Below are 88749 nucleotides of genomic sequence, written 5' to 3'. Positions count from 1 at the left end.
TTTTCTAAGCTGCCTGTACGGCAGTGCACGTTTATCCTCTGCCATGTTGCATGCCCATGATTTTCTAAGCTGCCTGTACGGCAGTGCACGGCGCCTCCATGCCGAAATCCGCGCCGACGTCTTTCTAAGCTGCCTGTACGGCAGTGCACGTTAATCGCACCACCTACCAAAGCCACTTACTTTTCTAAGCTGCCTGTACGGCAGTGCACCGGAACGGGCGATTTCATCCCTACCGCTGATCTTTCTAAGCTGCCTGTACGGCAGTGCACCGATTTGCGCCGTTTGCCCGCGAAAATGAGCATTTTCTAAGCTGCCTGTACGGCAGTGCACGAAACCTTTGGTCATCACGTCCGCGACGCGCTTTTCTAAGCTGCCTGTACGGCAGTGCACGAAAAGGCTCAAAGACTGGAGAAGGCCAGTAATTTCTAAGCTGCCTGTACGGCAGTGCACTCCCTCTCGGGTGCAATCGATACCCTCGGACATTTCTAAGCTGCCTGTACGGCAGTGCACGGCGGGTGGTGCTGACCGACATCGATACGGCATTTCTAAGCTGCCTGTACGGCAGTGCACTATCACCGCGACGAGAAAGGAAAGATTGTGAATTTCTAAGCTGCCTGTACGGCAGTGCACATTACGTCAATGACCCACGCTTTGCTCAGTGGTTTCTAAGCTGCCTGTACGGCAGTGCACACCAAAGGCGGCGCGCTCGGCAATCGATAACTTTTCTAAGCTGCCTGTACGGCAGTGCACATCAATCCTGGAAACGTAGGTTATTTGTTCGCTTTCTAAGCTGCCTGTACGGCAGTGCACGCACCCGACAGCATTTTGCCCGCTGTGAATCATTTCTAAGCTGCCTGTACGGCAGTGCACACCGCGAACGGGTTCCCATATAACGCATCTGTTTTCTAAGCTGCCTGTACGGCAGTGCACTGACGCATGCACCTGGAGCTGCCTGGAGCAAATTTCTAAGCTGCCTGTACGGCAGTGCACCATGCGGGTCGGTGAGGTTTGCCGCATAGAGTTTTCTAAGCTGCCTGTACGGCAGTGCACGTCCTGATCGTCGGCCAGCTCTCCGGCTTTCTTTTCTAAGCTGCCTGTACGGCAGTGCACGGCAAGAAGTTTGGATCGTTGAGATAGCCATATTTCTAAGCTGCCTGTACGGCAGTGCACCCATCCGGGGCGTGAAGGGCGGCGCAGTGAAATTTCTAAGCTGCCTGTACGGCAGTGCACTGCTTCATTTTGGCGACGAATTTACCCTCGTTTTTCTAAGCTGCCTGTACGGCAGTGCACCGCACAGGTCGAAGCCCGCCGTGACGCCGGCATTTCTAAGCTGCCTGTACGGCAGTGCACGTGCCTGATATGCAACAATCTGGGCTGATTTTTTTCTAAGCTGCCTGTACGGCAGTGCACGCTGTCGACTCATGAGTGCCTGGCAGGGGGACTTTCTAAGCTGCCTGTACGGCAGTGCACGCGCAAGCAGCGACGGGCAGCTGACGGCCGCCTTTCTAAGCTGCCTGTACGGCAGTGCACCCGTCATAAATCCAGTTAGGGATCTGCGCACATTTCTAAGCTGCCTGTACGGCAGTGCACAGCGTCGTTTCGGCGAACACCGACGGCATCGTTTTCTAAGCTGCCTGTACGGCAGTGCACCGTTGCATATTAGCGCTAATCAGCTGATTGATGGAGGAAAATCGAAATCTCCGTTCAAAAAGCCTTTTTTAAAGCGATTAAAAATATGATTTAAAATCAATAAATTAAAAGTATCACTCAAAAAAGGGTTCGGCAACCAAGAACGGGGTAAGGTGACATCTTTGCATTTTAGGGGGAATTATAGGTTCCCTGTTTGGTATCACCATCCGTCCCACTCAGACGCATAGACACCACTGATGACCTGAATTGCCAGCTCAAACAGCTGAGCAAAATACAAAAAGAGCGGCTGGTGAGTCACCCGCCGCTGTCGTTGGAGTATCTATTGCCGGTCGTTAAAAGCGACTAAACGGCGCCGAAAAAGCCACTTCGCCGCTGACGCCATTCAGGGCGTCTTCCGCCAGCGGGTAGACCTGGAACGCGCTTTCCGTATCCGGCCAGCGACAATGCAGGCCATAGGCGGCGGCCGGTTTAAAACCGAAGCGGCCGTAGTAAACAGGATCGCCCAGCACCACCACCGCGGCGTAACTGAATTCGTTCAGCGAATCCAAGCCTTCGTAAACCAGCTTTTCAGCCAGCCCCTGGCGGCGCAGGCTTTCGTCTACCGCCAGCGGCGCCAGCGCCACCCATTGTCGGTCTTCGCCGGCCACGTCTACCGGGCTGAACGCGGCGTAACCCACCACCCCGCCTTCGTCGTCAGTGGCGACCACGCCCAGCGTCAGCAGGCCGTCTTCGCGCAGCTGCTGCACCAGATCGGCTTCGTCGTCGCGGCCAAAGGCGCGGCGCAGCAAGGCATCGATGCCCGCCGCATCTACCGGTATCTCTACGCGGATCAGCATGATACCGCCACACGGGAAGCCGGCGCCGTGCCCTCCTGCAACCCTGCTTCGACAAAATCAGCCAACTGCAACAGCCCCATGCGCAGCGGCGCAGGCATGCTTTCCAGCTCGATGGCGTCCATCAAATTTTTCACATACAGGCCCAATTCGGTATCCCCTTCAATCTGCAGCCGACGCTGAAAGAACAGCGTATCCGGATCTTGCTTGCGCGCCGCGATCAGGATCAGATCGTTGGCGTCGCCGCTGAAGCTGACGTCCGCTTCGGCGTGCTGGCTGACCACCAGTTTGTCGTTTTCTACCGTCATAAACCATTGTAGCGCCAGATCGCGAACTTCGATCTTCAACCAGCGCGATTCGAGAAATTCCAGATCGCCATCCGCCAACGCCTGGCGGAACTGCCAGCTCAGCACCTGTTGCAGCAGCTGGCGCTGCAGGGCGAACGGCGTGAATTTCAGCGGGATGCGCAGCAGCGACGGCCCCTGGCGCACAAGGCGTGCTCGTAGTTGTTCCAACACGGTCATCCACTCCTTTCAATACGGACTACCGCTATTTTGCCACACTGCCGCACGGCTTCAGCGGTCTATATCAACAAATAGTGCATTTCACCGCCATGTTTATCAATACGCCATAAGCTGCCCCAAATCAAAACCTGTGTGCGCCCCTTTGCCTAAAATGGCCTCCCCGATTCGCGTTTGCCGGCGGAACACCGCCTTCGGCAACCTTTAAAGACAGCGTGCGCCCGGCCGGGCGCACGGCTAAGCCAGGATAAATCTATGGAGCTGCTTTGTCCCGCCGGCAACCTGCCGGCCCTGAAGGCCGCGGTGGATAACGGCGCCGACGCCGTTTACATCGGTCTGAAAGACGATACCAACGCGCGCCACTTCGCCGGCCTCAACTTCACCGAGAAAAAGCTGCAGGAAGCGGTCGATTACGTGCATCGCCACGGCCGCAAGCTGCATATCGCCATCAACACCTTCGCCCATCCCGACGGCTACGCCCGCTGGCAGCGCGCGGTGGATATGGCGGCCCAGCTGGGCGCCGACGCGCTGATTCTGGCGGATCTGGCGATGCTGGAATACGCCGCCCAGCGCTACCCGCAGCTGGAGCGCCACGTTTCGGTGCAGGCCTCCGCCACCAACGAAGAGGCTATCCGTTTCTACCAGCGCAACTTCGAGGTGGGCCGGGTGGTGCTGCCGCGCGTGCTGTCGATGCATCAGGTGAAACAGCTGGCGCGCACCAGCCCGGTGCCGCTGGAAGTGTTCGCCTTCGGCAGCCTGTGCATCATGGCCGAGGGGCGCTGCTATCTCTCTTCCTACCTGACCGGCGAGTCGCCGAACACCGTCGGCGCCTGTTCGCCGGCGCGGTTCGTGCGCTGGCAGCAAACCCCGCAGGGCATGGAGTCGCGCCTGAACGACGTGCTGATCGACCGCTATCAGGATCATGAAAACACCGGCTACCCGACGCTGTGCAAGGGCCGCTATCTGGTGGACGACGTGCGCTACCACGCGCTGGAAGAGCCCACCAGCCTCAATACGCTGGAGCTGCTGCCGGAGCTGCTGGCCGCCAACATCGCCTCGGTGAAGATCGAAGGCCGCCAGCGCAGCCCGGCTTACGTCAGCCAGGTAGCGCGCGTCTGGCGCCAGGCGATCGACCGTTGCCAGGCCGATCCCGCCGCCTACCGCGCCGACGCCGCCTGGATGGAGACGCTGGGCGCGATGTCCGAAGGCACCCAAACCACGCTGGGCGCCTATCACCGCAAATGGCAGTAGCCGGAGGAAACATGAAATACGCACTGGGGCCGGTACTCTACTACTGGCCGAAAAACGACATCGCAACGTTCTATCAACAGGCGGCGGACAGCAGCGCCGACATCATTTATCTCGGCGAGAGCGTCTGCGCCAAGCGCCGCGAGATGAAGGTCGGCGATTGGCTGGCGCTGGCGCGCGAAATCGCCCACAGCGGTAAACAGGTGGTGATCTCCACGCTGGCGCTGCTGCAGGCGCCGTCCGAACTGAATGAGCTGAAACGCTATGTGGAAAACGGCGAGTTCCTGTTTGAAGCCAACGATCTGGGCGCGGTGAACATGGCGGCGGAGCGCGGCCTGCCGTTCGTCGCCGGCCATGCGCTGAACAGCTACAACGCCTATACCCTGCGCCTGCTGCGCCGCCAGGGCATGATCCGCTGGTGCATGCCGGTCGAGCTGTCGCGCGACTGGCTGGCCAATCTGCTGACGCAGTGCGACGAGCTGGGCTTCCGCCACGACTTCGAGGTGGAGGTGCTGAGCTACGGCCATCTGCCGCTGGCCTATTCGGCGCGCTGCTTCACCGCCCGCTCGGAGAACCGCGGCAAGGACGAGTGCGAAACCTGCTGCATCAAGTATCCGCAGGGCCGCATGATGCGTTCGCAGGAACAACAGCAGGTGTTCGTACTCAACGGCATCCAGACGATGAGCGGTTACTGCTATAACCTCGGCAACGAGCTGCCGAACATGCAAGGGCTGGTGGACATCGTGCGGCTCTCGCCGCAGGGCGCCGAGACGCTGGCGCAGATCGATGCCTTCCGCGCCAACGAGCGCGGCGAGCAGCCGCTGACCTTGACCGACCACGCCGACTGCAACGGCTACTGGCGCCGCGTGGCGGGGCTGGAGTTGGTGTCTTAGCGAGGTAAGCGCCGGCGGCGCTCTGTCGCCGGTATCGGTTTACGCCGCACGTTTTCTCCTGTTTTATCTGCAGCATGGCTCACCTGGCCGCCTTCAATCCCACACATTACGCACCGTTATCTGTCTTGTTCACTGTGAATCCTTGATTAATTCATTTGAATGAATTAATTTTTTGAGTGACATTCCATAAATGAGATGAGGAGTAACGAGATGCTGACACGCCCTGAACCGTTATCTCTGGCCGAGCGCGACCGCCGCTGGCAGCTGGCGCGGGACATTATGCAGACGGAAGACCTTGCGGCCCTGATCGTATACGGCGACCGAGAAGCCGCCGCCCCAGCCGGTTTCGCACCAGATTGCTACTTCACCAACGACCGTCCCGGTTCGATCGTCGTTTTCGTCGGCGATGAATCGCCGCGCATCTACACCTTCGCTTCGATGATGGTCGCCGACCACTTGCAGGCCTCGTTGCGCGGCGATCTGCAATGGATCGGCGCGGAACAGCTGTTCGTCGGTAAAACCGGTCGCGATGTCGGCGCCTGGCTGGCCGAGCGCCGTTTAGCGGGAACCCGCATCGGCATCATCGGGCTGGAACCCTATCCCCCCTTCTACTTCGACGGCGCCATGCCCGCTCGCACGCTGCAGGGGTTGACGGAGGCGCTCCCAACGGCCAATTGGATACCGGTCTACCGCGAATTCTTCCGGCGCGCCTCGGTAAAAAGCGAGGAGGAATTGCGGCTGGTGCGCTATGCCGCACACATCGGCGAAACCATGAGCGAAACATTGCGTGCCACCGCCAGACCCGGCGTTTCCGAAGCCGATCTGGTGGCAGCAGTGACGGCAACCTGCTTCTCAATGGGCGGTTATACAGCAGAGCTGCTGTTGGGATCCGGCCCCGAATACGTCGGTTGGGGGCCACCTGCCTGGCAATATCGCGCCCAGGCGCCACGGGTTCTGCAAGAAGGCGATTTGGTGTTGTCGGAGATCTTCGCCCTGTACGGTATGATGGAAACCCAGCATCAGGCCGCTATCGCCATCGGCGAGGTACACCCCGATATTCTGCACGCTGCGGCGATCGCCAGAGCGAGTTATGAGGCGGGATTAGGCGCGCTGCGAACGGGTAACACCTTCGGCGATGTGGTCGACGCCATGGAGCAACCGTTGCTGGCCGCCGGCTGCTGGCACGTGCATCCGCTGATCCATAGCCTTAATCCCTATGGCCCGGTCGGTTTCGGCACCGCGCCCGGCATCGAGTCTCTCCCCGAAGCCGCCCGCTATGCGCAGCTCAGGCGTTTGCCTACCGTGGGGCGTGAACTGCCGCTGCAAGCAGGCATGTGCTTCGCTTTTGAACCCAGCTGTGCTTTCGGCAGGCATATGGCCAACCTCGGCGGTACGGTATTGGTCGGTGAAACAGGCGGCGTGGCACTGAATGAGAACTCAACCCGGCTGATGTTCGCAGGCGGCTCACATCGATAATCAGGAGACAATGTTTCAATGCAGAATCAGGACAGGCTCAATGAGCGTACCCGCGAAACCCAGGAACGTCTTATCCGGGCAGGCTTGAGCCTGTTCAGCAAACATGGACTCGAAGGCGTGCGCACCCGCCAACTGGCCGAAGCGGCGGGGGTGAATCAGTCCGCCATTCCCTATCATTTTGGCGGCAAGGAGGGCGTCTATCTGGCAGTGCTGGAACATGTAGCCGGTAGCATTGTCGCCCATTTAGCCTTGCCGCGCCGCCTGCTCGCCGGGCAAACGCCGGCGGAAGCATTACGGACATTGATGCAAGATTTCGTCACCGCCTTGCTGGGCTCGGAAACCTCTGCGGCAAGCAGCCTGTTGTTGGCGCGAGAACAGCTCCAGCCCAGTGCCGATTTCGATGCCCTGCATACCTGTTTATTCTCACCGCTGCATCACACCGTGAGCGAACTGGTCACGGCGATCCGCAGCGACCAACCTGACCTGAAAGAGAATATCCTGCGCGCGCACGCTGTTCTCGGCCAGGCGTTGTCCTTCGCCGTCGCGCGCGAGGCGCTATTGCGAAGGCTGGGAGAAAACGCGCTGTCGCCACAGGAGATCGCGCAGATCGCCACTCTGGTTGGCACGATGTCAGTCGCCGCCGCGCAAGGCTGAACGCGGCGGCGTTAGTTACGCCCGCCGCTTCCTGAACATCCCGCGCAGCGCCACGCTGTTGCGTAAGAAGGCCACGCCGAAGCCCAGCAGGGTGTAGACCACGCCGAGTATCAACATCATCACCACGTCGCCCCACACTTCATTCAGCGACAGCCCCATCTGGTTGACGCCGGCGATCGCCTTGGTGCCCCAGGTGGAGGGAATGCTGTACGAGATGGCGCGCACCCAGGCCGGCATCGACTGCAGCGGCCAGATGGTGCCGGACAGGTAGAAGATCGGCGTAGTGATGAACGCCAGCGTCAGGTAGATCATCTCGACGCTGCGCAGGCACTCGGTCACCAGCTTGCCCAGCCCCAATACCGCCAGCAGGAACGGGAAGGTCAGCAGCAGCAGTTCGGCGATGTTCGCCGTCTGCCTATAGCCCAATACCCACGGCCACAGCACGAACAGCACGATCGACAGGAACAGCCAGATCGGCAGCAGCGCCGTCAGCCCGCCGAGGTGCGCCGCCAGCGGCGCTTTGCCGCCGGGCATGCTCTTCATGGCGATGTTGACGCGGATACAGGCGATCAGCAGCGAGTGCTGCAACAGCATCACCAACAGCCCGGGGAAGATGATCGCCGCAAAGCTGATGCCGGGGTTGAACACGTCCAGCGTTTGCCCCAGTATCGGCGTCAGCAGTATCTGCGCCTGCCGTTCGCTGAAGCCGCTGCGCAGCAGCAGCCCGTTGTTGTACTCCGTCAGCAGCTGCTGATAGGCCGCCACCACGTCTTGTTGGATCTGGCCGTTAGCCAGGCGGTTGGTGGCGTCGCCGTAGACCGGCACCACGATGTTCTGCCCGCTGAGGATCTTCTTCTCCAGATCCACCGGCATGATGATCACCGCAAACAGCTTGCGCCAGCTGAGATCGCGCTGCGCCTGTTCCAGGCTGTCGTAGGTTTCAATCGCTATCTTGGACGTGGCGTCCAGCTGGCGGATCAGCTGGCGGCTGGCGGTGCTGTGGTCCTGATCGACCACCCCCACCGGCAGATCCCACACCGTGCGGTTGGCGTACACCATGCTCATGATGCACAGCGACAGGATCAGCATCAGCCACACCGGCCGCTCCAGCATGCCGAGCAGCACCTTAACGAAGGTTTGCCAATAGAGCTTCATCCGGCGTTCCCCTCTTTTTCCAGCCGCGCCGGCAGGCGATTACGCACCAGCAGCGCGGCCACCAGCGGGTAGACCGCCAGCAGCGCACACACGCTGAAAATGGCGCTGGCGTGCACCTGCCGCAGGAACACGTCGAACATCGCGTACAGCGCGTGGGTCAGCGGTTCGATGTTGGAAATGATGCGCGCCGGCAGCGGCATCGACAGCTCAGGCACCGCCATGCCGGAGAAGGTCATCGCGATACTGACCAAAATACCGATCAGGCTGTACGCGGTGATGGTACTGCCGGTAAAGGTGTACAGCAGCAGGCCGATGCTCTGCGCCGCCATCACGTAGAACAGGCCGATCAACAGCATAAACAGTGGATTGCCGCTGACGCGGGCGTCAAAGATGCCCACCAGCGCCGCGATCTCGACCATCAGCAGGGTGGTGAAACACAGCGTGTACGGCGCCAGCTTGCCGAGCAGAGCCAGGCTGAACGGCTTGGCCTGCAGCAGCGACTTGCTGCGCGCCAGCACGTAGATCATGCAGGTCACCGCGAACAGCTGCAGCAGATGGATGGTGGCGGCGAACTGCTGGTAATAGATATAGCTGCCGCTGGCGTTGAACAGGCTGCCGTAGGAGAGCGTCACGTCCGCCAACGGCGGCAGCGTTTTGCCCATCTCGGTGGCGATGATGCTGCGGGTGTTGGCGTTGATTTCGTTCATCAGGCCGCCAAAATCCTGGGTGGAGTACAGCCCGGCGCCGTAGAACAACGCATTGTAGTACATCACCACGCTCGGCTGTTTGCCCGACAGCGCGTTGGCCTCAAGGTCCGGCGGGATATACAGCAACGCGTAATCCTGCGCGCTGCGCAGGCGGCTCAGCGACTCCGGTAACCCACCGCCGTAAGCCTCGACGTGGGCGTGCGAACCGGCGTCCAGCCGACGCGTCAGCGATTTTGACAGCGGGCTGTGATCGCTATCCACCACCGAGACCGGCAGATCGAGCAGCGTGCCTTCGGAGAAGTTGCTGCTGATCAGCGCAAACAGGATCAGCGGAAAGATCCAGCTCAGCCAGTGCACCACCGGGCTGCGAAAGGCGACGCGACACTCTTTGTCGAACGCGTGACTGAAGCAGCGCCAGCCGGCCCTTACTCTTTCCATTGCCATAAGGTGCTCATCCCCGGACGCAGGCCGTCCACCGGCTGTGACGGATACAGGCGCACTTCGAAGGTTTTCAGGTCGAAGTCGCCGGTGGCGCGGGTGGCGCGTTTGGTGGCGTAATCCCCCAGCGGCGCGATGTAGCGCACTTCGGTGTCGATCATTTTGTCCTTCAGCGCCGGCACCCGCAGTTTGACCTTGTCGCCTTTGCGCACGTGGGCCAGGATGTCTTCGCGCAGGTTAAACACGAAGTAGGCGTCCGGCACCCGGATCAACGTCACCAGCGGGCTGCCGGCGTTCAGCAATTCGCCCACTTCGGCCGGGATCGGCCCCACTTCGCCGTCTACCGGCGCTTTCACCTGCAGATCGTCGCTCTGCGCCTGGATCTGCAGCAGATTCTCTTCCGCCGCCCGCAGCGCCGCCGCATATTGCTGCCGCTGCTCGACACGGTCGCCGTTGATGCCTTCATCCAGGTTGGCTTTGGCCGCCTGCACCTGCTGGAAGGCGGTGTCGCGCGACCGGCGCGAAGCGTCCAGCTCGGACTTCGAGATATAGCCTTTGCCGGCCACGCTCAGGTTGCGGTTGTAGTCGTTTTGCGCATTGCGGTACTGCGCCTCGGCCTGCGCCAGGTTGGCGCGCAGGTTGCGGATGCTCTCTTCACGGGTGCCGTGCAGCGACAGCTCGAGCTGCGCCTTGGCCTCGTCGCGCGTCGCCTGCGCGGAACGCAGCTGCGCCATCAGTTCGGGGCTGTCGAGTTGAATGATCAGCTGGCCGCTTTTCACGTCGTCGCCGCGTTCGATCAGGCGTTCAACCACCCGGCCTTTCGCCTTGGATGCGACGATCACTTCGGGGGCATCCACTTCACCCTGCAGCAACAGATCCTGATTGTGCGCGCGGAACAGGATCGCCAATGCGATCGCCGCCAACATCAGCAACAGGGTAAACAGCGTCTTTTTTTTCATTATGTCAGCTCCCGGAACGGTAAGCGGCGGGCGGGGATCATCATTTCCATGTTTCAAATTGCTCCAAAAAACACCATTGCTCTCATGAGGATATCACAAGCACATATCTCCTCTTTTATAACTATAAATTGGATTATGCTTTTAACACTAAAAAGCATCATTTTAGGCTTTTTGGTATGCAGATTCCTGCAATCGCCCTTTAAGCGATTCACTCTCTGATGGACGATGTCATGACTGAAAACACTGCCGTACCGCTTTCGGTACTGGATTTATCGCCAATCCCGCAAGGGGCCAAGGCGCGCGACGCTTTCCACTGTTCGCTGGATTTGGCGCAGCACGCCGAACGCTGGGGCTACCGGCGCTACTGGCTGGCCGAGCACCACAACATGACCGGCATCGGCAGCGCCGCCACCTCGGTGCTGCTGGGCTATCTGGCCGCCGGCACCCAGAGCATTCGCCTCGGCTCCGGCGGCGTGATGCTGCCGAACCATGCTCCGCTGGTGATCGCCGAACAGTTCGGCACGCTGGAGTCGCTCTATCCGGGGCGCATCGATCTGGGGCTTGGCCGCGCGCCCGGCACCGATCAGCGCACCATGATGGCGCTGCGCCGCCACCTGTCCGGCGATGTGGATACCTTCCCGCGCGACGTGCAGGAGCTGCAAAACTACTTCTGCGACGCGCAGCCCGGCCAGCCGGTGCAGGCGGTGCCGGGCCAGGGGCTGCACGTGCCGCTCTGGCTGCTGGGTTCCAGCCTCTACAGCGCACAGCTGGCGGCGCAACTCGGCCTGCCGTTCGCCTTCGCCTCGCACTTCGCCCCGGATATGCTGTTCCAGGCGCTGCAGCTGTACCGCGAGAACTTCAAACCGTCCAAACAGCTGGCGCAGCCGCACGCCATGGTGTGCGTCAACGTCGTCGCCGCCGACAGCGATAGCGACGCGCGCTTCCTGTTCAGTTCGATGCAGCAGCAGTTCATCAATCTGCGCCGCGGTTCGCCCGGCCCGCTGCCGCCGCCGGTGGATAACATCCACGCGCTGTGGACCGCCGGCGAGCAATATGGCGTCGAGCAGGCGCTGCGGATGTCGATCGTCGGCGATGAAAAAACGGTGCGCCACGGGCTGCAAACGCTGCTGCGTGAAACCGATGCCGACGAGATCATGGTCAACGGCCAGATCTTCGATCACCAGGCGCGGCTGCGTTCGTTCGAGATTGTCGCCGGGGTGCAAGGCGACGTCGTGAAGGGATAAAACGCGAAAAGGCGGTGGGGAACCCCACCGCCTCGGCGTTAACGCTGGATCAGATAGCGGATGGTCGGCCCGTCCTGCTGAATATCCAGCACCTTGTAGCCGTGGTTGCGCGCGTCGAGCGGAATGTTGTTGATCGACTGCGGGCAATCGCTGATCACCTCCAGGATTTCCCCCGGCTTCAGCTGCGGCATCGCCTCCAGCGTCGCCACCGCCGGGTACGGGCAAGGCTCACCCAGCATGTCCAGCCGGTAGTCCGGCACTATCGTCATCTCTTTCATGGCAGGCTCCTCAAATTCACCACCTGCGCCTCAGGCCGGGCGCGGAAAAAGCGTTTCTCCCACCACAGCATGGCGGCGAAGGCCAGCGCCAGCAGCAGATAGGTCACCAGCAGGCCACCAATTGGGCCGAAGGTGTCGAGCAGGTTGATCTTGTCGTAGTCGGTCGCCAGCGCCGGCGCCAGATCGTCCCAGTAATAGGCCAGCAGCGTGGCGCCGATGATGTTGCCCAGCCCCACCCACCAGTAGTGTACCTGCCCTTCCACCGCGCGGTACATCCAGCCGGTCTCGCAACCGCCGGCCAGCACGATGCCGAAGCCGAACAGCAAGCCGCCCAGCACCGCATTCGGGCCGGCCCACATGATCTTCGGCGCCACGCCAAGCTGCACGTAGCTGAAGATGCCGATGGCGCTCACCGCCATGCCGATGATGATGGCTTTCGCCATGTGGGTGCGGCCGGTGATCCACAAATCGCGGAACGCCGAAGTGAAGCAGATCTGCGCACGCTCGATCAGCAGACCGAAGCCGATGCCGAACAGCATGGCGATGCCGAGCTTCGGCGCATCGAACAGCGTCCACAGCGACCAGGCCACCGCCAGGCCGAAGACCGCCATGCCCAGCCGGAAGCGGCGGCGCGCCTGCTCAGGTTTCTGCGTCAGCGGCGCGGCGGCCTTCACCTTTTGCAATTTGACCGGGATGCGGAACATCGGCAGCAGCGTGAATTTGGCGCCGAAGTACGAACCCGCGGCGGTCGCCAGCGCGAAGAACCAGGCGTGCAGCGAAAACTGAGGAATACCGGTGAAGAACGCCGCCAGGTTACAGCCCATCGCCAGGCGCGCGCCGAAGCCGGCGATAATGCCGCCCAGCAGCGCCTGCACGATGCGAATGCGGTGCTGCGGCTGGCGTAGCTTGATGTTGTTGGCCCACAGCGCGGCGGCGATGCAGCCGGCGAACATGCCGATGATCATGCGCCCGTCGATGCGCTCCAGCGGCGTGCCCTGCAGGCCGATAACCTTGAAATAGCCCCACTGCTCGGGGTGCAGGCCGAACCACTGCAGCACATGGCCGCCCCAGCGGGTGAACTCGCCGGTCACCGCCCAGAAAGTGCCGGTCATGCCAAAGTAGTAGGTAGAAAGGATCCCGGCGGCGATCACCGCCGGCAGCGGCGCCCAAAAGCGCACCAGGTATTGAGATTTGAACTGCTGCCAACTCATGGCATCTCCCGTGCATATCATCCGTAAGAAAAAACCTTATGAATGATACGCCATTCAGGGACGTTTGACGGCAACTTTCAGGCATAAAAAAACCAGCCCGCAGGCTGGTTTTTCAGAGCGATTCACCGCGAACGATGAATCAGCGATTACGCGTCGCCGAAACGACGACGTGGTGCAGCAGGTGCTGCGTCATCACGGCGTGGCGCCGGCTTACCGTCACGGTTGAAGTTACCGCCACGACGCTCGCCGCCGTTGCCGCCTTCACGACGTTCACCGAAGGAACGACGTGGGCCGCCTTCGCGACGTTCGCCGTTGAACGGACGACCGTTACCACGACGCTCGCCACCGTTGCCACCGTCACGACGCTCGCGACGTTCGAACGGCTGTGCATCGCCCAGCAGCTGCATGTTCATCGGCTTGTTCAGGATGCGGGTGCGAGTGAAGTGATTCAGGATCTCGCCCGGCATGCCTTTTGGTAGCTCGATGGTGGAGTGGGAGGCAAACAGCTTGATGTTACCGATGTAACGGCTGCTGATGTCGCCTTCGTTAGCGATAGCGCCAACGATGTGACGGACTTCTACGCCATCGTCACGGCCCACTTCGATGCGGTACAGCTGCATTTCGCCAACGTCACGACGTTCGCGACGCGGACGGTCGCCGTCACGGCTATCACGGCTGTCGCGACGGTCGCCACGATCACCGCGACGATCGTCACGGTCGTTGAACTCGCGGCGCTGACGCGGCTTGAAGACCGGATCCGGCGGCAGGATCAGCGGACGTTCTCCCTGTGCCATTTTCAGCAGCGCTGCGGCCAGGGTTTCCATATCCAGCTCTTCTTCCGGCTGCAGTTTGGTCAGCAGTGCGCGGTACAGATCCAGATCGCTGCTTTCCAGCTGCTGCTGAACTTTTGCGGCAAACTTGGCCAGACGACGCTCGCCCAGCAGTTCTGCGTTCGGCAGTTCCACTTCCGGGATGGTCAGCTTCATGGTGCGTTCAATGTTGCGCAGCAGGCGGCGTTCGCGGTTTTCCACGAACAGCAGCGCGCGGCCGGCACGGCCCGCACGACCGGTACGGCCGATACGGTGAACGTAAGACTCGGAGTCCATCGGGATGTCATAGTTGACAACCAGGCTGATGCGCTCAACGTCCAGGCCACGGGCCGCAACGTCGGTCGCGATCAGGATATCCAGACGACCGTCTTTCAGGCGCTCCAGGGTCTGCTCACGCAGCGCCTGGTTCATGTCGCCGTTCAGCGCAGCGCTGCTGTAACCGCTGCGCTCCAGCGCTTCGGCCACTTCCAGGGTCGCGTTCTTGGTACGGACGAAGATGATCGCCGCGTCAAAGTCTTCAGCTTCCAGGAAACGCACCAGCGCTTCGTTTTTACGCATGCCGTAGACCGACCAGTAGCTCTGGCTGATGTCCGGACGGGTGGTCACGCTGGACTGGATGCGCACTTCCTGCGGCTCTTTCATGAAGCGGCGGGTGATGCGACGGATCGCTTCCGGCATGGTGGCGGAGAACAGCGCGGTCTGATGTTCAGCCGGGATCTCAGCCATGATGGTTTCTACGTCTTCGATAAAGCCCATGCGCAGCATTTCGTCGGCTTCATCCAGCACCAGACCGCTCAGGTTAGAGAGGTTCAGGGTGCCGCGCTTCAGGTGGTCCAGCAGGCGGCCTGGGGTACCCACAACGATTTGCGGGCCCTGGCGCAGAGCGCGCAGCTGCACGTCGTAACGCTGGCCGCCGTACAGGGCTACCACGTTGACGCCGTTCATGTGTTTGGAGAAATCGGTCATCGCTTCGGCAACCTGAACCGCCAGTTCGCGGGTCGGTGCCAGCACCAGGATCTGAGGTGCTTTCAGGTCTGCCTGCAGGTTGTGCAGCAGCGGCAGCGAGAACGCTGCAGTTTTACCACTACCGGTCTGTGCCATGCCCAGCACGTCGCGGCCGTTCAACAGGTGAGGAATACACTCAGCCTGGATCGGAGATGGTTTTTCATAGCCCAGATCGTTCAGGGCGGAAATGATTGGAGCAGACAGCCCCAGATCAGCAAAAGAGGTTTCAAACTCAGTCGTCATGTACACGTGCCTCATTAATAATGGCAGCCAGTCTACATAACTCGTCGAGAAAATTTTCAGTCATTTTCATTGAAAAGTGTGAACCGGCTCAAATTAGATTATAAAACGAACAAAAAAGCCCTCGCCCGTGAAGGCGATAACTTTGGTTAAAAACCAATGTCCATCAGGCTGATAGGTGTTCGTCAGCTATTGCTGGTCCGATTCCGATAGGTCGTCTTGCTCTTGGCCCAAAAGCGCCAATTCCAACAATGCATAGCGGTGCTCAACGAAGTTGTGAACGTTGTTAGACACCGTCAGTTTGAACAGCGCCGAAGCGGTGTCCTTGTCCCCCAGACTCAGGTAGTGTTTACCCAAATAGAAGTCAGTTTCACTGAGATGCTCAGCGAGCGAAGTGTTATCCGTTGCATCTGCCTTGAGGCGTTCCATCAGCGTTTTTTCGCTGATCTTGCCCAGGTAGAATTCGACAATATTCCATCCCCATTGCCCTCTGTCCGCTTTGTCATAGCGCTGCTGAAGCGCTACCTCGGCCTTCTTGGGATCGATTTCTCGCTCCACCAGATACAGCCATAACGAACGGAAGGGATCGTTTGGGTCGTCTTGATAAAACGCCTGCAGATCATCCTGCGCCAACGGGAAGCGGCCGCCATAATACAGTGCGATGCCCCGGTTTAAACGCGCGTAATTGTAAGTTGGATCAAGCTCTAGTACAGAATCAAACGCTTCATAGGCAGCATCAAAATTGCCTGCCTGCGTTAAGTAAATGCCCAGGTAGTTGAAAACTTCCGGCATGTCGGGACGTATCGCCAGCGCCTGCGAGAAATCATTGCGCGCTAATGCACGTAACCCGAGGCTATCATACAGCACACCGCGCTCATATAAAAGCTGTGCGCGTTCGTCGTCCGTCAGTGCCCGGCTGGCAAGAATTTGTTCCATGCGCGCCAGGATCACTTCCTGCTGCAACGTTGGCTGCAACGGGATCGCCAAAACTTCGTCTTTACGCCAATCATGGTTGCTGCATCCTGCCAGCATGAGTGCTGTCGCAACGTAACACCAGCGCAAGAAAGGCTTCATTTCCCACTCCCGAAGACAAACATTGGATGAACGTCCTGTCCTCCGTTTGCTAATACGCGGGCATCCTACCCGCGCGATACGAACAGCTCCCAACCCCATGGCGGGGAGCTGTAAAACTATCTATACAGTTATTCTGCTTCAGGCGCAGGTGAACCCGCTTCCGGCGCCATCGCTTCTTTGATGCTCAGACGCACGCGGCCCTGACGGTCAACTTCCAGTACCTTAACCGGCACTTCCTGACCCATCTGCAGATAGTCGGTCACTTTCTCGACGCGCTTGTCGGCGATCTGAGAAATGTGTACCAGACCTTCTTTACCACCGCCGATGGCGACGAACGCGCCGAAATCAACGATACGGGTCACTTTACCCTGGTAGATACGGCCCACTTCGATCTCTGCCGTGATCTCTTCGATACGACGGATAGCGAATTTCGCCTTCTCACCGTCGGTCGCAGCGATTTTAACTGTACCATCATCTTCGATTTCGATGGTAGTGCCAGTCTCTTCGGTCAGTGCGCGGATAACGGAACCGCCCTTACCGATCACGTCTTTGATTTTATCCGGGTTGATGCGGATAGTATGAATACGCGGTGCGAATTCGGAGATATCGCCGCGCGGGGTGCTGATAGCCTGTTCCATCACGCCCAGGATGTGCAGACGCGCGCCCTTGGCCTGGTTCAGAGCCACCTGCATGATTTCGCGGGTGATGCCTTCGATTTTGATGTCCATCTGCAGCGCGGTGATACCGTCGCGGCTACCGGCCACTTTGAAGTCCATGTCGCCCAGGTGATCTTCGTCACCCAGAATGTCGGACAGAACCACAAAGTTATCGGCTTCTTTCACCAGGCCCATCGCGATACCCGCAACGGCAGCCTTGATTGGCACACCGGCGTCCATCAGCGCCAGAGACGCGCCGCACACGGAAGCCATGGAAGAAGAACCGTTGGATTCGGTGATTTCAGACACCACGCGAACGGTGTACGGGAAATCTTCCGGTTTAGGCATCATAGCCAATACGCCGCGTTTCGCCAGGCGACCGTGACCGATTTCACGACGCTTAGGTGAACCGACCATGCCGGTTTCGCCCACGGAGTACGGAGGGAAGTTGTAGTGGAACAGGAAGCTGTCGGTCTTTTCGCCCATCAGCTCGTCCAGGTTCTGTGCGTCGCGCGCGGTGCCCAGGGTCGCGGTAACCAGCGCCTGAGTTTCGCCACGGGTGAACAGCGCGGAACCGTGGGTGCGCGGCAGTACGCCGGTGCGCACGTCCAGGCCACGGATCATGTCTTTTTCACGGCCGTCGATACGCGGCTCGCCACGCAGTACGCGGCTGCGCACCACGTTCTTCTCGACGTTGCCCAGGATGTCCTGGATTTCGCCGGCGTCCAGCGTTTCGTCCTGCGCCAGCAGGGTTTCAACGACGCTGTCTTTGATCGCGTCAACCTGAGCGTAGCGCTCTTGTTTTTCGGTGATGTGGTAAGCGTCGCCCAGGCGAGCTTCGGCCAGTTCAGCCACGCGCGCGTGCAGCGCTTCGTTGACCGCAGGCGCCTGCCAATCCCACTTCGGCTTGCCGGCTTCGGCAACCAGCGCGTTGATGTTTTCGATAACCACTTGCTGCTGGTCGTGGCCGAACACCACGGCGCCCAGCATCTGGTCTTCGCTCAGCACGTCCGCTTCGGATTCAACCATCAGCACCGCACCTGCGGTACCGGCTACCACCAGATCCAGACGGCTTTCTTTCAGTTCGTCAGTCGTTGGGTTCAGCACGTACTGGTCGTTGATGTAACCCACGCGCGCTGCGCCGATTGGGCCGTTGAACGGAATACCGGACAGGCTCAGGGCTGCGGAAGCACCGATCATCGCAACGATGTCCGGGTTCACCTGCGGGTTAACGGAAACCACGGTCGCGATCACCTGAACTTCGTTCAGGAAGCTGTCCGGGAACAGTGGGCGGATCGGGCGGTCAATCAGACGGGAAGTCAGCGTCTCGCCTTCGCTCGGACGGCCTTCGCGACGGAAGAAGCTGCCCGGGATACGACCGGCGGCGTAGGTACGCTCTTGGTAGTTAACGGTCAGCGGGAAGAAGCTCTGGCCCGGCTTGGCTTTTTTCTGGCCAACCACGGTAACGAATACGGCGGTGTCATCCATGCTCACCATAACGGCGGCGGTGGCCTGACGAGCCATCATACCGGTTTCGATGGTGACGGTATGCTGGCCATACTGGAATTTGCGAATGATCGGTGTCAGCAAAATTATATCCTTGATAAGCGGCGCGCAATCGCATTGACGACTCGACACGCCTGTGACTCGATTTGCCTTCTCACTACATCCTCGCGACTAATGACAATCCTTATCTCAGGCGGGAGATAAAGCCTCTCATTAGCCGCGCGAACCTCTGTAACGGAAGAACCTGTTTGGAAACATCAGTAATACATTAACCTGATTTGCTTATGCTTCCTAGAAGAAAGGGGCCAAAATAGGCCCCTTTCCACTGAAACTTGCTAGATTAGCGACGCAGACCCAGACGCTCGATCAGGCTGGTGTAACGTGCTACATCTTTACGCTTCAGGTAGTCCAGCAGCTTACGACGCTGAGAAACCATACGCAGCAGACCACGACGGCTGTGGTGATCTTTTTTGTGCTCGGAGAAGTGGCCTTGCAGATGGTTGATCTGCGCAGTCAGCAGGGCAACCTGAACTTCGGTAGAACCGCTGTCGTTAGTACCACGACCGAAATCAGCTACGATTTGAGCTTTAGCTTCAACACTTAGAGACATTGTAATACTCCAGATTATAGATAATAAAAACAGGCGCCGATCTCTAATTCAGCAACCCAATGCATAAGCTGCGCCATTCTACTCTTAGCGCAGTGCGATCGCAAGGTGACGCAGTGCCCCGCCGTCAGTCGAAATGCTCGACCACCAGGCGGCGCGGCGCCACGCGACCGTCCTCGGCAATGTCGCCAACGCCGATGAATTTCCGCTCTTCACCCTCGGTGATACGCACCATGCCGGAAGCCGGCGCGCCGGCCACTTGCACCGGTTGCCCCTGCTTGACATAGCCCGCCACCACCGGCAGCAAATTCACTTCCGGATAGTTCTCAACCGGGCTGTCCATCGGCATCAGCAGCGGATCGAGCAGTTCGCCGGGTGCGATGTCTTGTTCCTGCGCCTGCGCCAGCAAAGCGTTCAGCTGTTCCAGCGTCACCATGCGCGCGATCGGATAAGTCGCCACCTGCAGGCGGCGCAGATAGATCACGTGCGCGCCACAGCCCAGCAGCTCGCCGAGATCGTCGGTGATGGTGCGGATGTAGGTGCCTTTCGAGCAGTGGATCTCCAGCTCCAGCTCATCCCCTTCCCAGCGGATAAACTGCAGCTCGTACACCGTGATGCTGCGCGCTTCGCGCGGCACTTCAATCCCCTGGCGCGCATACTCGTAGAGCTTCTTGCCCTGGTATTTCAGCGCCGAATACATCGACGGCACCTGCTGGATATCGCCGCGGAAGGTGTCCAGCGCCGCGTCGAGCTGCGCCTGGGTAAAATTCACCGGGCGCTCCTGCACGATCTGGCCGTCGGCGTCGGAGGTATCGGTGCGCTGCCCCAGCTTGGCGATCACCCGATAACGCTTGTCGGAATCGAGCAGGTATTGCGAAAACTTGGTCGCTTCGCCCAGACAGATAGGCAGCATGCCGGTCGCCAACGGATCGAGCGCGCCGGTATGGCCCGCCCGGTTGGCGTTGTACAGGCGTTTTACTTTTTGCAGCGCATCGTTGGACGACAAACCCTGCGGCTTGTCCAGCAACAGCACGCCGTGGATATCACGGCCGCGGCGACGAGGGCGACTCATTAATCCTCCTTGTCATCGCCTGAGGCGGAACGGCGCTCGGCGTCGTTCTTCACCACGTTGGTCACCAGGTTGGACATGCGCATGCCTTCCACCAGGGAGTTGTCGTAGGCGAAGGTCAGCTCCGGCACCACGCGCAGGCGCATCGCTTTGCCCAGCAGGGTACGGATGTAGCCGGAAGCGTCCTGCAACGCTTTAATGCCGTTGGTGACCAGATCCGGATCGTGGTTCTCGGTCAGCACGTTCAGGAAAGTGACGTAAACCTTGGCATACGCCAGGTCGCGGGACACTTCCACGCCGGAAACGGTCGCCATGCCGACGCGCGGATCTTTCACTTCACGCTGCAGAATGATCGCAATCTCTTTCTGCATCTCTTGCGCCACGCGTTGACCGCGGCTGAATTCTTTTGCCATTTTGGATTCTCCAGACAAATCGGGGGGCACAAAGGCCCCCCGTAAACAGATATAAGCAGATGTGCAATCGTTAAGCGATGGTGCGTTGGATCTCAATGATTTCGAACACTTCGATCATGTCGCCGACGCGCACGTCGTTATAGTTCTTAACGCCGATACCACATTCCATGCCGTTACGGACTTCGTTAACGTCATCTTTGAAGCGGCGCAGGGATTCCAGCTCGCCTTCATAGATAACTACGTTGTCGCGCAGTACGCGGATTGGGTTGTGACGCTTGATGGTCCCTTCGGTAACCATACAGCCGGCGATAGCGCCGAACTTAGGCGATTTGAACACGTCGCGCACTTCGGCCAGGCCGATGATCTGCTGCTTGTATTCCGGCGCCAACATACCGCTCATCGCCTGCTTCACTTCGTCGATCAGGTTATAGATCACGGAGTAGTAACGCAGATCCAGGCTTTCCGCTTCGATTACGCGGCGCGCAGAAGCGTCGGCACGCACGTTGAAGCCCAGGATGATGGCGTTGGAAGCCGCAGCCAGCGTCGCGTCGGTTTCGGTGATACCACCTACGCCGGAGCCGACAATCTTCACCTTCACTTCGTCGGTGGAGAGTTTCAGCAGCGAGTCGCTGATCGCTTCGCAAGAACCCTGTACGTCGGACTTCAGTACGATGTTCAGCTCGGACACTTCGCCGTCGGTCATGTTGGCGAACATGTTTTCCAGCTTGGACTTCTGCTGACGCGCCAGTTTGACTTCGCGGAATTTGCCCTGACGGTACAGCGCCACTTCACGCGCTTTCTTCTCGTCGCGCACCACGGTCGCTTCGTCACCCGCTGCAGGCACGCTGGACAGACCCAGGATTTCCACAGGGATAGACGGGCCGGCGGAGGTCACTTCACGGCCCAGTTCGTCACGCATCGCACGCACACGGCCGTATTCGAAGCCGCACAGGACGATATCGCCCTTGTTCAGCGTACCTTCCTGAACCAGCACGGTAGCCACAGGGCCACGGCCTTTATCCAGGAAGGACTCGATCACCACGCCGCTCGCCATGCCGCTGCGAACCGCTTTCAGCTCCAGCACTTCGGCCTGCAGCAGGATAGCCTGCAGCAGCTCGTCAATACCGGTACCGGCTTTCGCGGACACGTGGACGAACTGCGCTTCGCCGCCCCACTCTTCCGGCATAACGCCGTACTGAGACAGTTCCTGCTTAACGCGGTCCGGATCGGCTTCCGGCTTGTCAATTTTGTTCACCGCAACCACCAACGGCACCTGCGCCGCTTTCGCGTGCTGGATAGCTTCGATGGTCTGTGGCATCACGCCGTCGTCGGCCGCCACCACCAGAACCACGATGTCAGTCGCCTGAGCACCGCGAGCACGCATCGAGGTAAATGCGGCGTGGCCCGGGGTATCCAGGAAGGTGATCATGCCGTTCTCGGTTTCTACGTGGTAGGCACCGATGTGCTGGGTAATGCCACCGGCTTCGCCCGCCGCCACTTTGGTGGAGCGGATGTAGTCCAGCAGAGAGGTTTTACCGTGGTCAACGTGGCCCATGATGGTCACGACCGGCGCGCGCGGCTCGGCCGCAGCGCCCGTATCACGGTCGCTCATCAGCGCTTCTTCCAGCTCGTTTTCACGGCGCAGGATAACTTTGTGGCCCATCTCTTCGGCAACCAGCTGTGCGGTTTCCTGGTCGATAACCTGGTTGATGGTGGCCATGGCGCCCAGCTTCATCATCACTTTGATGACCTGAGAACCTTTTACCGCCATCTTGTTGGCCAGCTCGGCCACGGTGATGGTTTCGCCGATCACCACGTCACGGTTAACCACCTGCGCCGGCTTATTGAAGCCTTGCTGCAGAGCGCTAGGCTTGCGTTTGCCTTTACCGCCACGGGTAACGGCACGCGCTTCTTCGCGGTCCGCTTTGGACTCGGACAGCTTGTTGCCTTTCTTCTGCTTGGTGGCTTTGCCGCCGCGGGTGCGGCTGCGACGATCGCCTTCAACTTTGGCGTCGTTCTCGTCTTCTGCGGCACGGGCGTGCTGAGAGGTGGTCACGTGATAGTCGGCGCTTTCAACCGCGGCGCTTGCCGCGTCTGCCTGGGCCCACTTCTCGCCGTTCTCTTCGGCCATGCGACGGGCTTCTTCTGCCACGCGCTTGGCTTCCTCTTCAACCTTGCGGCGCACTTCCTCTTCCGCTTTGCGTTTCAGTTCAGCGGCTTCGGCTTCACGGCGTGCTTTTTCCGCCTGAGCTGGCTTGGTCATTTCGTCGGTATGTTGATTGGTCACTTTTTCTTTTTCCGCTGAATTACGCTTAGCAATCTCCGCGGCCTCACGTTTGGCTTGCTCTTCGGCAGCGCGCTTCGCTTCCGCTTCGCGTTTTGCGAGCTCTTCCGCTTCGCGCCGTGCCTGCTCTTCCGCTTCACGCTGTGCCTGCTCTGCCGCTTCAGCCAACTGGGCTTCCTGCGTATCGCGATTTACATAAGTGCGTTTCTTGCGGACCTCAATTTGCACCGATTTACTTTTACCGCCGGTGCTCGGGATATTCAAGGTGCTGCGCGTTTTGCGCTGCAAAGTGAGTTTACCCGGCGCGCTGCCGTGTTCACGGTTCAGGTGCGCCAGCAATGTTTCTTTTTCTTGCTGGGTAACAGAGTCCGACTCGGACTTGTTGATCCCTGCATCAGCAAACTGCTGTACCAGGCGATCAACCGGAGTCTGAATCTCTGCTGCCAGCGATTTTACGGTTACATCTGTCGTCATGCTGTTCCTTCCTGCTACAGTTATTACGCGTTGTCGCCAAACCAACAGATATTGCGTGCAGCCATGATCAGCTCACCGGCTTGCTCATCGCTAAGCCCTTCAATATCAGCCAGATCGTCAACACCCTGCTCGGCAAGATCTTCCAGCGTACAAACCCCACGCGCGGCCAGTTTAAAGGCCATGCTGCGCTCAAGACCCGGCAGGTTGAGCAAATCGTCGGCCGGTTTGTTGTCGCCCAGGCTTTCTTCTTGTGCCAGGGCCAGCGTGGTCAATGCAGCTTTGGCGCGTTCGCGCAATGCTTCAACCGTATCTTCATCCAGACCGTCGATTTCCAACAGCTCTTTGATCGGCACGTAGGCCAGCTCTTCCAGCGTGGAGAAGCCTTCTTCAACCAGTACGGTGGCGAAATCTTCGTCGATATCAAGATACTTGGTGAAGGTATCAATAGCGGCATGAGCCTCGGCCTGGTGCTTGGCCTGCAGGTCGTCCGCCGTCATCACGTTCAGTTCCCAACGATCGTCACCGCGGTGTTGTTTCAGCAGCTGGGAAGCCAAACGCACGTTTTGGCCGTTACGGCCGATCGCCTGCGCCAGGTTGCTGGCTTCAACGGCGATATCCATGGTGCAGTTATCTTCGTCTACCACGATCGACGCGACGTCGGCCGGCGCCATGGCGTTGATGACGAATTGCGCTGGGTTATCATCCCACAGGATGATGTCGATGCGTTCGCCACCGAGCTCGCTCGACACGGCCTGAACGCGCGCACCGCGCATACCTACGCAGGCGCCGACCGGGTCGATGCGCTTGTCGTTGGTTTTCACTGCAATTTTCGCGCGGGAGCCAGGATCGCGGGCTGCCGCTTTAATTTCAATCACTTCTTCGCCGATTTCCGGCACTTCGATGCGGAACAGTTCTTTCAGCATTTCCGAACTGGAACGGCTGACGAACAGCTGCGCGCCGCGAGCTTCAGGACGCACGGCATACAGTACGCCGCGAATGCGGTCGCCCGGACGGAAGTTTTCGCGCGGCAGCATGTCTTCACGGCCAATCACCGCTTCAGCGTTGTTGCCCAGATCCAGCGCGATGCTGTCACGGTTCACTTTCTTCACCACGCCGGTGACGATCTCACCTTCGTGCTCACGGAAAGCGTCGACCACCATCGCACGCTCGGCTTCGCGCACTTTCTGCACGATAACCTGCTTGGCGGTTTGGGTGGTGATACGGTCGAAGGTCACGGATTCGATCTGATCTTCGACGTAGCCGCCGAGCTCGATGCTCGGGTCTTCAAACTGAGCGGCTTCCAGCGTGATTTCACGCGTTGGCTGAGTCACTTCATCTACGGCGACCCAACGGCGGAAGGTATCGAAATCGCCGGTTCTGCGGTCAATGCTGACGCGCACGTCGATTTCCTGCTCGTATTTTTTCTTGGTTGCGGTGGCTAATGCAGTTTCCAGCGCTTCGAAAATCTTCTCGCGCGGAAGGGATTTTTCATTGGAAACTGCTTCAACAACAGCCAGAATCTCTTTGTTCATCCTAGTTGCCTCTTCCAAACTTTAAAAGTGGGGTACCAGGTTCGCTTTCTGGATGTTGCTCAGCGCGAACACTTCATCTTTCCCTTCCACAGTAACCGTGATCATCTCGCCTTCGACAGACTTGATAATACCCTGCCACTTGCGACGGTTTTGTACCGCCATGCGCAGGACCAGGCTGACTTCTTCACCGAGGAAACGCGTATAGTGCTCTGCGGTGAACATCGGGCGATCAAGGCCAGGAGAGGAGACTTCCAAGTTGTAAGCGACCGTGATTGGATCTTCGACGTCCAATACAGCGCTGACCTGGTGGCTGACATCAGCGCAATCATCAACATTGATGCCGTTATCACTATCAATATAGATGCGGAGCGTCGATTGGCGCGCACGAATGAATTCGATGCCTACAAGCTCAAAGCCCAACGCTTCTACCGGTGCCGAAAGCATCTCTGTTAACTGTTGCTCTAATGTGGACAAGCCCACCCCCAAGACATAAAAAAAGGGCTAAATAGCCCAGTGATTCTGTTGCCAAATAACAAAAAACCCCGAAAAATCGGGGCTTTATGCAACTGGACCCTGTTTGCCGCTAGGCGGCCTCGGTACAACTTTCGAGCAAGTGTCATTTTCAAATGTTGATCGAGAAAAGCGGGTTTCAATCGAAAAGTGTATTTGAAAATAAACACTTAAAGGAAAGTGGTTGCGGGGGCCGGATTTGAACCGACGACCTTCGGGTTATGAGCCCGACGAGCTACCAGGCTGCTCCACCCCGCGTCCGAAAACGTGGCAAATACTACGCCGATAATCGCAAAATTGCAAGTTATCTCTGGGATTTGGTACCGAGGATGGGACTCGAACCCACAAGCCCGTTAGGGCACTACCACCTCAAGGTAGCGTGTCTACCAATTCCACCACCTCGGTACTGATTCTTACTGCTAACGGCCGTTGTTCTTTCGAGTTCACAACCACCGTTTTCAAACTTTGTTGCGGCTTACTGCGGGATATCGCTGCTCGGCTTGGCAGGTGCTGCCGGCGCGGTTGTCTGCTCAGTTTTCACTGGCTGACCCAGGTTTTCCCACTCGCTGCCTTTCTTGCTTTGGTTGCTGCTGAGGTTGCCCAGAATCAGGCTGATGACGAAGAACAGCGTCGCCAGCACAGCAGTCATGCGGGTCATAAAGTTACCGGAACCACTCGAACCGAACAATGTGCCTGATGCACCTGCTCCGAAAGAGGCTCCCATATCAGCGCCTTTACCTTGCTGCAGCATAATCAGAGCAACCAGCCCGATTGAGATCAGCAGGAAAATTACCAGAAGAGCTTCGTACATAGTAGTACCCGTATCCTTGCGGCCTCACCGCATGCCAAATGCTTCACACTCATCAAGCAGGCGTTTTTATAAACTGCCTACTGAAGCGGGTGTGAATACTAACCAAAGCCGCCAACCCGCGCAAGGGCAATTTGCAGCCGTCGGCGCGTTTGCGGAAAAAAACGCCAACAATCGCCTGCTCGGGCTCAGCTTTGCCGAGCCCGGCGGCTAACTGTCTGTTTTAACCTGCGGATTTCACCGCGTCGGCGATGCGATGTGCCAGCGCGGTCACCTGCTGTTCGTCCTCGCCTTCCACCATCACGCGGATCAGCGGTTCGGTGCCCGATTTGCGCAGCAGCACCCGGCCGCGGCCGGCCAGTTCGGCTTCCACCTGCTCGGTGACTTTACGCACCGCGTCGGACTCCAGCGGGTTGTGATCGCCGGCGAAGCGCACGTTGACCAGGATCTGCGGCAGCAGCTTCATGCCGCTGCACAGGTCATGCAGGCTCATGTGGTTGCGCACCATGGCGGTCAGCACCTGCAGCCCGGCCACGATACCGTCGCCGGTGGTGGTTTTGTCCAGCAGGATCACATGGCCGGAGTTTTCCGCACCGATGCGCCAGCCCAGCTCCTGCAGCTTCTCCAGCACGTAGCGGTCGCCCACTTTGGCGCGAGCGAACGGAATGCCCAGCTGTTTCAGCGCCAGTTCCAGGCCCATATTGCTCATCAGGGTGCCGACCGCGCCGCCGCGCAGCTGGCCCTGACGCAGGCCTTCACGGGCGATAATGTACAGGATCTGATCGCCGTCCACCTTGTTGCCCAGGTGGTCCACCATCATCACGCGATCGCCGTCGCCGTCAAACGCCAAGCCCACGTGCGCTTTTTCCTTCAGTACGCGCTCCTGCAGCTGACGCACGTCGGTGGCACCGCATTTTTCGTTGATGTTCATGCCGTCCGGCTCAACGCCGATGGCGATCACCGTGGCGCCCAGCTCGCGCAGCACGCTCGGCGCGATGTGGTAAGTCGCCCCGTTGGCGCAGTCGACCACGATTTTCAGCCCCTTCAGGCTCAGCTCGCTCGGGAAGGTGCCTTTGCAGAATTCGATGTAGCGGCCGGCAGCGTCGATGATGCGGCTGGCTTTACCCAGCTCGGCGGACTCGACGCAGGTCAGCGGTTTTTCCATCTCGGCTTCGATCGCTTCTTCGACGTTGTCCGGCAGCTTGGCGCCGTCGATCGAGAAGAACTTGATGCCGTTGTCATAAAACGGGTTATGCGACGCGGAGATGACGATGCCGGCTTCGGCGCGGAAGGTGCGCGTCAGATAAGCCACCGCCGGGGTGGGCATCGGCCCGGTGAAGGAGGCGGACAATCCTGCGGCCGCCAGGCCGGCTTCCAGAGCGGACTCCAGCATATAACCGGAGATGCGCGTGTCCTTACCGATGATGATCTTGCGCGAACCGTGACGCGCCAGTACTTTACCCGCCGCCCAGCCCAGCTTCAGCACGAAGTCCGGCGTGATGGGGCTGTCCCCAACCTTGCCACGGATGCCGTCGGTGCCAAAATATTTGCGCTCGCTCATGTCTTTACTGTCCCTTAGCTGAAAGTGTTGCCTCGACGACACGCATCGCCTCGACGGTTTCTTTAACGTCATGCACTCTGACAATCTGCGCGCCCTGCATCGCTGCGATCACCGCGCAGGCCACGCTGCCGATAACCCGTTGATCCGGTGGCACGTTCAGCAGTTGTCCTATCATCGATTTGCGCGACATGCCGACCAGCAGCGGCAAACCGAAACGATGAAACTCCGACAACCGGGCCAGAAGCTGATAGTTGTGCGCCAAATTTTTACCGAAACCGAAGCCTGGGTCGAGCAGCAATTTCTGATTTGTTATCCCCACCTCGTTGCAGCGCCGAATATGGTGCTCGAAAAACGCCTGAACGTCAGCGATCAGATCGTCGTAGTGCGGCGCCTGCTGCATAGTGCGCGGCTGCCCTTGCATGTGCATCAGGCAAATCGGCAGGCCGCTTTCCGCCGCCGCCGCGAGAGCACCTGGCTCCTGCAGCGAGCGAATGTCGTTGATCAGGTGTGCGCCGGCGTGTGCCGATTCGCGGATCACGCCCGCTTTCGAGGTATCGACCGAGATGAAGACTTCGAAGCGCTGCGCCAGCGCTTCCACTACCGGCACGACCCGTTCCAATTCTTCCTCTTCACTCACCTCCGCCGCCCCCGGCCGGGTCGATTCACCGCCGATGTCGATCATCGTGGCACCGGCCGAAATCAGCGCATGCGCGTGCAGCAGCGCCTGGTTCAGTGTGTTGTGGCGGCCGCCGTCGGAAAACGAATCCGGCGTCACGTTGAGGATACCCATCACCTGCGGATGGGAGAGGTTGAGCGTCATGTCGCGCACGGTTAACTGCATGGTTGGTCCACCTTACTGTTGCCTGGTTCACTGCCCGCCGGGCAAAAAAAAACCCCGGCGTACCGGGGTTTGATGTTATTACACAGCCGCTGTTACTTGTCGAGCTGTTCGGACATGGTGTTGCCCGGCGTTGGGGTGCGCGGCTCATCTACCGGCGTCGGGGCTTTCGGGGTGCCGCCGTTGTCGGAACTGTTACCTTTGTTCGCATCGTCCCAGCCCGCCGGCGGACGCACGTCTTTGCGGTTCATCAGATCGTCGATCTGCGGCGCATCGATGGTTTCGTACTTCATCAGCGCATCCTTCATCGAGTGCAGGATGTCCATGTTTTCCATCAACAGCGAGCGAGCACGCGTGTAGTTACGCTCGATCAGCGACTTCACTTCCTGGTCGATGATGCGCGCGGTTTCATCCGACATGTGCTTCGCCTTGGCCACGGAACGGCCCAGGAACACTTCACCCTCTTCTTCCGCATACAGCAGCGGCCCCAGCTTCTCGGAGAAGCCCCACTGGGTCACCATGTTGCGGGCGATGGAGGTCGCCACTTTGATGTCGTTCGACGCACCGGTAGAGACTTTTTCCGGCCCGTAGATGATCTCTTCCGCCAGACGACCGCCGTACAGGGTGGAGATTTGGCTCTCCAGCTTCTGACGGCTGGCGCTGATCGCATCCCCTTCAGGCAGGAAGAAGGTCACGCCGAGCGCACGGCCACGAGGAATGATCGTCACCTTGTGTACCGGATCGTGTTCAGGAACCAGGCGGCCAATGATGGCGTGGCCCGCTTCGTGATACGCGGTCGACTCTTTCTGCGCTTCGGTCATCACCATGGAGCGACGTTCCGCACCCATCATGATCTTGTCTTTGGCTTTCTCGAACTCCACCATCGACACCACGCGCTTGTTGCCGCGGGCGGCGAACAGCGCCGCTTCGTTGACCAGGTTAGCCAGATCGGCACCGGAGAAGCCCGGCGTACCGCGCGCAATGACGGAGGCGTCGATATCGGCAGCCAACGGCACGCGGCGCATGTGCACCTTCAGGATCTGCTCACGGCCGCGCACATCCGGCAGCCCGACCACGACCTGACGGTCGAAGCGGCCCGGACGCAGCAGCGCAGGGTCAAGCACGTCCGGACGGTTGGTGGCCGCGATGACGATGATGCCTTCGTTGCCTTCAAAACCGTCCATCTCAACCAGCATCTGGTTCAGAGTCTGTTCGCGCTCATCGTGACCACCGCCCAGGCCGGCGCCACGCTGGCGACCGACGGCGTCGATTTCATCGATGAAGATGATGCACGGCGCGGCTTTCTTCGCTTGTTCGAACATGTCGCGCACGCGGGATGCACCCACACCGACGAACATTTCGACGAAGTCGGAACCGGAAATGGTGAAGAACGGCACCTTCGCCTCGCCGGCGATCGCTTTCGCCAACAGCGTTTTACCGGTCCCCGGCGGGCCAACCATCAGCACGCCTTTCGGGATCTTGCCGCCCAATTTCTGGAAACGGCTCGGCTCGCGCAGGTATTCCACCAGTTCACTCACCTCTTCTTTCGCTTCGTCACAACCGGCGACATCGGCGAAAGTGGTCTTGATCTGGTCTTCCGTCAGCATGCGGGCCTTGCTCTTGCCGAAGGACATCGCGCCCTTACCGCCGCCGCCCTGCATTTGCCGCATAAAGAAGATCCAGACCCCGATCAGCAACAGCATCGGGAACCAAGAGATAAAGATAGAAGCCAGCAGGCTCGGCTCTTCAGGCGGCTCGCCGACCACTTTCACATTCTTCGTTAACAACGTATCCAGCAACTTAGGATCGTTGACAGGGATGTAGGTCGTGTATTTGTTACTGTCTTTCTTGGTAACGTTAATTTCACGTCCGTTGATTCGCGCTTCGCGAACCTGGTCCTGGGTCAGTTCGGACATGAAGGTAGAGTAATCCACCCTACGGCCATTCGACTCGCTGGGCCCAAAGCTCTGGAATACAGACATCAACACTACCGCGATGACTAACCAGAGAATTAGGTTTTTCGCCATGTCACTCAAGGGATTAACCTCATCTTACAACTGTGTTAACAAACAGCGTTAGGGTACTACAGTTTGCGCCCTGTCGCTACAATGTACACTTCGCGCGAACGGGCGCGGGAAGCGTCTGGCTTACGAATCTTAACCTTCGTAAACAGGGAGCGAATTTCCCGTAGGTACTCGTCAAAGCCATCTCCCTGGAACACCTTCACCAGGAAACTTCCGCCTGGTGCGAGGACATCACGACACATATCCAGCGCCAACTCCACCAGATACATCGACCTTGGAATATCGACGGCCGGGGTGCCACTCATATTCGGGGCCATATCGGACATGACCACCTGAACCTTACTCTCGCCTACTCGTTCCAACAGCGCCTTCAGCACCAGTTCATCACGAAAATCGCCCTGAAGGAAATCGACGCCAACGATAGGATCCATTGGCAAAATATCACAGGCGATGATGCGCCCGGTACCGCCGATTTGGGTGACCACATACTGCGACCAGCCACCCGGCGCGGCGCCGAGGTCAACCACGGTCATGCCCGGCTTGAACAGTTTGTCGCTCTGCTGTATTTCATCAAGTTTAAACCAGGCGCGCGAACGCAGTCCTTTTTTCTGCGCCTGCTGTACATATTTATCGCTAAAGTGTTCTTGTAACCAGCGACTGGAGCTAGCCGAACGCTTTTTATTAGCCATCTCGTTTTCCAACTATCATAAAAAGAGTCTTAATGTCAGGTTCGCTGCTCACGTAGACTCACACCGGTGAAGACCGATTTGGTGATATACATGAGATGGCGGTAGAATGTACCGTTTTCAATCCCAACTTAAGCAAAAAAGACAATGAATCTGAATAACAAACAAAAACAGCACCTGAAAGGCCTGGCACATCCGTTAAAACCGGTGGTGATGCTGGGCAATAACGGTCTTACCGAAGGGGTGCTGGCTGAAATTGAACAGGCTCTGGAGCATCATGAGCTGATCAAGGTGAAAATCGCCGCTGAAGATCGCGAAACCAAAACCCTGATCGCCGACGCTATCGTGCGTGAAACGGGCGCCTGCAATGTGCAAGTTATCGGCAGCACGCTCATTCTTTACCGCCCGTCGAAAGAGCGCAAGATCAGTCTACCGCGTTAATAACCATCAGGTTAACGAAAAGGTGCCATGCGCCTGACGAAGATAAAAGGCCGCTTGCGGCCTTTTTCCTATCTTTACAAAACGTTGGCGCATTAATGACCAACGGCCTCGATCAGAGATACTCAACCTTCAGGATCTCATACTCGACGTCGCCGCCAGGGGTTTTGATCACCACCACATCATCTTGCTCTTTGCCGATCAGGCCGCGCGCCATCGGCGAGTTTACCGAAATCAGATTTTTCTTGAAATCGGCCTCATCGTCGCCAACGATGCGGTAAGTCACTTCTTCTTCACTGTCCAGGTTCATCACCGATACGGTGGCACCGAAGATCACCCGGCCGGTGTTCGGCATCTTGGTGATATCGATCACCTGAGCATTGGACAGCTTGGCTTCGATTTCCTGAATGCGGCCTTCGCAGAAACCCTGCTGTTCGCGGGCAGCGTGGTACTCGGCATTCTCTTTCAAATCGCCGTGCTCGCGCGCTTCCGCGATGTCCGCAATGATTTTCGGGCGGCGCACGCTTTTCAGATATTCGAGCTCTTCGCGCAGTTTTTCAGCGCCAAACAAGGTCATCGGAATTTGGTTCATCGTATAAATACCTCTAAATCTTTCCTGTTCAAATAACCGTCATCCTGACGTATTCGTATGAAAACACGGTTGGCATACTGCCACCCGCCTCCAGGCGACAAACAAAAGAAACCTGACTCGGAACGGGGCCCAAGCCAAGATCGGTTTTGCATTTTGATACGCATTTTAGCCTAGAGTTCCTTGAGGGTCATCGTTTACTTTTTCCCTGATTGCACCGTAGTATGACGGCACGTTATCCAGCTGTTATCCCGAGATTATGCGTTTTTCACGAATTGTCAGTGCATTGGCTTGCGCATTTGTTCTGAATGCGAATGCGGCCCCGGTTGAAGAGTACACACAATATCTGCCTGATGGGGCCAACCTTGCCCTGGTCGTTCAGAAGATCGGCGCCGGCGCGCCGACGATCGATTACCACTCTCAGCAGATGGCGCTGCCGGCCAGTACCCAAAAAGTGCTGACGGCGCTGGCTGCGCTATTGCAACTCGGGCCCGATTACCGTTTCACCACCACGCTGGAGAGCCAGGGCGATATTCGCGACGGCGTGCTGCGCGGCAACCTGATCGCCCGCTTCAGCGGCGATCCGACCTTCAAACGCCAGAGCCTGCGCAATATGGTGGCCGTCCTGAAGAAACAGGGCGTGCGCCAAATCAGCGGCGACGTGCTGGTCGATACTTCGGTCTTCGCCAGCCATGACAAAGCGCCCGGCTGGCCGTGGAACGATCTGACGCAGTGCTTCAGCGCGCCGCCGGCCGCCGCCATCGTCGATCGCAACTGTTTCTCGGTCTCGCTCTACAGCGCGCCAAACCCGGGCGACATGGCGTTTATCCGCGTCGCCTCCTATTATCCGGTCAATATGTTTAGCCAGGTGCGCACCCTGGCGCGCGGCTCCGCTGACGCGCAGTACTGCGAACTGGACGTGGTGCCGGGCGAGCTGAACCGCTTTACCCTGACCGGCTGCCTGACGCAGCGCAGCGAACCGCTGCCGTTGGCCTTCGCCATCCAGGACGGTGCCAGCTACGCGGGCGCCATCCTGAAAGACGAGCTGACGCAGGCCGGCATCCAGATCGACGGGCATTTGAAACGCCAGACGCGCCCCGGCATCACCGGCACGGTGATCGCGCAAACCCAGTCGGCGCCGCTGCACGATCTGCTGAAGATCATGCTGAAGAAATCGGACAATATGATCGCCGATACCGTCTTCCGCACCATCGGCCACGAACGCTTCGGCGTGCCGGGCACCTGGCGAGCCGGTTCCGATGCGGTACGGCAGGTGCTGCGCCAGAAGGCCGGCATCGATCTGGGCAATACCATCATCGCCGACGGTTCCGGCCTGTCGCGCCACAACCTGCTGGCGCCGGCGACCATGATGCAGGCGTTGCAGTACATCGCGCAGCATGACAACGAGCTGAACTTCATCTCGATGCTGCCGCTGTCCGGCTATGACGGTACCTTGCGCTACCGCGGCGGCCTGCACGAAGCCGGCGTCGACGGCAAAGTGTCGGCCAAGACCGGCGCGCTGCAGGGCGTGTACAACCTGGCGGGCTTCATCACCACCGCCAGCGGCCAGCGCATGGCCTTCGTGCAGTATCTTTCCGGCTACGCCGTACCGCCGGAAGATCAGAAACAGCGCCGCGCACCGCTGGTACGCTTCGAAAGCCGCCTGTATCGGGATATTTACCAAAACAACTGAGGATCGTCATGAAGCTGTTGGTCGTTGAGGATGATGAACTGCTGCAACAGGGGCTGGCGCTGGCGCTGACCGGCGAAGGCTACGTCTGCGACTGTGCCGCCACGGCGGCGGAGGCCAACAGCCTGCTCATCACCAGCCAATACAGCATGGTGATCCTGGATCTCGGCCTGCCGGACATGGACGGCGCCGCGCTGCTGCGGCAGTGGCGCCGCCAGCAGATCGATCTGCCGGTGCTGATCCTGACCGCCCGCGACGCCCTGGAAGATCGCGTCGACGGGCTGGACGCCGGCGCCGACGACTACCTGGTCAAACCCTTCGCGCTGGTCGAGCTGCAGGCACGCGTGCGCGCCCTCCTGCGGCGCTACCAGGGCCACAGCGACAATCTGATGCAGGTGGATGACCTGCAGCTGAACCTCTCCAGCCAGCAGGTCTACCTGCAACAGCAGCCGGTGGAGGTCACGCCGAAAGAGTTCGCCATTCTGGCGCGTCTGATCATGCGTGCCGGCCAAACGGTCAACCGCGAACTCCTGCAGCAAGATCTCTACACCTGGCAGGATGACTTGGGCTCCAACACGCTGGAAGTGCATATCCACAACCTGCGCCGCAAGCTGGGCAAGGATCGCATCCGCACCGTGCGCGGCATCGGCTACCGTCTGGAACCTTCGTCATGATCAGCATGCGCCGCCGCCTGCTGCTGATGCTGGCGCTGATCCTGCTGGTCACGCAGCTCATCAGCGCCTTCTGGCTGTGGCACGAAAGCCAGGAACAAATCAGCTTTCTGGTGGACGAAACCTTGTCCGCCAAAGTGCGCAGCGAGCGCGTCGATACCGAGATCGCCGAGGCCATCGCGTCGCTGCTGGCGCCGTCGCTGATCATGATGATCGTCACGCTGCTGGCGTCGTTCTGGGCCATCAGCTGGATCACCCGCCCGCTCAACCAATTGCAACAGCGGCTGGAAAAGCGCTCTGCCGATAACCTGACGCCGCTGCCGATCAACAGCGACAGCCTGGAGATGGTGGCGGTCACCAATGCGCTCAATCAGCTGTTCTCACGGCTGGACAACACCATCCAGCAGGAGCGCCTGTTCACCGCCGACGCGGCCCACGAGCTGCGCACGCCGCTGGCCGGCATTCGCCTGCATCTGGAACTGATGGAGAAACAGGGCGTCAAAGGCAGCCAGGCGCTGATCGCCCGCATCGATCAGCTGATGCACACCGTTGAGCAACTGCTGATGCTGTCACGCGCCGGGCAAGACTTCGCCAGCGGTCATTACCAGCATTTCGATTGGGTGGCCGATGTGATTCAGCCGCTGCAGGAAGAACTCGGCGAAATGACCGCCCAACGCGCGCAGACGCTGGACTGGCAATTGCCGGCCACCGCCGCGGTGAACGGCGATCCGGTGCTGCTGCGGCTGCTGCTGCGCAACCTGGTTGAAAATGCCCACCGTTACGGCCCGGAAGGCAGCGCGATACAGGTGCGGTTAACGCCGCAGGACAACGGCTATCTGCTGCAGGTCATCGACGATGGCCCGGGGATCAAGGAAGAGATGGTCGGGGAGCTGACGCAGGCATTTCGCCGCATGGATCAACGCTACGGCGGCAGCGGACTGGGCTTGAATATCGTGATCCGCATCGTGCAGTTGCACCAGGGGCGTTTGACGCTGGAAAACCGCCGCGATGCCCGCGGCTTGAACGCCCAGTGCTGGCTGCCGGAAAAGGCCCTCAAATAATAAGGGCCCAGCGTTGCTGGGCCCTTTATCACCGAATTACTTCTGGTAGATGATTTCGACGCCTTCGTCGTCGTCTTCATCCCAGTCGTCATCCCAGTCATCTTCCGCTTCGGCTTCCACTTCCGCGATTTGCTCGCGGTGGTAGTCATCCCACATGAATTCGACTTTTTCCGGCGCGCTTTCTTCGATCGCCATCGCTTTCGGCTGGGTATTGATAAAGTTCATCACGTCCCAGCACAGCGCGTTGACGCCTTCGCGGTTGGCGGCGGAGATCATGTAGTACTTCCCTTCCCAGCCCATGCCTTCCACAATCGCCTTGGCGCGTTCAGCGGCTTCTTCCTCACCAATCACATCAATTTTGTTGAACACCAGCCAGCGTGGCTTCTGCGCCAGATTTTCGCTGTATTGGTTCAACTCGTTGATGATGACCTTGGCGTTTTCCACCGGATCGGATTCGTCGATCGGCGCGATGTCCACCAGGTGCAGCAGCACGCGGCAACGTTCCAGGTGTTTCAGGAAGCGAATGCCCAGGCCTGCGCCTTCGGATGCGCCCTCGATCAGCCCCGGAATGTCGGCGACCACAAAGCTCTGCTCGTGGTCCATGCGCACCACGCCCAGGCTCGGCACCAGCGTGGTAAACGGATAGTCGGCCACCTTCGGCTTGGCGGCGGACACCGCGCGGATGAAGGTCGATTTGCCGGCGTTCGGCAGGCCCAGCATGCCCACATCGGCCAGCAGCAACAGTTCCAGCAGCAGGTCGCGCGCTTCGCCGGCGGTACCCAGCGTCTTCTGACGCGGCGCACGGTTGACCGAAGATTTGAAACGGGTGTTGCCCAAACCGTGCCAGCCGCCCTTGGCGACCATCAGCTTTTGCTCGTGGCGGGTCATGTCGCCGAGGATCTCGCCGGTGCCCTGATCCTTCACGCGCGTGCCGACCGGCACCTTGATGATGACGTCTTTACCGCGTTTACCGGTACAGTCGCGGCTCTGGCCATTCTGGCCGCGCTCGGCGCGGAAAGACTTCTCAAAACGGTAGTCGATCAGGGTGTTGAGGTTCTCGTCCGCCAGCAGGTAGACGTCGCCGCCGTCGCCGCCGTCACCGCCGTCAGGCCCACCGTTGGGGATATATTTTTCGCGGCGGAAGCTGACGCATCCGTTGCCGCCGTCGCCTGCAACGACCAGAATCGCTGCTTCATCTACAAACTTCATTTACCGTCTCCGTAAATCATTCACCGGGCTGCTTCAAAGGAGCAACCAGGGGGGGTTCTGCCCGTCGCGGCCACCACCGGTGACCAATTGCGGAAAACATGGCGCCCGCCACGACCACAAACGCGCCAACATAGCCGACGACATTCAACGTCGGCGCGGCGAATGCCTGGGGCCAGGCCAACGCCAATAAATCTGAAAACAGCAGGGTAAACAGCGGGGTCAGCGTCACCAACGCGCTCACCTGCGCCGCCTGCCAGCGCGCCATCGCCTCTGCCAACGCACCGTAGCCGATCAGCGTGTTGGCGCCGCAAAACAGCAGGCACGCCAATTGCCAGCCGCTAAGCTGGAAAATCACCTCGGGTTTGGCCAGAGGGAACAACGCTATCGCACATAAAGTGTACAACACAACCAGGATCTGCGGCGAAGCCAGCCGTCGCAGCAATACCTTCTGCGCCACGCCGTAACTCACCCAAACCATCGCCGCACATACGCCCAGCATAACGCCCAGCGTGTAGTCCGTCAGCCGGGTGAAGATCTCTATCAGACTGACGTTGAAAAACAGCATCAACCCGCCGATCAGCATCAGAGCGCCAATGACCTGGGTGATACGCATGCGTTCTTTTAAAATCAGCACGCTGGCGAACATCATGCCCACCGGCGACAGCTGGCCAATCACCTGCGACGCCGTCGGGCTCAGGTATTGCAGCGAGGAGCTGAAGAACACAAAGTTGCCCAGCAGCCCCGCCGTCGCGATCGCCAACAGCAGCAGCCAGCGCGGCTGGCGGAACATCGTCAGCGGCGGCAGCTTGCCGCGCACCGCGAGGATCGCGCCCAAACCGATGGCGGCCATGGTAAAGCGATACCAGACGACGGTAAACGGCTCCATCACCGTCAACACTTCTTTCATCGCGATCGGCAACGCGCCCCAGCAAACCGCCGTGGTTAACGCCAGGGAAATACCAACGCCGACCTGCTGCTTCGTATCCATATCACCTTCGCCAACGCTGAGAGGCCAACCCCCAGGCAGCCCATAAATGTAAAAAGCCCCGCAACGAATTGCGGGGCTTACATCTATTTCGTAAGGCTCGAAAAATTATTCAGCTTCGATGCTGATGAATTTACGATTGCTCGGGCCTTTAACTTCGAATTTGACTTTACCGTCTTTCAAAGCAAACAGAGTGTGGTCTTTGCCGCAACCCACGTTGGTACCAGCGTGGAATTTGGTGCCGCGCTGACGAACGATGATGCTGCCTGCCAGTACTGCTTCGCCGCCAAAGCGTTTTACGCCCAGACGTTTAGCTTCTGAATCGCGACCGTTACGAGTCGAGCCGCCAGCCTTTTTGTGTGCCATTAATCCGCTCTCCTAACTTAAGCGCTGATGCCGGTGATTTTAACGTCAGTGAACCACTGACGGTGGCCCTGCTGCTTACGGTGGTGCTTACGACGACGAAACTTAACAATCTTAATTTTCTCGCCACGACCGTGAGCAACGACTTCAGCTTTGATCTTGCCGCCATCGACGAAAGGAACGCCGATTTTGATATCTTCGCCATTAGCGATCATCAGAATCTGGTCAAACTCAACCGCTTCACCAGTTGCGATGTCCAGCTTTTCCAAGCGAACGGTCTGACCTTCGCTTACTCGGTGTTGTTTACCACCACTTTGGAAAACCGCGTACATATAAAACTCCGCTTTCCGCGTGCCCGACTGTGTTAGTTCAGAGCGCGCTATAAATATTCACAATAGGGCGCGAATTCTACGCAAAAAAGCAGCGCATGACAAGAGCAGAATAAGACCAGAAGGAGAAAAAAGAAGAAAAAAAGCGCAGTTTCTTTCGTGGCGTTTATCTGAACCGTTTTTCAAGTACAATCATAGGGACAGTTACCGCCATGTACCGATGTGAGCAGCGATCTCAACGCGGTGAAGAGAAACACAGCTGAAAAAAACACAATGAACCTAGATCAAATTACCGAGTTAACCGCGCAAGATATGGCGGCCGTGAACGCAACAATTCTCGAACAGCTGAATTCCGATGTCACGCTCATCAATCAGCTTGGCTATTACATTATCAGCGGTGGCGGTAAGCGCATCCGGCCGATGATCGCCGTCTTGGCGGCGCGCGCGTTGGGCTATGAAGGCAACAAGCACGTCACCGTCGCCGCCCTGATCGAATTCATTCATACCGCCACGCTGCTGCATGACGACGTCGTCGACGAATCGGACATGCGCCGCGGCAAAGCCACCGCCAACGCGGCGTTCGGCAACGCCGCCAGCGTGCTGGTCGGCGACTTTATCTATACCCGCGCCTTCCAGATGATGACCAGCCTGGAATCCCTGCGCGTGCTGGCGCTGATGTCGGAGGCGGTCAACGTCATCGCCGAAGGCGAAGTGCTGCAGTTGATGAACGTGCACGATCCCGACATCAGCGAAGAAAGCTATATGCGGGTGATCTACAGCAAAACCGCCCGCCTGTTCGAGGCGGCAGCGCAATCGTCGGCGATCCTGTCCGGTGCCAGCGCCGAACAAGAGCAGGCGCTGCAAGACTATGGCCGCTACCTCGGCACCGCTTTCCAGCTGATCGACGATCTGCTCGACTACAGTGCCGACGGCAGCACCCTGGGCAAAAACACCGGCGACGATCTGAACGAAGGGAAACCGACCCTGCCGCTGCTGCACGCGATGCACAACGGCGACGACGTGCAGCGTGACATGATCCGCGGTGCGATTGAGCAAGGCAATGGCCGTCATCTGTTAGAGCCGGTACTGCAGGCAATGCAACAATGCGGTTCGCTGGAGTACACCCGCAAACGCGCCGAGGAAGAAGCCGACAAGGCGATCGCCGCGCTGCAGGTCTTGCCGGCATCGGAGCACCGTACGGCGCTGGAGGGCCTGGCCCATCTGGCGGTGCAACGCGACTTTTAAGAAATAAATATTTCTTAAAATCCATCAGGCCCGCGTATGCGGGCCTGTCTAGCTATTGCTCTCTTCGTCGATGCGCGCCAACAGGCCACCGATCCCTTCCCGCATCAGGAAAGCCACCATTTTCTCGCGCTCGCTCTCCGTCAAATGGTAGTAATACTCGATCCAGACCGCCAACGGATCCTGACGCTCTACGTCATATACCGCCCCATCCTCCTTCAGCACCAGCAGGTTACGCACGTTTGAAGGCAGGCTGTCGATATGGTACTCCAACGCTTTTCCCTGCACGCCTTTACGCCTGCGGCTGATCCAGCCTTCGCGCCGGGCCATCAGATTAATTCCCTGTGGTGAGGAAGGTAATCCTGCGATGCCTGTCAGTTCCTTGGCGGCAAACCACTCGTTTTTCATGGCCATCATCTCTGGGCAATAGTGGGCAACGTCATTTTTGGAAATTACTTGGGTATTTTTTTGGAAATTTAATGGTATTCTGGTTTCTGAATAAACGATTCACGTCGTGCAAACGCCTAACCTTGACCCGTTAGTTATACCACTAACGCAACTTTGGCTAATCAGAAAAGGAATGTAAACATGAATTCAAGGAACCCAGATTGGCATCCGGCAGATATCATCGCGGCGCTCCGCAAGCAGGGCACCACGCTGGCGGCAGTGTCGCGCAAGGCCGGATTAAGCTCATCAACGCTGGCCAACGCGCTGTCGCGCCCGTGGCCAAAGGGGGAGTGGCTGATCGCCGAAGCGATAGGCATCCACCCTTCGGAGATCTGGCCAAGCCGCTATTACGATCCGCGCAGCGATTGCCTGCTGGATCGCAAGGCACGCATCAAATCGTGAACGCGGGGCAAAAAAAACCGCCGGAACAGCGTCCGGCGGCGTTTATCGGCTGACTATCGGCAACGATCAGTTATTGATGAACTTCTCGCCCAGCTCGATATCTTTGTGCAGCACGTCCAGCATCTCGTTCAGCGCTTTCTGCTCGAAGGCGCTCAGGGTGCCGATATCTTTGCGCTCTTCAACGCCGTTTTTGCCCAGTACCAGCGGCTGTGCGAAGAAGCGAGCGTATTTGCCGTCGCCTTCAACGTAAGCGCATTCCACTACGCCTTTCTCGCCCTGCAGCGCACGCACCAGAGACAGACCGAAACGTGCGGCCGCCTGGCCCATGGACAGCGTTGCAGACCCGCCGCCGGCTTTGGCTTCCACCACTTCGGTGCCGGCGTTCTGAATGCGTTTAGTCAGATCCGCCACTTCCTGATCGGTGAAGCTCACGCCAGGGATCTGCGACAGCAGAGGCAGGATGGTCACGCCAGAGTGGCCGCCGATGACCGGCACGTTCAGCTCTTCCGGCTGCTTGCCTTTCAGCTCGGCCACGAAGGTGTTGGAACGGATGATATCCAGCGAAGTCACGCCGAACAGTTTGTTCTTGTCGTAAACGCCGGCTTTTTTCAGCACTTCCGCCGCGATGGCGACCGTGGTGTTAACCGGGTTGGTGATGATGCCGATGCAGGCTTTCGGGCAGGTTTTCGCCACTTGCTCAATCAGGTTACGCACGATGCCGGCGTTAACGTTGAACAGGTCAGAACGATCCATGCCCGGCTTACGGGCCACGCCGGCGGAAATCAGCACCACGTCCGCACCGTGCAGAGCCGGGGTCGCGTCTTCGCCGCTGAAGCCTTTGATTTTAACTGCGGTTGGGATGTGGCTTAAGTCGACGGCAACGCCTGGGGTAACGGGGGCAATGTCGTAGAGAGAGAGTTCAGAACCTGAAGGAAGCTGGGTTTTGAGTAGAAGGGCGAGGGCCTGGCCGATACCGCCAGCAGCACCGAGAACTGCAACTTTCATCCTATACTCCTTTATTATCTTAAATATATAAAGCGCCGTGAATGTGTTGGTTACGGACCTTAAGTTATTACACCTTTAAAAACAATAAATTAGCCAATTCTTGCCTGCAGGTGTAATAAAACGGCCGCTGTCGCGCCCATTTTAGATTAAATCGCTTACGCATGAAGGGCATAGCGCACATTAATCAAAAATAGTGCGAGGTTATTCACGAGCAAGTTAACCGGCCGTTACATTACACCCTTACGCAACATCAGAACAACATCATTTTAATAACATTTTATTTACCACCGCAGGCCGATTTTCCGTCGTCAAAAGGGCATATTCATCGCTGCCGGATTTTGTTAAAATGCCGTCCTTTCCTCGCCGCCCGGTCATGTTTATTTTCTTTGGGTCGGCCTTTGTTGCATAAAAATTCATCTATATGCATAATCATGACTTCCACTATCAACATTCCACGGTGCAAAATGCGTAATCCCGCAAAACAGGAAGATCTGATCAAGACGTTCAAAGCGTTATTGAAAGAAGAAAAATTCAGTTCTCAAGGCGAGATCGTTTTGGCGCTGCAAGAAGAAGGCTTCGAAAACATTAACCAATCCAAAGTATCGCGCATGCTGACCAAGTTCGGCGCGGTACGTACGCGCAATGCCAAAATGGAAATGGTGTATTGCCTTCCTGCCGAACTCGGCGTGCCGACCACCACCAGCCCGTTGAAGAATCTGGTGCTGGACGTCGACCATAACGACGCCGTCGTGGTGATCCACACCAGCCCGGGCGCCGCGCAGCTGATCGCTCGCCTGCTCGACTCATTGGGTAAATCCCAGGGCATCCTCGGCACGATTGCCGGCGACGATACGATTTTCGTCACCCCGTCCAACGGCTTTACCGCTCAGAAACTGCATGAAGCTATTTTGGGCGTGTTCGAGCAAGAGCTGTGAAACCTGGCGCTAACAAAGTGCGGCTGCAGCCTGCACTTTGTTAGCGCTTCTTTAACAACCCCCGCGTTACCTTCCCTGCCTTCAACCGCGTTTAACACTGCGTTTTTATCCCTCAGCAACACATTTCCATGACATCTCCATGTAACCAGCAGTACCCACTGTGATCTTCCGCACTTTTGGTCAAAAGCACTTACCTCATTGAAATTACATAAATTTAGCATCAAAAGATCGTTTTATGAGCGTTTTTTATTCCTTATGGTTATAAAAAATAAGGATCATGTGGTTAAAGTTTCACTAGAAACTGTTAGCGGACTATTAATTTTTCTCGTTACTAGCTGTATACTCATTTTCGTGAACTGAATCACAGTTCGTTGGAACTGATAAAAGAATACGATGAGGTGAGATGATGAAAATTAAAACTACCGTTGCAACCCTGAGCGTTCTGTCCATGCTTTCATTTGGTGCATTTGCAGCACAATCTGTTGACGCAACTCAGGCCGCAAAACTGCAGCCGGCCGGTGTGATCACCGTGAGCGGCGTTGCCGCTGCGCCTTCCGACATTCGCCAGGCGCTGTCCGACAAAGCTGACGCCAAAGGGGCGACCGCTTACCGCGTGATCGAAGCCCGCAATGACGGCAACTTCCACGCGACCGCTGAAATCTACAAATAAGTACCGGCATTACCCGGCAACGGGCAATACATCTCTGGAATCAAACGCTGTCGTAACGGCCTTCAAGAATAAAAATCGCTGCCAAGCCCTTCCAGGCTGTTATGACCAAGGACCGCTATCATGAACATGAAAACTACTGTTGCTGCACTCGGCCTGCTGTCTGTCATCTCCTTCGGCGCTTCTGCCGCCCAGCTGGTGACTAACGATCAGACCGCCAACCTGCAATCTATCGGCACCATTACCGTCAGCGGCATCGACGGCGCGCCGACCGACATTCGCCAGGCGTTATCTGAGAAAGCCGACGCGAAAGGCGCGACCGCCTACCGCGTGATCGAAGCGCGTAATGAAGGCAACTACCACGCCACCGCCGAGATTTACAAATAACAACTCTGGGAACGGCTTTGCAGAGCTGATTACCCTCGTCACTGCCACTGCCGAGTTCTGACGCAAACGCCGATTTCCCAGAGACCCTCTCGTCGTCCTATCCGACGAACCCCGTTGCCCTCGCTCGCGAGGGCTTTTTTATGGCGTAAAAGTAAAAAAGGCCGCGAATGCGACCCTTGATGTGACTGATGCAGCTGAGCGATCAGTAGGTGACTTTCGGTTCCTGCTTTTTCGCCAGCGCGTCCAGCAGACGATCGTGAATGCCGCCGAAGCCGCCGTTGCTCATCACCAGAATGTGATCGCCCGGCTGTGCGGTTTTCACCACCATGTCCACCAGCGTGTCGAGATCCGCGCTCCAGTGCGCCGGCTGCACGCAGGCATCCGCCACTTCCGCCACCTGCCACGGAATGTGGTGCGGCTGGAACAGGAACACTTCGTCGGCGCGGCCGAGCGAAGGCGCCAGATCGTTTTTGCTGATGCCCATTTTCATGGTGTTGGAGCGCGGTTCCAGCACCGCCAGAATGCGCGCCGTGCCGCCGACCTTGCCGCGCAACGCGGCCAGAGTGGCGAGGATCGCCGTCGGATGGTGTGCAAAGTCGTCGTAAACCGTGACGCCGTTGGCTTCGCCACGCAGTTCCAGACGGCGGCGGGCGTTGATGAAATCGCCCAACGCGCGGCAGGCGTCCGCCGGCTGTACGCCAACATGACGGGTGGCGGCGATGGCCATCAGACCGTTATGCATGTTGTGCTCGCCCACCAGCGCCCAGTTCACTTCGCCGACCTGTTCGCCGTCGAGGAACACCGCGTAATGGCTGGCATCCGGCGTCAACTTCTGTGCACGCCAGGTGCCCTCTTCCCCCACCAGCTCCTGCTCGCTCCAGCAGCCCATCGCCATCACCTGCTTCAGGTGGCTATCGTTGTCCGGCAGGATGATCTTGCCTTTGCCCGGCACCAGGCGCACCAGGTGGTGGAACTGTTTCTGGATGGCTTTCAGATCGTCGAATATATCGGCGTGATCGAACTCCAGGTTATTCATGATCAGCGTGCGCGGGCTGTAATGCACGAATTTGGAGCGCTTGTCGAAGAACGCGCAGTCATACTCGTCGGCCTCGATCACAAAGAACGGGCTGCCGCCTAGGCGAGCCGAAACGTCGAAGTTGCCGGGCACGCCGCCGATGACGAAGCCGGGCTGGTAGCCGCAGGCCTCGAGGATCCAGGTCGCCATGCCGGCGGTGGTGGTTTTGCCGTGGGTGCCTGCAACCGCCAGTACCCAGCGATCGCGCAACACGGCGTCGTGCAGCCACTGTGGGCCGGAAACGTAAGGGATGCCACGCTCCAGCACCGCCTCCACGCACGGGTTGCCGCGCGTCATGGCGTTGCCGATGATCACCAGATCCGGCGCCGGATCCAGCTGGGCTGGATCATAACCCTGAATAAGATCGATCCCCTGGTTCTCCAGCAGCGTGCTCATCGGCGGATAGACGTTGGCGTCCGAACCGGTGACGTCATGCCCCAGTGAGCGCGCCAGCATCGCCAACCCGCCCATAAAGGTGCCACAGATCCCAAGAATGTGAATGCGCATAGGTTTCTCATGTGAGTGCATCGAATGTCGGCATATTCTAACGCTCAGAATCGTCCAGAAGAAATGGATTTGCCTATGAATGGCGCGCATCTTTGGGCTACACTGCACGCGAAAACGTTGGCGGTTTGTTAACAGGCCGCTATCCATCCGTAGATTCAGGGATTGTGTCATGAAAACGTTAGGCGAATTTATCGTCGAGAAACAGCACGACTTCTCTCACGCCACCGGCGAGCTGACCGCGTTACTTTCTGCAATTAAACTGGGCGCCAAAATCATTCACCGCGACATCAACAAGGCCGGCCTGGTTGATATTCTGGGAACCAGCGGGGTGTCCAACGTACAGGGCGAAGTTCAGATGAAACTGGACCTGTACGCGAACGAAAAACTGAAAGCGGCGTTGAAAGCGCGTGGTGAAGTTGCGGGTATCGCTTCCGAAGAAGAAGATGAAATCGTGATATTCGACGGCGAGCGAGCTGAAAATGCCAAATATGTCGTTTTGATGGATCCGTTGGACGGTTCGTCCAACATCGATGTCAACGTCTCGGTCGGTACGATTTTCTCTATCTACCGTCGCATCACGCCGGTCGGCACGCCGGTGACCGAAGAAGACTTCCTGCAGCCGGGCAGCGCCCAGGTCGCAGCGGGTTATGTGGTTTACGGTTCGTCCACCATGCTGGTGTACACCACCGGTTACGGCGTCCACGCCTTTACTTACGACCCGTCTCTGGGCGTATTCTGCCTCTCCCACGAGAAAGTGCGCTTCCCGGCGAGCGGCAACATGTATTCCATCAACGAAGGCAACTACATCAAGTTCCCTCTCGGCGTGAAGAAATACATCAAGTACTGCCAGGAGCAGGATGAAGCGACGCAGCGCCCTTATACCTCGCGCTACATCGGTTCTCTGGTGGCGGATTTCCACCGCAACCTGCTGAAAGGCGGCATCTACATCTACCCAAGCACCGCCAGCCACCCGCAAGGCAAGCTGCGTCTGCTGTACGAATGCAACCCGATGGCGTTCTTGGCCGAACAGGCCGGCGGTAAGGCCAGCGACGGCAAAAACCGCATTCTGGACATCACGCCGGTGAAACTGCACCAGCGCGCGCCATTCTTCGTCGGCACCAAGTCGATGGTAGAAGACGCAGAACGTTTCATCGCCGAAAACCCGGACGAGTAACGCGTTCTTTGCAAGGGTTCGGCGCCGCGCCGAACCCTTATCGCCTTACAGCTTGAACACCGCCATGCTCTGCGCCAGCAGCTGAGCCTGATCTTCCAGCGAGCGCGTCGCCGCCGCCGACTCTTCCACCAGTGCCGCATTCTGCTGCGCCACCTGATCCATCTGCGCCACCGCCAGGTTCACCTGTTCGATGCCGCTGCTTTGTTCGCGCGTCGCCGCCGAGATCTCACGCATCAGCGCCGTGACCCGGCCCACTTCGCCGGTGATGCCGCTCATGGTCTGCGCCGCCGACTCCACCATCTGCTCGCCTTCCTGCACCCGGTTTTGCGACGCTTCGATCAACCCTTTGATCTCTTTCGCCGACTGGGCGCTGCGCTGCGCCAGATTGCGCACTTCGCCGGCCACCACCGCGAAACCGCGGCCCTGTTCGCCAGCACGCGCCGCCTCTACCGCCGCGTTCAACGCCAGGATATTGGTCTGGAAGGCGATGCCGTCCATCACGCTGATGATGTCGGCGATGCGGCGCGAGCTGTCGGTGATCGCCTGCATCTTGCTCATCACCTGGCTGACCACATCGCTGCCCTGGTTGGCGATATCGGACACGCTCAGCGCCAGTTGGTTGGCCTGCTCGCAGTTCTCGGCGTTCATTTTCACCGTCGAGGTCAGCTGTTCCATGCTGGCGGCGGTCTCTTCCAGCGAAGCGGCCGATTCTTCGGTGCGCTGCGCCAGGTGCAGGTTGCCGGCCGCCAGTTCGCGTGAACCGGTGTCGATCTGGCTGCTGGCGTCACGCACTTTGCTGACCGAACTGGCCAGCGCCTGCTGCATGCGCTGCATCGCCCGCACCAGGCGGCCCATCTCGGTATCGCCCTCGCCGCGGATCTCATGGGTCAGATCGCCGCCGGCGATGTGTTCCAGCTGCGCGATGGACTCGTCCAGCGGGCGCAGAATGATCACCCGTAGCGCGAACCAGGCCAGCACCGCCAGCAGCACGCTCAGCAGGCCCGCCACCACGATCAGCGAGATCTTGGTGCTGGCGTTGTTTTCCGCGTCATACACCTGCTGCGCGCCAAGCTTCATCGCGAAGCTGCGGAAATCGGTGAGATCCTTTTCGAACGCGATGCTCAGCGCGGAGATGCGCGTTTCCTGAATGTGATAATACTCATCGATCTTGCCGGCCTTGATGGCGGCGGCCATCGGCTTCACGCCCTGCTCCAGATAGGCGCGGTAGCTGTTTTGCAGGCGGTTGGAGAGTTCACGGCCGCGATCGGTCACGGTGCCAACGCCGACAAAGCGCGCCATTTCCTTGTTCGACTGCTCGAGGTAACCGTAGATGCGGCCCACGGTGGCGTCGGAGACATCGACCTGGCCGATCTCCCGTTGGCGCACCGCCAGCGAAGCGGCGGTTCGGGCGCGCAGCGTCAGGTTGGAGCTGTTGGCCAGCGAGCCCAGCTCTTCGCCGAGGATCTGGTTAAGGGTATGGATCGAACGCGATCCTTCGTTAATCGCGTTGACGCCAATAACGCTGACCATGATCAGCAGCATGGTCATCAGGCTCAGCAGGGCGATCAGCCCAGCCTTCACCGTAATCTTTTTTAGCATGAGTTCTTCCCGGCTTCAGAATAGTGAGATCAGACGTAGTAGGGGTGGCAAAACGCGGAGCCAGCTTTGCCGGCTCATTATTGTTTGTTGAAGTTATCGGCAGGCGAAGGCAAAACTTCATGCTGCGGCGGGATTAATCTGGAAATTCTCCGTGCGCCGGCACGCAGGGTTTTCAACGATGAAAAGGGCAGGAAATCGCAAAAGAGTCCGCTATAATAGCCGCCACTCCATTTCTGGTTTGATGATTAAAGGAAACCGACATGAGCTTGAATCTGGTCCCTGCTGGCAAAGACCTGCCGGAAGACATCTACGTAGTAATCGAAATCCCGGCCAACGCCGATCCAATCAAATACGAAATCGACAAAGAAACCGGCGCGCTGTTCGTTGACCGTTTCATGTCCACCGCGATGTTCTACCCGTGCAACTACGGCTACATCAACCACACCCTGTCTCTGGACGGTGACCCGGTTGACGTGCTGGTCCCAACCCCATACCCGCTGCAGCCGGGCTCCGTGATCCGCTGCCGTCCGGTTGGCGTGCTGAAGATGACCGACGAAGCCGGTGAAGACGCCAAGCTGGTTGCGGTACCGCACAGCAAGCTGACCAAAGAGTACGATCACGTGAAAGACGTGAACGACCTGCCGGAACTGCTGAAAGCCCAGATCGCTCACTTCTTCGAGCACTACAAAGATCTGGAAAAAGGCAAATGGGTGAAAGTGGAAGGCTGGGCAGACGCTGCCGCGGCTAAAGCGGAAATCATCGCCTCCTTCGAACGCGCTGCCAAGAAGTAATGCCAGCCGCCGTCCGATGAAAAACACCGCTCATTGAGCGGTGTTTTTTTTTTCTTACTGCTCGTCGAGACGCTTCAGCCAGTCGCCGCTGGTAATCCGCGGGTAACCGTCCACGCTGTGTTTGTACAGGTAGATCCACGCACTCCCATAAGGCGTCTGAATCAGCTCGCGCTTATAGTCCTTGGTGTTGCTTTTCAGTTCGTCCAGCTCTGCCAGAATCGATGAGTTAATACGATACACCTCGCAATGTATCGTGCCCTCTCCAGGGATCGCCGCCGGGTAATGGCCCAGATTATAAATCTGATAGCCTTCGAGCTCGTGCTCGCCGAGCCATTGGGCGTTGGTCATCCAATGGCTGTTTCCCTGTTTGCGCCGTAAACTGCCGTAGACAATTATTCGCATCGCTAAAACTCAAACTGATAGAGCAAATCTAATGCCTGGTCGAGACCAGACACCGCTTCAAGATACAACTTAGGCATCAGGCGATAACGCAACGTCAGCGTGGCCAGCGAGTCGAAAATGCCCACCCCATATTTTACTTGTAAGCCTGGGAGGACATAGCCGCTCACGACAACCTGGGAATTGTCGCCAACCCCCTGAGTGTCCAGAGCCAAATTACTCACGCCGAATGCCTCGCCGATTTTACCCACAAGTTGACCACTTTGTGCAACCCCCATGCCGATTAACATCGAGGTCATGGCGTTGCCGTCGGCGCCGGAGCTGCTCAAGCCCTGGCCGCGCAGCAGATAAGACAAGGCTTCCTGCTGCGATTTGGCCGGATCGGAGAACACTTCCAGCTTCGGCGCATCTGCCAGGCCAGTCACCCGCACGCCGGCGGTCACATCGTCCTCGGTGGATTCCGGGTTACGGATCGCCTCGATATTCAGCAGCGGCTGATCCGGCGGGCCGGAGAACATCAGCTGCCCTTTACGCACGATCAAATCCTGACCATAAGCATGGAATCGGCCGGAAGGGATGTCAATCTGGCCGTTGAGGCCCAGCCCTTTCTTGTCCTGTACCACTTTCAAATCGCCCTTCAGGCGGGCCTTGAGGCCGAACGCGTCCAGCCGCACGTCGTTGCCGACGTGGATCATCAGATTGCTGTTGATCGGGATCGACGCGGTCTTAGGTTGAATCGGCTTCAGCTGGTCGTCCAGCATCACCTCGTCGGAAGAGACGCCCACCGCGCTTTCCGGCAGCTCCTGCACCGTGATGCGCGCCCAGGGAATGTCGACCTTACCGTTGAGCGAGAACAGCTGCGGCGTGGCTTCAAACACCAGATCCGGCGACACGTCGATGCGGATCATCGGCGGCACCGTCACCCGCAGCTTGTCGCCCTTGGCGGCAATGCGCGCACGCCAGGCGTTGATATCGCGCCAGTCGGCATCGCCCGCCAGATTCAGCTGGCCGCGCGTGGTGCTGAGCAACCCTTCCAGCGTCGAGGTCATGCCGTTGAAATTCACCGCCAGCCGCGCGTCGGTCATGTCGAACGGCATCCAGTGCCCCTGCACCTTCGCCCGATCCAACGCCAAGCGCCCGAACACCAGCGGCTTCTGCGCGCTGCCGCCCAGGCGCAGGTTGGCGTTCAGCATGCCCGCCGCGCTTTCGCCCTTCATCAGCGCCGGGTTGATCAGCGCCAGCGAGATGTTGGTGATATTGACGTTGCCGCTGATGGTGCGCCGCACCTGCGGATCCGCCACCTGGATATTGCCGTCAAACTGGCCGTTGTTGGTCAGTTTGATCCGCCAGTCGGCCTGCGCGCGGCCGTTGTTCAGGCCGGCGTTGAGGGTCAGCGTATCGAAGGCGATCGGCAGCGCGTTGCCCTGCACCTGCTGCACCACCTTGACGCCGTTGCCGGCCAGCGTGACTTTCGCCTCCGGCAGCGCGCCGCCCGGCTTCCAGCTGACATCAGCCCGGCCGGTGAACACGCCGCTCAGGGCGGTGTCCGGGCCGAGGAACGGCTTGATCATCGCCAGGTCGAACCGGTTGAGCACCACGCTGGCCTGGCCGCTCTGGCCGGCTTCAATGGTCTTAGGCACGCACAGCTCGGCGTTCGGGTTCTGCCAACAGTGCGGCCCGACGCTGATTTTCTGCTCGGTGTTCAGGTAGTCCAGCGCGATGGCGCGCGTCAGGCGCCATTCCCCGACCGGCGTATCGAAACGGGTGTTGTTCAGATTGCCGCGCCAGCGCTGCTGCTGACGATCGAAGCTACCCTGCAGGGCCAGCTGGCCGGAGACCGGCTTGCCGTCAATCTTCAGCTGCAGCTGGTGCTGCTTCTCGCTGCCTTTGGCGTCGAGGGTCAGCAGGCTGACCTCCAGCGCATCCTGCTTCAGCTGTTCGACGCGTACCGCTAACTGCCCCTGGATCTGATCCGTGGAGCGCACGTCGCCATCGATCTTCACGCGGTTGATGCGCAGCGCCTGCCACTGCAAGCCGGAAGCGGTCAAATCCGCCAGCAGCTGCGGCGCCTGCAGATTGCCGCGCAGCTTCAGCATCCCTTTGGCGGTGCCGCCCAGGCCCGGCAGCGCGCCGTCCAAACGCGGCGCGTCGATGTTGGCGTCCAGGTTCCAGCTCTTCTCGTCCAGCTGCCCTTTGACGTTCAGCTGGTTGCGCCCCAGCGCCAGATCGATGCCGGGGATTTTCCACTGCCCGGCGGCGTTACCGCTCAGCGTGCCGCGCGCCGTGACCTTATTCTGCTTCACGTTGCCGTCCAGCTGCAGCACCGGCACCTGCAGCTGCCAGCTGCCGCCGTGCAGGCTGCCGCGCGTGGTGATCTTGCCATCCAGCTTCGCCGGCCATTCCGGCCACTGCTTGGCGGTATTGATGCCGCTCAGCGTCAATTGCGAGGTCCAGCTGATGGCCTTGCTCCAGTCCACCAGCGCGGTAAGATCGGTATTGCCCTGCAGCGCCGCCAGCCGCAGGCGTTCCAGCTTGAACTGCTCGACGTTGCCTTTGCCGTCCAGCGTCAGCACCGCCGGCGGCAGATCCTGGCCTTTCAGATTGGCGCGCGTCGACAGCGCGTAGTCGGTCGCCTTGCCGTTAAAGCGCAGGCGGAAATCGTTGACCTGATACTGCGCCTCGCCGCTCAGCGGCCATTTCAACTGCTTGCTCTGCAACGTCAGCGCCAGCGGCAGGCCGGCTTCGGCCAGCCGGGTTTGCACATCGAGCTGGGCGCCGACCGGGCCGGACAGGTTCAGCGCCACGTTCAGCTCGTCACGCAGCCCACCGCCGATGTTCAGCTTCACCTTCTCACCTTTCAGCGGTTCGATATTCAGCGCGCTGTTGGCGGTCAGGGCCACCGGCCAGTCGCCGGTCAGGGTTGCCTGCCCCTGCACCGACAGCGTGCCCTGCGGCGACTTCACGTCGAAGTTGTCCAGCTGGATATGCTGATCCTGCGTGCTGGCCTGCAGTAACAGGCTCGTGATTAGTACGTCGGTATCGCCGGTCAAGCGCAGCTGCTCGCCGCGGATCTCTTTGACGGTGATATCCAGCGGCAGGCGGATGTCCGGCAGATCCGGCAACAGCGGTTTGGCGAACAGTTCTTTCAGCGTTTCGCCCAGCGGCTTCTCTTCCGGCTGAGGTGCCGGCTTCGCCGCGTCGGTAACCTGCTCCCCGACCTTTTTCGCCACCTCGACCGCCGGCTGCACCGCTTCCGGCAGCGGGTTTTGCGGGGTTTTCGGCAAGGCGATCAGCAGCGATCCGATCTTGGTCGGCATCAACGTCAGCGCGCGCTCTTGCCACTGCGCGCCGGTGCGGAACTCGGCCAGAGAGATGGCGGTGTCGTCGACGGTGACCTTGACGTTGTTCAACGCCAACAGGCGCAGCGTGATGGGGTAAGGCGTGCTGAGATTGGTGGTCGGCTCACTGCTCTCCTCCACCGGCGCGGAAGGTGCCATCTCTTTGGTGTTCACCGCCACGTCCACATCCTGGGCGGACAAGGCATTGACGCACAGCGAGCTGCGTTTAAAGCAGGACAGGTCAAGTGAGAGATGGAACTGCCCGGCGTTGACCGTCACGCCCGGCATCTGATATTTCACGCCCTTCAGCGTCAGATCGCGCCAGCCGCCGCTGACGCTGGCGATCTCCAGCCCCGGCACCCAGCGCGCCGCGCCGTTGATGACCATATGCAAACCGGTGGTGGTGCCTATCAGGAAGGCCAGGCCGCCGATCAGCAACAGCAGAACGACCAGAAATCCGAGACAAATCTTTTTAACCAGGCTCATAGTTCAGGCCCCAAACCGATGTAGAACTGCATCCCGTGGGTGTCCTTGTCTCCCACAGGCGCGGCGATATCCAGCTTCACCGGCCCCACCGGCGACTGCCAGCGCACGCCTACGCCGGCGCCGGTCTTGAAGTTGCTTTTCTTGATATCGTTCACCGCTTCACCGGAGTCAACGAACATCGCCCCCCACCATTTGCCGGTCACGTTGTACTGGTACTCCAGCGAACCGGTCAGCATCTTGGAGGCGCCGGTCAGCTTGCCGTCGTCATCGCGCGGCGAAATGTCTTTGTACTTGTAGCCGCGAATACTGCGGTCACCGCCGGCGAAGAAGCGCAGATCCGGCGGCACCTTGTCGAAATCGTTGGTTTCGATCCAGCCCACCTGGCCGCGCGCCACGAAACGGTGCTTGTCGGCCAGTGTGCGGATCCACACGTTCTGCGCCTGCATCAGCGCGAAGTCCACGCCGGAACCCCAGGAGGTGTCGGACACGTCGATAGAGTAGCGCTGGCTGTCGCCCCAGGTCGGCATCAGGCCACCGCGCGAGCGGGTGCGGTTGAAGCTGACGCCGGGATACAGCAGCATGGTGGTGTTGCTGACGCTACCCTGGGTAAAGTTATCCCAGCGCCAGGTCAAGTTGATCGCCCGCTGCCAGCCGCTGGAGAGATCCCAGTTGCGCGAGGCCACCACTTTGGAGGTGACGGACTTGGTGTCGTTAAGATTGACGTTCTTGAGGCCGCCCCGCAGCAGGTAATACTGCTCCAGCGGGTTCTTGAGCAGCGGGATCTTGTAGGTCAGATCCAGCTGCTGCTCCGGCGCCGACACGCTGGCGCTGGTTTCCAGGCTATGCCCGCGATCGTTGAGCCAGGGCTTTTTCCAGGTGCCTTTCACCCGCGGGCCGACGTCGGTGGAGTAACCGATACCGGTCTCGACGGTGTTGCGCGTGCGCGGCGTCACCAGCGCGTCCAACGGCAAAATCTTGTTCTCTTTGGCATCATTGAAATCAGGGGATACCACCACCGAGTTGAACCAGTTGGTGGCGGACAAACGGCGGTTCAGCTCGGCCAAATCCTCCGAACTGTAGTAATCCCCCTGATGAAAGGGCACCAGATTTTGCAGATAGTCTTCGCGGATTTGCGAGCCGGTGAATTTAACCTTGCCGAAGCGGTAACGTTCGCCGCTGTTGAAATCGATATCCCAAAACGCCTTGTGCAAATCTTCGGCCACGCCGAGCTGGCTTTTGGTCATATCGGCATCGAAATAGCCTTTGCGCAGCGCCAGGCCGGTGAGCGAGCCTTTGAAACTGTCATACTTGCCGTGGTTGAGGATCTCGCCGATGGTCGGCCGGTCCTTCTTTACCAGCGCCAGGTAGTCCTCATCGGTCTTCGCGCCGCCTTCCAGCACGATGTTGGCGCCGGCGATACGCACCGGTTCGCCCGGATTGACCTTGGCATGCAGCACCGGGCGCGACATCCCCGGCCGATCGTCCAGCGTAAATTCGATGGTCGGCTGGTAATAGCCGAGCGCGCGCAGCCCCTGGCGCACCGCCTCATCCACCCGTGCGCGGAAGCGACCGTCGGTGCCGACCTCTTCAGGCGTGATCGACGACAGGCGCACCCGAACGTTTTTTTCCAACTCTCCGCTTAACCCTTCCACCTGCAACCGCACGTTCGCTGCGTAGGCTGCAGGTGCCGCAAGCAACACAGCTATCAAGCACATGACCGGGTACTTTGGCACGTGTTCTCCTTATTGATTTTACTTTCCTGTTATGGTGTTCGCTCCGGGGCCAGGGCAGACTCCGTGCTATCATGACGGCAGCCCTCTTCAGCCTTGTTCCGGACGCCGCCCGCCGCGCTTTGCCACCGCCGCGCAACAGGCGAATTCTTCACTTTTGGCGCTCAAAATACTGCGTTAAGCTTATACATAAACCCAACTTGCCACTTATTGTGGGCAAAGACGCGGTGAGATACAACCGAACCGCCCCCATGTAGGGTCAATTCTTACTGTGACAACAGGAGTCAACCGTGGTGCCATTTTTTGATAAATCACAAACCGTCGATAAGGCAAGCGCGCTGCCTGGCCGCACCACGCCAATGCCTGTCGCAACGCTCAACGTGGTCACCGAACACTCGATGACCCAGGTGCCGGCAGGCATGGAGGTGGCGATCTTCGCCATGGGCTGTTTCTGGGGCGTCGAGCGCCTGTTCTGGCAGCAGCCGGGCGTCTACAGCACCGCCGCCGGCTACAGCGGCGGCTATACGCCAAACCCGACCTACCGCGAAGTGTGCAGCGGCCAGACCGGCCACGCCGAAGTGGTGCGCGTGGTGTTCGATCCGCAGGTCGTCAGCTACAAACAGCTGCTGCAGGTATTCTGGGAAAATCACGATCCGGCGCAGGGCATGCGCCAGGGCGGCGACGTCGGCACCCAGTACCGCTCGGCGATTTACACGCTGAGCCCGGAGCAGCAGGCCGAGGCGGAAAGCAGCCTGCAGCGCTTCCAGCAGGCGATGGACGCAGCGGGCGACAAGCGCGCCATCACTACCGAGATCGCGCCGGCGCTGCCGTTCTATTACGCGGAAGACGATCATCAGCAGTACCTGTTCAAAAACCCGGAAGGCTACTGCGGGCTGGGCGGCATCGGCGTTTGCCTGCCGCCGCAGGGCTGATCCGATGCCGGCCGGCGGCACTTTTTTAACCGCTGGCGGCCCCTGTGGGGCAACTGCTATACTATGCGGGCCGCTTCTGCGGCCCGATAGCTTCCCTTCTGGTTGTTATCGCTGCTTTTTTTACTATGTACTACCCTTCCTCAAGAGCGCCGGCATCCCGTCGGCACGTATGGATAGATTATGTTAAACAGTATTTTACTGATTCTTTTTCTGATCGCGGTGAGTGCGTTTTTCTCACTGTCGGAAATCTCTCTGGCCGCCTCGCGCAAGATCAAACTGAAGCTGATGGCAGACGAAGGCAACGTCAACGCAGCCAGAGTGCTTAAACTGCAAGAAACCCCGGGCATCTTCTTCACCGTGGTGCAGATCGGCCTGAACGCCGTGGCCATCCTCGGCGGTATCGTCGGCGACGCGGCGTTTTCCGGCACCTTCCAACAATTCTTCATTAAATTCCTGTCGCCCGAACTGGCGGAACAGGTCAGCTTCATCTGCTCCTTCGTGCTGGTGACCAGCCTGTTTATCCTGTTCGCCGATTTGACCCCGAAGCGCATCGGTATGATTGCACCAGAGACGGTCGCCGTCCGGATCATCAACCCGATGCGTTTCTCCATCATGATCTTCCGCCCGCTGGTGTGGTTCTTCAACGGCATGGCCAACCTGATCTTCCGCATGTTCAAGCTGCCGATGGTGCGTAAGGACGACATTACCTCCGACGACATCTACGCGGTGGTGGAAGCCGGTGCCCTGGCGGGCGTGCTGCGCAAGCAGGAACATGAGCTGATTGAAAACGTGTTCGAACTGGAATCGCGCACCGTGCCGTCTTCGATGACCTCGCGCGAAAGCGTGGTGTACTTCGACCTGCGCGAAAGCGAAGAGAGCATCAAGGAGAAGGTCTCGACCCATCCGCACTCCAAGTTCCTGGTGTGCGACGGCCATATCGATCAGGTGGTCGGCTACGTCGATTCCAAAGACCTGCTGAACCGCGTGCTGGGCAACCAGAGCCTGGTGCTGAGCAGCGGCGTGCAGATCCGTTCGGCGCTGATCGTGCCGGATACGCTGACGCTGTCCGAAGCGTTGGAAAGCTTCAAGACCGCCGGCGAAGACTTCGCGGTGATCCTCAATGAATATGCGTTGGTGGTAGGCATCATCACCCTTAACGACGTGATGACCACGCTGATGGGCGATCTGGTTGGCCAAGGCCAGGAAGAGCAGATCGTGGCGCGCGACGAAAGCTCATGGCTGATTGAGGGCGGCACGCCGATCGACGACGTGATGCGCGTGCTGGACATCGACGAGTTCCCGCAGGCGGGCAACTACGAGACCATCGGCGGCTTTATGATGTATATGCTGCGCAAGATCCCGAAACGCACCGACTTTGTCAAATACGCCGGCTACAAGTTCGAAGTGGTGGATATCGACAGCTACAAGATAGACCAGCTGCTGGTCACCCGGCTGAGCGACAAACCGGCGGCGGTACTGCCGAAAGCCCCGGAAGACACCCCGGCGGCTTGACGCCAGCCGGCAAAAACATCAGCGGCCCCATCGGGGCCGCATTTTTTTATCGCTGTCAGCGTAGTGTTCAGCCAAACTCGGCCTGCAACAGCAGCACCTGGCGGTTCACTTCAGACATCACGCTGAAATGGCGCTTGTCACGAATCTTCGGCGGCAGGATTTTCCCCTCGTCGAATTCAAATGCGCCCACGTCCTTGATATACAGCCTTCCGCGAAACAGGGTCTTAACGTACTTTGCCACTTTCAAAGGGTTATAACGCTGGAAGATTCTCATTCTTTTACGCTCCTCCCGTTGATCCATGCGCTCAGCGAGCCGCCAAAGGTGGCAGCCTCGAAATTCAGAACGCAACTTGATTGCATGTAGTAGACCCAGTAAAGACCAGAACGTTCACTTCTGCCCGGTGATCTACGCTGGATTTACACTTTTTGACAGAATTGTATATGATAATTTATAACGTTTTCAGTATATCCCTTCAAAATCTGATGATTAGCGAACCAAGGGAAAATCTGCGATCCGGTTAACAGGACAGACCTCTTATCACATCCTATGCTTTAGGCTGTCGAAGTGCTGTCGCACAAATTCCACTCATTACAAGGAGAAAGCATGAAAACAAGTCGCATGCTGATGGTATCCCTGCTGCTCGCCCCGCTTTTCGCTTCCGCGCACAACTTCCAGCTCCAGCAGCGCGTGTCGCCGGTCGGCGTCAGTGACAAAGGAGAGCTCAATTACGCTGACGGTAATTTTAGCTACCAGAACTGGAACAGCGCGCAGCTCAGTGGAAAAGTGCGAGTGATACAACATATTGCCGGCCGCAGCTCCGCCAAAGACATGAACGACCCACTGATTGAAGCGATCAAGAAGGCGAAGCTACCACACGATCGTTACCAAACGACGACAATCGTCAACACCGACGATGCCCTGATGGGCACCGCGATGTTCGTGCGCAGCAGCATTGAGGACAGCAAGAAGGAGTTCCCGTGGTCGCAGTTTATCGTCGACAGCGACGGCAACGTGCGCAAGGCCTGGGATCTGCAGCCGAAAGGCTCAGCTATTGTGGTGCTGGATAAGCAAGGGCGCATTCAGTTCGCCAAAGACGGCGCGCTGACGCCGGAAGAGGTGCAGCAGGTAATGTCCAAGCTGCACCAGCTGTTGGCGAACTAACTCAGAACAGCGACACCCGGAAGCCGGGGTTGAGGAAAGATTCACGCGGGGTATAGAGCAACGGCTTGCCCTGCCAATCGTGAATTTGCGCCCCGGCAGCCACCGCCACCGCATGCCCTGCGGCGGTATCCCAAATGTTGGTCGGCCCGAAGCGCGGATAGAGCTGCGCCTTGCCTTCCGCCACCAGGCAGAACTTCAGTGAGGAGCCGACGGACACGGTCTGGTGCTCACCCAGCTGCTGCAAATAGTCTTTCAGTTCGTCGTCGATATGCGAGCGGCTCACCACCACCAGCGGCGGATGCGCGTTGCTGACGCCGATCGCCTGCCGCACGCCCTTCTCTTCTTTCCAGGCCTTGCCGCGCTCCGCCAGATACAGCACGTCGATCGCCGGGGCGTACACCACCCCCATCACCGCCTGCCCGTCTTCAATCAGGGCGATATTGACCGTGAACTCACCGTTGCGGTGCAAGAACTCTTTGGTGCCGTCCAACGGATCGACCAGCCAGTAACGCGTCCAGTTGCGGCGATCTTCCCACGCCGGCGGATCTTCTTCCGACAGCAGCGGCACCTCGGGCGTCAGCGCCGCCAGGCCGCGCTTGATGATGTGATGTGCCGCCAGATCGGCCGCCGTCACCGGTGAATCATCGTTCTTCTGTGCGACATCAAGCGGTTGTTCACCGTCGTACACCGCCATGATCGCCGCCCCCGCCTCGCGGGACAGTTGGCAAATTCGCTCTAACATCATGCACCTCAACTCTGCATCTCCGTGGGAAATTTCCCCCTGTCTCTGCTAGCAGACTAGTTTTTTTTACGCCGAATATCCATCTCAACCGGCTAACCCCCGGGAATTCATCAGATCTTGTTGGGCACAACTGTGAACTTCCCCGCGTTACCTGCCGCCGTTTTCTGCCACACTTCACAGTTTGCTGTGGCAAGCAATGTTAATTACATTTCCCTCTGCGATAACACTCGAATAATGAAATGGAGAGAGCCCAAAATGATGAAGCATCCCCTGACGCTGTCCGCGCTTGCGCTGCTGGTGTGCGCCTCGGCGCAGGCGGCCACCGTCGACCTGCGCGTGCTGGAAACCACCGACCTGCACAGCAACATGATGGACTTCGATTACTACAAGGACACGCCAACCGATAAATTCGGCCTGGTGCGCACCGCCAGCCTGATCCAGCAGGCGCGCCAGCAGGCTACCAACGCGGTGTTGGTGGACAACGGCGACATCATTCAGGGCAGCCCGCTCGGCGACTACATGGCGGCCAAGGGGCTGAAACCGGGCGACGTGCATCCGGTCTATAAGGCGATGAATACGCTGGACTATGTGGTCGGCAACATCGGCAACCATGAATTCAACTACGGGCTGGACTACCTGAAAAACGCCATCGCCGGCGCCAAGTTCCCGTATATCAACGCCAACGTCATCGACGCCAAAACGCAAAAACCGCTGTTCACGCCGTACATCATCGTCGATACGCCGGTGAAAGACCGCGACGGCAAGGCGCATACGCTGCGCATCGGCTACATCGGCTTCGTGCCGCCGCAGATCCTGGTGTGGGACAAGGCTAACCTGCAGGGCAAGGTGACGGTGGACGACATCACCGCCACCGCCAAACGCTACGTGCCGGAAATGCGTAAACAGGGCGCCGATCTGGTGGTGGCGATCCCACATTCCGGGCTGTCCAGCGAGCCTTACAAGGCAATGGCGGAAAACTCGGTCTACTACCTCAGCCAGGTACCGGGCATCGACGCCATCATGTTCGGCCACGCCCATGCGGTGTTCCCGAGCAAGGACTTCGCCAACATCAAAGGCGCGGATATCGATAAGGGCCTGCTGAACGGCGTACCGGCGGTGATGCCGGGCCAATGGGGCGATCATCTCGGCGTGGTCGACCTGCAGCTCAACAACGATAGCGGTAGCTGGAAAGTGACCGCCGCCAAAGCGGAAGCACGGCCGATCTACGACAAAGAGAACAAGAAATCGCTGGCGGCGGAAGACGCCGCGCTGGTGAAGGTGTTGGCGGACGATCACAAGGGCACGCGCGAGTTCGTCAGCCAGCCGATCGGCAAATCCGACGGCAACATGTACAGCTATCTGGCGCTGGTGCAGGACGATCCGACGGTGCAGATCGTCAACAATGCGCAGAAAGCCTACGTTGAACATTACATTCAGGGCGATCCGGATCTGGCCGATCTGCCGGTGCTGTCGGCGGCGGCGCCGTTCAAGGTCGGCGGCCGCAAGAACGATCCGGCCAGCTTCGTCGAAGTGGAAAAGGGCCAACTCACCTTCCGCAACGCCGCCGATCTCTATCTCTACCCCAATACCCTGGTGGTGGTGAAGGCCAGCGGCAAAGAGGTGAAAGAGTGGCTGGAGTGCTCCGCCGGCCAGTTCAACCAGATCGACGTCAACAGCGCCAAGCCGCAGGGCTTGATCAACTGGGACGGCTTCCGCACCTATAACTTCGACGTGATCGACGGCGTCAATTACCAGATCGACGTCAGCCAGCCGGCGCGCTACGACGGTGAATGCCAGCTGATCAACGATAAGGCAGAGCGCATCAAGCAGTTGACCTTCAACGGCAAGCCGATCGATCCGAACGCCACCTTCCTGATCGCCACCAACAACTACCGCGCCTACGGCGGCAAATTTGCCGGCACCGGCGACAAACACATCGCCTTCGCTTCGCCGGATGAGAACCGTTCAGTGCTGGCGGCCTACATCAGCACCGAAACCCAGCGACACGGCGCGGTGCATCCGCAGGCGGACAACAACTGGCGTTTGGCGACCTTCAGCAGCCAGCAGCCGCTGGATATCCGCTTCGAGACCTCGCCGTCGGACAAAGCGACGGCGTTTATCAAGGAGCACGCTCAATATCCGATGACCGCCGAGGGCAATGACCGCATCGGCTTCGCGGTGTATCGCATCGATCTCAGCGCGAAATAATCACCCGGCCGGGGCCTCACCCCGGCCACCTTCTCTTCGATTTTCCCGCTGGTGCGCCCTTTAAATTGCATTTAAAATGCATGTTATAAGATTCCTTCGTTTAAAGAGGCACTACCATGGATTACCGCAATCAATCCCTTGGCGCGCTCGCTATCGCCATTCCCCGTGCATCCCGTCTGTTTCGCCAGCATCAGCTGGATTTCTGCTGCGGCGGCCGGCAATCGCTGGCACACGCCGCCGAGCGCAGAAGGTTAGATATCGACAGGCTGGAAAACGAACTGGCCGCCCTGGCCGCCACGCCGGAGCCAAGCCGGGACTGGCGCACAGCGCCGCTCGGTGAGGTGATCGACTACATTCTGCCACGCTTTCATCAGCGGCACCGCGAGCAGCTGGCAGAACTGGTGCTGATGGCGGAAAAGGTCGAACGCGTGCACGGCGACAAGCCCAGCTGCCCGCGCGGGTTGGCGAAGCAGCTGAACCGGATCCGCCTGGATCTGGAGAATCACATGATGAAAGAGGAACAGATCCTGTTCCCGCTGATCAAACAGGGCATGGGGCCGCAGGCCGCCGGACCGATCTCGGTGATGGAGCATGAACATGACGAGGCGGGTGAGCAGTTGGAAGTGGTGAAGTTCCTCACCGATAACGTCACGCCGCCGGAGGGCGCCTGCACCACCTGGCGAGCGCTGTACACCGGCATCGACGAGTTCATCGGCGATCTGATGGAGCACATCAGCCTGGAAAACAACCTGCTGTTCCCGCGCGCGCTGCGCGGCGCATAAAATAAGGGCGCCACGAAGGCGCCCAGAGCAATCCTCGGTGGGATTACAGGATTTCCAGCAGCTCGACGTCGAACACCAGCGCGCTGAACGGCGGGATGGACGCGCCAGCGCCACGCTCGCCATAGGCCAGGTTGTGCGGGATATACAGCTGCCATTTGGAGCCGACCGGCATCAGGGTCAGCGCTTCGATCCAGCCTGGGATCACGCCGCTGACCGGGAATTCTGCCGGCTGGCCGCGCTCAACCGAGCTGTCGAACACATCGCCGTTGATCAGACGACCGGTGTAGTGCACACGCACGCGATCCTGACGGGACGGGATCGGGCCGTTGCCCTGCTCCAGCACGGAGAACTGCAGGCCGGACTCGGTCAGCGTCACGTCGTCGCGCTTGGCGTTGTCGTCCAGGAATTTCTGGCCTTCAACGGCCATCGCCTGCTGGCGCTCGCGGCGCACCGCGTCCGCACGCTCGTGGATTTCACGCAGCGCACGGTGCACCACGTCTACCGGAACCGCCGGGGCATTCCCTTCCAGCGCGTCACGCAGACCCGCCAGCAAAGCTTCCGGTTGCAAACCTTCCAGCCCGGACTCTTGCAGCTGCTGGCCGACCTGTAAACCAATCCCGTAACTTGCTTGCGCTTCAACGCTGTCAAAAGAAGGGGTTGTCATGGGGTTTTCCTTAAGTCTGTAAAAAGTCGAAAGCGCAGCATAACAGCGCGTCAATGTCGGGTAAAATCTTGTGTGGAGAATGATGACTTTTGTCGTAGAAAAAGAAACAATAATCTTCTGTTAACGCCCGCAGCCGCAAACCGCGGCTCTGCCGCTCAGCTGCCTTTCGCTTCAATCAGTTAGCGGACTATACTGAAAGCAGGATATCGGGCAGGCGAGGCGCTGCCGCGCCGCGCTAATTACTACGCCGTCGAAGAGAGGTCACCATGGGCAGAATCGCGCCCAGGAGAAGGAAAACCACCCGCATCTACCAGCCGCTGCTGCGCACCTGGCTGAATGTCAGACAGCGCCTGAAACCGGGCGCCGCACCCACGTCTGAAGGCGCGGAACCGCCATCGGAGCCACCGCCGGCCAACGACAAAATGCAGCAGGTCAAAGCGCTGCTGGCCAAAGTCTGGCATCTGCCGGACGGTTTCCATTGGATGGAGCCGCTGCCCTACTTCCACCGCCGCTGGGTGCTGATCTTCGGCATCATCCTGCTGCTGGCCCTGCTGTGGCCGTACTCGCCCGAAAGACAGCCGTTCCCGGTTTCCCAGCAGGAAACCAGCGTGCCGCTGCAGGCCGATCTGCAAAACGGCGGCACCACGTCTGCCAACGAACCAACGCCGGCGGGCAACTGGCAGCGTTATCAGATCCAGCCCGGCCAGACCCTGGCCCAGCTGTTTCGCGACAACAATCTGCCGGTGAATGAAGTGTTCGCCATGGCGCAGGTGGAAGGCGGCGACAAGCCGCTGAGCAACATGAAAGCCGGCCAGGAAGTGCGCATCGAACGCGACGCCAACGGCGTGATTAACGCGCTGTCGGTCACCACGGTGGACAACAGCCAGGCGCTGTTCCGCCGCCAGGCCGACGGCAGCTACCGCCGGGAACGCTAATCCCTACAGCTGCGCCAGCAAAAACTCGCGCAGCACCACGCCCTGGTTGTGCTCGGTATCTTTGCTGCCATACAGCAGCGTCAGCGTTTGCCCCTGCCGTAACAGCGCCACCAGCGGCTGCCAGGCGTCGTTGGCCGCCAGCTGTTGGCGGTAACGCGCCTCGAAGACCGCCCACTGGTCGGTATGCTGATGGAACCACTTGCGCAGTTCGTCATCCGGCGCCACCTGTTTCAGCCACTGCACGCCCGTCAGCCGCTCCTTGCTGATGCCGCGCGGCCATAGCCTGTCTATCAGATAACAGTGTTCCGGCGCCGGCGCGCTGAAATCATAAACCCGCTGTAGCGTAATCTTTGCCATCGCACGCTCTCCTTTTCATCCCGTCTTCAAGCGTAGCGCGTTTTGCCGGGCGCAGAAAAGCAAAACGCCAGCGCGAGGCTGGCGTTTTAACCGGGTTAACAGCAGCGTAAATTACGCTTCTGCAACCACAACTACATTCAGCTGTGCGAACACGTCGCTGTGTACCTGGAAGTGCACTTCGTGCTCGCCAGTGGTACGCAGAACGCCGTTCGGCAGACGAACTTCACTCTTGGCAACTTCAACGCCTGCCGCAGTCACTGCGTCAGCGATGTCGCGGGTGCCGATAGAGCCGAACAGTTTACCTTCGTCGCCAGATTTGGAAGCGATGGTGACTGAACCCAGTTCGTTGATCTTGGTTGCGCGAGCTTCAGCAGCAGCCAGAACGTCAGCCAGTTTGGCTTCCAGTTCAGCACGGCGTGCTTCGAAGAACTCAACGTTTTTCTTGGTAGCAGGAACAGCTTTGCCCTGTGGTACCAGGAAGTTACGAGCGTAGCCCGCTTTAACGTTAACTTGATCACCCAGGCTGCCCAGGTTTGCTACTTTATCAAGCAGAATAACTTGCATTACCTTATCCTCTCAAAGTCGTTAATGGACAGTGGCCGATTACTGATGACGATCAGTGTACGGCAACAAAGACAGGTAGCGCGCGCGCTTGATAGCACGGGCCAGCTGGCGCTGATATTTTGCACGAGTACCGGTGATACGGCTCGGTACAATTTTACCACTTTCGGTGATGTAGTTTTTCAGCGTAGCGATGTCTTTATAGTCAATCTCTTGAACGCCTTCCGCGGTGAAACGGCAGAACTTGCGACGACGGAAATAACGTGCCATTTGGCTAGTCTCCAGAATCTATCAATTCAATCTGCTCGGCATGCAGAACCAATTTGCTCAGCCCGTTGCGCCCTTGATGGCAGCTTACAAAGCCTTGCACGGTAATCTGACTGCCGACCGTTAATCTTTGAGTTAGTGCTTGTGACTGTTGTCCGCTGACAACCACGGGCATTCGGCACCATGCTTGTCTGCTGAATCCGGCTTCCGTCTGCTGCGAACGGTGCTCTAGCACAAATTGGCAGTGCGGTATCCCGGAAGGACTCACTTTTCGAACCGGCGCCTTGCACACAGTGCCCGACAAAACCAGACGATTAGCCGTCACGGCGGCAATTACTCTTCAGAATCCCCAGCATCTGCATCATCTGCGGTTTCGTTAGCGAAGTCTTCGCGGCGATCGCCACGACGTTCGTCTTTCGCTTTAACCATCGGAGATGCTTCAGTTACCGCGTGCTTAACGCGCATAACCATGCTGCGGATAACGGCGTCGTTGAAGCGGAAGTTAGTTTCCAGCTCATCGATCGCTTCCTGCGGCGCTTCAACGTTCAGCAGAACGTAGTGAGCTTTGTGCAGTTTGTTGATCGGATAAGCCAGCTGACGGCGGCCCCAGTCTTCCAGACGGTGAATCTGACCTTGCGCGTTAGTGATGGTAGCACTGTAACGCTCGATCATGCCCGGAACCTGTTCGCTTTGGTCAGGATGGACCATAAAAACGATTTCGTAATGACGCATCGAATTGCTCCTTACGGATTATTCAGCCTCCTGTCAGGGTCAACCGCGGCCCATGGAAGCAAGGAACGTGTTTAGTGTGCGGCTGAAAAATGACGCGTAATCATACTGACGCAGGGCGGGAAACTCAAGGACTGCGTGGGTTTTATTCGCGTTAATGCGAGGCGCTATGGGAAATAGCACGATTTGCTCGTGGGAGAACCTATGTACGCCGATCCATCGGTTTCAAAAATCTTTCAATGAAATCAGCGCTGAGTCACAAATCTATTTCACTTTTTTTGAAAAAGGTCATCAAAAGCCCCCGCTTTTTAATCCGCCACAACGGACTAAAATTAACCATATCCGCCGCAGACAGCGCGACGAAAGAGATTTCAGGTTATTCAATGCAGATAAATGACTTTTTGCCGCAGCGACATTCGCTGTCAGGCCGTAACGGCAAAGGGTTAAGAGAGGCACTATGAAACGCATCATTCTCGCAACGGCGCTGGCCGCCCTGTTTTCCGCCAACCTAATGGCCGCAACGGAGATCACCTCGCACCAGGCCGATCAACGCCAGAGCGTCGGCTTCGTCACCCTGAACCAGAACGTGGTTTCGCCGGATGACGCCAGCAGCCAGGTCAGCAAAATCGCCGATCAACGCGGCGCAAGCTCTTATCGCATCATCGCCCTGCACGAACCGGGCGACAACAGCACGATGCACGTCAGCGCCGAGCTGTACCGCTAAAAGCGCACGCCACGCCAGGGAAATCCCCAGGGCTTCATCAGAAAGCCCGTTCAGTCCGTACCGGAGCGCCGCCCGTTGGGCGCTCCGCTTCCCTCATCAGAGTTTGAGCAGCACCGGCATGCTGAACGCCTTGCCCGGATTATGTAATTGCAGCGCCATCTGCAGATAATTTGTCCGCGTTTGCAACAGCTCGGCGCTGCCCGTCAGGGTCGCCCGCTGCTCGAACGAGAGCGTATCGGCCGTTGCGGCGTGAGTGGCTGCCGCTTTCGGCGCGGAGGCAAACAGCGCCGTCATGTTATGCACCGTCTGCGCGGTGATGCGCGACAGCGGATTCGCCTGGTTTTGCCGCGCCTTGCCGTCGGCGGCCCCCAACATCTCGCTGAAGGCCGCTGAGTTAAGCTCAGCGCGCGCTTTCATCGTTCCCATTAAACCGGCCGTACTGCCGATGCTTTTTATCATGCCCTCTGCTCCTTGTTGCCCTGAAAGAATTCACGCTGACATTCTCCCCTTCATTCGGCCAAACGATGGCCGAAACAGCAGGCACAGAGCGGTGCAATTCCAGGCATCGTGCCCGGCGGAGCATTACAGCTCGCGGCGGAAGAAGTCGGCCGTGGCGGACAGCGCCAGCGGCGTGATTCGGTGCTTCACCCCCGGTTCGATGAGCGACGTCAAACGGCCGTCCGCGCCTTGCTGCCGCAGTTCAGCCGCCAAACGCAGGCTGTCCGCCGCCGGCACCACGTCGTCCGTCTCGCCGTGCCACAGCAGCAGCGGCCGCCCGGCGATCGCCGCCAAGCGCCCTTCCAGCTCATACTCCGCCAGCACGGCGGTGCGCGCCGTAAACGCCGCCGGCGAGAGGGCCTCGCCCTCTTCGCCCAACGGCGGAAACAGCGTTTGCGCCAGCGCACGGTAATAGCCGGAACCCATCAGGCTGACGGCCGCCCGGATCCACGGGAAGCGCGCGAAGGCGCCAAGCGCGGTCATGCCCCCCATAGAGGCGCCGGCGACGCCGATACGCCCGTCGGCAATCAGGCCGAGCCGCTCGAAATGCGCCTTGATCTGCGGCAGCTCGTCGATATTGCTGCGCAGGATCTCCCAAAACGTGGCCAGACGCCGCGCCTCATCGCCGTCGAACCGCTCGCCGTGCCGATCGGCATCCGGCAATACCACCCGAAAACCGGCGCGCGCCAGCGCATAGGCGAAGTACGCGTACACCTCTTTCGACGAGGTATACCCATGACAGAAGAACACCGTCGGCAAAGGCCGGTGATAGTGCCCTGCGGGGACCGCATGGATCACCGCAATATCGCCCGCCCGCTCGTCATGAATTTCAATCATCCGTTCATCCTCAACTCACCTGTTGGCATTCATCATGACAAACTTGCGCCAGCCAGCGTTAGCTCAATCTGTTCCAGCTTATATTGCGTTACACTGAAGCCATCGTACCGGCTCTTTCGAGGTCACCATGACGCTTGTCCGCACACTCATCGCCCTGACGCTGGCCGCACAGCTTTCCGCCTGCGGCATCATGACCACCACGCCGAAGCCGCCGCCACCGCCCACCGCACAGGCGCAGGAGATCGTCCGCGCGCAGACCGCCGAGCTGGTGAAGATAGGTACCGTCACCGCCGTGGTGCGCGGCAGCCCGATGGACGTGGAAGCGGAGATCCAGCGCAAGGCCACCGCCGCCGGCGCCCGGTATTACGTGATCATCATGAACAGCGAAACCATCGTGCCGGGCCAATGGTATTCCCAGGCGATTCTGTATCGGTAAGGCGGGGGTTTTTTAAGCAGATTTACACTGGCTTTGCACAGGCTGAAGTAGGGTGTTGCACACTGTCGGACAGCATGCCGCATGTTGCGGATGCGATTCAGGATCTGACGAAGGGGAACGCCATGAAACGCTCCACCGCACTCACCTCCCTCCTGCTTTCAGTAGGGCTGCTCAGCACCGGCGCACAGTCCGCCGAGCTGGCGCCCGCCGATCGCGTGACGCCGCTCAGTGAAATCGCCGAGATCACCTTTAACGATCTGCCCGGTTCACCGCAGGAGGCGGAGCAGGCCATCGCTCGCACCGCCGGCCAACACGGCGCCAGCTATTACCGCATCCTGCGGATGGAAGAACAGGCGCACCCGCTTGGCTGGCGCGCCTCGGCCATCTTATACCTTTAGTAGCTCATGCAAGCCGCATTCAACACGCCGCCGCTGACGGAGACGCCCCCCAGGAAAATCCCGGCGGCCAGGTGGTTCGCTTCGATCTTGTCGCTGATGCGCGGCATGTAGATCTTCACGGCCGCGAACAGCAGCAGTTGCACCACCAGCGCCACTACGCCCCACAGCAGGTAATCCAGCAGGCTGATCGAGTTGATCGCCGCGCTGGCCAACGGGATCACATACCCCAGGCAAGCGCCGATGAAAGCAAAGGCGGCGGATTGATTATCGGCCTTGATCAGCGCCCATTCGTCGTGCGGAGTGATGCGGGTATAGACGAACAGAAACACCAAAATCATGGCGAAACCGCTGAAGAAATAAGAGGCGAATGCCGCCAACGCGCTGAGAATATCCATGTGCATTTTCCTGTCAGAGTGAGGCTGAATTAAAAAGGTTTTCGCCGCCGCGCGCCCCCCTTTTCCCTAACCGCCGATAGCGCGGTTGAGCAGCAGTTCGCACACCCCGGCCGACAGCAGGCTCTCGCCGCGGTGATCCAGCGTCAGGTGGCACCAGGCGTCGGCTATCTGCGGGCTGGCGTGCTGCAGCAGCTGCGCGGCACAGCACAGGTCGAACAGCTGCTGGGTCAGCAGCCGCCCCATCTCTTCACGCGGTTGCCGCGCACGCTGCTGCCACTGCCGCCAGGCGTGATCGAACAAGCGATTCTGGCCGCGCACCGGCTGCAGCTCGAACTGCAGCATTTCGAGCGCGCCCGGCAGCTTGTGCAGGCTGCGCAACACGTCCAGACACATGATGTTGCCGGAACCTTCCCAGATGCTGTTGACCGGCATCTCGCGATACAGGCGCGGCAGCTCGCTCTCTTCGCAGTAGCCGATACCGCCCAGCACCTCCATTGCCTCGGCGATGAACGGCATGCCCTGGCGACAGATGCTGTATTTCGCCGCCGGGGTCAGCAGGCGGCTGTAGATCAGCTCGCCCTCATTGCTGCGGCTTTCCCAGGCGCGGGCCAGCCGGAACAGCAACGCGGTATGCCCTTCCAGCCGCAGCGCCATGCGCGCCAAAACCTGGCGCATCAGCGGTTGTTCGATCAGGAGCTTGCCGAACGCCTGCCGCTGCAGCGCATGATACAGCGCCACCGACAGCCCGCGGCGCATCAGGCCGTGGCTGCCGAGCGAGCAGTCGAAACGGGTCAGGCCGCCCATCTTCAGGATATGCCGCACGCCGTCACCCTCATCCCCCAACAGCCAGGCGGTGGCGTCCTGAAACTCCACTTCGCTGCTGGCGTTGGAGCGGTTGCCCAGTTTGTCTTTCAACCGCTCCATGCGAATGGCGTTGCGGCTGCCGTCCGGCAAAATGCGCGGCAGGAAGAAACAGGACAACCCGCCTTCGGCCTGCGCCAGCACCAGGTGCGCATCGCTCTGCGGTACCGAGAAGAACCACTTGTGCCCCACCAGCCGGTAGGCTTCACCCGGCCCGCGCGCGCCGAGCGGCGCGGCGGTAGTGGTATTGCTCAAAACGTCGGAGCCGCCCTGCTTCTCCGTCATGCCCATGCCGATCAGCAGGCCGCGCTTTTGCCCGCCCGGCAGCAGATGAGCGTCATAACGATCCGACAGCAGCGGCGTCAACCAGGAGCGAAACTCGGCCGGCAACGCCTGCAGCAACAGCGGCGTAGCGCCGAAGGTCATGGTCACCGGGCACAGCGTACCGGCCTCAACCTGCGCATGCAGCATAAAGCGCGCGGCGCGCGCCACGAAGGAACCGATGCGCGCATCCTCCTGCCAGGGCAGGTTGTGCACCCGGTTGGCGATCAGCCCCTGCATCAGGATATGCCAGGCGGGGTGAAAGCGAACGTCGTCCAACCGCTGGCCGGTGGCGTCGTAGCGCAGCAGCTCCGGCGGGTTGGCGTTGGCCAGGCGGCCCAGCTCCAGCGACTCCTGGGTACCGAGCTGCTGGCCCAGCGAAGCCAATACCTCGGCGTCCCAGCCGCCCTGCTCGCGCTGCAACGCTTCGCGCAGCGGCGTATCGGAGAGAAACAGGTTGCTGTTGCCCAGCGGCTTGGGTTGGTTAAAAACGGTGTGCGTAGTCCAGACCATGAGAGTGCTCCCTGAGAAAAGCGTCAGGAGTAAGTATGGTCGGCGCAGAGATTTCTGCCGAAAGCGGGATCACAAGAGGGGGAATTCACGGGGGCTCAGGGCCCCCGTCAGGAGGATCAGCCGCGCTGACGCACCGCTTCGAACAGGCAGATGCCGGTGGCGACCGACACGTTCAGCGAAGAGACGGTACCGGCCATCGGGATGCTGATCAGCTCGTCGCAGTGTTCGCGGGTCAGACGACGCATGCCTTCGCCTTCCGCGCCCATCACCAGCGCCATCGGGCCGGTCATTTTGCTCTGATACAGCGTATGGTCGGCTTCGCCGGCGGTACCCACCACCCAGACGTTCATTTCCTGCAGCAGGCGCAGCGTGCGCGCCAGGTTGGTCACGCGGATCAGCGGCACGCTCTCGGCGGCGCCGCAGGCCACTTTCTTGGCGGTGGCGTTCAGCTGGGCGGAACGGTCGCGCGGCACGATCACCGCATGCACGCCGGCAGCGTCGGCGCTGCGCAGGCAGGCGCCGAGGTTATGCGGGTCGGTCACGCCGTCCAGCACCAGCAGGAATGGCGTTTCCACGCTCTCCAACAGGCCCGGCAGATCGTTCTCCTGATACTGACGCCCTTCGCGCACCCGGGCGATGATCCCCTGGTGCACCGCGCCTTCAACCTTGTCATCCAGCCACTGGCGGCTCGCCACCTGGATCACGATGCCGGTCGCTTCCAGCTCGGCGATCAGCGGTTGCAGGCGGCGATCTTCACGGCCTTTCAGGATAAACACTTCCAGGAAGCGTTGCGGATCGCGCTCTAACAGGGCTTTGACGGCGTGAATGCCGTAAATAATTTCGCTCATGATGCTCTTTTAAATTCGTGCGGCCGGCGATAACCGGCCGATGGTAACGATGTGCGGCAGGTTAAGCCTGCTCGGCACCTTTCTTCTTGGCTGCGCGTTTGGCTTTGGTCGCCGCCGCGATTTTCCGCGTTTTGTCGGACGCTTTCTTGGCTTTCTTCTTCGCCTTCTTCACGTTGTCCGCGGGTTTGGCGTCATCCTGCTTGCGGAAGGCGCTGTCCGGCTCGAAGTTGGCCGGCGGTTTGCCGCCGCGGCGCTTGCCGCGCCCCGCGCTACCGTTGTCGCGCAGCGTGCGCTGGCCGCCCTTCTTGGCGCGATCGCGTTCGGTTTTGCCTTCACCGCGCGCTTTGCGGGTGCTGGACACCAGCGCGAAGTCGATCTTGCGCTCGTCCATGTGCACCGCGTCCACGCGGATCTCCACTGTATCTCCCAGGCGATATACCGTGCCGGAAGACTCGCCGATCAGGCGCTGGCCGATATTATCGTAGCGATAGTAATCATTATCCAGCGTTGATACGTGCACCAGCCCGTCGATGAACAGATCGTTCAGGCGCACGAAGAAGCCGAAGCCGGTCACGCTGGAGATGATGCCACTGAACACTTCACCGACGTGATCCTGCATGAAGTCGCACTTCAGCCAGTCGGCGACGTTGCGCGTCGCTTCGTCCGCGCGGCGCTCGGTCATCGAGCAGTGTTCGCCCAGCTGCAGCATCTCTTCGAATTCGCTGTGCCAGCCGCCGGTCGGCGTCCAGCGCTCTTTCGGCTCGCCGTGTTCTTTGGCCAGCTGATATTTGATCGCGCGGTGCAGCGCCAGATCCGGATAACGGCGGATCGGCGAGGTGAAGTGGCCGTAAGACGCCAGCGCCAGGCCGAAGTGGCCGCGGTTTTCCGGATCGTAAATCGCCTGCTTCATCGAACGCAGCAACATGGTTTGCAGCATTTCGTGGTCAGGGCGCTCGGACACTTCATCCATCAGCACCGCATAGTCCTTCGGCTGCGGCTTGTTGCCGCCGCCCAGCGTCAGCCCCAGCTCGCTCAGCACGCTGCGCAGCGCGGATATGTGGTCGTCACTCGGACGATCGTGCACGCGGTACAGCGCCGGCTCGTTGCGTTTCTCGACAAAGCGCGCGGCCGCCACGTTGGCCATAATCATGCACTCTTCGATCAGCTTGTGGGCGTCGTTGCGCACCGTCGGCTCCACGCGCTCAATGCGGCGTTCGGCGTTGAAGATGAATTTGGCTTCTTCGGTTTCAAACGCGATGCCGCCGCGCTCGGCGCGCGCCTTATCCAGCACTTTATACATCGCGTGCAGCTCTTCCAGGTGCTTGACCAGCGGATGGTAGTGCTCGCGCAGCTCCTGATCGCCCTGCAGAATGTGCCACACCTTGTTATAGGTCAGGCGAGCGTGCGAGCTCATCACCGCTTCGTAGAACTTGGCCGTGGACAGGCGCCCTTGGGCGGAGATGGTCATCTCGCACACCATGCACAGGCGATCGACCTGTGGGTTCAGGGAGCACAGCCCGTTGGACAGCACTTCCGGCAGCATCGGGATCACCTGCGACGGGAAGTACACCGAGTTGCCGCGGCTGCGCGCTTCATCGTCCAGCGCGGTGCGCGGGCGCACGTAGTAACTGACGTCGGCGATCGCGACCCACAGGCGCCAGCCGCCGCCACGTTTTTTCTCGCAGTACACGGCGTCATCGAAGTCGCGTGCGTCTTCACCGTCGATGGTGACCAACGGCAGCTTGCGCAGATCGACGCGGCCCTTCTTGGCCGCTTCCGGCACCTGCTCACTGAGATCGGCCACCTGCTTTTCCACCTGCGGCGGCCAGGTATGCGGGATCTCATGGGTGCGCAGCGCGATGTCCACCGCCATGCTGGTGCCCATCTTGTCGCCGAGGATCTCGACGATCTTGCCGACCGCCTTGGTGCGACGGGTCGGACGCTGCGTCAGCTCCACCACCACCATAAAGCCCATGCGCGCGCCGCTGACGCTGTCCGCCGGGATCAGAATATCGAAGCTCAGACGGCTGTCATCCGGCACCACGAAGCCGGTGCCGGCATCCATAAAGAAGCGGCCGACAATCTGGCTGGTTTTCGGCACCAGCACGCGCACGATGCGCGCTTCGCGGCGCCCTTTGCGATCCGCGCCCAAGGCCTGCGCCAGCACCACGTCACCGTGGATCGCCATTTTCATCTGTTCGGCAGACAGGTACAGATCGTCTTTGCTGCCTTCCACGCGCAGGAAGCCGTAGCCGTCGCGGTGGCCGATCACCGTGCCGCGCAGCAGATCCAGACGTTCCGGCAGCGCGTAGCACTGGCGGCGGGTAAACACCAGCTGGCCATCGCGCTCCATGGCGCGCAGGCGGCGGCGCAGCGCTTCCAGCTGCTCTTCACCGCTGAGGCCCAGTTCGTTGCCCAGTTCTTCGCGGCTGGCCGGCGTTTCACGTTTCGCCAAATGGGCCAGGATATATTCACGACTGGGGATGGGGGATTCGTATTTTTCTGCTTCTCGTTCCAGGAATGGATCTTGTGACATTGCGGTTCCTCCGTTGTCATCAGCAGGATGACGTTGAGCCTTGTCTTCTCAACGTCGTTTTATTCGACAAGCAATAGCTTGTAGAGCGGCGGATTGTCTTCGACCATATCGGCCAACGTATGCTTATCCAGCTCTTCAAGGAAATTCTGTACGCCCTGTTGGAGCACCTGCTTCAGTCGGCAGGCAGGGGTGATGTGGCAAAACTCGCTGCTGCAGTTAACCAGCGCAAGCGGCTCCAGCGCCCGCACCACGTCGCCGAGGCGAATGCTCTCGGCCGGTTTGCCCAAACGGATGCCGCCATGCTTGCCGCGCACCGCCGTGACAAAACCGACCCGGCTCAACTGATTGATGATCTTCACCATATGGTTGCGAGACACGCCGTAAACCTCGGTCACTTCCGAGATACTGGTCATCTTGTCCTGCGGCAACGAGGCCATGTAGATCAACGCCCGCAGGCCATAATCAGTAAAACTTGTTAACTGCACATCTTACCTCTGGGTATCGTTTTACCCGTCTGATACGCCGCTTTTCGGCGCTATTCAAAAGATTACTCATTGGATAATAAACCAGCCGGAGAGTTCGTCGCTAATTATTTAGCGAATCCCGCGCCCTAAGGCGGGTTTATGAAAGGATTTTTTGACGTGAAACCGCAATCGGAGGGAGTCAGGATAAAAACAAACCGGGACGCGCCCGGTTTGTTTAATGCCGCAAAGCCTGATTATGCGTCGAACGGGTCGCGCAGGATCATGGTTTCGCTGCGATCCGGGCCGGTAGAGATGATATCTACCGGTACGCCGGTCACTTCTTCGATGCGCTTGATGTAGTTCAGCGCAGCCTGAGGCAGCTTGCTGTGCTCTTTCACGCCAAAGGTGGTTTCGCTCCAGCCCGGCATGGTTTCGTAGATAGGCTCAATGCCTTCCCAGCCTTCAGCCGCCAGCGGAGTGGTATCCACTTCACGGCCGTCCGGCATGCGGTAACCCACGCAGATCTTCACTTCTTTCAGGCCGTCCAGGACGTCCAGTTTGGTCAGGCAGAAGCCGGACAGGGAGTTGATCTGCACGGCGCGACGCACCGCTACCGCGTCCAGCCAGCCGGTACGACGGCGACGGCCGGTGGTGGCGCCGAACTCGTTACCCTGCTTGCACAGGTACTCGCCGGTTTCATCGAACAGTTCGGTTGGGAACGGACCTGCACCTACGCGAGTGGAGTAGGCTTTCACGATGCCCAGCACGTAGTCCACATAACGTGGGCCAATGCCGGAACCGGTAGCCACGCCGCCGGCGGTGGTGTTGGAAGAGGTGACGTACGGATAAGTACCGTGGTCGATATCCAGCAGGGTGCCCTGAGCGCCTTCGAACATGATCAGATCGCCACGCTTACGCGCGCCGTCCAGCAGTTCGGAAACGTCAACCACCATAGAAGTCAGGATGTCGGCGATAGACAGCACATAGTCCAGCGTCGCCTGATAATCGACGGCTTCAACTTTGTAGTAGTTGACCAGCTGGAAGTTGTGGTAATCGACGATCTCTTTGAGCTTAACGGCGAAGGTTTCTTTGTTGAACAGATCGCCGACGCGCAGACCGCGGCGAGCCACTTTATCTTCGTAAGCCGGGCCGATACCACGACCGGTGGTGCCGATCGCTTTCGCGCCGCGCGCTTTCTCGCGCGCGTTGTCCAGCGCGACGTGATAAGGCAGGATCAGCGGGCAAGCTTCAGAGAGTAACAGACGTTCGCGTACCGGGATGCCACGCGCTTCGAGTTCACCCATTTCTTTCATCAATGCGTCCGGCGCCAGAACAACACCGTTGCCGATGATGCTGGTGACGTTTTCACGCAGAATACCTGAAGGAATTAAATGAAGGACGGTTTTTTCACCGTTGATTACCAGAGTGTGGCCAGCGTTATGGCCACCTTGGTAGCGCACAACATATTGAGCCCGTTCAGTCAGCAGGTCTACAACCTTGCCTTTACCTTCGTCACCCCATTGGGTGCCCAGTACGACGACGTTCTTACCCATTTTTCAAAATCACCGATTGCTTAAAAATGGATTCTACCACCGTAATTTTCGATTTTCAGCACTTTTAGCATACGATTGCATAAATTTTGGGCTAGACTTTAAAGACCCGTGCGGCCGCTCAACATGTAGTAGATCACGCAGCCCGCAACCACTATTCCACCGCCAAATCGCCGCAGCGTCGCGTCCGGCAACTGCGACATCGCCACAATCATTTTGCGCCAGGCCTGCGGAAACAGCATCGGCCCTAATCCTTCCAGCACCAGAACCAGCCCGAGCGCCAGCCAAATCGTTGAGTTCATGCATCCCCCAAAAACGAGAAAGGGCCCGCGTAAACGGGCCCTCGATCAGATTGCCTGCCGCGCTTACTTGCGCAGGGTATCAGGCGACTTCATGTAGCGGAAGAAATCGCTGTCCGGGCTCAGTACCAACACGTCCTGGTTGTCCTTGAAGCTGGCTTCATAGGCACGCAGGCTGCGGATAAAGGCATAGAAGTCCGGATCCTGGCTGAACGCGTTGGCGAACAGCTTGGCCGCTTCGGCATCGCCTTCACCGCGGGTGATACGCGCCTGACGCTCGGCTTCCGCCAGGGTACGGGTCACTTCGTAGTCCGCGCTGGCGCGCAGCTTCTCTGCTTCTTCCTGGCCCTGCGAGCGCAGACGACGGGCTACCGCTTCACGCTCGGCGCGCATACGCTGATAGATAGCGTCGGACACTTCCGCCGGCAGGTTGATCTGCTTGATACGCACGTCGATCACTTCGATGCCCAGCGCCGCCATGCTGTTCGGGTTCACCTGCGGCTGTTTGCCGGTGGTTTCCCGCTCAACGCGCGCCGCCGCAGAGGCGATAGCGTCATCGGCTTCGGTGGTCGCCACTTCTTCGCCGTCACCCACGGTGCCGGTGTTCAGCGCGTCACGCACGTCGGACATCAGCTTGCCGCGCGAGTCGGTCACGATGTCTTTCACGTCCAGGCGGCCGATTTCGGAACGCAGACGGTCGCTGAACTTGCGTTTTAGCAGCACTTCGGCCTGAGAGACGTCGCCGCCGCCGGTCGCCAGATAGTAACGGCTGAAGTCGCTGATGCGCCACTTCAGATAGGAATCGACGATCAGGTCTTTCTTCTCGCTGGTCACGAAGCGATCGGCCTGGTTGTCCATGGTCTGGATGCGCGCATCCAGGTTCTTCACGGTCTCGATGAACGGGATCTTGAGGTGCAGACCCGGCGCATACACCAGCGGCTTGTTTTCGCCGTCGCGCAGAACCTTGCCGAAGCGCAGCACGATGCCGCGCTGGCCTTCCTGCACCACGAACAGCGAAGCGTACAGCACCACCAGCACCGCGAGGACAATAACTACAAAAGACTTACGCATTGATTACTCTCTCCCTACGCGAGTGGTGTCGTCACGCTGCGCATTCGCCCGGCGCTGATCCATAATCGAACCGCCGCTGGTACGCGGAGTGCTGCTGTTGGCAGCCGGCGCAGGATTCGGATTGAGGCGAATCAGGCTGGTATCCTTGTTGCCGCTCTCCGGCGCCGCGCCTTGACCGCGCAGCATCTGATCCAGCGGCAGCACCATCAGGTTGTTGCCTTTGTCGCTCACCAACACCTTACGGGTATGGCCCAGCACTTTTTCCATGGTTTCGATATACAGACGCTCGCGGGTGATCTGCGGAGCGGACTTGTATTCCGGCAACAGTTTGGCAAAGCGCGCCACCTCACCCTGCGCTTCCAGGATGGTACGGTCTTTATAAGCCTTGGAATCTTCCAGCAGACGCTGCGCCTGGCCGTTCGCACGCGGCTGAACTTCGTTGGCGTAAGCTTCCGCTTCACGGATGTATTGCTGCTCGTTTTCACGCGCGGCGATCGCATCGTCGAACGACGCCTTCACCTCTTCCGGCGGACGCGCCGCCTGGAAGTTGACGTCCAGCAGCGTGATGCCCATGTTGTAAGGACGAATGGTCTCTTCCAGCATGCGCTGCGTATCGTTACGCACCACGGTACGGCCTTCGGTCAGGATGCGGTCCATCGAGTATTTGCCGATCACGCCGCGCAGGGCGCTGTCGGTCGCCTGGCTCAGGCTGTCGTCGGCATTGACGACGCTGAACAGGTACGCTTCCGGGTTGGTCACGCGGTACTGCACGTTCATTTCCACGCGCACCACGTTTTCATCGGAGGTCAGCATCACGCCGGACGCCGCCAGCTCGCGCACGGATTCCACGTTCACCGGACGCACGTCGTCGATGAAGGTCGGCTTCCAGTTCAGGCCCGGCTGCACCAGGTGGCTGAATTTGCCGAAACGCGTCACGACGCCGCGCTCGGCTTCCTTGATGGTGTAGAAGCCGCTGGCAGCCCAGATCACCACCACGGCCACCGCCGCGATACCGATAATGCGGCCGCTGAAGCCCGGACCAGAGGTGCCGGTGCCGCCACTATTGCTGTTGGAGCCTTTGCCCCCGCCAAAACCGCTCAATTTCTTGCTCAGTTTACGGAAGATATCGTCCAAATCAGGTGGCCCTTGATCACGACCGCCTTTGTTGTTACCGCCAGAGTTGCCGCCATTGTTATTGCTGCTCCCCCACGGGTCGCGGTCCTGTCCGTTATTACCGGGCTGATTCCACGCCATGTTTTAGCTCCATATTCTGTGATTGGGTACTTCAGGCTTTCGCGAAGCATAAATGTAACAGGATATGATCATACGATAAAGTCAATCAGGTCCTGTTCTTGCTTGCAGAGACGACGCCATTCGACGATCGGCATTCGCACCACCACGCCAATGCTGCCGTCCTCTTCGTTCCACTCTTTTTCAATCGCCTGAAGCTGGTAAAAACGGCTGCGAAGACGGCCTGCCCGTGGCGGTAAGCGCAATTCGTAATGCGCGATCTCCCCCGATAAGCGCTCCGTCAACGCCTGATACAGCAACGGAATACCCTCTCCGCTGGCGGCGGACAGCCACACCCGGATCGGCAGGTTTTCGTCGTTGCGGTCGATACGCGGCACAAAATCGTCCAGCATATCTATTTTGTTCATCACTAACAGTGTAGGGATTTCATCCGAGTCTATCTCCGCCAACACGGTGTTCACCGCTTCGATGTTCTCATCGACGCGCGGATCTGCGGCATCGATGACGTGCAGCAGCAGAGATGCCTGGCGCGTTTCCTGCAGCGTCGCCTTGAAGGCGGCCACCAGATCGTGCGGCAGGTGCCGGATAAAGCCTACGGTATCCGCCAACACGGTATCCCCCACGTCCGGCACGTCAATGCGCCGCAACGTAGGATCCAGGGTGGCAAATAGCTGGTCCGCCGCATACACCTCGGCAGACGTTATTCGGTTAAACAGGGTGGATTTGCCGGCGTTGGTGTAGCCCACCAGCGATACGGTCGGCACATCGGCGCGGGTCCGCGCGCGTCGGCCTTGTTCACGCTGCTTTTCTACCCGCTCCAGGCGGCGCAGAATCAAGCTGATGCGATCGCGTAACAGGCGACGGTCGGTCTCAAGCTGGGTTTCCCCCGGCCCGCGCAGGCCAATCCCCCCTTTTTGCCGCTCCAGGTGCGTCCAGCCGCGTACCAGACGCGTGGCGATGTGACGCAACTGCGCCAGCTCCACCTGCAGCTTACCTTCATGGGTGCGGGCACGCTGGGCGAAGATGTCTAAAATCAGCCCGGTACGATCGATCACCCGGCATTCGCACAGGCGCTCAAGGTTTCTTTCCTGCGCCGGGGAAAGGGAATGATCAAACAGGACAACAGACGCGCCGCTGGCTTTCACCGCATCTGCAATTTCTTCGGCCTTTCCTTCGCCGACAAAGTACTTCGGATGCGGGGCTTTGCGGCTACCAGTCACCACTTGCAAAGCTTCGACACCGGCTGAGGAAACCAACGATTCGAACTCGTTGAGGTCTTCCGTATCTTTGTCTTGCGAGAAATAGATATGAACCAGTACGGCCTGCTCACCGGCTTCATAACGGTCAAACAAGCGTGCAACCTCTCAAACGGACACTCACCGTGAGTTTGGGGGACATAAACAGCCAGCGGCTGCTTATGCTCCCCGTCATGGTTGACTTGCAACGCGCTTTATTCAGCGTCATCGCTTTCCTGCTGCGGCTGTTGCTGCGCAGACGGATTGTTGCCATGGTGATAGTTGCTTGAACCGCCGCTCGGGTTGTTGCTGTGATGCGAAACCGGACGTGACGGGACAACGGTAGAGATAGCGTGCTTGTACACCATCTGGCTAACCGTGTTCTTCAACAGGATGACAAACTGGTCAAAAGACTCAATCTGGCCTTGCAGCTTAATACCATTCACCAAATAAATAGAAACCGGAACACGTTCACGACGCAATGCGTTCAGGAACGGATCTTGCAAAGATTGCCCCTTAGCCATTCTATCTTTTCCTTATTTGCTTGTTGTTTGTAACTAAGAACCTGTCGGCTCTAAAATAAACGACGTAAAAAATTTGCGCGCTGAATACTCAGCAATTGTACACAATCACCCAACCTATGCACTAACAACCTGTATCACCGAGTCCAAAGCCTCTCCCGGCTTTTCACTGTCCAACCAATGGACCGACTCCCAACCCCGTAACCAGGGCATCTGGCGTTTAGCCAACTGACGTGTTGCGCAAATACCACGATAAACCATCTCATCGTAACTAATTTCACCAGACAAGTATGACCACATCTGGCGGTAACCGACACAGCGAATGGAGGGCAAGTCCGTATGCAAATCACCCCGTGCGAAAAGTGCACGCGCTTCCGTCTCAAAACCCGCCGCCAACATTTGATGGTACCGCAGCTCGATGCGTTGATGGATCAACTCACGGCTGGTCGGCGCTATCGCAAATTGGTGAACTTGATACGGTAACGATTCACCCGAAATTTTAGTCAGTTCCGTTAAAGTTTTACCCGAAATAAAAAAAACTTCCAGTGCTCTGGACAGTCTCTGCGGATCATTCGGATGAATTCTCAATGCCGCGACCGGATCGATCGCCTGTAACTGACGGTGCAGCGCCTCCCAGCCCTGCTCCGCCGCTTGCCGTTCGATGCGCTCGCGCACCGCGGGATCGGCGGACGGCAGCGGCGACAATCCTTCCAACAACGCCTTGAAATACAACATGGTGCCGCCGACCAGCAGCGGAATGCGCCCGGCGGCGGTGATGTCGGCCATCTCCTTCAGCGCGTCGGCGCGGAACTCCGCGGCCGAGTAAGCTTCGGCGGGATCGCGAATATCGATCAGCCGATGCGGCGCCTGCGCCAATTCTTCGGCGCTCGGCTTGGCGGTGCCGATATCCATGCCGCGATAAATCAGCGCGGAATCGACGCTAATCAGTTCCACCGGCAGGCGTTCGCGCAGCGCGATCGCCAGCGCGGTCTTGCCCGAGGCGGTCGGCCCCATGATGAAAATAGCCGGGGGACGTGGTGTCATTTCAGTTTCAGTCATGCTTGAGGGCCGCCAGTGCAGCCTGTAAATCAACGGGTTGTAAAAGTCCGCTCGGTGGCGATTTGACCAGCTGCGGGCAAAGTCGTTCAACGTCGGTCAGCAATTGTATCGCTTGCGAGGTGTTCCACTGCTCATGTTCGCTGCCAAGGCGGCGAGCGAGCCAGGTGGCCAGCACCGCGGGCGACATCTCCTGATGTTCGGCCAGATAGCCTAACAGTTCGGGTATCAGTTTTTGTAAATTTTGTTGGCGTAATGGTAAAGGCACTGCGCGCAGCGTCACACGGCCGTGATCCGCCTGCAGATCCAGCCCCATCATCGTCAGCAGCGCCTGATGCCGCGCGATGGCCGCCACTTCGCGCTTGTCCAACGTCAGCTTGACAGGGATCAGCAGCGGCTGCGGCCGCAACCCTTCCGTCGGCGGGTTGAGCTGCGCCTGGCGCAGCCAGCGCTCGGCCACCATCAGATTGAGCAACGCCGGCTGCTGGCGCTGTTCAATCAACGCGTAGCACGGCGGGTGAATCATCAGCACCCGGCCAAAACTGTGCTGGCCGCTCGCTAACGGCGTTTCCGCTGCGGCTTTCGCCGGCGGGAACAGCGGCGGCTTGCTCGAAACTTCCGGCGCTGCATCGGCCTGCGGCTCGGCGGCGGGCTGCATCAGTTTACCGTACAGCTCGCCTTCGCGTTTCTGGTAACCACCCGCCGTTTGCCAACCCGGCTGCGGTGCGCGCTCGCGGGCGACGCCGGCCGGTGGTGGCGTTTCGCGACGCGGCGCAGGCTGAGAAAAATGGTTGCCGCCGGCGGCGACGCGGTTTTCCGGCTGCCAGACCGGCGCAGGCGCTTCGTCAGGCGTTTCCGCCAGCGGCAGCGGCGGCGTCTGACCGGCCTGCTGCAGCACGGTGGTTACCGCCTGGTAGATAAAATCGTGCACCAGCCGCGCCTGATGGAAACGCACCTCGTGCTTGGCGGGATGAACGTTGACGTCCACCTGGTGCGGATCGACCTCCAGATACAGCACGTAAGCGGGCTGCTGATCGTCCTTCAGCTGATCCTGATAGGCCTGACGAATGGCGTGATTGATCAAGCGATCGCGCATCATGCGGCAGTTGACGTAGCAGTACTGCATTTCACCCAGCTGGCGCGCCCCGGCCGGATCCGCCACCCAGCCGCGGATGCTCAGATCGCCGTGTTGCCAGTCGATGTTCAGCGCATGCTGCAAAAACGCCGGACCGCAGATGCTGCCCAAACGGCGCTCGTGCTGGCTCTCTTCTTTCGCCGCCCGGTATTGGCGGATCAGTTTGCCGTTGTGGCTGAGGTTGATCGCCACATCGAAACGCGCCAGCGCGATGCGCCGTACCACTTCGTCGATATGGCCGAATTCGGTTTTCTCGGTGCGCATGAACTTGCGGCGCGCCGGGGTGTTGTAAAACAGATCCAGCACTTCCAGCGTGCTGCCGACCGGGTGCGCGGCGGGTTTGACCGTCACCGCCTGCTCGCGCCCTTCGGCATAGGCTTGCCACGCCTCGCTCTGGTCGGCGGTGCGCGACGTCAGGGTCAAACGGGAAACCGAGCTGATACTGGCCAGCGCTTCGCCGCGAAAACCGAGGCTGACGATCGCCTCCAGGTCGTCGAGCGTGCTGATTTTACTGGTGGCGTGCCGCGCCAGCGCCAGTGCCAGATCGTCCTTGCCGATGCCGCAGCCGTTGTCGCGAATGCGGATAAGCTTGGCGCCGCCGCGTTCAATATCGATATCGATGCGCGTCGCCCCGGCGTCCAGGCTGTTTTCCACCAGCTCCTTGACGACCGACGCGGGGCGTTCAACCACCTCTCCGGCGGCGATCTGGTTGGCAAGCTGTGGCGGTAACACCTGGATAGGCATGCTGACTCCTGTAGCGATGGCGCTAGGCCTGCGGAATAGTCAGCGTCCGATCCAGCGGCGCGACGTCCGACTTCAGATTATTGACCCGTTTCAGATCGCCGACGCTGACCCCGTAGCGAGAAGCGATGGAGGAGAGCGTATCCCCGCGGGCCACTTTATGTTTAGACGGCTTCTTGGCCGGCGTTTTCGCCTTGGCGACGGTAGTGACGGCGGCGGTTTTCCCCGCCGGCACCTTCAGGCGTTGCCCCACCCACACGCCGTCTTTTTTCAGTTTGTTCAGATCCCGCAGCGCCGCCATGGTGGTGCCGTAGCTGTCGGCGATGCCGGACAGCGTTTCCGCCCGCTTCACCACGTGGATCTGGGTCTTGCCGCTTACGCTGCGGCTCGCGCCGGCCGAGCTGACGATAGGCTCAGGCTGGCGCACGTCTGGTGTTGAGGTGTTAACCGCCGCTGCGACGTCCAGCGGTCGGTTTTCCACCTTTGGGTCGGCTTGCAGCGGATGCGCCAGGAAGTAGCTGCGCAGGCCATTATGAATGGCCTTGGCAATCTTCTCCTGATACGCGCTACTGCCCAGCAGCCGCTCCTCCGTGCTATTACTGATAAATCCGGTTTCCACCAGCAGCGAGGGAATATCCGGCGAGCGCAGCACGCCCAGGCTGGCGTGTTCCGGCCGGCGTTTGTGCAGCGATCCGACGCTCTGCAGCTGCTGCAGCACTTTCACCGCCACGTCGTACCCGACGCGCTGCGAGTGGCCGAACTGCAGATCCAGCACCGCCTGGCTCAGGTAAGGGTCGGCCTGGCTGTTGGCCAGCAGATCGCCGGCGCCGCCGAGCAGCTCGGACTGCTTCTCATGCTGTTCGAGCCAACCGGCCATTTCGCTGTTGGCGCGGCGGTTGGACAGCACCCAAACGGAAGCCCCGCTGGCGCTGCGGTTTGGCGCGGCGTCGGCGTGGATGGAGACCAGCACGTTGGCGCCCTGTTTGCGCGCAACGTCAGAGCGCCCCATCACCGAGATGAAGTAGTCGCCGTTACGCGTCAGCACCGGTTTGAACTGTGGATCGGCGTCCAGCATCGCCTGCAGGCGGCGCGCAATGGCGATGGTGACATTCTTTTCTTTCAGCCCGCTCGGGCCAATGGCGCCCGGATCCTGGCCGCCGTGGCCGGCGTCGATCGCCACCACCACCCGATCGCCGGAACCGGCGGAAACGCGGCTGCTGCGCGGCGTGACTTCGGTGGCGGTGCCTGCGACGACGCTCTGTTTATTGGTAAAGGGATTCGATCCCGTCGGCGCTTTGCGCAGCGGCGGCTCCGGCGCTTCACGCACCGCGACCGGTGCCTGACGCGGTGGTGGGTTGACCGCAACCGGCGCAGGCGTTTGCACCGGCGCCTTGCGCACCACCGTATTGGCACTGCCTTCGGCCGTAATGGTGAACACCACGGTATGCACGCTGCCGTTCTGGCGGGTGGAGACGCGGGTCTTGGCGCGCTGGGTCAGATCAAACACCAGGCGCACGCTCTGAGCGTCTTTCGGCGCGCTGGAGCGAATGCTTTTCACCAGGTTTTGGCCGCTGAAATTGAGCGGCAGGCCGCCGACCTTGCCCTTCTGGTTAACGTCCAGAACCACGCGATCCGGGCCGTGCAGCGGGAAAAACGCGTAGTCCGGCGGGCCATTGAAGCTCACCGACACCGTCGCTTCACGCTGGGCGTTGGACACTTTGATATCGGACAGCGAGGACGCCGCCAGCGCGTTCAGCGCGCCGAGCGGCCCCAGCACAGCGATCAGTATGATGACCGCAAATTTTTTCAACACGTGCGTCATTGCGGCATCATCCCTGTGATCCATGAATGCGGTCTAACAGCTGGCTGCCGTAAGTGGAAATCGCCTCGATCTTTGCCTCTCGCCCCTCGCCCTGATAGCAAAGATGCAGCGCCAGATCCGGCTCCGGCAGCACGCCGGTGCCCTGTTGCGGCCATTCGACCAGGCAGATGGCGTCTTGCGCGAAGTAATCGCGAATGCCCATGAATTCAAGCTCTTCAGGATCGGCCAGGCGATACAGATCGAAGTGATACACTGCCAGCGGCTGCAAGGCATAGGGTTCCACCAGCGTGTAGGTCGGGCTTTTGACGTTGCCCTGATGCCCTAACGCCTGCAGGAAACCACGGCTGAAGGTGGTTTTACCGGCGCCCAGGTCGCCGTAGAGATAGATGACGCTGGCGCGATCGCAGGCCTTGGCCAAAGTGGTGCCCAAAGCGACAGTCGCTGCCTCGTCCGGCAGAGGTAAAACGAGTTCTTTCATTCGATAAAGTCTATTTTGCCCACTCAGGGTTAACGAAATGAAGGATGTCCGGCAGTAAATCGGTCGCCAACATGCCTCTTGTTCCTTGTCTTTCCGCTACGCGATCGCCGGCCGCGCCATGTACGACGCAGCCCGCACAGGCGGCATCATACAGCGGGAGCTTTTGCGCCAGCAAACCGCCGATGATGCCCGACAGCACATCGCCCATGCCGCCGGAGGCCATGCCGGCGTTGCCGACGTCGGCGATCGCCATCTGCCCCTGCTCATCGGCGATCAGCGTGCCGGCGCCTTTCAGCACCGCCACGCCGCCGTAGCGCGCCGTCAGCTTGCGCACGGCAAGTAAGCGATCACTCTCGATGTCGGCAGTGCTGCAGCTCAACAGCCGCGCCGCCTCTCCAGGATGCGGGGTCATCACGCGATTCTGCCGTTTCTCGGGATTTAATGCCAGCAAGTTCAGCGCATCGGCGTCCCACAAGGCCGGTTTATCGCTGGTTTGCAGCATGTTCAAGGCGTTTTTTCCCCATTCAGCCTGGCCCAGCCCCGGGCCAATCACCAGCACATCCGCCCATTGCATCGCCTGCCGCAGCGTCGCCTCGTCCAGCGCCTGCGCCATCAGCTCCGGCCGGGCCGCCAGCAGCGGTGCAACGTGTTCAATGTGAGTAAGCACTCGCACCAATCCCGCCCCGCTGCGCAGCGCCGCTTCCGCCGCCATGCGAATGGCGCCGCCGAATCCGCGGTCGCCGCCCACCAACAGCAGGCGGCCATGCTCGCCCTTATGGGCGCAGGGGCGGCGCGGATGCAGCCAGCGCGGCAACGCCTCGGCGGTAAGCCGCTGAATCTGTTCCGGTTGCTTCGCCAGCCAACCCGATAAGCCTAGCGCATTCTGATGAAGTTGCCCGACCCAGTCGCGCGCCTGGCCGGTCAGCAATCCCGGTTTGAGGCCGATGAACGTGACGGTATGCGCGGCACGCACGACCGCACCCGGCACCGCGCCGCTTTCCGCCAGCAGGCCGGACGGGATATCGAGCGCGACCACCGGCGCCGAATGGCGGTTGGCGGCCTCGATCAGCGCGTCGTAAGGCGCACGCGGCGCGCTGCCAAGGCCAGTGCCTAACAGGCCGTCGATAATGAGAGAGACGGACGCCGGCCAGCGGCTGTTCGCCGGCAGAATATCACCGCCGGCGGCCAGCCAGGCCTGACGGGCCGCTGCGGCTTCCGGCGGCAAAGGCCGTGCGCCTTCGCAGGCGATCAGCGTCACCTGCAGGCCCGCCGCCTTCGCCAGGCGCGCCACCACATAGCCGTCGCCGCCGTTGTTGCCGTGGCCGCACAGCACCAGCCAGTGGTCGCGGGAGGGGTACGCGTTGCGCGCCAATGCGTAGGCCGCCTGACCGGCGCGCTGCATCAAATCGTAAAGAGAAATACCGAGCGAGGCCGCCGCCGCGGGTTCCGAGCGACGGATCCAATCCGCAGGCCAGACAGAGTGTGATAAACTGTCAGCGTATGCTTTTTCACTGTGGCCCGTCATGACGCACCCCCTCGATTTCCATCAACTCGCCCAACATATCAAGCAATGGGGGCAATCGCTAGGATTCCAACAGGTTGGCATCTGCGATACCGACCTAAGCCTCGAAGAGCCGAAGCTGCAGGCCTGGCTCGACAAGCAGTACCACGGCGAGATGGAATGGATGGCGCGCCACGGCATGCTGCGCGCGCGCCCTCACGAACTGTTGCCGGGCACGCTGCGGGTGATCAGCGTACGCATGAACTACCTGCCGGCCAAGGCGGCGTTTGCCAGCACCTTGCAAAATCCGCAGCTGGGTTACGTCAGCCGCTACGCGCTGGGGCGCGACTATCACAAACTGTTGCGCCAGCGCCTGAAAAAGCTGGGCGATCAGATCCAGGCCTACTGCGGCGAGTTGAATTTCCGCCCCTTTGTCGATTCCGCGCCGGTGATGGAACGCGCGCTGGCCGCCAAGGCAGGCATTGGCTGGGTTGGTAAACACTCACTAATTCTCAACCGCGAAGCCGGGTCGTGGTTTTTCCTCGGCGAGTTGCTGATCGACCTGCCGCTGCCGGTGGATAAGCCGCAGGAAGAGCAGTGCGGCCGCTGTGTCGCCTGCATCACCACCTGCCCGACCGGTGCCATCGTCGCCCCCTATACCGTAGACGCCCGGCGCTGCATCTCCTACCTGACCATCGAGCTGGAAGGCGCGATCCCGGAGGAATTCCGGCCGCTGCTCGGCAACCGCATCTACGGCTGCGACGACTGCCAGCTGATCTGCCCTTGGAACCGCTTTTCGCAGCTCACCGACGAAGACGATTTCAGCCCACGCGCCGCGCTGCATGCACCGCAGCTGATCGATCTGTTCAACTGGACGGAGGAAAAATTCCTGCGCATCACCGAAGGCTCGGCAATACGCCGCATCGGCCACCTGCGCTGGCTGCGCAATATCGCCGTGGCGCTGGGCAATGCGCCCTACGAGGACGGCATTGTGCTCGCGCTGCGCACGCGCCTGGGCCAGGACGCCATGCTGGACGAACATATCCACTGGGCGCTGGCGCAACAGCTTGCCCGCCGCGAGGCGCAGGGCGTCGAGGTGCAGACGGCGCAGAAAAAACGGCTGATACGGGCTGTGGAAAAAGGTTTGCCGAGGGACGCCTGACGGCGTGCGCCGCGCGGCCATCTCACCGGATGTCTCACTCTGTGGATTTGTGCATAAAAATAAAAACACGTTGTCTTTCAACTGCAACAAAAAGAGCAAGTGATCGGTATAACGTTTTGGGATAAATAAATAAGCTTATAAATCAAATAAATAAATATTTAATTTGTATGACGTTGATTTTTCAGGCAGGCGGGTTTATGTACAGAGGCTGTGGATAACTCTGTTTACAACATTTTTACCAGGCGTGTAAAACGGGACAAAAATCCCCGCCGAATAAGGCGTTGGATTTGAGTTTGAAACGAAGAGAAAATTGGAGCGGGAAACGAGACTCGAACTCGCGAC

87 protein-coding genes, 3 tRNA genes, 1 pseudogene and 1 CRISPR repeat array (1 of these 92 only partly in view) are annotated in these 88749 nt (G+C 59.4%); of the genes and pseudogenes, 28 read left to right on the top strand and 63 right to left on the bottom strand.

Annotated elements, in window-relative coordinates:
- Position 1: 1 nt before the first annotated feature.
- A CRISPR array of direct repeats spans positions 2–1650; the repeat unit is 28 nt; unit sequence TTTCTAAGCTGCCTGTACGGCAGTGCAC.
- A 241-nt stretch (positions 1651–1891) separates the two neighbouring features.
- Positions 1892–1996, top strand: a pseudogene (locus HMPREF3138_RS27485) (GIY-YIG nuclease family protein); the annotation flags it as partial.
- Here HMPREF3138_RS27485 and HMPREF3138_RS14105 read toward each other — a convergent pair.
- Positions 1983–2486 (bottom strand): GNAT family N-acetyltransferase, encoded by a 504-nt coding sequence (locus tag HMPREF3138_RS14105; protein ID WP_038879103.1) that lies wholly within the window; start codon positions 2484–2486, stop codon positions 1983–1985. The pseudogene HMPREF3138_RS27485 and the gene HMPREF3138_RS14105 sit on opposite strands and share 14 nt — an antisense overlap.
- Positions 2480–3007: a ubiquinone anaerobic biosynthesis accessory factor UbiT gene (locus HMPREF3138_RS14100; protein ID WP_170310532.1), complete on the bottom strand. Its 528-nt coding sequence runs from the start codon at positions 3005–3007 to the stop codon at positions 2480–2482. The genes HMPREF3138_RS14105 and HMPREF3138_RS14100 overlap by 7 nt, the downstream gene beginning before the upstream one ends.
- 252 nt (positions 3008–3259) lie before the next feature.
- Here HMPREF3138_RS14100 and HMPREF3138_RS14095 point away from each other — a divergent pair, with 252 nt between their 5' ends.
- From HMPREF3138_RS14095 to HMPREF3138_RS14080, 4 genes are all read left to right on the top strand, one after another.
- Positions 3260–4255 carry a ubiquinone anaerobic biosynthesis protein UbiU gene (locus tag HMPREF3138_RS14095; protein WP_038879105.1) on the top strand — a complete coding sequence of 332 codons (996 nt, stop codon included), beginning with the start codon at positions 3260–3262 and terminating at the stop codon, positions 4253–4255.
- A gap of 11 nt (positions 4256–4266) precedes the next feature.
- A complete protein-coding gene (locus HMPREF3138_RS14090) occupies positions 4267–5145 on the top strand; it encodes a U32 family peptidase (RefSeq protein WP_038879107.1) in 879 nt (292 codons plus the stop codon).
- A gap of 210 nt (positions 5146–5355) precedes the next feature.
- Positions 5356–6621, top strand: coding sequence for a M24 family metallopeptidase (locus tag HMPREF3138_RS14085; protein WP_038879110.1), 1266 nt, complete (start codon positions 5356–5358; stop codon positions 6619–6621).
- 18 nt (positions 6622–6639) lie between these two features.
- A complete protein-coding gene (locus HMPREF3138_RS14080; protein ID WP_038879112.1) occupies positions 6640–7275 on the top strand; it encodes a CerR family C-terminal domain-containing protein in 636 nt (211 codons plus the stop codon).
- 15 nt (positions 7276–7290) lie between these two features.
- On the opposite strand, the gene HMPREF3138_RS14075 is transcribed toward HMPREF3138_RS14080, so the two are convergent.
- The 3 genes from HMPREF3138_RS14075 to HMPREF3138_RS14065 are packed head-to-tail and all read right to left on the bottom strand — an operon-like array spanning position 7291 to position 10534.
- The gene (locus HMPREF3138_RS14075) at positions 7291–8430 is read right to left on the bottom strand and encodes an ABC transporter permease (RefSeq protein ID WP_038879115.1); all 1140 of its coding nucleotides are present in this window, start codon (positions 8428–8430) and stop codon (positions 7291–7293) included.
- Positions 8427–9581, bottom strand: a complete 1155-nt coding sequence (locus tag HMPREF3138_RS14070) for an ABC transporter permease (protein ID WP_038879118.1) — start codon at positions 9579–9581, stop codon at positions 8427–8429. The genes HMPREF3138_RS14075 and HMPREF3138_RS14070 overlap by 4 nt, the downstream gene beginning before the upstream one ends.
- Entirely contained in the window at positions 9563–10534 is a 972-nt protein-coding gene (locus HMPREF3138_RS14065; RefSeq protein ID WP_033638900.1) for an HlyD family secretion protein, read from the bottom strand. The genes HMPREF3138_RS14070 and HMPREF3138_RS14065 overlap by 19 nt, the downstream gene beginning before the upstream one ends.
- 230 nt (positions 10535–10764) lie before the next feature.
- Here HMPREF3138_RS14065 and HMPREF3138_RS14060 point away from each other — a divergent pair, with 230 nt between their 5' ends.
- On the top strand, positions 10765–11778 hold the full coding sequence (locus HMPREF3138_RS14060; RefSeq protein WP_170310508.1) for a luciferase-like monooxygenase: 1014 nt from the start codon (positions 10765–10767) through the stop codon (positions 11776–11778).
- A gap of 38 nt (positions 11779–11816) precedes the next feature.
- Here the strand turns inward: HMPREF3138_RS14060 and yedF are convergent, their stop codons facing one another.
- The 19 genes from yedF to rlmE all read right to left on the bottom strand — a co-directional run bounded on the left by yedF (position 11817) and on the right by rlmE (position 31387).
- Positions 11817–12047, bottom strand: coding sequence for a sulfurtransferase-like selenium metabolism protein YedF (gene yedF, locus HMPREF3138_RS14055; protein ID WP_170310509.1), 231 nt, complete (start codon positions 12045–12047; stop codon positions 11817–11819).
- A 5-nt stretch (positions 12048–12052) separates the two neighbouring features.
- Positions 12053–13267, bottom strand: coding sequence for a selenium metabolism membrane protein YedE/FdhT (gene yedE, locus HMPREF3138_RS14050; RefSeq protein WP_033648664.1), 1215 nt, complete (start codon positions 13265–13267; stop codon positions 12053–12055).
- A 146-nt stretch (positions 13268–13413) separates the two neighbouring features.
- Positions 13414–15345, bottom strand: coding sequence for a DEAD/DEAH family ATP-dependent RNA helicase (locus HMPREF3138_RS14045; RefSeq protein ID WP_038879128.1), 1932 nt, complete (start codon positions 15343–15345; stop codon positions 13414–13416).
- On the bottom strand, positions 15335–15409 hold the full coding sequence (gene yrbN, locus HMPREF3138_RS27480; RefSeq protein ID WP_223182019.1) for a protein YrbN: 75 nt from the start codon (positions 15407–15409) through the stop codon (positions 15335–15337). The genes HMPREF3138_RS14045 and yrbN overlap by 11 nt, the downstream gene beginning before the upstream one ends.
- Positions 15410–15531: 122 nt before the next feature.
- Positions 15532–16416, bottom strand: coding sequence for a lipoprotein NlpI (gene nlpI / locus HMPREF3138_RS14040; protein ID WP_004933495.1), 885 nt, complete (start codon positions 16414–16416; stop codon positions 15532–15534).
- Between the two features lie 128 nt (positions 16417–16544).
- Positions 16545–18662 carry a polyribonucleotide nucleotidyltransferase gene (pnp, locus tag HMPREF3138_RS14035; protein WP_038879130.1) on the bottom strand — a complete coding sequence of 706 codons (2118 nt, stop codon included), beginning with the start codon at positions 18660–18662 and terminating at the stop codon, positions 16545–16547.
- A gap of 256 nt (positions 18663–18918) precedes the next feature.
- Entirely contained in the window at positions 18919–19188 is a 270-nt protein-coding gene (rpsO, locus tag HMPREF3138_RS14030; RefSeq protein WP_004933502.1) for a 30S ribosomal protein S15, read from the bottom strand.
- 124 nt (positions 19189–19312) lie between these two features.
- Positions 19313–20257 carry a tRNA pseudouridine(55) synthase TruB gene (gene truB, locus HMPREF3138_RS14025; protein WP_038879133.1) on the bottom strand — a complete coding sequence of 315 codons (945 nt, stop codon included), beginning with the start codon at positions 20255–20257 and terminating at the stop codon, positions 19313–19315.
- Positions 20257–20667: a 30S ribosome-binding factor RbfA gene (gene rbfA, locus HMPREF3138_RS14020; protein WP_004933508.1), complete on the bottom strand. Its 411-nt coding sequence runs from the start codon at positions 20665–20667 to the stop codon at positions 20257–20259. The genes truB and rbfA overlap by 1 nt, the downstream gene beginning before the upstream one ends.
- Before the next feature lie 70 nt (positions 20668–20737).
- Entirely contained in the window at positions 20738–23425 is a 2688-nt protein-coding gene (infB, locus tag HMPREF3138_RS14015; RefSeq protein ID WP_004933511.1) for a translation initiation factor IF-2, read from the bottom strand.
- A 23-nt stretch (positions 23426–23448) separates the two neighbouring features.
- Positions 23449–24957, bottom strand: coding sequence for a transcription termination factor NusA (gene nusA / locus HMPREF3138_RS14010; RefSeq protein ID WP_019453340.1), 1509 nt, complete (start codon positions 24955–24957; stop codon positions 23449–23451).
- A gap of 21 nt (positions 24958–24978) precedes the next feature.
- Entirely contained in the window at positions 24979–25431 is a 453-nt protein-coding gene (gene rimP, locus HMPREF3138_RS14005; RefSeq protein WP_028127574.1) for a ribosome maturation factor RimP, read from the bottom strand.
- Positions 25432–25648: 217 nt separating this feature from the next.
- Positions 25649–25725 (bottom strand) — tRNA-Met (locus HMPREF3138_RS14000).
- A 60-nt stretch (positions 25726–25785) separates the two neighbouring features.
- A tRNA-Leu gene (locus HMPREF3138_RS13995) sits at positions 25786–25872 on the bottom strand.
- 70 nt (positions 25873–25942) lie between these two features.
- Positions 25943–26278, bottom strand: coding sequence for a preprotein translocase subunit SecG (gene secG / locus HMPREF3138_RS13990; protein WP_004933519.1), 336 nt, complete (start codon positions 26276–26278; stop codon positions 25943–25945).
- Positions 26279–26498: 220 nt separating this feature from the next.
- Positions 26499–27836, bottom strand: coding sequence for a phosphoglucosamine mutase (glmM, locus tag HMPREF3138_RS13985; RefSeq protein WP_038879137.1), 1338 nt, complete (start codon positions 27834–27836; stop codon positions 26499–26501).
- Positions 27837–27840: 4 nt separating this feature from the next.
- On the bottom strand, positions 27841–28677 hold the full coding sequence (gene folP, locus HMPREF3138_RS13980; protein WP_038879140.1) for a dihydropteroate synthase: 837 nt from the start codon (positions 28675–28677) through the stop codon (positions 27841–27843).
- Between the two features lie 92 nt (positions 28678–28769).
- Positions 28770–30701 (bottom strand): ATP-dependent zinc metalloprotease FtsH, encoded by a 1932-nt coding sequence (gene ftsH, locus HMPREF3138_RS13975; RefSeq protein WP_004933529.1) that lies wholly within the window; start codon positions 30699–30701, stop codon positions 28770–28772.
- 56 nt (positions 30702–30757) lie between these two features.
- Positions 30758–31387, bottom strand: coding sequence for a 23S rRNA (uridine(2552)-2'-O)-methyltransferase RlmE (gene rlmE, locus HMPREF3138_RS13970; protein ID WP_004933533.1), 630 nt, complete (start codon positions 31385–31387; stop codon positions 30758–30760).
- A gap of 144 nt (positions 31388–31531) precedes the next feature.
- On the opposite strand from rlmE, the gene yhbY reads away from it, so the two are divergent.
- Positions 31532–31825, top strand: a complete 294-nt coding sequence (gene yhbY, locus HMPREF3138_RS13965; protein ID WP_004933536.1) for a ribosome assembly RNA-binding protein YhbY — start codon at positions 31532–31534, stop codon at positions 31823–31825.
- A gap of 112 nt (positions 31826–31937) precedes the next feature.
- Here the strand turns inward: yhbY and greA are convergent, their stop codons facing one another.
- Positions 31938–32414: a transcription elongation factor GreA gene (gene greA / locus HMPREF3138_RS13960; protein ID WP_004933539.1), complete on the bottom strand. Its 477-nt coding sequence runs from the start codon at positions 32412–32414 to the stop codon at positions 31938–31940.
- A gap of 256 nt (positions 32415–32670) precedes the next feature.
- On the opposite strand from greA, the gene dacB reads away from it, so the two are divergent.
- From dacB to pmrB, 3 genes are read left to right on the top strand one after another with little or no spacing between them, the layout of a single operon-like run.
- Positions 32671–34104, top strand: a complete 1434-nt coding sequence (gene dacB, locus HMPREF3138_RS13955; protein ID WP_025305050.1) for a serine-type D-Ala-D-Ala carboxypeptidase — start codon at positions 32671–32673, stop codon at positions 34102–34104.
- 8 nt (positions 34105–34112) lie between these two features.
- Positions 34113–34775, top strand: coding sequence for a two-component system response regulator PmrA (gene pmrA / locus HMPREF3138_RS13950; protein WP_019453348.1), 663 nt, complete (start codon positions 34113–34115; stop codon positions 34773–34775).
- Complete coding sequence (pmrB, locus tag HMPREF3138_RS13945) at positions 34772–35833, top strand: two-component system sensor histidine kinase PmrB (protein ID WP_038879144.1); 1062 nt, start codon at positions 34772–34774, stop codon at positions 35831–35833. Before pmrA ends, pmrB begins: the two co-directional genes overlap by 4 nt.
- A 36-nt stretch (positions 35834–35869) precedes the next feature.
- Here pmrB and cgtA read toward each other — a convergent pair whose 3' ends face one another.
- From cgtA to rplU, 4 genes are all read right to left on the bottom strand, one after another.
- Positions 35870–37042 (bottom strand): Obg family GTPase CgtA, encoded by a 1173-nt coding sequence (cgtA, locus tag HMPREF3138_RS13940; RefSeq protein ID WP_004933553.1) that lies wholly within the window; start codon positions 37040–37042, stop codon positions 35870–35872.
- 16 nt (positions 37043–37058) lie between these two features.
- Complete coding sequence (locus HMPREF3138_RS13935; protein WP_038879146.1) at positions 37059–38030, bottom strand: DMT family transporter; 972 nt, start codon at positions 38028–38030, stop codon at positions 37059–37061.
- A 105-nt stretch (positions 38031–38135) separates the two neighbouring features.
- Positions 38136–38393, bottom strand: a complete 258-nt coding sequence (gene rpmA, locus HMPREF3138_RS13930) for a 50S ribosomal protein L27 (protein ID WP_004933559.1) — start codon at positions 38391–38393, stop codon at positions 38136–38138.
- A 17-nt stretch (positions 38394–38410) separates the two neighbouring features.
- A complete protein-coding gene (rplU, locus tag HMPREF3138_RS13925) occupies positions 38411–38722 on the bottom strand; it encodes a 50S ribosomal protein L21 (protein WP_004933561.1) in 312 nt (103 codons plus the stop codon).
- 270 nt (positions 38723–38992) lie between these two features.
- On the opposite strand from rplU, the gene ispB reads away from it, so the two are divergent.
- On the top strand, positions 38993–39964 hold the full coding sequence (ispB, locus tag HMPREF3138_RS13920) for an octaprenyl diphosphate synthase (protein WP_038879150.1): 972 nt from the start codon (positions 38993–38995) through the stop codon (positions 39962–39964).
- A gap of 48 nt (positions 39965–40012) precedes the next feature.
- On the opposite strand, the gene HMPREF3138_RS13915 is transcribed toward ispB, so the two are convergent.
- Positions 40013–40369 (bottom strand): DNA-binding protein, encoded by a 357-nt coding sequence (locus HMPREF3138_RS13915; RefSeq protein ID WP_038879765.1) that lies wholly within the window; start codon positions 40367–40369, stop codon positions 40013–40015.
- Positions 40370–40549: 180 nt separating this feature from the next.
- Here HMPREF3138_RS13915 and HMPREF3138_RS13910 point away from each other — a divergent pair, with 180 nt between their 5' ends.
- Positions 40550–40810: a helix-turn-helix domain-containing protein gene (locus tag HMPREF3138_RS13910; protein ID WP_038879152.1), complete on the top strand. Its 261-nt coding sequence runs from the start codon at positions 40550–40552 to the stop codon at positions 40808–40810.
- A gap of 66 nt (positions 40811–40876) precedes the next feature.
- Here HMPREF3138_RS13910 and mdh read toward each other — a convergent pair whose 3' ends face one another.
- On the bottom strand, positions 40877–41815 hold the full coding sequence (mdh, locus tag HMPREF3138_RS13905; RefSeq protein ID WP_004933569.1) for a malate dehydrogenase: 939 nt from the start codon (positions 41813–41815) through the stop codon (positions 40877–40879).
- Positions 41816–42279: 464 nt separating this feature from the next.
- Between mdh and argR the strand changes: the two genes are divergently transcribed.
- The 3 genes from argR (at position 42280) to yhcN (HMPREF3138_RS13890) (ending at position 43804) form a co-directional block, all read left to right on the top strand.
- Positions 42280–42750 carry a transcriptional regulator ArgR gene (gene argR, locus HMPREF3138_RS13900; protein WP_004933572.1) on the top strand — a complete coding sequence of 157 codons (471 nt, stop codon included), beginning with the start codon at positions 42280–42282 and terminating at the stop codon, positions 42748–42750.
- Positions 42751–43156: 406 nt separating this feature from the next.
- On the top strand, positions 43157–43420 hold the full coding sequence (gene yhcN / locus HMPREF3138_RS13895) for a peroxide/acid stress response protein YhcN (protein WP_038879766.1): 264 nt from the start codon (positions 43157–43159) through the stop codon (positions 43418–43420).
- A 120-nt stretch (positions 43421–43540) separates the two neighbouring features.
- Positions 43541–43804 carry a peroxide/acid stress response protein YhcN gene (yhcN, locus tag HMPREF3138_RS13890; protein ID WP_004933578.1) on the top strand — a complete coding sequence of 88 codons (264 nt, stop codon included), beginning with the start codon at positions 43541–43543 and terminating at the stop codon, positions 43802–43804.
- A gap of 202 nt (positions 43805–44006) precedes the next feature.
- Here the strand turns inward: yhcN (HMPREF3138_RS13890) and mpl are convergent, their stop codons facing one another.
- Complete coding sequence (mpl, locus tag HMPREF3138_RS13885) at positions 44007–45386, bottom strand: UDP-N-acetylmuramate:L-alanyl-gamma-D-glutamyl-meso-diaminopimelate ligase (protein ID WP_033636810.1); 1380 nt, start codon at positions 45384–45386, stop codon at positions 44007–44009.
- A gap of 169 nt (positions 45387–45555) precedes the next feature.
- Here mpl and fbp point away from each other — a divergent pair, with 169 nt between their 5' ends.
- Positions 45556–46560 (top strand): class 1 fructose-bisphosphatase, encoded by a 1005-nt coding sequence (fbp, locus tag HMPREF3138_RS13880; protein ID WP_004933587.1) that lies wholly within the window; start codon positions 45556–45558, stop codon positions 46558–46560.
- 45 nt (positions 46561–46605) lie between these two features.
- Here the strand turns inward: fbp and HMPREF3138_RS13875 are convergent, their stop codons facing one another.
- Positions 46606–48159 carry a methyl-accepting chemotaxis protein gene (locus tag HMPREF3138_RS13875; protein WP_038879153.1) on the bottom strand — a complete coding sequence of 518 codons (1554 nt, stop codon included), beginning with the start codon at positions 48157–48159 and terminating at the stop codon, positions 46606–46608.
- A gap of 260 nt (positions 48160–48419) precedes the next feature.
- Here HMPREF3138_RS13875 and ppa point away from each other — a divergent pair, with 260 nt between their 5' ends.
- The gene (gene ppa / locus HMPREF3138_RS13870) at positions 48420–48950 is read left to right on the top strand and encodes an inorganic diphosphatase (RefSeq protein ID WP_004933594.1); all 531 of its coding nucleotides are present in this window, start codon (positions 48420–48422) and stop codon (positions 48948–48950) included.
- A 54-nt stretch (positions 48951–49004) separates the two neighbouring features.
- Here the strand turns inward: ppa and HMPREF3138_RS13865 are convergent, their stop codons facing one another.
- The 3 genes from HMPREF3138_RS13865 to HMPREF3138_RS13855 are packed head-to-tail and all read right to left on the bottom strand — an operon-like array spanning position 49005 to position 54888.
- A complete protein-coding gene (locus HMPREF3138_RS13865; RefSeq protein WP_033648686.1) occupies positions 49005–49352 on the bottom strand; it encodes a gamma-glutamylcyclotransferase family protein in 348 nt (115 codons plus the stop codon).
- A 2-nt stretch (positions 49353–49354) separates the two neighbouring features.
- Positions 49355–53173, bottom strand: a complete 3819-nt coding sequence (locus tag HMPREF3138_RS13860) for an autotransporter assembly complex protein TamB (protein WP_038879156.1) — start codon at positions 53171–53173, stop codon at positions 49355–49357.
- The gene (locus tag HMPREF3138_RS13855; protein WP_260453049.1) at positions 53170–54888 is read right to left on the bottom strand and encodes an autotransporter assembly complex protein TamA; all 1719 of its coding nucleotides are present in this window, start codon (positions 54886–54888) and stop codon (positions 53170–53172) included. Before HMPREF3138_RS13855 ends, HMPREF3138_RS13860 begins: the two co-directional genes overlap by 4 nt.
- 305 nt (positions 54889–55193) lie before the next feature.
- Between HMPREF3138_RS13855 and msrA the strand changes: the two genes are divergently transcribed.
- Positions 55194–55835, top strand: a complete 642-nt coding sequence (msrA, locus tag HMPREF3138_RS13850; RefSeq protein WP_038879162.1) for a peptide-methionine (S)-S-oxide reductase MsrA — start codon at positions 55194–55196, stop codon at positions 55833–55835.
- A gap of 180 nt (positions 55836–56015) precedes the next feature.
- Positions 56016–57347 (top strand): polyamine export protein PaeA, encoded by a 1332-nt coding sequence (locus tag HMPREF3138_RS13845; protein WP_038879165.1) that lies wholly within the window; start codon positions 56016–56018, stop codon positions 57345–57347.
- Between the two features lie 67 nt (positions 57348–57414).
- Here HMPREF3138_RS13845 and HMPREF3138_RS13840 read toward each other — a convergent pair whose 3' ends face one another.
- The gene (locus tag HMPREF3138_RS13840) at positions 57415–57621 is read right to left on the bottom strand and encodes a DUF1107 domain-containing protein (protein ID WP_019453363.1); all 207 of its coding nucleotides are present in this window, start codon (positions 57619–57621) and stop codon (positions 57415–57417) included.
- A gap of 330 nt (positions 57622–57951) precedes the next feature.
- Here HMPREF3138_RS13840 and HMPREF3138_RS13835 point away from each other — a divergent pair, with 330 nt between their 5' ends.
- The gene (locus HMPREF3138_RS13835; RefSeq protein ID WP_038879169.1) at positions 57952–58509 is read left to right on the top strand and encodes a YtfJ family protein; all 558 of its coding nucleotides are present in this window, start codon (positions 57952–57954) and stop codon (positions 58507–58509) included.
- 1 nt (position 58510) lies between these two features.
- On the opposite strand, the gene cysQ is transcribed toward HMPREF3138_RS13835, so the two are convergent.
- The gene (cysQ, locus tag HMPREF3138_RS13830; RefSeq protein WP_038879767.1) at positions 58511–59251 is read right to left on the bottom strand and encodes a 3'(2'),5'-bisphosphate nucleotidase CysQ; all 741 of its coding nucleotides are present in this window, start codon (positions 59249–59251) and stop codon (positions 58511–58513) included.
- Between the two features lie 255 nt (positions 59252–59506).
- Between cysQ and HMPREF3138_RS13825 the strand changes: the two genes are divergently transcribed.
- Positions 59507–61459, top strand: coding sequence for a bifunctional 2',3'-cyclic-nucleotide 2'-phosphodiesterase/3'-nucleotidase (locus tag HMPREF3138_RS13825; protein WP_038879172.1), 1953 nt, complete (start codon positions 59507–59509; stop codon positions 61457–61459).
- Positions 61460–61575: 116 nt separating this feature from the next.
- Positions 61576–62241 carry an iron-sulfur cluster repair protein YtfE gene (gene ytfE / locus HMPREF3138_RS13820; protein WP_038879175.1) on the top strand — a complete coding sequence of 222 codons (666 nt, stop codon included), beginning with the start codon at positions 61576–61578 and terminating at the stop codon, positions 62239–62241.
- Positions 62242–62284: 43 nt separating this feature from the next.
- On the opposite strand, the gene fklB is transcribed toward ytfE, so the two are convergent.
- On the bottom strand, positions 62285–62905 hold the full coding sequence (gene fklB / locus HMPREF3138_RS13815) for a BamJ family beta-barrel-assembly machinery protein (RefSeq protein WP_004933618.1): 621 nt from the start codon (positions 62903–62905) through the stop codon (positions 62285–62287).
- Positions 62906–63171: 266 nt separating this feature from the next.
- Between fklB and HMPREF3138_RS13810 the strand changes: the two genes are divergently transcribed.
- On the top strand, positions 63172–63840 hold the full coding sequence (locus HMPREF3138_RS13810; protein ID WP_038879178.1) for an OapA family protein: 669 nt from the start codon (positions 63172–63174) through the stop codon (positions 63838–63840).
- 3 nt (positions 63841–63843) lie between these two features.
- On the opposite strand, the gene HMPREF3138_RS13805 is transcribed toward HMPREF3138_RS13810, so the two are convergent.
- The 5 genes from HMPREF3138_RS13805 to rpsF form a co-directional block, all read right to left on the bottom strand.
- The gene (locus HMPREF3138_RS13805) at positions 63844–64197 is read right to left on the bottom strand and encodes a DUF488 domain-containing protein (protein WP_038879181.1); all 354 of its coding nucleotides are present in this window, start codon (positions 64195–64197) and stop codon (positions 63844–63846) included.
- Positions 64198–64308: 111 nt separating this feature from the next.
- A complete protein-coding gene (gene rplI, locus HMPREF3138_RS13800; protein ID WP_004933629.1) occupies positions 64309–64761 on the bottom strand; it encodes a 50S ribosomal protein L9 in 453 nt (150 codons plus the stop codon).
- Positions 64762–64800: 39 nt separating this feature from the next.
- Positions 64801–65028 carry a 30S ribosomal protein S18 gene (gene rpsR, locus HMPREF3138_RS13795; RefSeq protein ID WP_000135199.1) on the bottom strand — a complete coding sequence of 76 codons (228 nt, stop codon included), beginning with the start codon at positions 65026–65028 and terminating at the stop codon, positions 64801–64803.
- A gap of 4 nt (positions 65029–65032) precedes the next feature.
- A complete protein-coding gene (gene priB / locus HMPREF3138_RS25580; RefSeq protein WP_004933632.1) occupies positions 65033–65350 on the bottom strand; it encodes a primosomal replication protein N in 318 nt (105 codons plus the stop codon).
- An 8-nt stretch (positions 65351–65358) separates the two neighbouring features.
- Entirely contained in the window at positions 65359–65757 is a 399-nt protein-coding gene (gene rpsF, locus HMPREF3138_RS13790) for a 30S ribosomal protein S6 (protein ID WP_004933634.1), read from the bottom strand.
- 236 nt (positions 65758–65993) lie between these two features.
- On the opposite strand from rpsF, the gene HMPREF3138_RS26355 reads away from it, so the two are divergent.
- Together HMPREF3138_RS26355 and HMPREF3138_RS13785 are read left to right on the top strand one after the other, a co-directional pair.
- Positions 65994–66215 carry a hypothetical protein gene (locus tag HMPREF3138_RS26355; protein WP_139145153.1) on the top strand — a complete coding sequence of 74 codons (222 nt, stop codon included), beginning with the start codon at positions 65994–65996 and terminating at the stop codon, positions 66213–66215.
- The gene (locus HMPREF3138_RS13785) at positions 66212–66478 is read left to right on the top strand and encodes a YdgH/BhsA/McbA family protein (protein WP_038879189.1); all 267 of its coding nucleotides are present in this window, start codon (positions 66212–66214) and stop codon (positions 66476–66478) included. Before HMPREF3138_RS26355 ends, HMPREF3138_RS13785 begins: the two co-directional genes overlap by 4 nt.
- Before the next feature lie 96 nt (positions 66479–66574).
- On the opposite strand, the gene HMPREF3138_RS13780 is transcribed toward HMPREF3138_RS13785, so the two are convergent.
- The gene (locus HMPREF3138_RS13780) at positions 66575–66937 is read right to left on the bottom strand and encodes a hypothetical protein (RefSeq protein ID WP_038879194.1); all 363 of its coding nucleotides are present in this window, start codon (positions 66935–66937) and stop codon (positions 66575–66577) included.
- A 123-nt stretch (positions 66938–67060) separates the two neighbouring features.
- The gene (gene yjfP / locus HMPREF3138_RS13775) at positions 67061–67813 is read right to left on the bottom strand and encodes an esterase (RefSeq protein WP_038879196.1); all 753 of its coding nucleotides are present in this window, start codon (positions 67811–67813) and stop codon (positions 67061–67063) included.
- 127 nt (positions 67814–67940) lie between these two features.
- Here yjfP and bsmA point away from each other — a divergent pair, with 127 nt between their 5' ends.
- Positions 67941–68249 carry a biofilm peroxide resistance protein BsmA gene (gene bsmA / locus HMPREF3138_RS13770; RefSeq protein WP_038879199.1) on the top strand — a complete coding sequence of 103 codons (309 nt, stop codon included), beginning with the start codon at positions 67941–67943 and terminating at the stop codon, positions 68247–68249.
- Between the two features lie 122 nt (positions 68250–68371).
- Positions 68372–68647 (top strand): YdgH/BhsA/McbA family protein, encoded by a 276-nt coding sequence (locus HMPREF3138_RS13765; protein ID WP_033638652.1) that lies wholly within the window; start codon positions 68372–68374, stop codon positions 68645–68647.
- On the opposite strand, the gene HMPREF3138_RS13760 is transcribed toward HMPREF3138_RS13765, so the two are convergent.
- From HMPREF3138_RS13760 to nnr, 16 genes are all read right to left on the bottom strand, one after another.
- On the bottom strand, positions 68644–69042 hold the full coding sequence (locus HMPREF3138_RS13760; RefSeq protein ID WP_015376394.1) for a DUF350 domain-containing protein: 399 nt from the start codon (positions 69040–69042) through the stop codon (positions 68644–68646). The genes HMPREF3138_RS13765 and HMPREF3138_RS13760 overlap by 4 nt on opposite strands.
- A 66-nt stretch (positions 69043–69108) precedes the next feature.
- A complete protein-coding gene (locus tag HMPREF3138_RS13755) occupies positions 69109–70737 on the bottom strand; it encodes an isovaleryl-CoA dehydrogenase (protein WP_038879201.1) in 1629 nt (542 codons plus the stop codon).
- A 116-nt stretch (positions 70738–70853) separates the two neighbouring features.
- Positions 70854–71585, bottom strand: a complete 732-nt coding sequence (rlmB, locus tag HMPREF3138_RS13750) for a 23S rRNA (guanosine(2251)-2'-O)-methyltransferase RlmB (RefSeq protein ID WP_038879203.1) — start codon at positions 71583–71585, stop codon at positions 70854–70856.
- Between the two features lie 61 nt (positions 71586–71646).
- Positions 71647–74121 carry a ribonuclease R gene (rnr, locus tag HMPREF3138_RS13745; RefSeq protein WP_015376392.1) on the bottom strand — a complete coding sequence of 825 codons (2475 nt, stop codon included), beginning with the start codon at positions 74119–74121 and terminating at the stop codon, positions 71647–71649.
- Between the two features lie 59 nt (positions 74122–74180).
- Complete coding sequence (gene nsrR / locus HMPREF3138_RS13740; protein ID WP_015376391.1) at positions 74181–74606, bottom strand: nitric oxide-sensing transcriptional repressor NsrR; 426 nt, start codon at positions 74604–74606, stop codon at positions 74181–74183.
- A 233-nt stretch (positions 74607–74839) separates the two neighbouring features.
- Complete coding sequence (locus HMPREF3138_RS13735; RefSeq protein ID WP_038879206.1) at positions 74840–76138, bottom strand: adenylosuccinate synthase; 1299 nt, start codon at positions 76136–76138, stop codon at positions 74840–74842.
- A 98-nt stretch (positions 76139–76236) separates the two neighbouring features.
- Entirely contained in the window at positions 76237–76437 is a 201-nt protein-coding gene (locus HMPREF3138_RS13730; RefSeq protein ID WP_004933666.1) for a DUF2065 domain-containing protein, read from the bottom strand.
- A gap of 63 nt (positions 76438–76500) precedes the next feature.
- Entirely contained in the window at positions 76501–77505 is a 1005-nt protein-coding gene (hflC, locus tag HMPREF3138_RS13725; protein WP_004933669.1) for a protease modulator HflC, read from the bottom strand.
- Positions 77506–77508: 3 nt separating this feature from the next.
- Positions 77509–78759 (bottom strand): FtsH protease activity modulator HflK, encoded by a 1251-nt coding sequence (hflK, locus tag HMPREF3138_RS13720; RefSeq protein WP_038879209.1) that lies wholly within the window; start codon positions 78757–78759, stop codon positions 77509–77511.
- Positions 78760–78827: 68 nt separating this feature from the next.
- On the bottom strand, positions 78828–80108 hold the full coding sequence (gene hflX, locus HMPREF3138_RS13715) for a ribosome rescue GTPase HflX (RefSeq protein ID WP_004933675.1): 1281 nt from the start codon (positions 80106–80108) through the stop codon (positions 78828–78830).
- A 98-nt stretch (positions 80109–80206) separates the two neighbouring features.
- Positions 80207–80515, bottom strand: a complete 309-nt coding sequence (hfq, locus tag HMPREF3138_RS13710; protein ID WP_004933678.1) for an RNA chaperone Hfq — start codon at positions 80513–80515, stop codon at positions 80207–80209.
- 114 nt (positions 80516–80629) lie between these two features.
- Complete coding sequence (gene miaA / locus HMPREF3138_RS13705; RefSeq protein ID WP_070559122.1) at positions 80630–81571, bottom strand: tRNA (adenosine(37)-N6)-dimethylallyltransferase MiaA; 942 nt, start codon at positions 81569–81571, stop codon at positions 80630–80632.
- Complete coding sequence (mutL, locus tag HMPREF3138_RS13700) at positions 81564–83447, bottom strand: DNA mismatch repair endonuclease MutL (RefSeq protein ID WP_038879215.1); 1884 nt, start codon at positions 83445–83447, stop codon at positions 81564–81566. Before mutL ends, miaA begins: the two co-directional genes overlap by 8 nt.
- Positions 83448–83469: 22 nt before the next feature.
- Positions 83470–85266, bottom strand: a complete 1797-nt coding sequence (gene amiB / locus HMPREF3138_RS13695) for an N-acetylmuramoyl-L-alanine amidase AmiB (protein ID WP_038879218.1) — start codon at positions 85264–85266, stop codon at positions 83470–83472.
- A gap of 7 nt (positions 85267–85273) precedes the next feature.
- Positions 85274–85744: a tRNA (adenosine(37)-N6)-threonylcarbamoyltransferase complex ATPase subunit type 1 TsaE gene (gene tsaE / locus HMPREF3138_RS13690; RefSeq protein WP_038879220.1), complete on the bottom strand. Its 471-nt coding sequence runs from the start codon at positions 85742–85744 to the stop codon at positions 85274–85276.
- 10 nt (positions 85745–85754) lie between these two features.
- Positions 85755–87269, bottom strand: coding sequence for a bifunctional ADP-dependent NAD(P)H-hydrate dehydratase/NAD(P)H-hydrate epimerase (nnr, locus tag HMPREF3138_RS13685; protein ID WP_038879222.1), 1515 nt, complete (start codon positions 87267–87269; stop codon positions 85755–85757).
- Here nnr and queG point away from each other — a divergent pair.
- Positions 87268–88407 (top strand): tRNA epoxyqueuosine(34) reductase QueG, encoded by a 1140-nt coding sequence (queG, locus tag HMPREF3138_RS13680; protein ID WP_038879225.1) that lies wholly within the window; start codon positions 87268–87270, stop codon positions 88405–88407. The genes nnr and queG overlap by 2 nt on opposite strands.
- Before the next feature lie 311 nt (positions 88408–88718).
- Here the strand turns inward: queG and HMPREF3138_RS13675 are convergent.
- Positions 88719–88749 (bottom strand) — tRNA-OTHER (locus tag HMPREF3138_RS13675); it runs 52 nt beyond the window's last position.

Source organism: Serratia sp. HMSC15F11 (assembly GCF_001808215.1).
GTDB lineage: Bacteria > Pseudomonadota > Gammaproteobacteria > Enterobacterales > Enterobacteriaceae > Serratia > Serratia nevei.
Note: the sequence above shows the minus strand (reverse complement) of the source record. Positions and strands in the feature narration are given on the sequence as shown.

What these genes read in the sequence shown, in the direction of transcription:
- truB (WP_038879133.1), bottom strand. Translation starts at nt 20,257, where the DNA reads ATGAGTCGCCCTCGTCGCCGCGGCCGTGATATCCACGGCGTGCTGTTG.
- rlmB (WP_038879203.1), bottom strand. Translation starts at nt 71,585, where the DNA reads ATGAGCGAAATTATTTACGGCATTCACGCCGTCAAAGCCCTGTTAGAG.
- yhbY (WP_004933536.1), top strand. Translation starts at nt 31,532, where the DNA reads ATGAATCTGAATAACAAACAAAAACAGCACCTGAAAGGCCTGGCACAT.
- bsmA (WP_038879199.1), top strand. Translation starts at nt 67,941, where the DNA reads ATGACGCTTGTCCGCACACTCATCGCCCTGACGCTGGCCGCACAGCTT.
- ftsH (WP_004933529.1), bottom strand. Translation starts at nt 30,701, where the DNA reads ATGGCGAAAAACCTAATTCTCTGGTTAGTCATCGCGGTAGTGTTGATG.
- HMPREF3138_RS14045 (WP_038879128.1), bottom strand. Translation starts at nt 15,345, where the DNA reads ATGACGACTGAGTTTGAAACCTCTTTTGCTGATCTGGGGCTGTCTGCT.
- argR (WP_004933572.1), top strand. Translation starts at nt 42,280, where the DNA reads ATGCGTAATCCCGCAAAACAGGAAGATCTGATCAAGACGTTCAAAGCG.
- HMPREF3138_RS13825 (WP_038879172.1), top strand. Translation starts at nt 59,507, where the DNA reads ATGATGAAGCATCCCCTGACGCTGTCCGCGCTTGCGCTGCTGGTGTGC.
- ispB (WP_038879150.1), top strand. Translation starts at nt 38,993, where the DNA reads ATGAACCTAGATCAAATTACCGAGTTAACCGCGCAAGATATGGCGGCC.
- mpl (WP_033636810.1), bottom strand. Translation starts at nt 45,386, where the DNA reads ATGCGCATTCACATTCTTGGGATCTGTGGCACCTTTATGGGCGGGTTG.
- HMPREF3138_RS13865 (WP_033648686.1), bottom strand. Translation starts at nt 49,352, where the DNA reads ATGCGAATAATTGTCTACGGCAGTTTACGGCGCAAACAGGGAAACAGC.
- pmrA (WP_019453348.1), top strand. Translation starts at nt 34,113, where the DNA reads ATGAAGCTGTTGGTCGTTGAGGATGATGAACTGCTGCAACAGGGGCTG.
- HMPREF3138_RS13855 (WP_260453049.1), bottom strand. Translation starts at nt 54,888, where the DNA reads ATGTGCTTGATAGCTGTGTTGCTTGCGGCACCTGCAGCCTACGCAGCG.
- rpsO (WP_004933502.1), bottom strand. Translation starts at nt 19,188, where the DNA reads ATGTCTCTAAGTGTTGAAGCTAAAGCTCAAATCGTAGCTGATTTCGGT.
- yhcN (WP_004933578.1), top strand. Translation starts at nt 43,541, where the DNA reads ATGAACATGAAAACTACTGTTGCTGCACTCGGCCTGCTGTCTGTCATC.
- HMPREF3138_RS13860 (WP_038879156.1), bottom strand. Translation starts at nt 53,173, where the DNA reads ATGAGCCTGGTTAAAAAGATTTGTCTCGGATTTCTGGTCGTTCTGCTG.
- HMPREF3138_RS14105 (WP_038879103.1), bottom strand. Translation starts at nt 2,486, where the DNA reads ATGCTGATCCGCGTAGAGATACCGGTAGATGCGGCGGGCATCGATGCC.
- HMPREF3138_RS14080 (WP_038879112.1), top strand. Translation starts at nt 6,640, where the DNA reads ATGCAGAATCAGGACAGGCTCAATGAGCGTACCCGCGAAACCCAGGAA.
- glmM (WP_038879137.1), bottom strand. Translation starts at nt 27,836, where the DNA reads ATGAGCGAGCGCAAATATTTTGGCACCGACGGCATCCGTGGCAAGGTT.
- HMPREF3138_RS14095 (WP_038879105.1), top strand. Translation starts at nt 3,260, where the DNA reads ATGGAGCTGCTTTGTCCCGCCGGCAACCTGCCGGCCCTGAAGGCCGCG.
- amiB (WP_038879218.1), bottom strand. Translation starts at nt 85,266, where the DNA reads ATGACGCACGTGTTGAAAAAATTTGCGGTCATCATACTGATCGCTGTG.
- fklB (WP_004933618.1), bottom strand. Translation starts at nt 62,905, where the DNA reads ATGACAACCCCTTCTTTTGACAGCGTTGAAGCGCAAGCAAGTTACGGG.
- rnr (WP_015376392.1), bottom strand. Translation starts at nt 74,121, where the DNA reads ATGTCACAAGATCCATTCCTGGAACGAGAAGCAGAAAAATACGAATCC.
- pmrB (WP_038879144.1), top strand. Translation starts at nt 34,772, where the DNA reads ATGATCAGCATGCGCCGCCGCCTGCTGCTGATGCTGGCGCTGATCCTG.
- HMPREF3138_RS14085 (WP_038879110.1), top strand. Translation starts at nt 5,356, where the DNA reads ATGCTGACACGCCCTGAACCGTTATCTCTGGCCGAGCGCGACCGCCGC.
- HMPREF3138_RS14070 (WP_038879118.1), bottom strand. Translation starts at nt 9,581, where the DNA reads ATGGCAATGGAAAGAGTAAGGGCCGGCTGGCGCTGCTTCAGTCACGCG.
- HMPREF3138_RS13915 (WP_038879765.1), bottom strand. Translation starts at nt 40,369, where the DNA reads ATGAAAAACGAGTGGTTTGCCGCCAAGGAACTGACAGGCATCGCAGGA.
- folP (WP_038879140.1), bottom strand. Translation starts at nt 28,677, where the DNA reads ATGCAGTTAACCGTGCGCGACATGACGCTCAACCTCTCCCATCCGCAG.
- infB (WP_004933511.1), bottom strand. Translation starts at nt 23,425, where the DNA reads ATGACGACAGATGTAACCGTAAAATCGCTGGCAGCAGAGATTCAGACT.
- HMPREF3138_RS14100 (WP_170310532.1), bottom strand. Translation starts at nt 3,007, where the DNA reads ATGACCGTGTTGGAACAACTACGAGCACGCCTTGTGCGCCAGGGGCCG.
- HMPREF3138_RS13755 (WP_038879201.1), bottom strand. Translation starts at nt 70,737, where the DNA reads ATGGTCTGGACTACGCACACCGTTTTTAACCAACCCAAGCCGCTGGGC.
- cysQ (WP_038879767.1), bottom strand. Translation starts at nt 59,251, where the DNA reads ATGTTAGAGCGAATTTGCCAACTGTCCCGCGAGGCGGGGGCGGCGATC.
- HMPREF3138_RS13760 (WP_015376394.1), bottom strand. Translation starts at nt 69,042, where the DNA reads ATGGATATTCTCAGCGCGTTGGCGGCATTCGCCTCTTATTTCTTCAGC.
- HMPREF3138_RS13785 (WP_038879189.1), top strand. Translation starts at nt 66,212, where the DNA reads ATGAAACGCATCATTCTCGCAACGGCGCTGGCCGCCCTGTTTTCCGCC.
- greA (WP_004933539.1), bottom strand. Translation starts at nt 32,414, where the DNA reads ATGAACCAAATTCCGATGACCTTGTTTGGCGCTGAAAAACTGCGCGAA.
- rpsR (WP_000135199.1), bottom strand. Translation starts at nt 65,028, where the DNA reads ATGGCACGTTATTTCCGTCGTCGCAAGTTCTGCCGTTTCACCGCGGAA.
- nlpI (WP_004933495.1), bottom strand. Translation starts at nt 16,416, where the DNA reads ATGAAGCCTTTCTTGCGCTGGTGTTACGTTGCGACAGCACTCATGCTG.
- HMPREF3138_RS13910 (WP_038879152.1), top strand. Translation starts at nt 40,550, where the DNA reads ATGAATTCAAGGAACCCAGATTGGCATCCGGCAGATATCATCGCGGCG.
- HMPREF3138_RS26355 (WP_139145153.1), top strand. Translation starts at nt 65,994, where the DNA reads ATGAAATCAGCGCTGAGTCACAAATCTATTTCACTTTTTTTGAAAAAG.
- ppa (WP_004933594.1), top strand. Translation starts at nt 48,420, where the DNA reads ATGAGCTTGAATCTGGTCCCTGCTGGCAAAGACCTGCCGGAAGACATC.
- rbfA (WP_004933508.1), bottom strand. Translation starts at nt 20,667, where the DNA reads ATGGCAAAAGAATTCAGCCGCGGTCAACGCGTGGCGCAAGAGATGCAG.
- queG (WP_038879225.1), top strand. Translation starts at nt 87,268, where the DNA reads ATGACGCACCCCCTCGATTTCCATCAACTCGCCCAACATATCAAGCAA.
- HMPREF3138_RS13845 (WP_038879165.1), top strand. Translation starts at nt 56,016, where the DNA reads ATGTTAAACAGTATTTTACTGATTCTTTTTCTGATCGCGGTGAGTGCG.
- HMPREF3138_RS13840 (WP_019453363.1), bottom strand. Translation starts at nt 57,621, where the DNA reads ATGAGAATCTTCCAGCGTTATAACCCTTTGAAAGTGGCAAAGTACGTT.
- rplI (WP_004933629.1), bottom strand. Translation starts at nt 64,761, where the DNA reads ATGCAAGTTATTCTGCTTGATAAAGTAGCAAACCTGGGCAGCCTGGGT.
- HMPREF3138_RS14060 (WP_170310508.1), top strand. Translation starts at nt 10,765, where the DNA reads ATGACTGAAAACACTGCCGTACCGCTTTCGGTACTGGATTTATCGCCA.
- nusA (WP_019453340.1), bottom strand. Translation starts at nt 24,957, where the DNA reads ATGAACAAAGAGATTCTGGCTGTTGTTGAAGCAGTTTCCAATGAAAAA.
- cgtA (WP_004933553.1), bottom strand. Translation starts at nt 37,042, where the DNA reads ATGAAGTTTGTAGATGAAGCAGCGATTCTGGTCGTTGCAGGCGACGGC.
- fbp (WP_004933587.1), top strand. Translation starts at nt 45,556, where the DNA reads ATGAAAACGTTAGGCGAATTTATCGTCGAGAAACAGCACGACTTCTCT.
- HMPREF3138_RS13805 (WP_038879181.1), bottom strand. Translation starts at nt 64,197, where the DNA reads ATGGCAAAGATTACGCTACAGCGGGTTTATGATTTCAGCGCGCCGGCG.
- secG (WP_004933519.1), bottom strand. Translation starts at nt 26,278, where the DNA reads ATGTACGAAGCTCTTCTGGTAATTTTCCTGCTGATCTCAATCGGGCTG.
- HMPREF3138_RS13765 (WP_033638652.1), top strand. Translation starts at nt 68,372, where the DNA reads ATGAAACGCTCCACCGCACTCACCTCCCTCCTGCTTTCAGTAGGGCTG.
- mutL (WP_038879215.1), bottom strand. Translation starts at nt 83,447, where the DNA reads ATGCCTATCCAGGTGTTACCGCCACAGCTTGCCAACCAGATCGCCGCC.
- ytfE (WP_038879175.1), top strand. Translation starts at nt 61,576, where the DNA reads ATGGATTACCGCAATCAATCCCTTGGCGCGCTCGCTATCGCCATTCCC.
- yedE (WP_033648664.1), bottom strand. Translation starts at nt 13,267, where the DNA reads ATGAGTTGGCAGCAGTTCAAATCTCAATACCTGGTGCGCTTTTGGGCG.
- HMPREF3138_RS14065 (WP_033638900.1), bottom strand. Translation starts at nt 10,534, where the DNA reads ATGAAAAAAAAGACGCTGTTTACCCTGTTGCTGATGTTGGCGGCGATC.
- HMPREF3138_RS13875 (WP_038879153.1), bottom strand. Translation starts at nt 48,159, where the DNA reads ATGCTAAAAAAGATTACGGTGAAGGCTGGGCTGATCGCCCTGCTGAGC.
- yedF (WP_170310509.1), bottom strand. Translation starts at nt 12,047, where the DNA reads ATGACGATAGTGCCGGACTACCGGCTGGACATGCTGGGTGAGCCTTGC.
- yjfP (WP_038879196.1), bottom strand. Translation starts at nt 67,813, where the DNA reads ATGATTGAAATTCATGACGAGCGGGCGGGCGATATTGCGGTGATCCAT.
- hflK (WP_038879209.1), bottom strand. Translation starts at nt 78,759, where the DNA reads ATGGCGTGGAATCAGCCCGGTAATAACGGACAGGACCGCGACCCGTGG.
- miaA (WP_070559122.1), bottom strand. Translation starts at nt 81,571, where the DNA reads ATGACTGAAACTGAAATGACACCACGTCCCCCGGCTATTTTCATCATG.
- tsaE (WP_038879220.1), bottom strand. Translation starts at nt 85,744, where the DNA reads ATGAAAGAACTCGTTTTACCTCTGCCGGACGAGGCAGCGACTGTCGCT.
- hfq (WP_004933678.1), bottom strand. Translation starts at nt 80,515, where the DNA reads ATGGCTAAGGGGCAATCTTTGCAAGATCCGTTCCTGAACGCATTGCGT.
- HMPREF3138_RS13810 (WP_038879178.1), top strand. Translation starts at nt 63,172, where the DNA reads ATGGGCAGAATCGCGCCCAGGAGAAGGAAAACCACCCGCATCTACCAG.
- rplU (WP_004933561.1), bottom strand. Translation starts at nt 38,722, where the DNA reads ATGTACGCGGTTTTCCAAAGTGGTGGTAAACAACACCGAGTAAGCGAA.
- HMPREF3138_RS13730 (WP_004933666.1), bottom strand. Translation starts at nt 76,437, where the DNA reads ATGAACTCAACGATTTGGCTGGCGCTCGGGCTGGTTCTGGTGCTGGAA.
- mdh (WP_004933569.1), bottom strand. Translation starts at nt 41,815, where the DNA reads ATGAAAGTTGCAGTTCTCGGTGCTGCTGGCGGTATCGGCCAGGCCCTC.
- HMPREF3138_RS14090 (WP_038879107.1), top strand. Translation starts at nt 4,267, where the DNA reads ATGAAATACGCACTGGGGCCGGTACTCTACTACTGGCCGAAAAACGAC.
- rlmE (WP_004933533.1), bottom strand. Translation starts at nt 31,387, where the DNA reads ATGGCTAATAAAAAGCGTTCGGCTAGCTCCAGTCGCTGGTTACAAGAA.
- HMPREF3138_RS13780 (WP_038879194.1), bottom strand. Translation starts at nt 66,937, where the DNA reads ATGATAAAAAGCATCGGCAGTACGGCCGGTTTAATGGGAACGATGAAA.
- dacB (WP_025305050.1), top strand. Translation starts at nt 32,671, where the DNA reads ATGCGTTTTTCACGAATTGTCAGTGCATTGGCTTGCGCATTTGTTCTG.
- rpsF (WP_004933634.1), bottom strand. Translation starts at nt 65,757, where the DNA reads ATGCGTCATTACGAAATCGTTTTTATGGTCCATCCTGACCAAAGCGAA.
- HMPREF3138_RS13935 (WP_038879146.1), bottom strand. Translation starts at nt 38,030, where the DNA reads ATGGATACGAAGCAGCAGGTCGGCGTTGGTATTTCCCTGGCGTTAACC.
- yhcN (WP_038879766.1), top strand. Translation starts at nt 43,157, where the DNA reads ATGAAAATTAAAACTACCGTTGCAACCCTGAGCGTTCTGTCCATGCTT.
- nnr (WP_038879222.1), bottom strand. Translation starts at nt 87,269, where the DNA reads ATGACGGGCCACAGTGAAAAAGCATACGCTGACAGTTTATCACACTCT.
- HMPREF3138_RS14075 (WP_038879115.1), bottom strand. Translation starts at nt 8,430, where the DNA reads ATGAAGCTCTATTGGCAAACCTTCGTTAAGGTGCTGCTCGGCATGCTG.
- hflC (WP_004933669.1), bottom strand. Translation starts at nt 77,505, where the DNA reads ATGCGTAAGTCTTTTGTAGTTATTGTCCTCGCGGTGCTGGTGGTGCTG.
- rpmA (WP_004933559.1), bottom strand. Translation starts at nt 38,393, where the DNA reads ATGGCACACAAAAAGGCTGGCGGCTCGACTCGTAACGGTCGCGATTCA.
- HMPREF3138_RS13735 (WP_038879206.1), bottom strand. Translation starts at nt 76,138, where the DNA reads ATGGGTAAGAACGTCGTCGTACTGGGCACCCAATGGGGTGACGAAGGT.
- HMPREF3138_RS13835 (WP_038879169.1), top strand. Translation starts at nt 57,952, where the DNA reads ATGAAAACAAGTCGCATGCTGATGGTATCCCTGCTGCTCGCCCCGCTT.